This window comes from Rhizobium sp. ERR 1071, from assembly GCF_007828675.1.
GTDB lineage: Bacteria > Pseudomonadota > Alphaproteobacteria > Rhizobiales > Rhizobiaceae > Rhizobium > Rhizobium dioscoreae.
Genome location: NZ_VITM01000010.1, coordinates 1 through 114,784 on the forward strand (window position 1 = coordinate 1; position 114,784 = coordinate 114,784).

Consider the following 114,784-nt stretch of genomic DNA (forward strand, 5'->3'; position numbering starts at 1 on the left):
CCAGAACCGAAGCCGCCTGACACAATACGGTTCCAAACGTTGATCCGATGCCAATCAACGGGTTGGCGTCAACGTGCAGCGGAAATCGCGCTTACGAGTATCGGGATCGAATTGGTCGATATTGGCCAGAGCTTTCGTCAGCGTCTCTTGAACCAAGTCATCGGCATCCGTCGAATTTCGGTGGAATGTTCTGGCGAAAGCGCGCAGGGCTGGAATGAGCTCCACGACTTCAGCCTGCAAACGATTGGAACGGGACAAGTGGATCACGGTATTCTCCTTTGCCGTATCGCTCATTCAACAGCTCTGGTCTGGATGCAGACCTGACATCTTGAGCGACGCCAGTTGCATGCTCTAGTTGATTTCAAATGAAGTTTACTTCGCGTGGTGACATTCGCCGCATTAGGGAAATGACCCAGAGCAAATTCTGAGGTCCACTCAACGCTTTCACACTTCGAAGGAACGGCTCCATGCCCAGCATGTTCCATGAAATAAGGAGAATCTTTCGGATGGCTGCGCATCCTATGCGGCCCGTCTAAAGACGGCACAGGAGACCTCGGCGATGTTCGGTATCCAAATCCGTCGGGATCCGCGAGGCGAAAGCAAACGCAGAGTTCATGCCACCAGACGCCTCCCCCTTACCTACCCTCCTGCGGGCAAATTCGAGGCGGCTTTTCAACCATGAAGCGATGCGTGCTGCACCGCAGGAGATATACCTCCGGTTCCGGATTTTGCAGCATTGTAAAACCCGCGCTGCGCAGCATCGCCTCCGTCGCCGCCTTGTTCGGTATGAACCAGTTTGTCGGATCCCCAGCATAGCGATTTTCGACGAAGAACAGCTTCGGGTAATCAGGACGACTGAAAATCTCTTTGTCCTCGAAGTCGTAATCGTCCTTCAGTTCCGGTGTATCGTCCACTCCGCGCTGCATGCATTGAAACAGCATCAGATCCTTGACGACATGCTCGCGAAGAAGGTCAAGCGCCAGGAGAGGATGACGCAGATGGTAAAGGACGCCCATGAAAATAACGAGATCAAACTTCTCGCCTAGCTGCGCGACCTCATAAACGGACATTTGCCGGAAGTCGATATCAACCTCCGCCTGCTTTGCCACGAACGCGGCCTGCCGCAAATAATGCGGATCCGTATCGATCGCCACCACGCGGTCTGCATTGCGTCGTTTCATCTCAAGCGAATAAAATCCCGCGTTGCAGCCGATATCGAGAACGGTCTTGCCCGTCAAATCCGCGGGAATGACGTCCTTGAAGCGCCGCCATTTAAAGCTCGGATAATCCCCGAGAAAATGATCGGGCGCCGTTTCGATGCCCCTTATCCGCAGGTTGTGAAACCATGGCGCCAGTTCGATAATCTGGCGCCGCAACTCCTCTTGGCTCTGCATGATCACGCTCCGATTGAAAGACCGGTCGGACGCCGGATAGGCAAAGTCTTGCGACGTGCTCGTTGAATAAATTGCGGTTCGTGAAGCGCCTGCCGAAACCATGTAATGGTATAGTCCAGGCCTTCGGCGAGAGGGACCTTCGGCTCCCAGGACAAGAGCTGCTTTGCCCGAGCTATGTCAGGCCGCCGACGCTGTGGATCGTCAGTTGGCAGCGGCCGGTAGGCGATGCTCGAGTTTGTCGGCACCATCTCCAGGATCATATGCGCAAGTTCCTTGACGGTGAACTCGCCGGGATTGCCGAGATTGATGGGCAAGCCGGCGTTTGGCTGCACATTCATTGAGCGGATCAGGCCCTCGACCAGATCGGACACGTAGCAGAAGGATCTCGTCTGGCTGCCATCCCCGTAAATCGTCAGCGGCTCATGCTGTAGCGCCTGGACGATGAAGTTGGAGACGATACGCCCATCATTGGGCTGCATGCGAGGGCCATATGTATTGAAGATGCGCACGACGCGCGCGTCGACGGAGCCCGCACGCAGGCTATCGAAGCAAAGGGCCTCCGCGGCACGTTTTCCCTCGTCGTAGCATGCGCGCGGTCCGATGCAATTGACGTGACCCCAATAATCTTCCTGCTGCGGATGCTCCTCCGGATCGCCATAGACCTCGCTCGTGGAGGCCTGCAGGAAGGATGCGCCGTGACGCTCTGCCAGTTTGAGGAGATTCCCCGTTCCGGCCACGCTGGTCATCATCGTGTGGATAGGGTCGGCTTGATAGAATGGCGGAGAGGCCGGGCACGCCAGATTGTAGATTTGATGAAGCGGCTCGGCGATCTCGAGCTCTTCGCATATGTCATGCTCGATGAGTGTGAAATTAGGATGGTTTTGCAATGACTTGATATTATCGGGCGAACTTGTCAAAAAGCTGTCGACACAAATGACCCGATGGCCGCCGGCCATGAGCGCATCGCAAAGGTGAGAGCCGACAAAGCCTGCGCCTCCAGCGACGAGAATGTTCTTTTTGATTACCTGCCGCATGCAATTTCTCCTTTGGATTGCTACGCTAACGCACGTTGGCCTACTTGATTTTGCTGCGGGCCTTCCGCCAGAATGCTCGCCAACTGCCTGGCGCGAGCACGGCCGATGTGATCACCATGGACGATGCGCTGCGCGAGATCCGCCATTCCGCGCCGCTCCTCCTCCGAAAGATCGGCCAGCGCACCGACCACATCTGCCGTGTCATGCGCGATCAAGATGGAACGATCTTGTGGGAAAAGCTCATTGAGGCCGCGCCAGAAATCGCTGATGATCGGCGTGCCGCAAGCCGCCGCCTCAAACAAGCGCACGCTCGGCGACCAGCCCGCTTCGATCATGTCGGATCGGGTAATATTGAGGGTAAATCTTTGCCGGCTGTAGAAGGACGCATGATCGGCGGGCGCGAGATGTTCGATGCGAGTTACATTCTCGGGCCAGTCGATATCAGCGGGAAATTGCGGCCCGGCAACGATAAACCGCATATGCGGCAGCTGCCGTGCCGGCTCTATCAGAAGCTTCTGTAATTTTTCCTGTCTGTCGGGGCTGTAGGTGCCAAGATAGCCAAGATCCCAAAAGGTTTCCTCGCCCGTATTCCTGTAAAGCCGCTCATCGACGGAGCAATAGAGAGCCTCCGCACGCGAGACGCCGAACTCCGCCACCAGCCGGTCGAGGACGCCTCCGCCCGAAAAAGATAGATAGAGATCGAACAGCGGCATTTGACGTGCGGCGATATATTCCTGATCGCCCTGTCCGAGTTTCGCAAGCGTGACCGGTGTGTCGATATCATAGAAGCATAAGAGCCGAGGCTTCAGCGCGGCAACCATATCGATCACCGCTACGCCATCCGGCACATAGGAACCGATGATGACGGCATCGGCAGCGGTCAATCGCCGCTCAAATCGGCTCCTGAGTTCATCCATACTGTCGTAATAGGAAAGCTCACAGAAATCCGCATCGGAAAGGTCTCTATGCGTGGCATACCAGGGAACATCCCGTTCGAGGAAAAGCACATGATGCCCTTCGGCATGGAGACCTCTGATCAAGGAACGGAACGTGGTCGCATGACCGTTTCCCCAGGAGGAAGACAAGGAGAGGCCCAATATCACGATATCGAGTGCACGGCTCATTCGGCGGCCTCCTTGCTGGCGAAACGAGACCGTAAGAGTTGATCGACTTCGACGGCACGATGCCGATACGTGTGCTCGCCGAGTACCCTCGCGAGCGCTCTTTTACCCGTCTGGGCCGCACGTTCGGGGGTCAGTCCGGCCAGGATTTCACGCACATCCCGGCCATCGCGCGCGACGAACACCTCCTCGTTCGGCGTCAGAAAATGGTCAATTCCTTCCCAATAGTCTGTGATCAGGCAGGCGCCGGCCCCGGCCGCTTCGAACACGCGCGTGGCGGGTGAAAAGCCGTTCTCGGCCATGCTCTCGCGCGAGATGTTGAGCACAGCCTTCGGCGTCGCGTTAAAGGCATTATGATCGCGGGTCGGCACGTGCCCGATATAACGGACGTTGCTCGACATCGGTTTGTCGTCCCACCCCGCACCGCCCAAAAGAAAGCGCTGCGAAGGCATGGCTGCGGCCGGCTCTAGAAAAAAGGCCTCGACGCGCGCCTCTCGATCGGGCAGGCGATTGCCAAGAAAGCCAAGGGTCGCCTCGAAGCGAGGATCGTTGGTGACGGGATGATGTGTCTGCGGATCAAGCGCGTTGTAGATCGGAATGCATGCGAGCGCGCCAAGCTGCCGGTATTTTTTTATGACAGGCTCCCCGCCGCCATAGGTCAGAATCAGATCCAGGTCGGCAAGTGCCTTGCGAAGCGGATGATCCGCGGATGTCTGCATTTCGGCAAGCGTCGCCGGCGCATCCACATCCCAGAAAATTTTGAGAGCCCCCGGCCGGGCAGCCGTCATGACCTCCTGCAAAAGCAGGTCGTCCTCGAAGCCGACGCCGCTCGTCTTGATGACAACATCGGCAAGGGCCGCGTCGACCGCAACCTCCTTCAAGGCGGCAATCGTTCCATCGTAAACGACCACCTCGCACCAATCGGGCGGATCGATATCGCGATGCTCCTGGCGCTGATAGACGTCCGGCTCGTAGAAGGTGATACGATAACCTCTGGCCGCCAAGGCTTTCAGCAGACCGCGATAATAGGTGGCCGCACCGTTCCAATAGGCCGACAGAAGGCTCGAGCCATAGAAAGCGATCTTCATTCCGCAACCTCCCGCTTATTCACTGCATTGTGCCGCTCCAGAATGTTCAGGAGTTCGTCCACGCGATGGCCGCAGGTGTGCCGGGTGCGTATCCGCTCCAGGCCGGAAGCAATCAGCGCATTGGCGAGCGCCGGGTCCGAAAGGACATCACGAATGAGGCGGGTCATTTCACCGCCCGTTCTGGCGACGAGAAAATCCCTGTCGGGTCGGAAAAGCTCTTCGCAATCATCCCATGGAGCGGATATCAGCGGAATTCCGCAGGCGAGCGCCTCGAAGACACGTATCGTCGGAATGCCCGGCAGGGATTCAACATAGGGGCGCCTCGGGATATGCACGGTCACGCGGTTTTCGGCGAAGGCCCGCGGCACGTCGGCATTTGCGATCCAGCCGCCGTAATCGATACCGGCTTTGCGCAGAGCGTCGAGCGCTATCGGAGGATAGCGCACACCTCGCACCGTGGTCCTCAGTGCGTCTTTCCCGATGCGGCTGGCAGGCTCGATGAGAAAACGGCCGATCTCGGCGCTGCGTTCATCATCGCCCCAATTACCGATCCATATGAGGTCGCCTTTCTTTTCCACATCGGGCATCGGCCTGAACAACGCCTCGTCGGCGGCTTCGTGCCACGTGAAGACATAGTTCCCCCACCCTGCCTTGAGGTAGCGCTGGCGCAACGTCTCACCAAAGGCGAGAATGAGATCATAATTCTCAAGATCAAGACCTGCGATTTCACTCCGCGCGGAGACGGCGCGATGGTGCGTGTCATGGAAGATAAGTGTGAAGCGCCCCCCGATGCGCCTGGCCCTACCGAGGCGCTTGATGAGCGCGGGATCCGTCCACTCGTGGACGACGACGACGTCAGCGTCGCCGATCGCCTCCTCATGGTCGAAGGCGCTGTCGTAGGTGAGTGACGTCAGCTGCGGGAAAGTACGACGGAAAGCTTCCAGTGCCCGCGGCCCTTGATCCATGAGGAGATTGCGGCGGCTCCAGGAATCGGAAGGTTCCAGGGCGATCGCATCATGCCCGCGCTTCAGGAGCTCGCGCATGATTCCGCGCAGGAAATGCGCATTGCCATGGTTCCAATCCGAAACGAGAGAGTGCGTGTAGAATACGAATTTCATGGATGCACCGCCTCTCTCTCCTCGGCATGCTGCATGGCGCTTGCGTAAACATTCAGAAGCGACCGGCACTGATGGTCGAGCGAATAGGCCCGCGATCGTTTCTGTGCTGACATAGCCTGCTCTTTCCGCAGCCTTTCGTTCTGCGCCAGCAAATCGATCGCATCGGCAAAGCCGGCGGCGTCGTGCGGATCTGCAAAAAGTGCTGCCCCATCCCAAAGCTCGCGATAGGTCGGAATATCCGCCAAAACGAGGGCAGCTCCGGCACGGGCTCCCTCAAGCACGGCTAGCCCGAAGGGCTCGTACAAAGAGGGCGACACGACGATACCGGCCTGAGCCATGACGGCGGCAAGCTGATGATGATGCAACTCTCCTAGCTGAACGGCATGCTTGATGGAAAAATGCTGGCCGGATGGCCCATCCGCAGCCCCCGCCATAAATATCTTCGAGCGAGACAGGCGTGCGGCCTCATCCAATACCGCACCATTCTTGCCATCATCCCACCATCGGCCAACCGCCAGGGCAAAATTCTCCTTGAGGTTTGACCGAGCAGGGAGCTCGCTCGAATTATGGACGACCTCCAAATGGGAAATCGGCCCGTAACATGTTCGAAGCGCATGCGCATGGCTATGGCTCGGCGCAACGACGATATCGGCCCGGTCGAAACCTCGCCGGTTGCGCGAGAATTGCCATCTCCATGGCTCGGGCACATCGGCGCCGCGCACGGATTGAAACCATGTCACGACGCATGAATGCGAAACAGCGACCACAGGCAGATCGATGTCGAGACCGACAGCCTGCGAGGGGAGATTCAGATGAAGCAAGTCTATCGAATACCGATCAATAAGCTGCCTCAGAAGATCGGGAATAATGTCGAGCTCCTCTTCATTTCCCGCCATCCAATCCAGGGGAGCATCCAGCCAAACCAATGGCCCGACTGCGATTGCTTCCTGCTCCTGCTCGGAGGAAGGCGATGGTCCAAATCCGGCGAATACGGTGTTAATCCCGAACCAATGTAATCCCCTGGCGAGATCCATGGCGTATCGCCATACGCCGCCGACGGCATCCAGCGTCATGAGAACAGTCCGCGGCTTGCGAGCATCAAGCGCATAGACCGGCGAAGGCATCAAATTGGATTGGCGGACATCAACCTCTCCATTCATGCCGAGGCCCTCCGAGCACGATATGAATCGCCTAGGCGGTTGCTCACGAGCCAATCGCAAAGGTCACGCACGCCGTCACGCCATGATATTTCAGGCGCCCAGCCGATGGCTTCGCGCAATGCGCCGGTGTTCGTGACGAAGTAAAGCTGATCTCCAACGCGCCAGTCGGAATGCATTGTCGCGATCGGCCTGCCGATGATCCTTTCGATTTCCCTGAGCACGATGCGAATGCTCACGGCGTTATCAGGCCCTCCTCCCAGATTGAAGGCCTTGCCCTTTGCTTCATCGATCGAGCTCAGCAGGCCCCGATAGGCGCGCACGGCATCATCGACATGTAAGATATCGCGCACTTGCCGGCCGTCGCCATAAATCGAAATGGCTTCATCGTTCAGCGCGCGGATCAAGAAATGAGCGACCCAGCCTTGATCTTCGGTGCCAAACTGCCGCGGACCATAGATGCAGCTCATTCGTAAAACGGCGGTGAGCGAACCAAAGGACTTGGCGTAGTCGAGAACATATTGATCAGCGACTCCCTTGGAGCAGCCATATGGCGTGCAGAAATTCAGCCTGCGATCCTCGTCGAAGCCATGCTCGCGCAGCAATTCGTCGGCGGGTATATAGCGATCTTCCAATCCGGCCATCGCGATGTCGTGAATGTCGCCGTATACCTTGTTCGTGCTGGAAAAAATGATCGGCGCCGTGTTGCCCGCCTTGCGCACCGCTTCCAGCACATTGAGCGTTCCGCGGGCATTCGTCTCGAAATCATGCAGGGGATGGTCGAGGCTGGTTGTCACCGCCGTTTGAGCCGCCAGGTGAAAGACGGCTCGTGCCCCTATGAAATATGGAGCGATGGCATCGAAGTCGCGGATATCGGCGATTGCCGATTGAACGCGATCTCCGTGATTGTTTTTCAGCCAGCGAAGATTCTGCTCGACGCCGGGCCGGCTAAGATTGTCGAGGACGATCACATCCTCACCGTCTCTAAGATAGCTGTCGGCGAGATTGCTTCCGATGAAGCCACTGCCGCCAACGATGATGATGGGGCCTTCGGGTAATCTCATGACATGAGCCCTCGTTCCTTGAGATGCCGGGTCATCTCGGCATTCCTGTCGATAGCTTCGGTCGTCAGAACCCAGTCCGCAAAGGACTCGAGGGATCCATCGAGATGGTAACGCGGCTCGAAGCCGAGCAATTCCCTCGCTTTTGAAATATCGGCGAAGCAATGACGGATATCGCCGCTGCGGGATTTGCCAGTAATTTCGGGCGCCAATTCCGGGGTTCCCATGGCGGCGGCAAGCAGCATCGCGACCTGCGCTATGGTATAGGCTTGGCCGCTGCCGATATTGATGACGTGACCCGCCGCCGGCTTGCGCTCCAGTGCCAGCCGAAAGGCGCGCGCGACATCGCGCACATGAACAAAGTCGCGGCGCTGATTGCCGTCTTCGAAAATCATCGGCGGCTGGCCGTTGGCAAGGCGCGAAGCGAAATTTGCGAGCACGCCTGTATAGGGATTGGAAAGCGCTTGACCGGCACCAAAGACGTTGAACAAGCGCAATGCCACTGCCTCGATGCCATAGGCGCGGCCGAAGATGAGCGTCTGGCGCTCTTGCGCATATTTTGTCAGCGCATAGATCGAGACGAGATCGACGGGTTTCTCCTCATCCGTCGGCGCGGGAAGAAGCTGCTCACCATTGGGGCTCAGCGGATCCCACAGTCCCTCGGCGAGACGACCGATATCGCGCCTTATATAGCCGAGGCGATGACCTACCGGCGAGACATACATGCCCTCGCCATAGACGCTCATCGAGGATGCGACGACAATTCGTCTGATCGGAAGGCCGATCATGGCTTCCAGAAGAACGGCGGTACCGAGATCGTTGGTACCGACATAACGGGCAATCTCATACATGGACTGGCCGACACCGACCTCCGCCGCTAGGTGGATGACGGCATCAATGCCTTGCAAAGCCTCCCGGACCGCTCCCTTGTCGCGCACGTCAGCACGAACAACATCCGCCACATCCACCACTTGCTGGAAGCCGGAAGGACCATGCACCTGATCGATCAGGGCATCGAGAACGCGTACCTGATATCCATTTTCAAGCAGTTCCTCCGTGACATGCCGACCAATAAAACCGCATCCACCAGTAACTAGAACATGTGACATTGAACACCCTGGGCTGTTGAGTTGAGAGGCTTTTGATCGCCCCTAACAGTGATCCCCAAGGAATGTTCCTGACGCTATGACATCATTATCTTTGTAGACTTCTTCCATGATGCGCTTCGATTTCGCTCGTCTGGCTACATCCTTGTACCTGCCACCAAGCATCTTCATCATCTTCTGGAACAAGCCATGCGCATGCCAGTTAGGCACGCCTCTTCGATCCAATTCGACGATCGGAAGGCTAGAACCCCAGGAGAGTATGAATGAACGCGATCACATCAGTGCAGGCAGTCGATATGAAAGCGGCCGTCGTGACGGGACCCGGGCAGCTGCACGTAGAACGCTTGGCTATGCCCGAACCTGCCGCCGGTCAACTGCGTGTGAAATTGGAAGGTTGCGGAGTATGCGCCTCGAACCTGACGCCATGGTCAGGCCCGGAATGGATGCGGTTTCCGACGGAGCCCGGAGGACTGGGACATGAAGGCTGGGGGACTATCGATGCGATCGGAGATGATGTCGCCGGTTTTGCTGTTGGTGATCGCGTCGCGACTTTAAGTCAGCATGCTTATGCCACCTACGATCTCGCCGATCAGAGCGACATTGTCCGGCTACCCGCCTGGCTCGATAATCGGCCGTTTCCGGGAGAGCCGTTAGGTTGCGCCATGAATATTTTCAAGCGATGCGACGTTCAACCGCGGCAGTTCGTCGCCATCGTTGGAATTGGCTTCCTCGGCGCCTTGCTGACCCAGCTGTGCGTGGCCGCCGGCGCGCATGTCATCGCGATTTCCCGAAGGCCATTTTCTCTGGAGGTCGCCAGACGCGCGGGGGCGCTCGAAACCATAGAGATGACGGACCATTGGCAGATTATCGAGAGGGTGAAGCAAGCGACGCGAGGACAATTCTGCGATCGTGTGATCGAGGCCGTTGGCAAGCAATGGCCGCTTGACCTCGCAGCCGAACTGACGCGCGAGCGCGGACGCCTGGTCATTGCGGGCTATCATCAAGATGGCCCAAGGCAGGTCAATATGCAGTTGTGGAACTGGCGAGGGCTCGATGTCGTCAATGCTCACGAACGGGACTCGGCCGTTTATGTGCAAGGCATTCGCGATGCGATCGCGGCAATCGAAGCCGGTCGGCTCGATCCGTGGTCTTTCCTGACCCACCGTTTTCCGCTTGAGCGGCTCGATGATGCCTTGAACATGACACGGGACCGCCCCGACGGCTTCCTCAAAGCCCTGGTTATATACCGATGAGCGTTCGCGACGAACACGCTAGCCGTGGCCGTGTCAACGGCAGCCTTCGGCTTGGCTTTCTGGGTGTCGGCTGGATTGGCAGGCACCGCATGAAGGCTATCCTGGACACCGGGTTGGTCGGAAAGACGTTCATCTGCGACCCATCGGCGGAGATGTCGCGAACAGCTGCAGAACTTGCCGGGCAGGGCAAGATCGTACCTCGCTTCGATGATCTGCTCGCCGAACCGCTCGATGGGATCGTCATTGCCACCCCCAGCGCCTTGCACGCAGAGCAGACCGTTGCTGCTCTTGAACAAGGCATTGCCGTCTTTTGCCAGAAGCCGCTGGGCCGCACCCGAACCGAAGTCGAACAGGCGATTGCGGCGGCCCGGAAGGCGGACCGCTTGATGCAGGTGGACCTTTCCTACAGGCACACGAAGGCCATGAGCCTCATCCGTGACCTAGTTCGCAAAGGAGAACTCGGCCGGATCTTCGCCGTCGATATGGTCTTTCACAACGCCTATGGGCCTGACAAGCCCTGGTTCTACGACAGGCAACGCTCGGGCGGGGGCTGCGTCATGGATCTGGGGATCCATCTTGTCGACCTGGCATTATGGACACTCGACTTCCCGGCCATCGCCGGGGTTCAAAGCTGTCTTCTTCGAAAGGGGGTTCCAATCCCTCCCAACAGCAACGATGTGGAAGATTTCGCCTTCGCCACTATAACCTTGTCGAATGGCGTAACTCTCCGATTGGCCTGCTCCTGGGGCCTCAACGCTGGTTGCGATGCCGTTATCGGCGCAAGCTTCCACGGAACGCAGGGAGGGGTCGTCATGCGGAACCTCAACGGTTCTTTCTATGATTTTGCCGCGGAACGACATAGCGGAACACGCACCGATCTCCTTGTCGAGCCGCCGGATGATTGGGGCGGGCGGGCAGCGGCGGCCTGGGCAACGCGCTTGGCCAGAGACAACAGCTATGACCCAGCCTGCGAAGGCCTCATCAATTCCGCCGCGGTTATTGACGCGATATATGCCGCCGGGAGCAACGGCATCGGCGAATAGCGATTTTATGCAAGCAGCTGGAACCCGTGCCCCTCAGGCGAGTTCGATGCGATCTCAATGCATCAACTTATGGATCGCCACGATGCAATCGGGTGAAAGCCGCGGTTCAGGAGCTCCGACACAGAGCTCGGATGTTCTTTCCGAAACGACACTTCCGCGCTGGGTGGTTCGTTCCTTGGCCGACAACGGCATTACCCGCTGTCACGAGGCTGCGGGCATGACGGACGACCAATTGTTGATGCTGAGAGGTGTCGGCATTCAATCCATCAAACTCATCAGAACGGCCTTGGGATATCGACCTGACATGACTTCGGACAAATCCGAGTCCGCCGAGGAGCCATCAGCCATTGAAGATGGCGGGACGGTCCGCCAATAAGGCGCGGATGCGCCCTTCATAGCGCACCACGGCATTCGTCAGGCGTCCTCGCTCAGCAGTATCTTGGCTTTGTGCCGCCAAAGACCAAAGGCCGATCTGAAAGCTTAGATAGCATGCCTCGAATACGTCAAGCACATCCTCGCGCACATCGCGACCGGCTTCTGCCGCAACAATCTGAGCCAAATGTAGCCGCTGCGCTTTCGACAGATCGAATTCCACGCAGGCGCCCGCGACATCCCAGGCGACGTCCTGGCATCCGATGAGATCATGAGAGGCATTGTGATCCAGCGCATCGGTCTTCATCAAACGGCCGTCTTGCCGCCTCACCCATTCCCATCGGTGAAGCCGATTATCCGTATCCGTCCGCCGCAAATATTTCGTCAGACGATGCGGCCGGCCGATCAGCCGCTCGACGTGATCGGCGATTTCGCTTCCGACGGCTTCCCTGATATTGACGACGGCCATATGGCATAGATCGCACAGCGATGCTCCTCCATGTGCAGCAGGAAGGTGACCTGCCCGGAAACCAAGATACTGGCCGATCTGCTCAACCATTTCCTTTGATGCCGGCCCCGCCGTCATTGGAGAGCCCTCTACCCATGGTTCGACAATGAAGCCGTGACAGGTCCCCAATACCGATGGCGTGAAGCCGGCCTCGCTCAACACCCTGCCTCTTGCCTGCTTGGTTGCCGTATCGCAAAGCCCTGCAAATTTCACCAGATGGCGCGCCTCGCCGTTCGACAGCAGAAATTTCAGCTTCTCCTGCCGCCTGTAGCTCGGCGGCCAATTGTGCGGATCCCCATAGCGAAGCCTTCGCCACTCGCCCCCCGACAGGTCCTGCCAGGAATCTCCGCTCACGCCCAGGAGCTCGCAAGCCCACGACTTGAGGTTATGTTTCTTTTCCGGCGCATCCAGGATCAGCTCGTGAACATCGACGACATGCGGCGGCCGCTGCCTCCACCGGTGAAGATGCGTCTTGCTGACCTGCCCACCTGGGTCGCCCTTGTGACTTGGAAAAAAATGAAGGCGCTCGGCAGGGACCCCATTCGTCTCCAGCCAATCAGCTATGCAGCCGAATGAACTGCCCGACAATCCGGGGCCTTCATCGACAATGGCGAAATCCGTATCGGATCGGCTCAGAATGTAATTTTGCAAGGTTTCCCCTGGCAGCACGTGCCGGCGGAAAGGATCGCCCGTCGGCCGCAAGGAATAGGCAGGCCCAGAGCCGAGCGCGGCCGCGACAAGCGCGCCAAGGCCGACGCCGATACTGCGCACGCCGATCACCACGGTCTCGGAGGTGAGGCCTGAACGCAAGGCCGCCTCCAGAAAGCTCTCGGGATAGAGCGCATAATGGGCATAACCTTCGGGCCGTCTGATCCGGATGGGTTCCTCAAGCCCGAGGCGCTCCAGCAACGCCTTCCAATCGGCTGAATGCGCCAGAGGCCCGGTGAAATTTCCTTGCCACGACTGCAGAATCATTCCGGCTTGCAGCAACAGCAGCTCCGCACCGGCAGTCTGCGTGTCGGAAATCTCATCGCAGCCTCTTTGCTGAAATTCACGATCGGCAAGCCCCTGGACGAGTTCGCCGGCCATAATGAAGGTCTGCACCAGGAGCTCGTGCCGATGGCGATCTGGCTTCATACTTAAGCAAGTCATCATGCCATCTGCGATCCGGCGGCATATCGATGCGGCTTCCTCGACACGCTCCATATCTCCGTAGACCAGCATCGCCGCACCTCTTCAATCCGAAACATTCGAACGCGCGAAACCGGCTTGCGATCCATTGAAAGATTTTTTCGGGAACAGATGCCTCCCCTCCTTGTTCGGGGATGGCTTTGTAGATGCTGGAGAAAGACATGCGTTCCCATTCCATTCGAGTAGCTATCGTCGGTGTCGGCAATTGCGCGTCCTCGCTTGTGCAGGGGCTGACCTACTATCGCGATGCTGAAAGCAACGAGCCCGTCCCTGGCCTCATGCATGTGGACCTCGGAGGATATCATGTTCGCGACGTCGAGATTTCGGCGGCTTTCGATATCGCCGCTTCCAAGGTCGGGAAGGATGTCGCCGAGGCCATTTACGCCGAACCCAACAATACCCAGCGTTTTGCCGAGGTCGCGCCGACTGGCATCAAGGTCAATCGCGGCAAGACCCTCGATGGCCTGGGCCGATACTTGAAGGACGAGATTCCACAATCGGAAGAGCCGGTTGCCGATGTCGTCGAAATTTTGCGCCAGACGCAGACAGAAGTGCTTGTCTCCTATCTTCCGGTCGGGTCCGAGGAAGCCACGCAATGGTATGCCGAACAGGCGCTCGCCGCAGGGTGCGCCTTCGTCAACTGCATCCCCGTTTTCATCGCCTCGAAGCCTGAATGGCAGCGCCGTTTTGCCGAGAGCCGCCTGCCCCTCATCGGGGACGATATAAAAAGCCAGGTGGGCGCGACGATCGTCCACCGTATGCTCGTCAACCTTTTCCGCGAGCGCGGCGTAAGGGTCGATCGCACCTATCAGCTAAATTTCGGCGGCAATACGGACTTCCTCAACATGTTGGAACGCGAGCGGCTTGAATCGAAGAAGATCTCAAAGACGCAGTCGGTGACGAGCCAGCTCGATGTACCGCTCGCCCCGACGGACATCCATGTCGGACCGAGCGATCATGTTCCATGGCTCGCGGACCGCAAATGGGCTTATATCAGGCTGGAGGGTACGACGTTCGGCGGCGTGCCGCTCAATGCGGAACTGAAGCTGGAAGTGTGGGATTCGCCCAATTCGGCCGGTGTGGTCATCGACGCGATACGCTGCGCCAAACTGGCGCTCGATCGCGGCATCGGCGGACCTCTGGTCGGTCCATCGAGCTACTTCATGAAATCACCGCCGCGCCAATTCACCGATCAGGAAGCCCGCAGGCGTACGCAAGCTTTCATCGAGGACCAGGAGGATGCCTTGCCCGGAGCGGCGGAATGACGACGACCTTCTTCCTTGTTCGTCACGCAGCCCACGACAATCTCGGCGCTTTTCTTGCAGGTCGCACACATGGGATCGTTCTCGGCGATGCGGGCTTGTCGCAGGCGAATCGCCTTGGACCGCGCATGGCGCGCTACCATCTGGATGCGGTTTACAGCAGCCCGCGCGAACGCACCCGGCAGACGGCCGAAGCAATCGTCTCCGCATGCGGGCTGGGTTCCCCGCGGATCGAAGAGGCACTGGATGAAGTCGATTTCGGCGATTGGAGCGGCAAGACCTTTTCGACGCTCGAACAAGACGCCCAATGGCGACGTTGGAACACCATGCGCAGCCTTGTACGGGCGCCGAACGGCGAAACCATGCTCGACGTTCAGAGCCGCGTTTGGAAATTGATTGCAGATCTCGCGAGCAAAGCCGACGGCAAGAGGCTGGCGCTCGTATCCCACGGCGATGTCATCAAAGCGGCGGTCAGCCATGTTCTCGGTCTGCCGATCGACGCTTGGCTGAGGTTCGACGTGGAACCAGCATCCGTGACCCACTTGGTCGTCGGAGATTGGGGAGCGAAAATCATCACCCTCAATGAAATGAATCCATGAGCTTGTCGCGGGAGATCAGCATGATCAAAGCAGCTATGATTTGGAACGAGCCAAACAACAAGTCGCACTGGGATCCGGAGATAGATCCCGACTGGAGCCGGTTTGCCGAAATGGCGATACTGGCCGCCGACGCGATCGCGCTTGCGAATCCCGACTTGGTCAAGGTGCTGGGTGGCATCTCTCCGATTGATCCCGCCTTCATGGATCGGATGAAAAATTATGGGGTCCTGGATCATCTCGACGCCGTCGCGGTTCACGGCTTTCCGCTGGACTGGAATCTATGGCAAATCGACGAATGGCCGCGGAGAATCGCCGAAATCGCTGATGTCACCGATCTTCCCGTCTGGGTCAGCGAGGTCGGCGTATCGAGTTTTGGCGCTGAATACGTGCAGCTTTGGGGCTTGAACCGCACGATCGAGCTGCTCAAGGGGAAGGTGCCGCAATTCCAGTGGTACAGTCTCTTCGACCTTCCGAGGTCATGGGAAGCGACCACGCGCCATAAGGAAGCCGAGGGTTCCTCTTATTATCGGCACTACTACATGGGTCTTCTGCGGGAGGACGGTACGCCGAAGCCGGCCCTTGACGCCTTCGCCCGGCATGCACCGGAACTCGGCCTGGTTCAATGGTTTCATTTCGAAGATCCGCGACTTGACGAGGCGGTCGCCTGGATGAAGCGGCTCGGGGTGAAATCGATCAGGACAGGCCTTTCCTGGGCGGATCGTTTCCGTCCCAATGCGCTGGACTGGTTCGATCGGCAAATGCGCAGCCTTGAGGACTTCGATGTCACGGTCACCTTCTGCTTCACGCCGGAACATCGCGGCATCGCCCCTCATCATACGAGTGCACCGCTGATGCCGGAAGAATTTGCCGAATTCTGCCGCGAAATGGTCGAACGCTATGCCCCGCATCGGACCGCTGATCGCTTCGATCGGCCGTCTTCCGCCATGACGGCTTTCTAATCATCCGTCCTCACAGTTTCCTGTCCGGACAGAAGCGATCGAGCAGCCGACCCATGGGTCCACGCGAATAGGCCAGCGCATGATAGCAGCTCAGCATCAGGCGAGCCCAACCCAGATAGAGACCTGGCCAATGCATTTCACGGGCGAGCCAAAAGACCCGATGGCTCCAAAAACTGATGGCCAGGCGCATGCCGTATATCATCTTGCGCCGGGCACCCAACCCGTGTCTCACCGCAGCGACGCGCTTGCCGGGGCGAATGCCAAATCGCGGCAGACTCATGCGGAAGGCCAAACCTTCCCGTCTTTGCCGAAAGCCTGCGGCTTGGGTACTGACAACGAAGGCTTCGTCGGCCGGCGAGAGGCAAATGCGTCCGGATTCCATCCCCGCACCAATGAGCTCGAGAAGCGCCCGCGATCGCACGATCACGACATTGGTTCCCCGCCAGTCTGATGAATAAGGTTCCTGCCAGGCGTCGCCGAACGAAATATCCGCTGTCTCCGCAACCACGTCGTCACAATAGTTGCAGGCGGAATTCTGGAAAAAGCCGGCGCCCCAATCGCCGTCCACAAGGTTCCACCAGTCGCGAGCCCGAAGCTCGCCATTTCGCAGCCCCAGGCTCGCGCGATACCAGCTGGCCGGGCGATCCGGAGATTTTGACCGGTAGTCGATCCGCTCGACATCCTGAATCCGCTGCCCCATCTGCCAGCTGAAGCTCTCGGTCATGCGAGCGCTTTTCATATGCCCGCAAACGAGCCCGAGCGTGAAGGCAATGCGCTCTTTCAGGATCGGATCGGCGCTGCTCAACAATCTCAATGCCTTTATGAAGCAGGGAATGCCGACCACGGCATATCGACCGGGTGTCCTCCTGATCTCCTCGATCACCCCCGACATTTCGACCGGATAGTAGCGCGACTTGGCGCCTGTCTGCAGTGCTCGCGGATCACGTGAAATCGTATAGGAAAACAAGCGCTCGTCGCTGCTTGCCGACCCGCTTCTTTCGACAACATGCGCGACAGCATCGAGAAGTCCCTTGCGAAGAAGCTCGGTTGCGACCCATGTGACCATACCTCCCGAGCTGCCGCCGGCGCGAAAGGCGCCTTCCGCGACATGTCCGACGAATGTCGCTTCCAATCGGCCGAGCTGGGGGTCGGTTTTGACGGCATTCGGGAAGAGCTCTTCGGCGAGCACATCTTCGTTCTTGCCGTCTGGAGAAAATGGGCATATCCGCGAAAAATCCGCAGTTCGATCTCTCATCCATCCGCTACCCGCACGCGGCTTCCATTGTCCGAAGCGATCGAAACCCATATGGACGTCATTCTCTTGCGCACGCGCCACACAGGCACCGCATCCGATACAGAGCCCGGAACGAATGACATCAGCCGGGCTCACCCGGCCGGTATTTCCCAAGGGATCAGAATGCCTGCTCGATGACATGATTGAGAAAGGTGCTGGAGTTATGACGAAGACTTTCGATATGCCGGGCGACATCCGGCCCTGGCGCTTCCGTCAAGGCCAGATGCAATCGAGATGCGTGGCTGAATTCAGATATGACACTTCCCTCAATGCCGACCATTGCCGTCAGATCGCGAAGCTTGTTCGATCGATAATCGGAGAGAACGCAGGCCAAGGGCTTTTCATTGACGAGAGCAAAAACGCAGCCATGGAAGAAATTCGTCACCACCGCATTGGCGCCGCCGATCAAGCGGGCGAATTCTTCCGGTCCCGCGTCGATGCGGTGTTCATGAGCCCAATTGTTCCTGTATCCGATGCTGACCAGCCGGATATTATGCGCATCCGCCCAATTTCGAACCATTCGCTGAAACCAGGCCGGAAAGCTGTGCCCGTAAACAGCCGCGTAAGGGTGTAACGGCTGTTCTTTACCAGCATCGAAGATCGCTTGCGGGAACTGAAGGCACGGATCGAGCACCAATTCGGCCTCCATCCCTAAGGTCTCACCAAGAAGGCGCTTCGAATTCAAGTCGCGCACTGAAATCCATGAAAAGTGACGCAGTTTCTCGGCCCAGTGGCCGTTCAGCCGCCGCGCTGAATTGAAATTTCCAAAGCTGGCGGCGTAGGAGGAAAGGAGAGGCTTCCGCAAGCCTTCGCCAAAGAAGAGGCCGCTGCCGCCGTACCAGGGATGATGCAAATTCCAGACCTCGTCGCTGCCGACAATGACGAGCGGCAGATCTTCGATAGCCGATGGATCCTCTAGCGCGAACGGTGCGGATAGTGGCAGCCGGGAAACTGCGTCGAGGGATTTGCGGATCTTTATACGGTAAAGCGGATAATCTTCCCTGGCGGTCGCAACAGGTAGCTGTGGCCGAAACGCGCAACGCCATTCGGCCATATCCACGCGTCTCGATCTGTGGTTCAGCAGCAACGCATCGACGTTCATCGATCGCAATCCTTCGATGAGGCAGCGTGCCTGCCAATAGGAGCCGTAGTTGATGCAGCCATGAAATGTCAGCACGCCCGCGCGGCGCCCGCCGCTGCCGGCGACTAAGCTATTCGCGTCGACACTGCGCGCACGTCCATAACTGGCAAGGCCGATCCCATCCGACATCTGATCTCCCCTTTGCCTGCAAACGGCCATGATCGCGGCTCGTCTCGAGCGCACGTTGCCTGCAGCGACAGGCTTACACGTCTGCTTCGCCTTCGAACCCCGCGGGTGATTGAATGTTCCCCGTCGGCGCCGACGTGTCTGTCAGGATTTGCCAAGCTTATTCGCGCGGGATGATCCAGTCATCAGGTGTAATCGCTAGCTCGCGAGGATCAGATCGGCGATGAGCGGAAGATGATCGGAAGCAACCTTCGTCAGTTTGTTTTGTAGAACAGCAGAACCCATGACATGAATGCCCTCGCTGACAAATATATGATCGAGGCGCATCAGAGGGTATCTGGAGGGGAAGGTCGGACGCGCCGGGTCTTTTCCCTGAAGCTGGACATCTTTAAAGAGCCGACCGATCAGCCGATAGGTAGCGGATGCGGGAACGGCGTTCAAATCGCCGCATAGGATCGTAGCACCCGGCTGCACGGAACCATGCAGCCATGGGGGACCCAGCAATGTCGTCATTTGCTGGATACGGTCCCGCCCACGAAGTCCGAGGTGTGTATTCACGACGTTTAATATGACATCGCCGATGACAATCTCGACTGCAAGAGCGCCGCGAGGCTCGCCTCTTGACGGCAACGGACCAGCCTTGACCGCCCTTGTCGGCCAGTTGGTTATGATCGCATCTCCATATTGCTCCTCCGCGAATGTCAGCGTCGCATTGAAATGAGCTTCCATCTTCAAAAGCGACGCGATCATGCTTGCTTGGTCGATACGCCCTGTCCGCAAACGACGAACGTCGATTTCCTGCAGCGCCACGATATCAGCCTGTGTTTGGGCGATAACGGATGCGATCCGAGTCGGGTCGACCTTGCGATCGGTGCCAATGCAGCTGTGCACATTATAGGTGAGTATTCTAATTCGCTTCTCGTTGGTCATATGTGGGGAACACCGAAGCCGCCCAGTCGTTCCGCAGAATAGCCGGCGTGAACAAAGGCAGACCCGATGACCCGGAAAGGCTTGATATGGAATGCGGCAATGCTTGGCGCGCTTTGCCTGGCGCTCTTTCTTCTTTATCGGATCCTTTCGCACTACAGTTTGGAAGAGATTGAAGCATCGCTGCGCAAACTCCCCTTCCTGTGCCTTGCGGCAGCGATCCTCTTCGCGGCGGGTTCCTATATCAGCCTGACCGGCTTCGATTATCTGGCCATTCTGTCGCTTCGAAAGTCCTTGCCATATTCAAAAATTGCGCTGGCATCCCTCATCAGCCTGTCGATGGGTCACAATATCGGATTTGCAGGGCTCAGCAGCGGTGCATTTCGTTATCGCTATTATGCTCGCTGGGGCCTTAGCATGGAAGATGTCGCGAAGATCATCCTATTTTCCGGTGTGACGGTCGCCCTCGGCCTGCTAACCATCGGCGGTATCGCCTTGCTTGTCGCTTCGGAAGATATCGTTACGCTGCTGCACGTCGATGCTCCAGCTCTGCGTATATTGGGTGGCGCTCTTCTTTGCATTCCTGTGATCTATAGTATTCTGGCTAAATACCTGCGAAGGCGGCTGACCTTATGGCATTGGTCATTTGAATTGCCTCAAGCAAGGATAGCTCTGGCACAGATTACGATTGGCACTGTGAATTTTGCCTTCGTGTCCGCATGCCTTTACGCTTTGTTTTCGGCTTATGCCGAGGTATCCTATTTCCGCACCGTCACTGCATTCGTGCTTGCCAACACTCTCGTCCTGACCACCCACGTCCCCGGAGGTCTCGGTATCCTGGAGACAACCCTGGCATATGCTGTTCCGAATGCCGCCTCGATCGGAGCCTTGATCGCTTTTCGCTTGATCTACTATCTCATTCCGCTTCTGTTCGGTGGCATCACGATGATGATTACCGAACTGATCTTCAGTCAGCAATCAGCCAAACCGAAGCATGCGATACAATCGAGCCGCGACACGACGGAGGCGTGATGGCGGCCAGGGCCGTGCGGGGTCAAACAGGGCGGTCCCCAAAACAGGTGTGGTCTTTCGGCTTTTCGAGTGAAGCGGTCTCAAGCCCCTTGCGCCAAGATCGAGCGCCGCGATCGCATGGATAAGAGAGCCATTTTGCTCAAAGACCTGATCGAGCGTTTCGGAAGAACAGCCGAGAAATTCCGAAAGAAGGCTGTGACGCAGGCTGCGGATGACCCTCCTATGTTCGGCGCCTTGCGCCTCAAATAGAATGTCGCACTCCGTATCCAAACTCTCCGAGCGATGATTGAGGTTCGATGAGCCAATTCGTACCAGGATGTCATCTGCGATCAACAACTTTGAATGAACAAAAAGAGGCACCTGCCGCGTTCCATCCGGAATGACCGGATAGAAAACGCGCAAACGATCGAACTCGTCCGCATGTTTGAGTTTCGCAATGATCCTATCCCTATTCCTGTCCATGATCATCTTTTCGATCAGACCATGCGAGCGGTACGCACAGACGATCACGATCTCGGGTCCTTCTTTCTCCTTCAAACGCGCAACCAATGCTTCGGCGATATTGAACGAGGCGAGATATTGCGTTTCGATGTAGAGATGGCGCCTCGCTGCATCGATCATTTGTTTGGCTGTGACGCTTCCGAGATTATCGCGCATCCGTGATCCTCTCGTGGGATTTGAGACGGCAAGCCTGATTGGCATGTTGGAAAGAGAAAGCGATCCTTCGCATTGCGAGTCATGCTCGCAAGTACGTGCCAAGGGTTCATGCCGCTCGCCAGTTGCCGCCGCCCACCGCTGTCTGGCAATGTCAGAGACGATCCTTGCTGCCTGCCCAGTTACCATGACCTGGAGGTCATGCACCGCTTCGTAGGGCACGCCCTCCGAATCTCGTCTGCGCTGATCTCCGGCACGATGGCCACGTGTGTCCCACCTGCGCGATGCCAGATCGATGCCGCCGAGGAACGCGACATTGTCGTCAACGCAAACAAGCTTTTGATGATGGCAGCCGAGCAAGACGGGTTGGATCGCAAAGCGTAGCTGGATACGATCACTCTTCGGAAAGGTTTTTTGAAAAAATATTCTCAGGGATTTATCCGAATAGATTGGCCCAAGTGCCCAAACCAGAATGCGGATCTGTAAATCCGGATTGGAAAGGGTTGCTTGTTCGAGGGCGTCTCCCAAGGTTGCGTCCGATTTTTGCGGCTCCAGCAATATTGTCGGATTAAAGTTCCAACCAATAATCCAGATCTGCCGTTTAGCCTCGTTCAGCGTCCCGGCAAGGCACGAAAAATAATTCTTGCCATTGATGAGAAAACTCACTTTCTCCGCGGTCCCCGACAATAATGGCTTAGCACTTTGCTGCATCGTGGCTGAAATCTGCAATCGTTGTGATTGATTCAAAGCAATAACCGGCTTTTGCGTCGACACTCGCTATCGCTTGATGACCGGTACCGGGGATCGTTATCTTGCCATACCCTCATCAATCGCCCTGAGCATCCCCTGCTTGATGTCATCTTTGCAGGGATGCCAATCGGTGGAATTTTCGAAACTCGATACCGCGGATACGACAATCTGTTTTGATCGTCGTTTTGCTCGTTCGCTATTGCTCAGCGGCGATTGCTGACGTGATCGCGATATTGTTCTGTCTGAACGCCGCGGCTGTCGAGACCTCGTTCCCTCGAATGTTGTGCCTTGTCACGGTTGGACAGAACGGCATTTTTCCCGACCTTCCCTTCCTCAAGTGTCGTAGCAGCGCCTGACGCGTCACCTTTGCCTTTCGATCCGCGGGAGAAGTGCTTTTTTCCTGCGTGAGCCATCATGCATCTCCATCAATTTGCCAGGACGGCAGTGCTTTACCTTGACCATCCGATGAGGGTGGACCGCGGCGAAAGCACCTTTGGAACATCCAACTTCCATTTCTGTCGATTGTTCCCTCTGGGCTGCGGAACCGGCATCGACACACGGCACAGATTTATTGTTCCGACCCGGGAACATTCCTTGCCTGCGATAGTTGCGTTGCAACATCTTGAAGGAGAAGAGATGCGGAATGATGATGAGAAAAATTCTCTCGAAACGGATCCGATTGTGTCCGCAAACGACAGTCCTCAACAGAAGAGCAGAAAACGGCGGGCGGGATACCTGATCGTACTTGCGCTTTTGATCATCGCGTTGCTGACACTCGCCGAATGGATACTGAACGGTACCATCATCTTTTCCAACGCGCGGTAGCCGCCGCGTGACTTCAAACAGCAGGAAACCCAGTGAAACGGAAGATACTTGGATTCCATAAAGGTAGATCTGAAAAGGAGACCAGCATGAAGCTCGCGATCGTCACTATTGCGGTAGCGCTGGCAGCGGCGCCAGCATATTCTCAATCAACAGCGGAAAAGACAGGTGTTAATTCGCTCGTGGGGGCGGCGCCAAATACCCAAGACTTTGTCAATGAAGCCGCCAGCAGCGATATGTTTGAAATTGAATCGAGCAAGCTCGCGCTGCAGCGAGGCAATGATCAAACGAAAAAATTCGCTCAGCAAATGATTGATGATCACCAAAAGACAACGAATGAGCTGAAAGATCTCGTCAACAGTGGAAAGGTCAAGGCGACACTGCCAACGGAGATGAGTTCAAGCCAGAAGAAGATGCTGGCGCGGCTGCAGAAAATGCAGGGAAATGACTTTGTCAAACGCTACGACGCGGACCAGCGTTCAGCTCATGCGAATGCGGTTGATCTTTTCAAACGCTATGGAAACGGCGGCGAGGATGCAAGTCTGAAGACCTGGGCCGCCAATACGAGGCCGAAACTCGAGCAGCATCTGCAAATGGCCAAGGAACTTCCAAAGTAAAAAGGCTACCGGGATGAGTGGATGGCTACGGCATGGCTGTATTTTCATCCGCTCATCCGAAGGTGAAACACAATCGATCTCGAAGTGATTGATGGGTGGTTCGGAGACGATTTGGCTCGCAACGGAGTGCGGGATATGGATGACCAACTGCATCTCAGCGATAGCGATGTCATCGAAGTCGAAAACGAGGATGGAACGCGGAAAATCTGCGATGATGTGGCCTACCTGAAGCTCTCCATCGTCAATGCGGTTTTTCTGGGCAAGCCTGTGCCGGATAGCAACTGGCTCCTCATCGATACCGGTTTGCCATCGTCACAGGATCGGATCTTGGCAGCTGCGGCGCGCCGCTTCGGTGCGACCTCCCGGCCCGCTGCCATTATCATGACTCACGGACATATTGACCACGCCGGATCTGTCGAACGCTTGGCCGCTTTTTGGGATGTGCCGGTCTACGCCCATCCGCTCGAGCATCCTTACCTGGATGGACGTGCGTCTTATCCGCCTGCAGACCCATGGGTTGGTGGCGGAAGCTTTGCGCTCATGTCGCCCCTGCTGCCGCGCGGCCCCTCCAACCTCGGCGGCATGCTTCAAAGCCTGCCTGCCGACGGCACCGTACCTTTCGCTTCCCAATGGTCATGGCTGCATACACCCGGCCATACACCGGGACATATCTCCCTTTGGCGCGAAAGAGATCGCACCCTCGTCGCCGGTGATGCCGTCATCACGACCGGCCAGGAATCCGTCTACGATGTAGTGACGCAGGCTCCCAGACTGCATGGTCCGCCTCGTTATCTGACGATCGACTGGCAGGCATCGGAACAATCAGCAAAGCAGATTGCTAGTCTCAAGCCGGAACGATTGATCAGCGGTCATGGCCCGGCGCTGGGCGGGGCCGGCTTGCGCGCAGCCCTCGATACGCTGGCGACCAATTTCTGGGATATTGCCGCGCCAGCGGACGGCCGATATGTCGATCATCCGGCAAGAGCCACCGACGGCACGGCCTATTGCCGGCCCTGATGATTTGCCACGCTGCAAGACCGGCCGCGCTTTCGCTTTCTCCACCTTTGCAAGAGCCTGCAAGAACCAAGGATCGCTTGAAAGGAGCAGATCGTACCTCCGACCATTCTACCGATGCCCTCTACAAACTGCCGCTCGCCGCGGGAACAACGATTGTCTCCGGAAGTTTGAAAATGGACCGACGAGGGCCGCTGGATATCACCACGGGATCGCCGGAGAAAGCGCATGAGCCACAGGAGTTTCGATAATGAACGTGATCCAGCTTCCGCAGGTCCGTCGATTGGATCGCGACCCTGAACCCGAATTCCGTACAAGTGATCGTAACGGGCGTACCATGTTCCGTTTCCTGGCCGATTACCATATCGATGGACGGACGTTCGGCATCAGTTTCTGGGCCTATGATCTGGCCGACGCGGAGCGTCGCGTTGCATCCATGCGCGCCAATCTGAGCCTTCAAGGTCAGATCTTCTGCCGGATGTGAGGAGCTTATTCTTTCCATTGGCAGGCGGATGCCTGCTCCATCGCCCATCCTATATGATCCATGTCACCACGAGCCCGGCACTGGCCGAGAAAATGGCCAGGACTGTCAGCCAGCCGGCGACATTCATAAGACGTGAATTCACATGCTCGCCCATGATCAACTTGTTGTTCGTCATGAACAGCAGCAATAGCAAGAGAGGCGGAGTAGAAAATCCCTGAACCACGCCGGACCATACCAAGGCTTTCATCGGATTTATGCCAATGAAGTTCATCGCGACCGCGATCAACGTTACCGCTGTGATGATGACGTAAAATCCCGGCGCCTCGCGGGCACTGGCGTTCAGGCTGCCCTTGATGCCCATTGACTGGGCGAGGTCATAGGCCGCTCCCGTCGTCATGACGGGAACCGCCAGAAATCCGACCGATATGATTCCAGCCGCAAACAAATATCCGGCGGCCTGTCCGGCGATTGGCTTTAGCGCTTCGGCCGCCTGCGCGGCCGTTTGGATATCCATGTGCCCCTGAACATGCAGCGTCGCGCCGGTCGCCATAATGATGAAGTACATGACCAGGTTGGAGAACGTCATTCCGACAAGGATTTCGTTGCGGGAACGAGCCAGTTTCGAGCTGCTGACGCCTCGTCTGGCTTTCACCGAAGTCTTTCCCTCGGCGATTTTTTCCTCGACCTCTTCATTGGATTGCCAGGTGTAGAGATACGCCGACAGCGTAGTGCCGATGATCGCCACGATGATCGAAAGAAATTCCTCGTTAAATTCGATGGATGGAATGAGCGAGCCCTTAAGAACGGCCATCCAGTCCGGTTTCGCTAATATAGCCGCGCCTGTATAGGCCAGCAAACTGAGGGCCAGCCAGCGAAAAATTCGGCGAATGAGAATGTAGGAGCCCATCACTTGTAGACAGAGCAGAATGACTGCCATCACGGCAACGATAAGGGGAACGGAAAGCGGCACGAAAAGGTTGACGGCCGCCGCCATTCCGCCCAGGTCGGCGGCAGCCTCGATCGTATTGCCGATAACGACTCCGGCCAGCGCCAGATAAAGAAACCATCGGGGATAATTGTCATGGATGACTTGAAATAGTCCACGTCCGGTTACCTGCCCGAGCTTCGATGAAAGGTACACGACCGTGAACATCATCGGCAGCGTAACGGGCGCGGTCCAGAGCATCCCGAGACCGAAGCGTGCTCCGGCGCTGGCATAGGTGCCGATTGCCGAGGGATCGTCGTCGGCCGCTCCAGAAATGAGACCGCGGCCGAGCAGGCTCATTCCTTCATGACGTTGCCTAGTTGGGGATCCATCGCTCTCCTGGTGCTTCATTGCGAAACCGCCCGGACCCGCGCGGTCATGACCGGGGAGCGTCTAAGGGTTGTCAGTTCGTTACGAAACAATCGCATGAAAGATATCATTTCCGTCTAAGCGGCGAAATCGGCGGAAGTTCCGTGCGACCGGCAAATACCTCTCGTCCCTCCGATCTCGTGGAACTTTGCGGCTCTTTCGCAGTAAGGTTCATTTCCAAGGAAAGGCTGCATCATGACAGGCAAAGAAACAAAGTTCGGCGGTCCGAACATTCCTTCCCGGAAAGCGACATCGGACAATCCCGCTCCGATCCAGCAATCGAGTGAGCAAGAGGGTATGGCCCCAACCGTCCTTGAAAAAGATCTGGTGACGCCGATTGGTAAATCGGGCGTGCGCATTTCCAAGAACGATCGGAGTAAGCCAGGCACAAAGGAATAAGACAGGCTTCCGCATGAACCGACGAAAATCTAGTAGGCTGTCGCAGCGGAAAGCCATATGAAGCTGAGCATATATCCGGCCGTCAGCGAAATGCAGATCGCAAATAGAAGAGCGAAGCACTTCGGTGACATATTGAAGCTCCTTCACTGCCTGTCCCTACTTGGCAAGCATTGTGATGCGGCATCACGCAGCTTTCGGTTGCATGATCCAAATACTCATGGCTGCATATTCATCATTTGATCCATGGGCATGGGCATCATGTTTTGCTTCAGATGGTCCATGATCCAGATTGAACCGAGAACGATCAGCACGACGACCAATATGCCGAATGCCAGTGCGAGGACGTTGTTTGTGTTGTCGGGGCCAGTGGTGATATGCAGAAAGAACACCAGATGCACGCCCATTTGCGCAATTGCGAGTACGATAAGCGCTACCGGAATTGCCGGCCCGTAAACAATGTTGGAAGTGGCCAGCAAGAAGGAAGCAGCCGTCAGAATGATAGAAAATCCCAGGCCCAAGTTTGCGTTCAACACCCAGTGGCCGCTTTCTTCCGGTGGCTCGTCACCGGGCGCATGGTCGTCCCGCAAATTCCGCCTATTATCATATATGTCCGTGTCGGTGTCGGAGGTACTCATTAGCGAACTCCCATCAGATAGACGATCGTGAAAATGCCGATCCAGACGATATCAAGTGCATGCCAGAAGAGATTGAAGCAGATCAATCGATGAATGATCTCGCGGCGAAATCCTTTTATAAAGACCTGGGCCATCATCGTGGCCAGCCACACGCCGCCGAGCGTGACGTGCAGTCCATGCAGTCCGACCAGCCCATAGAAGGAAGTGAGCATTGCGCTGCGTTGCGGCGTGAAGCCGCGATCGGATAGTTCGATGAATTCCCATAGCTCAAGAAGAACGAACATCAATCCCAGCAGGCCTGTCAGAAGCAGAAATATAAGCGTCCACAGCTTATTGCGCGCATTTGTCGCCGCAAACGACAGCATGCAGGTGTAACTCGACAATAGCAGCGCCGCGGTTTCGAATCCCACGCGTTGCACATCGACGATATCGGTAATCACCGGCCCGCCGGCCGTCGCCCCCCTTTGCACGGCGAATGCGGCGAAGAAACACGCGAAAATGATGATGTCGCTCAGCAGATAGATCCAGAATCCGTAGCCGACAAGAATTCGCTTGTCCGCGGGGCCGGTAGCGCCCTGGCCAGTTCCCACCGCGGGCTCCCCCGGGCCATGAGCACGGTGGCCCAGACGATGCGGATCTTCGCGAAGGCGCCGGATGGCTTCGACGCTCGCCGGCAGCCCGGTATCCGTCATGGCAATACTCCCTGTTCTGAGATTCGCGCGAGCATCGCCTCGCGAGCGGAGCGCCGGACACGGTCGACGCGCGCGACCTCGTCGGCCGAAACCTCGAATTCATGAACGTCGCGCCATGCGAAGACCACGAAGCCAATGAAGGCCGCCACGAGCGCCACGATGGCAAGCCACCAGATGTACCAGATCATCGCGAAACCGAAGATCGTGGCGAAAAAGGCTGTATAGATTCCAACGGGACTGTTTACCGGCATCTCGATAGGCTCATAATCCGGTTCGGGCGATAGTTGCTGTGATTCCACGGCGCGAAGTTTGATACCCCAATAGGCCTCCTCCCCCTCGACATTCGGCATGACGGCGAAGTTGAAGAACGGCGGCGGCGACGGGGTTGCCCATTCAAGAGAACGACCATCCCACGGATCTCCGGTGATATCCCGCAGCTTTTCCCGCTGGCGAATGCTGACGATCAATTGAATGACCTGTGCGATGACCCCCAGGACAAGAATGCCGACACCGACGACGGAGACGTAAAGCCAGGGCGCCCATTCGGGAACGTCGATGTGCTGCAGCCGCCGTGTCATTCCATCGAGTCCGAGAACGTAAAGGGGCGTAAAGGTCACCCAAAACCCCGCGAAAGCCAGCCAGAAAGCTGCTTTGCCCCAACCTGCATGGAGCCGGAAACCGAATGCTTTCGGAAACCAGAATTCCATCCCCGCGAAAACGCCGAACACGACACCGCCAATGATGACGTTGTGAAAATGCGCCACCAGAAACATGGAATTATGCGTCAGGAAATCCGCTGGCGGTATGGCGAGCAGGACACCCGTCAACCCGCCTATGGTGAAAGTGAAGATGAAGCCCATCGACCAAAGCATCGGCACTTCGAAACGAACCCTTCCGCCATACATCGTAAAGATCCAGTTGTAGATTTTGACGCCGGTGCCGACGGCGATGATGCTGGAGGAGATGCCGAAGAAGGTGTTGACCGCGGCGCCAGCCCCCATCGTGAAGAAGTGGTGCAGCCATACCAGCATCGAAACGATGCAAATGAACATCGTCGCCGCCACCATCGAGCGGTAGCCAAATAGCGGCTTGCCGGAAAAGGTCGAAAAGACTTCGGAAAAGATGCCGAAGGCGGGCAGGACGAGGATGTAGACTTCCGGATGACCCCACGCCCATATCAGGTTCACAAACATCATCGGATTTCCGCCCGCCGTATTTGTGAAATAATGCCATCCCACATAGCGATCGAGCGTCAACATGGCGAGCGTCGCCGTTAGGATCGGAAAGGCTGCCACGATCAGCAGACAGGAAGCCAGCGCGGTCCAGCAGAAGACCGGCATTCTGAGATAGCTCATCCCCTGGCACCGCATCTTCAATATCGTCGTGACGATATTGATGCCGGTCATCAGGGTCCCTATGCCGGAAATCTGCACGGCCCAAAGATAGTAATCGACGCCTACGCCTGGCGTATAGCTCGTCTCGCTGAGAGGCGGGTATGGCAGCCATCCGGTGCGGGCGAACTCGCCGATGAAGAGCGACACATTGACCAGCAGCGCACCGCTGGCCGTCAGCCAGAACCCAACCGAGTTGAATGTCGGGAAGGCAACGTCACGGACGCCGAGCTGCAGCGGCACGAGGAAATTCATAAATCCCAAGACGAGGGGCATGGCACCGAACAGGATCATGATCGTTCCATGCGCAGTGAATATCTGATTATAATGTTCGGGCGGCAGGTAACCGGGGGCATCGATCGCGACCGCCTGCTGGGTGCGCATCATGATCGCATCGGCGAAGCCACGGATGAGCATGACGACACCGAGCAGACAATACATAATGCCGATGCGCTTGTGATCGACGCTTGTGATCCACTCTCGCCATAAATAGGGCCACCATCCTCTTACGGTGACCAGAATCAAGACCACAATGGCGATGAGGATGACGGCGATGGAGGTGATCAGCGGGATCGGCTGAGACAGGGGAATCGCCGAGAGCCCGAGTTTTCCCAACATGTTCAATCCTTTCCGCCAGTAGAAGTCTCGCGACCCGCATGTTGTGGGGACTCGGCCTCGGGACCGGGACCTGGCGGAATCGTCTGTTGAACAATGGCATCGAAAAGCCCGGGATCCGCCAGCCGATAGGCCACAGGCTGAACGCGCTCGCTCTGCTGTAAGAGCTTGCCATACTCATCCCGATCGAGAGGAAGATCGGTCGCCTGAGTGCTCTTCATCCAGGTTTCAAACTCTGCATCCGGAACGCTTCTGACCTCGAACTCCATGTCCGAGAAACCGTCGCCGGAAAACTGAGCGGATATGCCCCGCAGGCGAGCGGATTCATCCGACTGAAGGTGCAGTTGCGAAATCATGCCAGGCATGGCGTAGATCATCGACCCAAGCCGAGGCACGAAAAACGCGTTGAAGACGCTCGCCGACGTGATCGAAAAGTGTACCGGCGTGCCAGTCGGGATCACGACTTGATTGACGGTGGCAATCCCGTTTTTTGGATAGATGAAAAGCCATTTCCAATCGAGCGATACGACCTGCACCTCGAGAGGTGGCTTGCTCGATGATAGCGGCCTGAACGGGTCGAGCCTGTGCGACCCGATCCAGATCAGACCGCCAATAAACATGATCGTCAGGATTGGAATCGACCAGACGACCGCCTCGATGCGTCCGGAATAGGACCAATAAGGGAGATATTCCGCTCGGGGATTAGAGGCGCGATAACGCCATGCCATCCAGAACGCCAGCAGGATGGTCGGAACCACTATGGCGAGCATGATCACTGTGGCGTTGATCAGAATCGAGGCATCACCGGCGCCTACGGGGCCGACCGGGTTCAGTACCGCCACGGAACATGAGGAGAGGCCAAAACTCAATAGGCAAAAAGTCGCGCCGTGCCATCCGCGAGCGGACGCCGATTTTGGATTTTCCAAGCCGCGCATTCTGGATCGTCCTCTCCGTTGCGGCTCACCGAACTTACAACGTCAGGCATTGTTCCATCCAAAATGTCGTCTTGCGGAGTTCAGCGCGCCGCCGTTTTCGTAGCGCTGCGATTCCTTTCAGGTCAAATGATCAGCGATCGATTTGCGTGGGAAGAATCGTATCGACAGACACCTCGCCTTCCAGCACGCCGCGTTTGAGGTCGGTTCGGCCGCGAGCAATCTCGATCACGGTATAAAGCTTGTCATCGCGAAATGCGCTCGCATTGCTGGTCGTCACATCTTCGGCAGGGGCCGCATCGACTTCCATAAAGTCAAGCTCATTGCCCGCCGCCACGATGCGCGCGTCGCCTGCAGTCCTAGCCGCCACGACAACCGCGCCATGATCGCGGGCGTTGTCCCAATGCGGATCTTCCGGAGCGGCGATGGGTTCCAACCGGTAGATATTCAGAACCTCGCCGACATCGGTTGCTGAAGCAATGGTTGCCGCATCCCGAAGCTGACTCTGGCTCTCGACCGATCGCCCGAAGGTTGTTCTACTGGTTGCATTATTGACGTCGTCGGTGCCTGTTCTCGAAACATTCGACATGACATTCCTCGTTAGTTCCTGCATCCGTGTTCCCTAACCGCCTTGCAATCGAATTGGTTCCCGCCTTTCCAGTGCCGCGCCTCGACCATCACGCTCAGCAATGAACCCGAAAGGAAACGATGCATGATTCACTCCGTGGTTGCTTTTTCGACAAAAGCTCCACTTCATCTGATTTCACGTTATCTGATTTCACGTTCCGGTCACTCCAACCCCAAGGAATCTCGACGTGACCAATCTCAGCGCAAGACATTTTCCCACCATCCGCGGCACCTTTATCGCCGACGCGCGTTGAGTGAGTGCAAAATTGACGTCAGGTAGTGGGATCGGCACATTCTTTTGCCAATTTCTGGCCAAATGGCGTCAACGGAGGGAAATGACAATGGAACTGAAGCCATGGACGATCCAATCATCGCGGCAGATCCTAAAGGATCGGTGGATCGACGTGAGAGCCGACGACTGCGTAACCAGTGAAGGTCACCTGATCTCTCCCTACTACGTGCTTTCATACCCTGACTGGGTGCACGTCGTCGCAATTGGTGACGACAGTTCAGTCTTGTTGCTGGAGCAATACCGCCACGGACTGAATATCATATCGCTCGAAGTTCCCGGTGGAGGAATAGACGCGGGCGAAACGCCTTTGGAAGCGGCTAAGCGTGAACTTCTTGAAGAGACGGGCTTCGAGGCTCGCCATTGGCAATATTGTGGGCGCCTTGCACCCAATCCGGCGATGCAAACCAACTACAGCCACATCGTTTTAGCGACCGGGCTGACGGAGAGCCAAGCGCAGATGAACGATCCTTCAGAGCGTGTCGTACTGCGTCAGCTGCCTTTGATGGAAGCGGTAAACAAAGCCCTGACGGGTGGAATCTGCCAAGCCATTCACACTTCCGCCCTGCTGCTTGCCCTTGCGCGAGGAAACCTTCTGAAGATCACCACTTAGGCACGGAACCAATGGAAGGGACATGCGCGATTGACTATCGATAATCTTTAGAGCCGGCCGCCCATAAACGGAACGGATAGCCCAATGGGCAGTTCTATGAGAGCGCGATCTTTCGCGCTCCACCGAATCGGTCGATAAAACGCATGCGCATTCTGACTTGGCTGTGCCTGGCCGCCCTGCTGGCCGCCCCCGTGATCTGGTTCGTGACGGAACCTGCCATGCCTTTTGCGACGGGTGGTCCTCGCCTTCAAGACAACGGCGATCCGGCGCGGGGCCAGCTTATATTCGCCGCCGGCGACTGCGCGTCCTGCCACGCCACCACAGGCCAGAAGGATCGTCTGAAATTAGGCGGCGGTCTCGCACTTGCATCGCCTTTCGGCACATTTCGTGCACCCAATATTTCATCCGATCCCGTTGATGGCATCGGAAAATGGAGCACCGTCGATCTCGCCAACGCGTTGATTGGCGGTGTTTCGCCGCGATATCAGCACTACTATCCGGTATTTCCCTATCCAAGCTATACGGGTATGCGGCTCGAGGACATCAGCGATCTAAGGGCCTATCTGAGGACGTTGGCTCCGGTTTCCGGCCGCCCGCCCGCGCATGATCTGTTCTTCCCATTCCGCATGCGCCGCCTGCTGGGCTTTTGGAAATTGCTGTTCTTCCGTGAAGGGCAGACGCAAGGACCCGCCAGCACCGATCCTGTCCTGGCTCGTGGCCGCTATCTGGTCGAGACCCTGGGCCACTGCGCGGAATGCCACTCGTCGCGCAATATGTTCGGTGCGATAAAGCCAGAAACACGGTTTGCCGGCGGTACCGACCCTGAAGACACCGGCTTCGTTCCCAATATCACGCCGAGCCGGATCGGAAATTGGTCCGAAGCCGACATCGCGGAAATGCTGAAGAGCGGCAACACGCCAAACCATGGCCGCGTCGGCTCGTCTATGGCCGAGGTCGTCACCAACATGGCGATATTGCCGCAAAGCGATCGCGATGCCATCGGGCGCTACATCAAGACCCTGCCTCCTCGGCCGACACCGCATCCTTAAATGGGATCAATGGGTGTAGAGATAGGCGGCGACATCCCGGGCCTCGGCTTGCGAGATCCCTGTTTTTGGCATCGCGGAATTGGGCGAAAAATCCTGCGGCGACACGATCCAATGAACGAGGTTATCCCCCGTATTGTTGACGACGCCGCCGATATAGACCCGTTTTTGAAGACCCTCCAAAGTCCCGCCCACCTGACCATCGGCACCGGCTATGCCGGGGATTTGATGGCATCCGGTGCACCCATATCGACGAAAGATCGGCGGTGCGCGGGAGGGATCCCCGCCTTCGGTCAGTACGCGTGCCACCTGCAGGCGCTGCCGCGAAGTCTTCGCCATGTTCGCGCCAATCAGAGCGCAAAGCACTGCAATGGCTGCCGCACCCAGCCAGATGCCGCGAGATCTATAAAGGGCGGATGCGTGGGACATGACCCGCTCCCTTGCCGGCATTCGCGATCCATAGGGCTGCCATCGCGAGTGCGGCGCCGGCATAAATCGTCCCGGCTGGAATCCACATGACCATTCCCGCGAGCTGCTGATCCTCGAGCGGCGTAAGCCCCCATGTTTCCGCAGCATGCGTCTGCGCGACATAAAGGACGCGCGGCGCAAGTGCCATCAGCGCACCGAGTGCTCCAGTGTGCAGCATGGTCAGGAACAGGTGCCACGCCGCGACGCCGTGATTGCTGCGCCAGAAGATCGACCACCAGAATAGGATAGCGGTGCCGAAGAAGCTCAGATGCTGGAGGCGATGCAGCGTGACATCGCCAACGGCGGCATCGAACAGGATCGGCGCATGCCACGCCCATATGGCGACAGCATGCAATAGGGTGGCATTGGTTCCTCCGCTGAGCCAGCGCCAGACGATCCGCACGGAGCTCCGCCTCATCGCCCTCCCCGTCCAGCGCCTCAGCCGATCCGGCAGTCCCCAGAGAAGCATGCCTGCCGCTCGCGCGATGACGATCACCGGAGCGGAGATCGCCATGATGATTTCGTGCTCGATCATGTGAAAGGTAAAAAGCTGCTCTCCGAGCCAGCGCAACGGAGACAGCAGCGCAACGGCAAGCGTCACCCAGCCGGCCCAATAACAAAGGGCACGCTTCGCCACGAGGGGTCTGCTCGTTCGAGCGCGTCGCCTCAGCCTCCACCAACCTCGGCCGTAAAGAAAAGCCGCGACCGCTAACGGTGTCACGATCCACGGGTCGATCGTCCAGACCGAATGAAAGAGATGCGCTTCCGCGCCATGGGCGGCAGCCTCCCGCCCCGTCATCAGCAGGATCATGAGGGCGGCTAATGCTCGCATACGTTCAAGAGCCACGCGGCTCCTCCCTGCAGGAAAAGCGCGAAGGCGATGGCGAGCCCGACGAGGACACTGAGATGGCGGAGGAACAGCCCCGTTCGCGCCTCCTCGGGCGTAGAACCGGCCCGCGCTATCGCCGCGCTCGCCAACGCAAGTAGAATTGAGACGGAAGATGTCAGGACGGACCAATGCGAATGCCGGCTGCAATCGACATAGGGGAGCATCTGGCCAAGCTGGGTATTGCCGGCCCATACAAGCGGGGCAAGGATCAAACCCCCATATTTTGCCGCCGTGGCCATCATAGACGTGGCACCCAGTAAATGCATGCGTACAAGGGAATCCACGCCACCACGACAAAGTTCCAGTACATTGCATTATCTTCGACATCGCCGAAGCGGCGCGGATTATCGGCATGCCTCGAAAACATCAGGCCGGTCAGTACCAGCGTATCGATGAGATCCGTGACGATGTGGGTCGTATGCAGCCCCAGCATGGTCCAAATGATCGAGCCATACGCATTATCGTCCCAGCGTATGTTGAGGACGGCGAATTCGAATCCGCGCAGGATCAGCGGCACCGCCCCGAGCACCGACATGACGATAAGCCCGATCCGCACCTTGTGTAGATCTCGTTGCCGTGCCCAGCGAGACACGAGAATGTTCGGCACGACGCTTGCCAGCAATATCGCGGTCAGGGTCGTTCCAGGAACGAGGCCCGGCGCCGGCGCGTCGATTGGCCAGTGCGGGGCGAGGCTCATCAAGTAGAAATAGATCGCGATCGCCAATGCGAAGCCGGACCCTTCTATGAGCATGAAGGCACAGGTTCCCCACCAGGTCGGGCTTGCCCTCCCCATGCCATGAGGCGGCAGCCTTGAAACATCGAGGACGACACGCTCCTTCATGATTCATCCTCCGGCGTCTGCTTCGGCCAGAACCAGCCAGTCAAGGCGATCCCGATCGGAATTGATCCCCAAATGACCGCCCAAGGCGAGAAGATCGACCAGATCAGCATCACCGTGGTGGCGAGAGCCGCCAGGAGCGGCCAGATCGAATTTCGTGGCGAGGACTCGCTTGCTTCCGGCCGCGCTTCGACGACGCTGCTGACGATCAATTCGCGCCGGTCGGTGCGCAACCCGCCGGCAACCGCGAGTTCATCCGGCTGCGACCACAGGGGATCACAAGCGTCGACGACCGGGATATGGCGGAAATTGAAGCATGGCGGCGGTGACGATGTCGCCCATTCAAGCGTCGAGGCATTCCATGGATTCTCACCGGCAATCTGCCCGGACCGAGCGCTACGGATGACATCGATGAAGAAGACGAGGAATCCCAGTGAAAGGATAAGGGAGCTGAAGCTCACGAACATGTTCATGCCGGCCCAGGGCATTTCCGGCTGATAGGTGTAGATGCGCCGCGGCATGCCCTCGAGCCCGAGAATATGCATTGGAAAGAAGGTCAGGTTGAAGCCGGCAAAGATCAGCCCGAACGCCCAGCGGCCGAGCGTCTCGCTCATCATCCGTCCAGTCATCTTGGGAAACCAGTAATAGATGGCGCCGAGCAAGGGAAAAACGGCGCCGCCGACCAGGACGTAATGGAAGTGTGCGACGACGAAATAGGTGTCGTGCACCTGGGTATCGAACGGAACCGAGGCGACCATCACCCCGGTCAGCCCACCGACGACGAAGGTCACGATAAAACCGATGACGAACAACAGTGGTGTCTTGAAGACAGGTCGTCCGCTCCATAGCGTCGCCAGCCAGCAAAATATCTGGATGCCGGCGGGAATGGCAATCGCCATGCTGGAGGCGGTGAAGAAGCTCTCGCCGAGCTTCGGCAGGCCGACAACGAACATATGATGCACCCAAAGGCCGAAAGCCAGGATTCCGGTTGCGATCAGGGCCATGACAAGCGGAAGATAGCCGAATACGGGGCGGCGCGAGAAGGTTGCCGTTATCGTCGACACCATGCCGACGGCTGGCAGGAAGATGATATAGACCTCGGGATGGCCGAAGAACCAGAACAGATGCTGCCATAGCAGCGCATCGCCGCCCTCCGCGGGATTGTAGAAATGCGTCCCCACCAGACGATCGAGGATCAGCGTCGAGCTGGCGAGCATGATTGCCGGCATGGCCATGATAACGAGGAAGGCCGTGACGAGCATCGACCAGACGAACAGCGGAATGCGGTCGAGCGACATGCCCGGCGCACGCTGCTTGAAGACGGTGACGACGATTTCCACCGCGACGGCTAAGGCCGCGACTTCCGTGAAAGTGATCATCTGCGCCCAGAGGTCGGCGCGCTTGCCCGCGCCATATTGCGGACCGGACAAGGGCACATAGGCAAACCATCCGACATCGGGCGCGGTATCGAGCGCAAACGAGATCCACAACAACAGACCGCCGGCGAGATAGATCCAATAGGAAAAGGCATTCAGGCGCGGAAAAGCGATATTGCGGGTGCCGACCATGAGCGGCACGAGATAGACCGCCATGGCTTCCATGACCGGCACGGCAAACAGGAACATCATGTTTGAGCCATGCATGGTGAAAATCTGATTGTAGCGGTCCGGGCCGATGAAACGCGCCTCCGGCTGCGCCAACTGCAGCCGCATTGCGAGCGCGAGCAGCCCGCCCAAGGCGAGAAAAACGAATGCGGTAACGATGTAACGGCGGCCGACGATCTTGTGATCGACTGTCGTGAGGGCACCCCAGACACCAGTCGGCGTCATCCAGGTCCGCGCAAGCCGCCGTTCGAGCTCGCCGTCCTCGAACATCAAATCCGTCGGTTGTGTCGGTTTGTCGTCCGCCGTCATCGCAGACTTTCCATATAGGCGGAAAGCTGCCGCAGCTCGTCACTGGAAAGTGGAACCATCGGCATGTTGTTTCCCGGTTTCAAGGTCTGCGGATCGGCGATCCAGGCGGCAAGTGAACCGCGGGTATTATCGAGCAACCCTGCCGCGATCGTCTGGCGACTGCCGACATGGGTCAGGTCCGGCCCCGTCGATCCCGATGCCTCGGTTCCGCGTATGGTATGGCAAGCCGCGCAAGGCTTGCGCATGAAGAGAGCCTTGCCGGCCGCAGCCTCTGGATGGGCCGGCGATACGCTATTGGCCTTCTGGGCGGCGGCCCAGCGCTGATAGGCGGCCATGTCCTCCGCGATGACGAACAGCGCCATATGGCTGTGCTGAAGCCCGCAGAATTCCGCGCATTGACCGCGATAGACACCTGGCCGTTCCGCTCGTATGGATATGACGTTCTGCCGGCCGGGAATGAGGTCGCGCTTACCGGCGAGGCTCGGTACCCAGAAGGAATGAATGACATCCAGGCTTTCAAGCTCGATGCGAATATCGACACCAACCGGGATATGCATCTCATTGGCCGTCTGAAAGGACTTGGTCGGATCGACATCATCATAGATGAATTGCCACCACCATTGCTGGCCGCGAACCTTGATCGTAAGACCGGCATCCTCGGACATGCCGAGGCCGCGCGTTGCATGGAAGCTCGCAATCGTCAAACCCGCGATGATGACAACAGTCGCCGCGACGGCCGCCGTCACCAGCTTACCCATCCGCCGCTCAGTCTGGGAGTTTGGACTTTCCCGCGGGGTCCTGGCGCGCAGCAATGCGAGGACCAGGACGATCATGATGAGCGTCCACACGGCACAGCAGACCACCACAATCCCGATGATGAGATGCTTGAGCTGAACGGCCGCGGCCCCCTCGGCATTCAGGGCGGACTGAGCGCCGTTGCATCCTGCAATTAGGATGGCGGACAGGAGCAGGAAAACGGCAGCGCCCGCTTTCAATGGGGTGGCTCCTGTACAGCGTTCGGTCCGGCAGGGCCCTCGTCGAACAGAATTGCCGCCGGCGCGCGGTTTTCCGCCGGGCGGGTCTGCTTATCGTCATTGCGGCTCGGCGCGGTGGTCTTGGCCTTATATGCGCCGATCGTCTGGACGTAGCCTGCGAGTTGCCAGATCTCGTCAATCGTCATCTTGTCGCGAAAAGCCGGCATTCCATGCGGCCGGCCATCGCGGATGGAGGCGGCTATCGACACCATCTCCGGACCATAGAGCCACCAGCCATCCAGGAAAGATGGACCGATCCCGCCACGCCCGTCGCCATGGCATGCCCCGCAACCGAACCAGGAATAGAGCCGTTTGCCCTGGCTAAGATCGTAAGCGGTGGTCTCATAGGGTTTGCCGAGGGCAAAATAGATTTCCGGCGGAGTGCCGCTGATACCGTTTGGCATCAGGCGCAGCTCGGCCAAGGCTGCTCCGACGGCGGGATCGGTTCGATATTGTCGCCCTTCTCGTGCATCGCCGATGAGCGCGGCCGCGCCGAGGGTCACCAGAAAAACAACGGCTACGAATGTGCGATCAAGGAATTCTCTACTTACCTCCCACGGCATGGCTGATATTCCAACCTGTTCGGGATTCAATGAACCGGAGCCGCGCCAGAGCGGACAAGGCGCACGGGCAGCAGCTTGTAAGACGGCGTCTTCGCCTTGGCGTCATGATGGCTCAACGGGAACAGCGGGTTGGCTTCCGGGTAGTAGGCGCAGCAACATCCTTCCGGCATGTCATAGGCAACAATGGTGAACCCTGTAACCCGCCGCTCCGTTTCCCGATCGATCGCGGTCACCAGATCGACGGCCTCGCCGTTACTGAAGCCTAGGCGCCCTATATCGTTTGTGCTGACGAAGACGACCCGCCTGGTTCCTTCTATACCGCGATAGCGGTCGCTAAAGCCATAAATCGTCGTGTTGAACTGATCGTTGGAGCGCAACGTCGCGAGATGAAGGACATCGTCGCTTTGCGCATCGAGCGAAAACTCCGGAAACAGGCGGTCAGGCGTAATGAAATTGGCCTTGCCGTTGGGGGTCACCCATTTACGTTCCCGCGCGGGCAACGGTCTTGGAATGCCGCCAGGATGGAACATGCGCTCGTTGAAGTCCTTGAACGTCTCCGGATAGGTTTGCTCGATGGCGTCGCGGATGGTCGAATAGTCAGCAACCCAGCGGTCCCATGGCACGACGCCCTTGGCAAGCGTCGCCTTTGCCATTCCGGCGATGATTGCGGGCTCGGAAAGCAATTCCGGACTGGCGGGCTTGGCCCTTCCACGCGAGCCGTGAAAATGCGCGACCGAGCTTTCCATCGAAACGGCCTGCGGGCCGCTCGCCTGTTCATCGATTTCGATGCGGCCGAGGCACGGTAGGAGATAGCCGATTTCGCCATGAATGACGTGGCTTCGATTAAGCTTGGTGGCGATCTGGACGGTCAGGCGCAGCTTCCGCCATGCATTCTCCATCGCGACGGTTTCAGGAATGGCTCGCAGAAAATTTCCGCCGAGGCTGACGAACGCCCGCGTCTCGCCCTCAAGAATCGCTTTGCATGTTTCGACCGTGGTGTGGCCGATCCATTCCGGCGGTTCGAACTGATAAAGTGCGGCCAGCTTGTCCAGCGGCACGAGGCCTGGCTTTTCCGTGATCCCCACCGTGCGCTGACCCTGAACATTCGAATGGCCACGGACTGCGCAGATATTGGCCCCCGGCTTACCGATATTGCCGCGCAGAAGCGCGAGATTAACGACCATATGTACGTTTTGGACACCCATGACATGCTGCGTAAGGCCCATGCCATAGACCATGAGAACCGCATTCGAGTTGGCATAGGTCGAAGCAGCCTGCTGCATCTGGGCCCGCGTCAGGCCCGAGACACGCTCCAGCTCGGCCCAATCGTAGTTTCGCGTCGCGGCTGCGAACTCCTCGAAGCCCGCGGTATGTTGGCGGATGAAATCGTGGTCAAGGACATGCTTCTTGTCGGCGGCGGCCATCGCTGCGGCAAAGGCGACCGTTCCGGCATCGGAGGGATCGTCCGGTATCGCATCGCTTCCCGCGACCTTGCTGGTACCGGATGCTTTCAGAGCATCGTCGGCCTCGATCAGCGCCTTGCACACTCCGAAAAGCGCGGCGATATCGCCGCCGTTCTTGACCTGGTAGTATTCCGAGGAAATCGGCGTTTCCTTGCCGGTGAGCATCTGACCGGGCATCTGAGGATTGATGAAACGCCTGCAGCCCCGGCTCGGGAAGTGGGTTGAAGGTGACGATCTTGACGCCTCGGTTGACCGCATCCTGCAGGTCGTGAAGCATTCTCGGCGAGGACGTACCAACGTTCTGCGCAAGATAGAAGATGCAGTCGCAATTTTGGAAATCGGACAGAATGGCCGTACCGATCGAAGCGCCGATGCTTTCCGGCAGGGCGACGGATGTGCTTTCGTGGCACATGTTTGACGAATCCGGCAAATGATTGCTGCCGTATATGCGCGCGAACAACTGATACATGTAAGCCGTTTCAAGCGACGCCCGCCCAGACGTATAGAAATCAACCTGCTCTGGGGACAGCGCCCTCAACTCGCGGCCGATCTCCTCAAAAGCCACATGCCAGGCTATGGGTACGTATTTGTCCTTTTCCGCATCCCAGCGCATGGGATGCGTCAAACGCCCTTGTTCCTCGAGATCATGGTCGGGCCAGGTTTCAAGTTCGGTGAGCGTATGTGCCGCGAAGAAGGCACGATCGGCGCGCCGGTTGGTAAATTCCCAACTGGTAGCCTTGGCACCATTTTCGCAGAATTCCAACGGATGAGGCTTGGCAGGCTTGCCCCAAGCGCAACTGACACACATGTAGCCGTCGGACTTGTTCTGATGCGCCAGAAGGGATGGACCCGCGAGCGGAATATGCTCCCGAAGGAGAATGCCACCCACCGACTTCGCAGAACCCCATCCACCTGCTGCGGGTTTGCCGGCTGTTTTCGATGGTTCGTTTCTCGGGTGGGTAGCCATGATGAAGATCCTCGATTTCCCACAAAGAACCAACGACAAGCTTTTCTGTTCCCTAGCGCCCGTGCCGGCGACGACGGCCATGGCGTCAGCTGGCATTGCCGCTAGAGCCGAATGATTTTAGGTCGAGTCGACCTAAAACCTGAATTCGCTCTAGAATCAAAAAAGTAGAGCGTGATGTCGTCCGAAAACCGCATACACTTTTCGGCATCACTCTAGAGATCGATGAGTGCGTAAGGCTTGCCCGTGGGTTTCTCGATGTGGGCGGCGACATTGAAAACTGGTGCTCCTGCGGGGGTCCGGCCCTCATAGCTGCCCCGGTGCGCGTGTCCATGGACGACTGCATCGACTTTGAAGCGATCGATCGTTTCGGCAAGACGCGATGAGCCGAGAAAGGGAAAGATTTCCGGCGGTTCGCCGACGACTGTATCCGTGATCGGCGCATAGTGCAGAACCACCATGGAGCGGCTGGCCCGAACCTGACGCATGGCGTTTTCCAGCCGCATGGTTTCATCGACGCTTTCAGCAACCATCGCCTTGATGGCGGGCTCTCCGAAGGAACTCAGCATGTAGCGTCCAAACCCTCCGGCAAAACCTTTCACGCCGACGAAGCCAACTCCGTCGATCTCCACTGCTCGGCCGTTCAAAAGCTTCACGCCAACGCCCGTGAGAATGGACGTTACCTCCTCGACGGCACCGCTTTCATAATCATGATTTCCGAGCACCGCCACCACCGGAACCGTGCAGTTGCGCAGGTCGGCAGCAAGCAATTCGGCCTCTTTCGGCTTGCCGAGGTCGGTCAGATCGCCGGCGATGACCAAGACATCGGCGACCGAACAAATGTCGGCAAAAAGCGCCTTATAGGATTGCTCCCGATCTTCCTTGACATGAAGGTCTGCGACGGCAGCGACTCTCAATTTCCGTCGTTGATCATTGGCCATCGTCAACTCTCCTCTTCGTCGCGCCATTCGCCGTCGCCGCTTACGTCGGCGAAGCCCCATTCCTTCACGTCAATTTCAAAATCAACACGAGAATACATCCGGCCGCGGCATATCTTCGTCTGTGGCAAAGGCAGGTCACGCTGAGCGCTTAAACGGTCGAGTAGCTCGTCCATCAGCCAGTCACACCGTCGACGGGCGGTTGTTCCATTGCCCATTTAAGACCGATGTTGATCCGCCACTGAGCGCACGGACAACAGATCATCAGTAAGGGGTATTCGCGAACTGCTTGTCCTTGCAAACGCATCGCGGTGGTCGAGGTGCTAAGCCGTCCGCCCCGATTAAGGCTTCTATGACGGTACCAACCCTCACTGCGTTGGAACTCACCCGGCTCTATTCGATTATATGAGGAAAAGGAGCTGCGCGGGACGCCACGAGGACTCGGTCGTGAAACTGTTTATTGTCGCCCTTTTCCTAGTCTGCTTAACGTCCTGCTCGGATGAACAGCAACAGCGCGACCGAAAAATTCGTGATGTGCTCTCATGGAGCGCGACGGCGGAGATGGTCTTGGACGCGCGAACGGAAATGCGCGTATCGAATAGTTTTGCCATCCTAACGATAGAGCGGTGCGCAAAGGAAATCGGCTCCCTATCGAAGGAGCTTCCGACATTCCCGGAGAATTTGGCTGCCCTCGCCGGCCGGTTGAATATGGTCACCGGTTCAGCGCATCGCGAGCTCATCAATGGCCGGACGGATGGGCTTTCCCAATATGTTCGCGATTTGCGAAGCTTCGAAAGCGAGTTGAGAGCTAAATCAGGAGCAGCAGATTGAAGAAATTGCTGCAGGTATCGCTTGGCGTCATCACCAGCATCGGCGGTTTTCTTGAAACGGGAAATATCGCGACCTCCGCCCAAGCAGGAGCAGCCTATGGTTATACTCCCCTTTGGGCTATTGTTCTCGGCACGATCTGTGTGATTTTCCTCGTTGAAATGTCGGGGCGCTTCGCAATCGCGAGCCATTATACGATCGTCGACGGAATTCGGGATCGCTTCGGCTCCAATATTTTTCTTCTCACTGCATCCGTGGTCTTTATCGTCAATCTTCTCGTTCTTGCCGCCGAAATCGGCGGCATCTCGCTTGCGCTGCAATTCCTGACTGGCGTGAAATTTCCGTGGTGGTCATTGCCGGTGACATTTACCGCTTGGCTGCTGCTCTGGCGGGGCACATTCGGCCTTATCGAGAATGGCATATCGTCTTTGGGGCTTCTGGCGCTCTCTTTCGTCGTCGCCGCGCTTGTCATGGATCCGCACTGGGGCGAAATCGCGAAAGGACTTGTGCCGACGCTGCCGAGTAAAGATCCGCTACATTATAGCTTCATCGTCGTCGGAATATTGGGCGCTGTCATTTCGCCCTATCTCTTTTACTTCTATTCCTCGGGTGCCATCGAAGACGAATGGGACAAGACCTACTTTGGCGCCAATCGCGCGATCGCGATCCTTGGCATGAGTTTCGGCGCGATCATTACCGCCGCAGTGATGGTTCTGGCTGCAATGATTTATCCCTCCAACGGGATTGAGGATATTGAAGGATATGAGCAGATTGCCATGATCCTCACGCCCGCCTTTGGAAAATGGGGACTTTGCCTCTTTGCGATCTCGCTCGGGATTACATGTTTGGGCGCGACCCTCGAGGTGAGCCTGGCACAAGCCTATCTAATCGCACAAGGCTTCGGATGGAATTGGTCGGAAAACATGAAGCCGAAAGAAAATCCCGCCTTCTGCCTTGTCTACACAGCCTGCCTTCTGATTGCCATGATCCCAATCGTCATCGGCTTGGATCCGCTTCGGATCACCATCTTTTCGATGGCCCTCTCAGCTCTCAGCCTGCCGTTCGGCGTGGTTCCCTTCCTTATCCTGATGAACGATCCGACCTATGTAGGGAAGCACAGAAACGGGTGGATCAGCAATGCCGCGGTCATCTTTATCGTCGCGATGGCTTTCGTGCTTTCGATTGTAACTACACCTCTGGAGATCCTGGGAGGCTGACATGTATCTTGTGCGCGACGTTCTGGATAAGCAGGTGGTCGATCGCAGACAGGCTCGTATCGGAAAGGTCGACGGTATCGTGCTTACGACCGAAAACGACGACCGGCTCAAGATCAGCTTTGTCGAAATGGGCCATTTGACATTGCTGCGAAGGCTGAGCCAGCGCCTATATCGCTGGCTGCTTGCCTTTTCCCAACGGGTGCGGGCAGAGCGCGATCAATGCCCCTATCGGATTCCTTGGTCGAAGGTCACTGATGTGGGCATCGACATTGAAATTGATATCGACAACAGCGAAACGCCGCTAGAACAGAAGCAGGAATGGTTGAGACAACATATTCTCAGGCACATTCCGGGAGGGTTGTTATGACGGAGATACATCTGGAGCTCCTGCTTGGAATGAAGGTTCACGACTTAAATGGTCAACCGATCGCACGCTTGGAAGAGATCAAAGCGGAAGCTGCGGACGAAGATTTCTTTGTTGTTGAATATCACCTTGGAGCTCTTGGCTTTCTGGAAAGAGTATCGGCAACGACGATTGGCAACGTCATGTTACGGCTCTTCGGATTCGAACAGCGGTCGACTGGCTATATCGTTCCATGGGATAAGCTCGATGTAGGGAATTCTGGTCAACTTAAACTCCGATGTACCGTCGACGAACTCAGGACGAGCACACCGTAACGTATTTCGGCTAAAACGTGGTGCATTGGGAATCCTCCTTACTTGACCTCGCTGTCGAGCCAGACGGTCACCTGTTTGATTTCCTTCTACGGACGGATCACTCACACTTCTTATGATTGTCGGCAGTTTATCATATGACGATGAGGCGAGACCTTCCGGGTGCGAGATCGAAAGATCAAAAGCCACGTCTCACGAGCACGCGCGACATCGGTTAGATGCTCGGCGAGAATTCGGTAGGTGGTGCTGCTTCGATCCATTAGGACCTTATTGGCGGCCGCCGGGGCAGCCGCCGGCTGGATTGAATCGATCAGCTCTTGATGGCGATGCGTTTGACTTGCGACTGCGCCTTCTCACTCTTCGGCAAGGTCACGGTCAGCACGCCATTCTTGAAGCGGGCATCGACCTGCTCTTCGTTGACCTCGACGTCAAGCGGGATGCGGCGCTCGAAGCGGCCGTAATAGCGCTCGGAGAACTGGCGATCCTTGTCCTCGTTCTCGGAACGCTTTTCGCCCTTCAGCGTCAGCACACCATCGTTGAGCAGGACCTCGATGTCGTTTTCCTCAAGCCCGGGCACTTCGGCGGTCACCTTGATCTCCTTGGCAGTGTCGGAGATCTCGACGTTCGGCCAGCCGGCACTGAAGACGGAGCCGTTTCCGAAGGATGACAGGCCGGTGCCGAAGCCGCGGAAGACATTATCAAATAGACGGTTTACCTCGCGATGAAGCGACAGGAAGGGATCACGGTCGTCATCGCGCAGGATAGTCGGAATCTGATTGCCATTGTTGCGATTCCAGGGAATCAAATCGCGAACACTCATGTTTTTCTCCTTTCCGTTTGCGCACTTGGCAAAGTTCGCCTGGAGGCGCCGAGCCATGCTCGGCGCCTTTGTGCGAATTGCGCTTGTGTGGAAGCTTAAGCCGCCTGCTTTTCGGCCTCTATTTGCTTCGTCTCAGGCTTTGATAGAGCCATGTCTGTCGTAATCGCGATCTGGCGCGGCTTCATTTCTTCGGGAATTTCGCGCTTGAGATCGATCGTCAGCAGACCATTGACGAGACCGGCACCTACCACCTTGACGTGATCGGCAAGCTCGAACCGGCGCTGGAACGAGCGGCCGGCGATGCCGCGATGCAGATACTGCACATCTTCAGCATTTGCCTTCTGGCCCGAGACGACGAGCATGTTCTGCTCCTGGGTAATCGTCAATTCGTCCTGCGAGAAGCCCGCCACTGCCATGGCGATGCGATAGCTATCCTCGCCGGACTTGACGATGTCGTACGGGGGCCAGTTGTCGATCGTGTCGACGCGACTTGCCGCTTCGAGCGCATTCAACATTCGATCGAAGCCGATGCTCGACCGGAACAGGGGTGAGAAATCGAGGTTTGTCCTCATAGCCATATCCTCCTTATAAGCAACATGGATACAAGGAGACGCCAAGAGCATGACGTCTCCTGGACTTCGTTCGATTCCCATTGGGCAATCGAACAATATTAATATAATTCCGTGGCTTACAGTTTCAAGAGTAGCGCAACTCCCCGACAAAAAAATTGATTTTCGCGTGACCAGATTCGGGTAATGCGGCAGATGCCGAGCGGCAGAGTTATCGCCCTGGTTGACGTACTGGCTCCGATAGAGAGAATAGGCAAGGCGACGACACTGCCTTCTTCGCCGCCCGCCTATGCCGTTGTCAGCACCCTGATATCGCCTCGACGATCAATGACGTCGACCACGACCTGGCGATCGGATCGGCGGATGGTGACGTCGGCCGACCCATTGCCGATCTGCAGGCGTCGCAGCGACACCTCATCGAGGAAAGGGGGCAGCTGCGGCTCGTTGAAGCTGACGTGCTGCGCGTTCGGATCAAAATCAAGGCCTAGGCACGATTGCAGCAGGAAGAGCGGCGCGGCAGCCGCCCATGCCTGCGGAGAACAGGCGACTGGATAGAAGGTCGGTCCCTGCGCCTGCTGGCGCGGCAGCCCGCAGAAGAGTTCAGGAAGCCGGCGCAGGTCGATATAGGTCGAGGCCGTAAACAGGCCTTCGAAAATCCGCGCTGCTTCAGCGCGATAGCCGTAGCGGGCAAGGCCGGCGGCAATCAGGGCATTGTCATGCGGCCAGATCGAGCCGTTGTGATAGCTCATGGGATTGTAACGCGCCTCGGTCGAGGCGATGGTGCGGATACCCCAGCCGCAGAAGGACGAAGCACCCATCAGCGTTCGGGCAACGACGCGTGCCCTTCCGGGATAGGCTATGCCGGTGAAGAGGGCATATCCAGCATTGGACGATCGAACCCTGCAAGGGCGCTTATTTCCGTCCAAAGCAAGTACATAAGTGCCGAGTTCCTCGTCGAAAAAGCTCGTGTCGAAAGCCCGGCGCAAGGCCTCCGCCCTCGCCAGGAATTTCGCGGCTCGTTCCGCCTTGCCGAGCCTGCGAAAGATCTCGGCGGCCCCCTGCCAGGCGCCGTAGAGATAGGCCTGCACCTCGACAATCGCGATCGGTCCCTTCGCAAGCGTGCCGTCGATGTGAAAGATGGAATCGTGGCTGTCTTTCCAAGCCTGATTGATTAGGCCCTCTTCTGTCCGTCGTCCATATTCGACGAAACCGTCGCCGTCTCGATCGCCATGTTCGTCGATCCAGGCAAGAGCCGCCTCGATGGCAGGGAGCAGCGACTGGATCGTGGCAAAATCTGCCGTACGTTTGAGGTATTCGCCAGCCAGCAGCACGAAGAGGAGCGTGGAGTCGATACTGCCATAATAGCGGCGGAAAGGCACTTCACCGAGTTCGGCCATCTCTCCATAGCGGACCTCGTGCAAAATCTTGCCTGGTTCCGCGTCCGCGATAGGGTCGATCTCCGCCGCCTGGTTGGCCGCCAGGTGGCCGAGCACCCCGCGGGCGATCTGCGGATCGAGCCAGAGCGTTTCCAGCGCGGTGATCAGGGCGTCGCGGCCGAAGACGGTGCTGAACCAGGGAATGCCGGCATAGGGATAAGGTCCTTCCGGCTTGTCGGTCATCAGCATGTAGAGGTCGGAGACGCTGCGGCGAACCACCTCGTTGAAGATCTCGTTGGACGTAACGATCGATGCCGCGCGTGAGGAAGACGAACGCAAGGCTCGGCGCGCATCCCTTAGAGCAAGGAAAAAGGAACGGTGGCTCGGTCGCCGGTCAGCGACCCGATCGCAACCTATCTCGACGAAAAACGATCGCGCCTCATGCGGCTCAAGATGGAGATCATAAATAACCTGATCGCTGCAAATTTGATCCGGCCTTGGATCAAAGCAAATGCGGGTCGACCGCTTTCGCTCATCAAGCCCGATATAAGAAAGCAAGATCGAATCCTGCTCCACCACGGGGGTAAGATGGCGGCCTTTACGCACTCTCACAGTTCCGCGAACCTCGAACAGGTCGGCGAAATCGGCCGCAAATACGATTTCGACACGAACATGCTGCCGCCGATCGTCATAATTCCGGATGGCCAGCCGCTCGTAGCAACCGCCATTCCACAAGAAGCGGGATCTGCGAAGATGAATGAGATCATGGCCGAGCGTGAGCTTACCTTTTTCGTCGAAAAGATCGGGGTTGGTGAGATCGCAGGTGAGCGTCGCGTTATCCTCACGCAGCGTCGACGACAACAGCATTGGCCGCTTGCCGTTGATCGTCAGATAGAAATGCGAGAGATAACGCGTATCACGATGGAAAAGGCCCTCCGGGCTACCAGGCCCGGAAAGCGCATCGCCATTGTGGTCGAAGACGGCGAAGGTATCGCCGTGCTTCAAGGTGCGCGGTCGCCGCTCCTGCAGGGATGCGGTTGCCGGTATGAAGAATTGCGCCACCGGGGCGGCCGGCTCTGCCGACGCGACGGATGGCTTGCTGTCCACAGAAGCGGTCGACATGCTGCCATGTCTCCTACGCCACGACCTGGAGATCCAGATCCTGGCCATTGGCTCGGCGCAGTGACGCCGCCTTCGTGCGAACGCCGGGCAGGTTACGATAGATAGCGAGATAGTCTCGCGCCATCCGTTCCGCGCTGAAACGCCGTTCGAAAGTCGCGCGTACCTTGTGGCGATCCATGCGCAGCGCCCATTCGACATTCTCGGCCGCCTCCGTAACACTATCGACGACGATGCCTGAAACACCGTTGTCAATCACTTCCGGAACCGAACCGCATCCGAACGCGACTACCGGGGTGCCGCATGCCATTGCCTCGATCATCACCAGCCCGAACGGTTCGGGCCAGTCGATCGGGAAAAGCAACGCGCCGGCATTACCAAGGAAATCGGCCTTCTGGTGCTCGTTGATTTCGCCGATGAACTCGACGTTCGGATGGCTCTTGACCATCGGCGCGATCACCGTGTCCCAATAGGCCTTGTCCGCATTGTCGATCTTGGCGGCGATCTTCAGCGGCATACCAACCTTGGTTGCGATGCGGATCGCGCGATCCGGACGTTTCTCGGGGGAGATTCGTCCCAGGAAGGCAAGATAGTTGCCTTTGGGCTTTGCCGTGAAGGAAAGAAGATTGGTCGGAAGACCGTGATACACAGTTCCGGACCAGTTGACCGGTGGCATCGGGCGACGCTGATCATTGGAGATCGATACAAGCGGGATATCAGGAAAAGCCTTGTAGAAAGGCTTGAGATCCGGCAGGTCGAGACGTCCATGTAGCGTCGTGACTGTACGATCCGAAAAATCCCGGATCAGCGGGAAATGCAAGAGATCAATATGGAAATGTAGGACATCGAATTCATGCGCCCGCCGGCGGATCTCCTCCAGCAGGACGACTTGATGCGGAAGATGATCCTTGACGGCCGGATTGAGCCTGAGCGCGACCTCCGAGCACGCCACCAAGGTTGCATCGGTAACGGAGTCACCGCTAGCAAACAGCGTGACGTCGTGACCCTGAGCGACAAGTTCTTCGGTAAGATAGGAAACGATGCGCTCGGTTCCCCCATAAAGCTTCGGCGGAACGCTTTCGGCAAGCGGCGCAATCTGGGCGATCTTCATCGGCAAAACCTCCTCATAAGAGCAAAGAATGGACGGCAAAAATCGGGTAGCGTCCTAAAAAGGCACGCGTTTACAAGGCGATGTCTAGGCTTCTGATATCTGGCGGCGGCGACCTCCCTTTCTAAGGCTGCTAGAAACAAAACGGCCGGTAAAACGGCGCAGCCGCGATCTCTGGCGACGAAGTTTATCGGCCTCCGCAGGCCGCGACGAGATCATGTCTTGGCCGTCATCCAAGGACTTTAAAGCGGCGATGATGTCGTCATAGGAGACGACATGGTCCGCGCCTGGAAAGCGCCGAAAGCCGGGCATCGATTCGATTGCGAATATATCCGAGGCCCAGGATGCAAGAATGGCGCGCTTGTGATCCTTCGTGATATGCTCCGCCGACAGAACATCGCGCGGATGGGCAAAATGTCGGGCAGGATACAACAAATGCGCCGAGGTGACCGCAGCGGTGGATGGGTCGCTCATTGTGATACTGTCGGTTTCCTTTCTCATATCTGGCTCCATCGATGTCTGATCGCTGAGTTCTGGCCACGTTAGGAAGCTTCAGCTTGGTCCGTTACCCTCCATGGCGCCCCCTCAGCAAATGAATTGCCTTCGAGCTCGGAGAGTGCCGCCGCGCGCAAGGCTGACGGTTCGTGCAGGGCTCTGCTATAATATCTTGCGACCGTCGTCATGATCTGCGCAACGGCAGTAGGATCACGTGAGACCCCTTTTCCACGCGCTATCGATTTGACAACGTCCATGCAGATCCGCAGATCTTCCCGCGAAAGAGAAAGATGGCTGTTCATCCTTCCGCCACCTCCGGAAAGGTGCCGCGCGCACCCTGCACCAGTATTTTCAACTGCCGCGGATTTCGTACTCCCTGGCGGTATAGTTCTATTACTATAGCAGCGATCCGCTCGCCCTCTTCCGATTTGCGCGGAATATCCGCCGCTGCCCGGATCTCATCAAAAACGCGCTGACAAAGGTCCAGGTCGCGCGAATCGAGCGGCGCATCTGATCTCTTGATGATCGTCTGAACCATTCGTGATCTCCATTGCGGAGCCCGCTCCACCAGAAGGTGGAGCGGGCTTGACCGTTAGAAGTCCATTCCAGCTCCAGCAGGCAATGCGGGAGGTGCCTCCTTCTTCGGCTTTTCGGCAATCATGGCTTCCGTCGTCACCAGCAAGCCCGCGACCGAAGCTGCATCCTGAAGTGCGGTGCGCACGACCTTGGCTGGATCGATGACGCCTTGAGCATAGAGATCGCCGTATTCATTCGTCTGGGCATTCCAGCCATAGGAGAAGTCGGTCTTCTCGCGCAGCTTGCCGACGATGATCGAACCTTCCGCGCCGGCATTCTCTGCTATTTGGCGAACCGGCGCCTCGATTGCCCGGCGAACAATATCGACGCCGACGCGCTGGTCGTCGTTTTCCGTCTTGAGACTGTCAAGCGCCTTGACGGCTCTCAGCAGAGCAACGCCGCCGCCCGGCAGGATGCCTTCCTCGACCGCGGCTCGGGTCGCATGCAGCGCGTCATCGACACGGTCCTTCTTTTCCTTCACTTCGACTTCGGTCGAACCGCCAACGCGGATAACGGCAACGCCGCCAGCGAGCTTGGCAAGGCGTTCCTGCAGCTTTTCGCGGTCGTAATCAGAGGTGGTTTCTTCGATCTGGGCCTTGATCTGGGCAACGCGGCCTTCGATGTCGGACTTGGCGCCAGCGCCGTCGACGATCGTGGTGTTTTCCTTCTCAATCGCCACCTTCTTCGCCCGGCCGAGCATGTCGAGGGTAACGTTCTCGAGCTTGATGCCGAGGTCTTCGGAGATGACAGTGCCGCCCGTCAGGATGGCGATGTCTTCCAGCATGGCCTTGCGGCGATCGCCGAAGCCCGGAGCCTTGACGGCAGCGATCTTCAGGCCGCCACGCAGCTTGTTAACGACGAGGGTCGCAAGCGCTTCGCCTTCGACGTCCTCAGCGATGATGAGGAGCGGCTTGCCGGTCTGAACGACGGCCTCCAGGATTGGAAGTAGCGATTGCAGGTTCGAGAGCTTCTTTTCATGGATGAGGATATAGGGATCCTCGAACTCCACCCGCATCTTGTCGGCATTGGTGACGAAATAGGGGCTGAGGTAGCCGCGGTCGAACTGCATGCCTTCGACGACTTCGAGTTCGGTTTCGGCGGTCTTGGCTTCTTCAACCGTGATGACGCCTTCGTTGCCGACCTTCTGCATGGCTTCGGCGAGATAACGGCCGATCTCGGCATCGCCGTTAGCCGAAATGGTGCCGACCTGGGCGATCTCCGCATTATTGGAGATCTTGCGGGCGTTGGTCTTCAGTTCCGCCACGACAGCGTCGACGCCGAGGTCTATGCCGCGCTTCAGATCCATCGGGTTCATTCCGGACGCGACCGCCTTGGCGCCTTCCTTGACAATCGCTTGAGCGAGAACCGTCGCTGTCGTGGTGCCATCGCCGGCAAGATCGTTGGTCTTGGAGGCGACTTCGCGCAGCATCTGGGCGCCCATGTTCTCGAACTTGTCTTCGAGTTCGATTTCCTTGGCGACGGTAACACCGTCCTTGGTGATGCGCGGAGCGCCGAAGGACTTGTCGATGACGACGTTACGACCCTTCGGGCCGAGCGTGACCTTCACCGCATTGGCGAGCACATCGACCCCTCGCAGCATGCGTTCACGGGCATCGGTGTGAAACTTGACTTCTTTCGCAGCCATTTCTTTAACTCCTCAATAGGCAGCTATCAGACTGATGGTTCGTGGCGTGGAGGCTCAGGCAGCCTGTTTCCGCTCGGCCTGGGCTTCAATAATGCCCATGACATCGCTTTCCTTCATGATGAGCAGGTCTTCGCCGTTGATCTTGATCTCAGTGCCGGACCATTTTCCGAACAAGATGCGATCGCCAGCCTTGACGTCGAGGGCCTGGATCTGGCCGGCGTCGTTGCGCGCGCCCGGCCCCACGGCGATAACCTCGCCTTCCTGCGGCTTTTCCTTGGCGGTGTCGGGAATGATGATGCCGCCCTTGGTCTTTTCCTCGGAATCGACGCGGCGGACAAGAATGCGATCATGAAGCGGTCGGAACGACATGTTTTCCTCCGTTGAGCAAAAAAGATGACGTTGATCCCCTCACCGGACCGGATGACCAGTCCGGGCGGGTGCAAAACCTCGTTCGAGCCTTTTGCGCGAAATGATCTGGTTTTGGGATTTTTCGATTTCAAGAGGGATGGACAAAAAAATTAGCACTCGCCTCAGGCGGCTGCTAACATGCTGGAATGGAACAAGAAAATGGCACTCTGCGTTGAAAACCCATTGATGGCCGCAAAAATTTGCGCCACCATCCGACTGTCACGAAACGGAGATGAAGCATGCGATTTTCGTCGGAACTGGAAGGTCAACTAAACGGCTATGGGCTGACCACCGCGCATATCCTCTATCACATTCCCGATTTCGAATCCGTCCTGCAGACCTACGTCTGGCAGGATTACGACCTGGCGCCCGATTTTCCCGAAATGCATAGGTTCCTCGATTTCTGGCAAACCAATCTCGACGGGCCGCTGCATTCCGTCCGCTACAGCCATCGGCGCCTGATCGGTCCAAACGAATGGCGTCGTGTCGAAGGCGAGTTCAAGCTCCATTAGGACCCGAACGGAAACTTTCCTTCCCCAGTCTTCGATAATCAAGGCTTGATGAGCTCGGTCGTTCTCCCTTGCCAACCCTCGACAGGCCGGGGAGGCTAAGGCTCAGCTCCTGCCGGGCGGAGAAGATTATCGGCTGGAAGGATTTGAATCCTTGCTGGTCTTTTAGGTTCATCAGGAACGGGGGCGCGTCATCCTCGTAACGCCCTCGTGATTATTTATTGCATGCGAAGAATGTCAGCATCGACGGGCCGATATCTCCATCAGTCCTGCTCACGGCTTTCGCCAATAACTTTGTCGATCAGACCTTCATTGCGTGGGAAGGCCGAGTAAGCGGAGAAGCATTCCAGTCACGCGTACCATTTGGTCCGCTTTTCCTGTTTTTGACGGCGGCTAGCCCGCCATCATGCGCGCCTCATCGTCTATCCTCCTCGTGCTGCTCCGCGCCTTCGATCGATGAAAGCCAGGGTTCCCGCCGTTTGGTCCAAACCTCATAGCTGGGTCTGAGATGCGTGGGTGCCGCGCTCAGGACTCCAAGCTTGATCTCGACCTCGCTATCGCCCACGGCAAACACGCGCGAACCGCAACGCGGGCAAAACTCGCGTCCAGCAAACTCGCTCGTCGCGCCTTCATAGTGAAATTCACTTGCGGGCCATAGGCCGAAATAAGTGAAGGCGGATCCGCTTTCCTGCCGGCAATCCGTGCAATGACAAATGCCGATACGTAGCGGTTTTCCGCGCACCGTTAGACGCACTTGCCCGCAACGGCATGATCCGGTTAATTCCTTCATGGGATTGTCCGCGTCATCGCTTACATTCGTGATTGGGCCTTCCCCGCGACTGACCTGTTCGGTCCGCCAGCGTCCATCGGACAGCTGGTAGCTGATTTCGGTATCTTCGCCGCCCTGCTGTTGGCGGGCCGCCGCAGATTTGGCGGCGGCAAGCGCACTCCCGTGATCGGGAAACGTCTCCGACCAAACATCACCGACGCGATAGGCAAAACCCTCGTCATGGATACCAACGTGATATGTTAACGGCATTAGTTCCTCCGGCTCGGCCGAGCACTCGTGGAATTTGGAAACGGTGCGACAAGGGTCGATCCCTTACAGGAGGAACACCCATGCATACACTCATGCATTATCTCACGGCCTCCCATCAAAGTTCGGAGACCAGGAAAAGTTTCCAAACAGCAACAGATATTTAGGTTTGCAAGAAACAAAACGGAGCCGACCGGCCTGGATTCCAGACCAAAATTCCGGTGAATGGCAGTTTTACATACCGCGAGAGCTAATGGGATGGGCAACCCGTATTGTTCGCGGCATAGCACAAGAAATCATATGAGCTACAAAACGACAACCAAGTGCCAATATTCGTTTCATCGGCGGCCGGGGCAGTGAGATAACTAAAGCCGCATACCGCCGGAATAACCTAATATCGACGGTACCTTCGACTGGACGGGATCGAGATTTCCGTCGCTTGTCCGAGCTTCCACGCTCTTAAAGACCCACGACGTGCATTTTCATTTCACTCACGCTTGTTTCAGGCGGGCCTCAAAAGCGAGAGACTGCGGGCTTCAAGTTTCAAGAATTTCTTGTCGACCCCGCCCCGATCCTGCCCATCAGGATCGGATGTCGATAGTTCCAGCGCCCAGCGTTTGTCATCCGGCAAGGTAAAGTCGACATCTCCATCACGAGGGTTGAAAAGGACTAGAATATCATCCCAGCCCTCTTCGAAGGGTTGCTCACGCGACAGGCGCAGGCCGATCGCCGTGTTTGCTTCATCGTCCCATTGCTCGTCCGTCTGCTCTCCGCCGGTCGGATTGAGCCAGGTGACAATCAGACCATCGCGCCAATTTTCTCGTCTGAGGATGGAATGTGCCTGACGCAAGGCGATCAGCCGTTTGACGAAGGTATAAAGCGCCTCGGCGCTGCCATATCGATCGTCCCAATGCAGCCAGCTGAGTTCGTTGTCCTGACAGTAGCCATTGTTGTTGCCCATCTGGCTGCGGCCGGCCTCATCACCCGCCAGCAGCATCGGCGTACCATGCGACAGAAAGAGGGTCGCGAGAAAATTGCGTTTCTGGCGCTCTCGAACGGTATTGATGGCTTCATCATCCGTCGGACCTTCAGCGCCGTAATTGTAGCTGCGGTTGTCGTTGTGGCCGTCATTGTTGTCTTCGCCATTGGCCTCATTATGCTTCTCGTTATAGGAGACGAGATCATTAAGCGTGAAGCCATCGTGGGCGGCGATGAAATTGACAGTGGCCCACGGGCGGCGGCCACGAAGATCATAAACGTCGCCCGACCCTAAGATGCGGGCGGCAAAATCCCTTGTCATGCCAGGTGTGCCCTTCCAGTAATCCCGGACCGTATCGCGATATTTGTCATTCCACTCCGCCCAGCCCGGCGGAAATCCCCCCACCTGATAACCGCCGGGGCCAATGTCCCACGGCTCGCCGACAAGTTTGACTTTGGCAAGCACCGGATCCTGGCCGACCGCGTCGAAGAAGCCGCTGCGCTGATCGAAACCCTGGGGTTCGCGGCCAAGAATGGTGCCGAGATCGAAACGAAAGCCATCGACATGCATTTCTTCGACCCAATAGCGCAGCGAGTCCGTCACCATTTGCAGCACGCGCGGATGCGACGTGTTGATCGTGTTGCCGGTGCCGGTGTCGTTGATGTAGTAGCGGGGCTGGTCCGGCAGGGTGCGGTAATAGGAGAAATTGTCGATACCCTTGAAGGAAAGGGTCGGACCGAGTTCATTGCCCTCCGCGGTATGATTATAGACGACATCGAGGATGACCTCGATACCGGCATCGTGGAAGGCACGCACCATGTCGCGAAAGCCTGAAAGGCCCTTAGGCCCGTAATAACGAGTTGCCGGCGCGAAGAAGGCAAGGCTGTTGTAGCCCCAATAGTTGTGCAAGCCCTTGTCGAGCAAGTGACTGTCATCGGGAAAGAAATGGATGGGAAGGAGTTCGATGGAGGTGACGCCGAGGCTCTTGATGTAATCGACGACCGCCCCGTGCCCCAGACCGTCAAAGGTGCCACGCAACGGCTCCGGAATTGCCGGATTCAGCATCGTCATTCCCTTGACGTGCGCCTCATAGAAAATGGTCTCAGGCCACGCGACCGACGGCTTGTTATCCGATGTTTCATTCTTGAGGTCGACCACACGGCATTTGGGCACCTGTCCGGCGCTATCGGTCTCGTCGAAGGAAAGATCCTTTTGCTCGTCGTCCAGACGATAGGCGAACTGGGCTTGCGACCATTCGATGTTGCCCACAAGCTCGCGGGCATAGGGGTCGACGAGCAATTTGTGCGCATTGAAACGATGCCCTTTTTCGGGATCGAACGGGCCGTGCACGCGGTAGCCATACAAGGCACCTGGCTTCAGTCCAGGCACATAGCCATGCCAGATTTCATGGGTATATTCCGGCAGAGCGATCCGCTCGACCTCCTTTCCGCTTTCGTCGAAAAGGCAGAGTTCCACCTTTTCCGCATAGGCGCTGAAAAGTGCGAAATTGACACCCTCTCCGTCATAATTCGCTCCCAGGCGCGTGTAATCTCCAGGCTCGATCGCATGCCTCTTGCCGCCTTCCGTCATGAAATCCTCGTGATCGTTGCTGCGCAGCAGAAACACCCTGTGAAGCGCTTTGTTCCGGCTTTGAGGTCGGACTACGCATGCATCGGCGCCAGGATCGTCACCGGTTCCCCACGAGAAAGGATAGGGAATGATCGGTAAACAGCTGTGCTGCCAGAAGATCGCCAGCTGACGAAGGCTTATCCGTCAAGAGATCGTATAGCGGCGCCTTGAGCTCTCGCGGCATCATCACAGCGGTGTCTTTCCAGAAATCCGATGAAGGCATATCGACCAGACGCGGCACGATCGTAACCGCTGTTTCCCGCTCGTGAACGCGAGCGAAAGCCACGAGATTGGACGCTCGTGCGCCGCTGGTTTCCAAAGGCACATATTCGCCCTCGAGGAAAAGAAAGGGGTGCTGATTGCGATAGCGCAGCACCGTGCGGATGACATGCCGTTTCAAGAAAGCGGGATCCATCGCGAGGGCACCGGCCGCTTCCGTGTCAGTCCACGGATGGTCGACCGGTCGTCGATTGTCCGGATCGACAAGGCTGAAATCGAGACGCTCGCTACCCTGATAGATGTCGGGAACACCGGGAGCCGTGAGCTTGATCAGCAACTGCGACAGGCTGTTGCGGAAACCAAGCTCCATGAAAGGACGCAGCGTCCGGTCGAAATCACGGATGAACTCCCGATTATCCTCCGAAAACAAGGCGGCGGCATAGGCCTCTACCGCATGCTCATAGGAAGGGTTTTCATCCATCCAATCCGTCCGGAGCTTGGCTTCTCGGATCGCCTTCAGCACATAGGCGCAAAACCGTTCCTTCAGTGCGTTCCGATCGGCTCCTTCGATGTCCTGAGGCCAGATGCCGGCAAGCGCCTGGTAAAGCATCCATTCGATATTGGGCTCGGGCGCGGGTCCATCGGCAAGGCTGGAGCGAAAAGGAGAATTCATGTTGCGCCATCGCTCGACGCCTGCAATCCAGGCATCAGGATCCTGCGTAAGGCCGTATAGGCGGGCGCGAGTGTCTTCTCCCCGCTTGGTATCATGCGTCGAGGTCGTGGAAAGGCCGCAGCGTTGCCGCTGAAACCGGTCGTTCATGAATTGATGAAAGGCCGCCACCGAGCCCGGTGGCGCGTGTGGCTCGCCTCCGACCTCGTTCAATGCGATGAGGCGGTTATACCGATAAAACAGGGTGTCCTCGACCGCCTTTGCCATGATCGGACCGCTGAGCTGCTGGAATCTGGCTCGAAACTCCAGAGCTTCGGCTGCAGAAACCTCCTCTTTCAAAAGACGGGCGAGTGCATCGAGGGCATCAACGGTCGACAATCGCCTTCTTGCCTTCCCACAGGCAATCTCGACGACCGTCACATCATCGGACGATGAAGCTCCCTGACAGGCATAGGTACGGTAAACCGGGAAGGCGACCAGCAGCTCGCGAAGCGCCGACGCTATTTCCTCCTCGTCGAAATCCGCAAAAATCGAGCATGCCAGCCTCGTCAGACGCCTCGTCTCACCGGCGAAATTGCGCTCGACCATCAGCAGCTTCGCCTTGCGCAAACCTATGGCAAAGTCGGCATCTTCCTCGCTAACGGGCCTGTAGGCTTCGTCCAGCTTGCGCAATCCCTCCTCGTTCACGAAGAGATCGGCCATGGCGGCGATGAATTCGTAGCCGGTCGTTCCCGCCACCGGCCAATCCGCCGGCAGCTTCTCACCACGGGCAAGGATTTTCTCGACTACGATGAACGTGTCCGGGCCAACGGCTTGCCGCAAATGCTCGAGATAGCCCTTCGGATCGGCCAGTCCATCGATATGGTCGACGCGTAATCCTTGGACCTGTCCGGAACGAACCAATTCGATGATCAGCCGATGCGTGTCGTCGAAGACCCGTGGGTCCTCCACCCGCATCCCGACCAGGCCTGCCACCTCGAAGAAGCGCCTGTAGCTGAGATTTTCGGCGGCATCTTTCCAATAGAGCAATTGCCAATGCTGTTCCGCGAGAAGTTTTCTCATGGCGGCCGCATCCCTCGAAAATGCGAGCAACCGCTCCGCATCCGTTCCTATGTCCGCTGCCAGCCGGTCGGCACTTGCGATCGAGAGGGGAAGCAGATTGTCGAAGTAGGCCAGATAGATGCAACCATCCGCAGGCTCGTAGCGAAGACGAAAGTCCGCCGCGGCCAGGCTTTCCTCCAACGGGCGTCCCAGAAGTGGCAAGGTGAGCTTGCGTTGCCAGTCGATATCGAAATGGCCGGCATAGACACTGCCCGATCCACGCCGCAACACGTCACGCCACCACACGTTTTCCACGGAAGCGGCCATATGGTTGGGCACGATGTCGAGGATCAGGCCCAGCTTCGCCTGTTGCAAGACCGCACAGAAAGCATCGAAGCCAGCGCGACCGCCAAGCACCGGGTCGATCTCGTTCGCATCCGTGACATCATAGCCATGCGTCGATCCCTTCTTGGCCGCAAAGATCGGCGAGGCATAGACGTGGCTAATGCCGAGACCCTTCAGACAGGGAACCAGCTCCGTTGCCCTGTCAAAGGTGACATTTCCGCGAAACTGCAGGCGATAGGTAGAGGTTAAGACGGTCATGGCTTCCTCGCTGCGTCGGGGGCTCTTAAGAACGGAACTGAAAGAGATCTGTTCCCACCCCAGGAACCGTTCCCGTCAAGATGCGTTGGATGCAGGAAAATTTCAGCGTTATTGACGGATAGGGTGTCATGCAGCACGGCTTCGCATTTGGACCACAAATCAATGAGAATGCGGTCTTGTTCCGCTTGTGGGCGCCCTTGGCGGAGAGCGCGCTCGTCCGCATCGAGCAGCGCGGAGAATGGGCCATGCGGCGGAGCCAGGACGGCTGGCATGTCGTCGAAGTCAACGACGCGCAGATCGGCGATCGCTATACGTTCGTGCTGGCCGATGGGTTTGCCGTGCCGGATCCTGCCTCGCGCTTTCAGCCCGAAGACGTTCACGGCCCGAGCGAGCTGATCGATCCAACGTTCACGTGGAAAACGCAGAGATGGAAGGGACGCCGCTGGGAGGAGATCGTCATCTACGAACTGCATGTCGGCGCCTTCACGGAAGCTGGCACATTTCTGGCCGCCATCGAAAAGCTCGACCACTTGCAGCGCCTCGGCATAACGGCCATTCAAATCATGCCGCTTTCGGATTTTCGCGGTCGGTATGGGTGGGGTTACGACGGTGTTTTGCCCTATGCACCGGATGGCAGCTACGGCCGCCCCGAACATCTCAAAATGCTCGTCGATGCAGCCCACGAGCGCGGCATCTGCGTCTTTCTCGATGTGGTCTATAATCATTTCGGGCCGGACGGAAACTATCTGTCCCGCTACGCGCCGATCTTCGGCGACCGGCACGAAAGCGTCTGGGGCAAGGGCCTGAACTACGATGGCGACAGCAGCCGCTTCGTCCGCGATTTCGTCATAGAAAACGCTATCTATTGGCTGAGCGAGTTTCGGATGGATGGTTTGCGGCTCGATGCCGTTCACGCGATGAAGGACGATAGCGATCCGCATATCCTTCTCGAACTTGCCGGTCGCGTCAGAAGCGCCTTCCCTGAACGCCATGTGCACCTGATCGTCGAAAACGAGGATAATGAAGCGGCTCTCCTCGCGCGCGATGACGACGGCAAGCCGCGCCACTTTACGGCACAGTGGAATGATGACATCCACCACGCTCTCCACGTGGCGGCCACAGGCGAGACCTTCGGCTACTACGAAGATTATGCCGATTGGACACCGCGCCTGAGCCGCGCGCTTGCCGAGGGCTTCGCGTTTCAGGGGGAGCACATGGAATATCGAGGGCGGCCAAGGGGATCGCCAAGCGTTGGCTTGCCGCCATCGGCCTTTATCTCCTTCATCCAAAACCATGACCAGATCGGCAATCGGGCGCGCGGCGATCGTATGATTTCCTCCCACCCCATCGAGGCGATAAAGGCTATCGCAGCCATCTATCTTCTCTCGCCCCAGATCCCCATGCTGTTCATGGGTGAGGAATGGGGCGCTACCGATCCCTTTCCCTTCTTTTGCGATTTCGATGAGGAGCTCAACGCCAAGATAAGGCTTGGCCGCAAGGAGGAACTGAAGCGCCTGCCCGGCTTCGAAGCGGAGGATGCATGCGACCCGACGGCCGAAGCCACCTTCCTCCGCGCAAAATTGCGCTGGGATAAAATGGATGAGAACCCGGCAACGGGACGCTATTACCGGCAGTTGCTAGAGCTCAGACATCAAATGGTCGTGCCGCTCCTCGTCCAAGCGCATAGTTGCTTGGCGACCTACGATCCAGACGCCTCGCCAATCCGAGTGCGCTGGAAACTCGGGTCTACAAATCTTCATTTGGCAGCCAATTTGTCGAACACGCCTGTTATTTTGAAAAGTCCGATCGAGGGACAAGCATTTTTTTCGTCGCACGGCATGACAGACAACTCGATCGGACCATGGGGAATTGTCTGGAGCCTGTCGTGAGCTATTTCGCAAATCTGAGGGACGAGCTTCTACTGCCCTTCAGGCAACCCGATCCCCTCAGAGGCCAAGCCTACTTAACCTTATAGGCGCCGCGCCTTTTCCAAGGCATCGATGATTGCTTTGTCGGTGAATGGCTTGTCGATTATTCCAACCGCGCCTTCAAGGCCATAACCAACCCGCTCCGGGCTGCCGGTCACAAAGATCACTTTTATCCTGAACCGATCCGTCAATCGGCGAGCAAGCCCCGCTCCGCTATGGCCATCGGCCAAGCCGAGATCCACGAAAGCCACCTCTGCCTTTGACGCGTAGGCCAGGGCCTGTTCCGCGGTCATGAAGGAGCCCACGACTTCGTGGCCAGCTTCGATAGCGATGCGCTCCAATTCCAGTGCCACCAAGGGCTCGTCTTCGACGATCATGATTTTCATTAGCAACCTCCTCATGCAATAAAAGATGGATCAAATTGGAAGAAAGACGATGTTCGCTACCGGACCGTTCCGCGCAACCACGACGGCATCGACTACTTCCCACGACGCGGAACTTCAGGATTGCTCACCTCCCGTCATCGCTTCTCCATCCTCAAAGAGAAACATCGCTGTCGAAAGAGGGGCAAGATCGACGAGAAGAGACTGGCGGCGCCCATGCGCGGGAAAATCGTCGCTAAGACGATCACCAGAGCCCATACCTGCTCCGCCATAAACTAAATCATCGGTATCGAGTATCCGCCGCCAGAGGCCGGCAAAAGGAACACCTACCCTATATCCGCTCCGGAAAATCGGAGTGAAATTCGAAATGACCAGAATGGCCGACCGCCGCCCAGCATCAAAGCGCAGCATCCCGAAAACCGACTGTTCGGCATCATCCGCAACCGCCCACTCAAAAGCGTCCGGCATGGTATCTCCATGCTGCAGGCATGGAAAATGCCCGTAGGTTCGGTTGAGATCGCGCACCAGCCGCTGCAGGCCAGCATGAGAGGGTTCATCCAGGAGATCCCATTCGACGGAACCGTCATGGCTCCATTCCGACCATTGACCGATCTCACCGCCCATAAAGAGAAGCTTCTTACCCGGGTGCCCCCACATGAAGCCGAAAAGAGCGCGAAGATTGGCCATCTTCTGCGAGGGATCGCCAGGCATCTTGGCGAGCAGGGAACCCTTTCCATGCACGACTTCGTCATGTGAAAACGGCAGGATGAAGCGTTCGCTGTAGGCGTAGATCATACCGAAGGTCATCGAGCCATGATGATACTTTCGATAGACCGGATCGTCGGACATGTAATGGAGCGTGTCATGCATCCATCCCATATTCCACTTCATGTCGAAGCCGAGCCCGCCTTCCGCGGCGGGTTTTGTGATGTTCGGAAAAGCGGTCGACTCCTCCGCGATCATCAGCGCGTGCGGGTGGCGTTCGTGAACGATGCTATTCAAATGCTTGAAGAATTCGATGGCTTCCAGGTTTTCGCGCCCGCCGTAACGGTTCGGGATCCATTCGCCTTCCGGGCGGCTATAGTCGCGATAGAGCATGGAGGCGACGGCATCGACGCGCAATCCGTCCACATGATAGCGCTCAAGCCATTCGAGCGCGCTCGCGATCAGGAAGCCTTTGACCTCGTTACGGCCAAGATTATAGATCAGCGTGTTCCAGTCGCGATGGAAGCCCTCTCGCGGATCTTCGTGCTCATAAAGGGCGGTGCCGTCAAAACGCGCCAATCCCCAGACATCCGTCGGAAAATGCGCCGGCACCCAGTCCAGAATGACACGGAGCCCTTCCTGGTGGCAGCGATCGACGAAATATGCGAAATCTTCGGGCGTGCCATGGCGCCCGGTCGGCGCAAACAGACCGAGTGGCTGATAGCCCCATGATCCTCCGAAAGGATGCTCCATGATCGGCATCAGCTCGATATGGGTGAAACCCATTTCGCGGACGTAGGGAACGAGCCGCTGCGAGAGTTCGATCCAATCCAGCGCGCGGCCGCCATCTTCCATGTTGCGCAGCCAAGAGCCGGCATGGACCTCATAAATCGAAAGCGCCTTGGCGAAATGATCGGTGCTTCGGCACTTGTCCATCCAGTCATGATCATTCCAGCGGAAAGGCTCGGACGAAGCCACCACGGACGCCGTCGATGGCGCCGGCTCCGCGGCCCGTGCGACGGGATCGGCCTTCTGCGGAAGCGGATTGCCGAAGCGATCGAGAATCTCGAACTTATAGCGCTCGCCGTCCGTGATATGCGGAATGAAGATCTCCCAGACACCTGCCTGCGGCCGGAGCCTCATCGGATGGCGGCGTCCGTCCCAGGCGTTGAAGTCGCCGACCACGGACACGCGGCTTGCATTCGGCGCCCAGACCGCAAAACGCACGCCCGCGACATCGTCGATTGTCATCGGATTTGCGCCGAGAGCCTTGCTCAGGTTGTAATGCGTCCCTTGCGAGATCAGATGGAGATCAAGATCGCCGAGCAGCGGCGCGAAGCTATAGGGATCGGCCGTCACCTGGACCGCGTCGGGCCATTGAATTCTCAGATAATAGGCGTTGCGTTCGGCAAGCATCGCGCCGAACAGGCCGGCCGGATGGATGAGATCGGCCAATGCCAGAACGCGATCACTGTCTCGATCGAGGATTTCAACACGCAAGGCTCCCGGAAGATAGGCCCTGACGCTGTAGCGGCCGTCCACACCTTTGTGCATGCCGAGGATCGAAAAAGGATCTCCATGCCGTCCCTCCACCACGGCATGTATCGAACCCGCATCCACTCCGCTGAGAATGTCGGCGATGTCGCTCATGAGCGGCTCTCCGAAAGTCGGGCTATGATGGCGGCAAGTCCGTTCAGCGGGATCGGAAGCCACTTAGGACGGTTCCGGGCCTCATAAGCGATCTCATAGGCAGCCTTCTCCAGAAGAAAGATATCGATGATCCGCCGCACCTCGGCGGGCGTTTTCGGCAAATCGGGCGAAGCCGCCAATGCCTCGATATAGGATGTCAGAAAAATGCGTTCCGCATTTTCCGCGAAGCGGCGGATCACCTCTCGGCGGCGGGCATCATGATGATCCGAAATAGCGTCGTTTTCGAGCATGGCGGTCGCCGAGAGATAGTCGAGCGACCGCAGCAGGCCGGCAGCGTCGCGCAATGGGCTCGTCTTGGCGCGACGCTCCGCGAGATTGCGCGCCGGCTCGCCTTCGAAATCGATAATGACGGCATCGCCCTCCGTCACCAGGATCTGGCCAAGATGGAAATCGCCATGCGCACGCGTCAACAACGTGCCTTTCGCCTCGTCCGCCAGCGCACCGGCAAGCTCGAGGATCCTGTCGCGTTCGGCAAGCAGCAGGGATATCTGTTCCGCGATCTCGGGCTCGACACTGTCTTCGAGGCCGGTCAGCTTGGAAAAGGCATAGGTGATCTCGCCCGTTACGGTTTTACAAATGCCGGCGATATCGCGTGCTTCCGCCCGACGTGGCGCGAAGGCTTCGTTGTCGGTCGGTTGCGCCAATAAGACATGCAATTCTCCGAGCCTTTCTCCGACCATGGAAACGAAATGCAGAAGCGGCTGCAGCTGCTCATCGGCCGCCTCGACGGCGGACTCCGTGATAACAATCTCGTCGGCAGTGCGTCGGAGGTTGGACAGCATCCAATTCCAGGCATCGCCCTGATTGCGGATCGCTCCTTGAACGATGATAAGCGTCGATCGGCGACCTTCGCCGTCGGTCCGAGCCACCTCGCCCAGAAGAGGGGCAGTATGCTCGTAACCATGTTCCGTCAGATAGCGCGTCATTTCGACTTCCGGATGGACGCCGACGAAGACATGGCGGATCAGCTTGATCATCGCCAAGTCGCCCACGAGCAACGAGCTATTGGATTGTTCGGCCGAAAGCCAACGGATCGGCATGTCCTCCGTCAGGGCCAGGCAATCGAGCCGGTCGGTGCCGATGAATTCGATCATGCCGGTGCGTCCGCTGACCGTCGAGCGGTCGCACAGGCCCTGTAGGATGCCACGCGCCATTAGTTCGATGGCAAATCCATCAGTCAGGAATCCCACCCGCCTGCCCTGCCGGATACGGGCAAGGGAAAGCTGCTGGGCGAGCACGTTGGTCGCCGTATCGTCCCATTCGGCTGCGAGCGGCAGTTGGTAGCTTTCCACGTGATCCGGCAGCACGACCTCGATCTCTCCGAGCACGACACCGTCGGCAAAGGGTATCGGCGTCGCGGAAACGAGCCTTGCCTCCTGCAGAGCCTGGTCCTTGGCGCCGAACCAACGGCGCTTCGCAAGATAGGCCGGCAGGATATCCCTGCTCAACACCGCCGCGTGATGCGGCAGCTCGGCAAGTTCCGTGAGGCTGCGCCGGATAACGATCGTCACCAGATCGACAAGTTGCTCGGGCGGTGCCGTGCGCCAGGCTGGTCCGTCGGCCTCGACAGCGAGCTGGAACCAGAAAAAACCATAGGGCGGCAGTGTGAGCAGGTAGGTGAGCTGTCCGATCGGCGGGAATGGCGACATGCCCGTCAACTCCACGGGAACCCGCCCTTCGAACTGCTGCAGATCGAGCTCCACGGCTTGAGGAACGCGCGACAGGTTTGCGACGCAAAGAATGACCTCGTCACCATATTCGCGCAAATAGGCGAGAATCCGTCGGTTGGCCGGTGCCAGGAAGCGCATCGAACCCCGCCCAAAGGCGCTGTGGCGACCGCGCAGCGCCAGCATTCGCCGTGTCCAGTTCAACAGCGAATGCGCGTCCGACACCTGTGCCTCGACGTTCAATGCCTCGAAGCCATAGAGCGGATCGGCAACCGGCGGCAATACGAGGCGCGCTGGATCTGCGCGCGAAAAGCCGCCATTGCGATCGGGAGACCATTGCATCGGGGTGCGCACGCCGTCCCGGTCGCCGAGATATATATTGTCTCCCATGCCTATCTCGTCCCCATAATAGACGATGGGCGTTCCCGGCATGGACAGCAGCAACGCATTCATGAGCTCGATACGGCGGCGGTCGCGTTCCATCAATGGCGCCAGCCGCCGTCGGATGCCAAGGTTGATGCGGGCGCGCTTGTCGGAGGCGTAGGTCTCCCACAGATAATCGCGTTCAGCATCGGTGACCATTTCGAGCGTCAACTCGTCGTGATTTCGGAGGAAGATCGCCCATTGGCAGATTTCGGGAATTTCCGGCGTTTGACGTATGATATCGGTGATCGGGAAGCGATCCTCCTTGGCAATCGCCATGTACATGCGCGGCATCAAGGGGAAATGGAACGCCATGTGGCATTCGTCGCCGTCGCCAAAATATTCTCGCGTGTCTTCCGGCCACTGGTTTGCCTCGGCAAGGAGCAGCACGCCGGAATGTGTCGCATCAAGCGCCGCGCGGATCTGCTTGAGGATCAGATGTGTTTCCGGCAGGTTTTCGTTGTTGGTGCCCTCGCGCTCGACAAGATAGGGGATCGCATCGAGCCGGAAGCCGTCGATGCCGGTCTCAAGCCAGAAGCGCATGACATCGATAATTTCCTTCATGACCAGCGGATTATCGAAATTGAGATCGGGCTGGTGCGAATAGAAGCGATGCCAATAATAGGCGCCCGCCACGGGATCGAATGTCCAGTTCGACTTTTCCGTATCGAGAAAAATGATGCGGGTCTCGGGAAATTTCAGGTCGGTGTCCGACCAGACGTAGAAGTCACGCTCGTGGCTTCCGGCAGGCGATTGCCGCGCGCGCTGGAACCAGGGATGTTGGTCCGACGTGTGGTTGATGACAAGCTCGATGATGACGCGGATATTATGTTCATGCGCCGCCGCCACGAACTTCCGGAAATCCTCGAGCGTCCCGTAGTCCGGGCTGACGTTGCGATAATCGGCAATATCATAGCCGTCATCGCGCCGGGGGGAGGGAAAGAACGGCAGGAGCCAAATGGCATTGACGCCGAGTGCGGCTATATAGTCGAGCTTCTGGTACAGGCCCTCGAAGTCGCCGATGCCATCGCCATTGGCATCGTAAAACGACTTGATGTGCAGCTGGTAGATGATCGCATCCTTATACCATAGCGGGTCGTCGGCAAGTTTGTCGCCCTCGGCCATGTGAACAGTGTCCATCTCAGACCTCCCCTGCCCTGACGCGCCAGATGGCAAATGGCAAATGGGCGGGATCGAGCCTAATCATCTGCCACTTGCCCGTACGGCTGAATCTTTGGCCACTGACGAGATCCTCGAAAGCGAGTGTGCCATCGTCTGCCAGGCCGAACCGCCAGAGCGGAAATTCGACATTGCTTTCCTCTATCGCGTGCGGATTGAGCGTCACGGCCACAAGCAGAACGTTGTGGCGCCCGATGCTTGCCTTCTCGAAAAACATGACGTTGGGGTTCGACGAGGGCAGGAAAGTCAGGCCGAGATGCGAATGCAGCGCTGAATTATCCCTGCGAATTCGGTTGAGCATCGAGATCTCCGCCTTGATGTTACCCGGGCGGTCATAATCCCAGGCGCGGATCTCGTATTTTTCACTATCGGCATATTCCTTGCGCTTGGCATCCGGACGTCCTTCGCAAAGCTCGAAGCCGTTATAGACGCCCCAAAGGCCTGACAGCGTAGCAGCGAGTGCCGCTCGGATGAGATAGGCGGAGCGCGGCGCGTTCTGGAGGAAATCTGGGTTGATATCATGCGTGTTGACAAAGAAATGCGGGCGAAAGAATTCCCTCACCTCACTTTGAGTAAGTTCGGTCAGATATTCCTCCAGCTCCGCTCTTATGTTGCGCCAGGTGAAGTAGGTGTAGGACTGGGAGAAGCCGACCTTCGCCAGCCGGTACATCACCTTCGGCCTTGTGAAGGCTTCCGAAAGGAACACAACCTGCGGATGACGCGCGCGGATATCGCCGATCATCCACTCCCAGAAGGGAAAGGGCTTGGTATGAGGATTGTCGACGCGGAAAATTTCCACGCCTTCCTCGATCCACATTTCGACGATGTCGCGCAGTTCGGCCCAAAGCGCCGGCACTGCCTCCGGCGCGTAGAAATCGACATTGACGATATCTTCGTATTTCTTCGGCGGATTTTCCGCATAACGGATCGTGCCGTCGGGCCGCCAGTCGAACCAGCCCGGATGTTCCTTTAGCCACGGGTGGTCGGGGGAGGCTTGAATCGCTAAGTCGAGTGCGATCTCCAATCCGAGCCGCCTGGCTTCCGTAATCAGATGCTCGAAGTCATCGAATCCGCCAAGGAGGGGATGGATCGCCTCATGCCCGCCGTCCTCCGAACCAATCGCGTAAGGACTGCCTGGGTCGGTTGGAGCGGCGATGAGAGAATTGTTGCGGCCCTTGCGGTTGGTGTGGCCGATCGGGTGGATCGGCGGGAAATAGAGCACGTCAAAGCCCATATCTCGGATGGCCGGCAAGCGTGCGATGACGTCCTCAAAAGTGCCGTGGCGATTGGGGTCACCGCTCTGCGAACGTGGAAAGATCTGATACCAGCTCGCAAAGGCCGCTTCGCGGCGCTCCGCTTCCACACCATAAGTTCGCGAGTGCGAGGTAAAGGGGCGGCGGTCGGCGAGCGCCATGAGGTCGTTTGTTCGTGTGGCAAGCAGCAATTCGAGCCTGCCTGGCCCGTCACGCCTTTCGAGCTCGGCAAGCAACGTCGCGAGTTCCGCCCTGTCCTCGTCCCTCATCGATATGCCATCATCGGCAGCAGCATCGCGGATCAACTCCTCACCTTCGATCAGTTCCAGCCGCAGATCGAGCCGCGCTTCACTCTTCTTGAGAAGCTCGTGGCGGAAGATGGCGAAGGGATTTTTCCACGCCTCGACCATGAATTCGAAGCGCCCGATGCGATCGAGCAGGAAGGAGCCCCGCCATCGATCGTTTTCGGAAAGGACCATTCTCGTTCGACGCCACTCAAGCTCGTCGCGGGCGCGATAAAGGAGGGCGGCCGACAGCAGATCGTGGCCATCGGCAAAGATGTCCGCCTCGGCGATCAGCGTGTCGCCGACGATGCGCTTGACCGCGAAACGTCCATCATCGACCTGCGGGGTAACAAGTTCGATGGCGATGCGCGGAGAGGCCGTCGCTTCAGCGAGGGACAGTTCCCCTTCGTCAGCCGAAACCAGAGGGCGGATCTCCGTTGTGACGGCGCGCACCTCGCCTGGAGCGATTCTCCGGCTACCAGCCACCGCCTCGACGGGCAGGAAAGGCAAGGCCAAGCGATGCATGATGTCGTCAGGCAGTTCCGCGGTACGACGCAGATCTCTGTTGACCGCGAGTAGCCGCGTACGCGTTGCATCCCGCAATGTGGATCGATCAGCCTGCGCGATCACCGTGACTTGGCTCGCTGTTTCACATTGAAGAAACATCCATCGAGTGGACGCGCGTGGAACGGAATTCAGGTCGCGTATATCGGCCGAGATATCGTAAGCTCCCTCGGCCTTGAGGACACGCAAACCCTCTCCATGCCCATATGTGGGATCAAGCGGCAAGGTGGCGCCGAATTCGAATCCCATGGGCACAAGCAATCCATCGCCGAGCTCGGCCGCGAGATGGAGAGCGCGGCGTGATTTTCGCTCGCGGATTTCCCTGCTTTCGCTGCCATGCGCGATGCGCCTTCCAAACGGCGCTTCCGGAAAGGTGATCTGTGGCCCGAAAGGCAGCTGCAGGCGATACTCTTCAAGGAACCAGCCTTCGCGCAGATCCCACCAAGCAAGCGACGAAAAGGCTCCGTCGAACCCACAGTCTTGCAATTCTAATCGAAAAGCGAAGTCAGTTCCCGGGGTATAGGCAAAGAATCTCGTTTCCGGATCCGCGATCCTCGCGCTTGCCATCAATCGTCGCCAACCATCAGCGGGCAGGCTGTCAAGGCCAATGACCCGATACCCCATGATCCCGCAGGACGCGAAGTCTACGAGGCGGGTTTCCCATTCGCCGGTCACCTCGCTCGAATATGGCGCGCGGGGCTGAGATGGAGAGCTCGGCGACCGCCGTGGGTCGAGAGGGGTCGAGACGCCTGTTTCTGCGTTGCACGGCTTTATCGCGAGATCGAGCATAAATGCCACACCCCGCTCGCGCGCATCTTTTGCCAGGGCGAAAAGACCCTCCTTCACTTCATCTTCAAGTTTGGCCTCTGCGTCCGATCGCGTGTAATTCTCCATGGAACGAAGACCGGCACGCCTCCCGTCGAGGAAGGGCGGAGCGGAAAGTACAATATCGAAACCGAGAGCGCTTGCATGATCAAAGGCTTCATTCCATTGGTCTCGTCCAGTTAGGAGCAACGGATTTATATAGTAAATCCGGGGATGGCTAAACGCGTCGGCCGGCTCGGCTGCAAACGTCATCAATTTGTTCTCCACGCATCAGGCGGAAATAAATTGTCCCTCCCGGCGATACCAAGACCAACCATCGAACGACTTGCTTGTTCCCTCCAATCGAGCAACTTTCATTTAAACAACCCACTCATGAAGGAGCATCGCTCGCCCTTCAGACGAAGATGCTTTCACTTCCGTTCGCAATAGATTGGCAAAAAGCGCTCGCTCGTTTCTTCCTCGGGCAGTTCGTCGCCACACATTCCCCAGCGCTGTCTACTGTCGACACAGCACCCCTCACTGGCCATTGTCGTTCGAAACGACGTTGCGCCTCCACAACCGCATCTCCTCAACTGCGCGGTGACACCAACCGATCAGGATACAGAAGGTTCCCGGTTCCCCAGCGGCCATTCATTTTCTAGAAGTCAGGGCCTCACAGACGTCTTCGAAGGCGCGCTCCAGACCGCACCGCAGCCGGATTTTTTCCTGGTTGGGTCCCTGGAACATCGTTCAGCGGAGTTTCTTCCTCCTTTCATGCCAACAATGGTCCTGGGGAAGATAATGTCAGCAGGCGGAAGGCACTCACGCCCATATCAGGGCTTGCTGAGGAAATGGCGCACGACACTTCGAGGATGACAACGCAGCGGCAGGGTCCGAATCCACGCAACATATCCGCGGCTTATAGGATGGGAGAAGCTATGATCACATGCACCATTCACCAAGCCGAATTGATTTCGGCTTGGTGAATACTTCATGATCTGCTGCGAGCCGCCGGCCCCAAACACGTCCGCCGGAGCAATAATCCGGCCCGACTCAAGCCGTGCTCGAGGCAACATCAGAGCAACATCGACGCGCCCCGGTCGAGATAGGTATCGAGGAATTGTTCAAGGCGAGGATTTCTCGGCTTCCTGAAGACCTCCTGAGGTGGCCCGCTAAACAGCACCTTGCCGTGATCGAGAAAGATGATCTGCTGGCCGACGGTCGCGGCGAAGCCGATTTCGTGCGAAACGACAACCATGGTCATGCCCTCGGCCGCCAGGTCGCGCATGACGTTCAGGACTTCGCCGGTCAGTTCCGGATCGAGGGATGAGGTCGGTTCATCGAACAGCATGATCTTCGGCTTCAAAGCGAGAGCGCGGGCGATCGCCACGCGTTGCTGTTGTCCGCCGGAAAGCTGCGAGGGATAATGCCCTGCTCTCGCCTCGAGCCCGACCTTGACGAGTTGCGCCATGGCCGCATCCTCGGCCTGCTTACGGCTCATCTTGTGAACCGTCTTCAAGGCCTCGCTGACATTGCCGAGCGCCGTCATATGCGGCCAGAGATTGAATTGCTGGAACACCATGCCGATCTGGGCGCGGATCGAACGATTGGTAGTCGCCGAGACACGTTCACGCCGTCCTTGAGCATCCTCGGTGAAGCCGAGGACCTCGCCGTTGATGGAGATCGTTCCGCGCGTCGCCTCTTCAAGGAAAGCCATGCATCGTAAAAGCGTGCTTTTGCCCGAGCCGGATGGACCGATGAGGCAGGAGACCTGCCCCGGCTCGATGGCAAGATCGATACCATGGAGGACCGTGGTCTCTCCGAACGTCTTGATGAGATTCCTGACTTCTATAGCGGGGACGCTCATGCGTTGAAAAACCTGAATCTGGAAAGTTTCGTTTCGGCAAGGTTGCCAAGCCAGCCGGTGACTTCGACGAGCACCCAGTAGAAGAGCGCCAGGGCCGACAGCGCCTCGACGAAGGCATATTGCTGCGATCCGATCGCACTGAGCGTCGCCGTCAATTCCGGCACGGTGATGATGGAGAGGACCGCCGTCTCCTTCATCAGGATGACGGTCATGTTCACGCAGGGCGGCAGCACTAGCATCGTCATCTCCGGCAGGAGAATGCGCCTTATGATCTGCCCGCGCGTCAAGCCGACGCATTCGCCAGCCTCGATATGGCCTTTCGGCACGGCGCGAAATCCGGAACGGAAGATTTCGCTGAAATAGGCCGCGCCATAGATCGAAATGCCGATCAGTCCCGCCGGCACAGGATCGAGCTCGAGGCCAACGAAAGGGCCGCCATAATAGACGAGGAAAATCTGGATGAGAAACGGCGTGCCGCGCAGCACCGCCACGACGGCACCAAGCACCTTGTCGACGACCACGCCGCCATATTGCCGGGCAACCGCCATCAGGAAGCCGATAATGGCTGCGGCAATGGTGCCGATAATCCAGATCATGATCGTGACGCCGGCGCCGCTGAGGATGGCAGGCCATTGGCCGATGAGGACGTTGATATCAAAGGTCATCGCGCTACCCCCGGCAATCTGCTTTCGATCAAGCCGCCGGCAAGTGCGACCACCCAGTTGATCACGAGATAGATGAGGCCAGCGGCCGCGAAGATCTGCAGCGGCAGGAAGGTGCTGCCGGCAAGATCCTGGGCCATGCGGGTGAGTTCGACGATGCCGACAACGGAGACCAGCGACGACGCCTTCAGGATAAGGATCGCCTCATTGACGAGAGCTGGGAATGTGAGACGCAGCGCGATCGGAACCTTGATGCGGCGGAATATCTGGCGTGGTGTCAGCCCGACCATTTCCGCCGACTCCACTAGGCCCAGCGGCACGCTGGCAAAGCCGCCCCGCAGGTTCTCTGCCTGGTATGCGGCCGTGCAGAGCGACAGGCCGATGATTGCGGCAACGATGCTCGGCACGTTGAGGCCGATAGCCGGAAGCAGATTATAGATCAGCAGCAATTGCACCAGCAGCGGCACGCCGCGGAAAAAGCTGATGAAAAACTGGGCAGGTCGCACGAAAAGGCTACGCCCCGTCAGCAACATTCCCGAAATCAGGATCGCAATTGCGAAACCGATAAAGATCGAAGCAAAGCTGATCGTCACCGTGTAGATGGATGCCTGCAGAAGCAATCCAAAGAGCTCGATGGACATTGTTGAGTGTTCGCCCGCGTGGTGACCAGGAAGCTGGGATCTCGCTCATCAGCCGAGCCCGGCAGCAAAGCGGGCACGGCCAATTTCCGAGGGCTGATCAGAATGCCGGGTCCTTGACGGCGTCAGGCGTGTCGAAGCTTGCGCCGAACCACTTCTTCTGCAGCGTCGCCATGCGGCCGTCAGCCTTGATCTTCAACATGGCTGCATCGATGGCGTCCATCAACGGTGCGTGATCAGCATCCTTCAAGCCGATGAAGCCGAAATAGGACTTCTTGCCGAAGGGCGGCAGCACGACTTCGAACGTGCCTTCACGCTGTTTGGCGACGAATGCAATATTCGGCAGCGAGTTGGCAACGCCGGCGATACGGCCGGCTGCGAGGTCGGCATAGGATTCGGTAAAGGCCGGGTATTCGCGGATATCGGCTTTCGTCGGCAGTGTGTCAGAAAACTCCTTCAGCTGGTCGAGCTGCGCGGTTGCCTTGCCAACGCCGATCTTCTTGCCGGCGATATCTTCCGGCTTGCTGATCGTCTTGTCACCGGCCTTTTTCAGGATCGCGATGGTTGCTTCGGCCAGAGGCGGTGTGAAACGATAACGCTCCATGCGCTTCTTGGTGATCGTCGCCGGGCCGGCAACGACGTCGAACTTTCCAGCTTCAAGCGCCGGGAAAACGCCGTCCCATGGCAGCGTGACCCATTCGATCTTCACGCCCAGTTCCTTGCCGATCTCGTCGAAGAGGTCGACGTTCAAGCCGACATGCTTGCCTGCATCGATGAAATCGAAGGGGGCAAAGGCCGTCTCGGTGCCGACTTTCAGGGTGCCGGCGGCCTTGACGGCGGCAAGCGTGTCAGCCGCATGGGCCGAAATCGTTGCGCCAAACAAAAGTGCGGCGCCCACCAATCCCTTCAGAAGCGAATTCTTCCTCATGTCTTTCTCTCCAGTTTTGTGCCCTTCCTTTGGAAGGTTCAGGTTCCCCAAACGTTGTCCCGTCCGGCCGATTTTTATGACCTTTTGTCTATACAAATAGATACAGCCTCGCCTACACTGTCAAATACAAAACATAACGAACGCAAGAATTATGCCGCATGATGCCCGATGGATTTGACAGACGCGGTTTCCACGGACACTGAATTCATTGCCGGAGCAAGGCGAGCGTTGGCCCCAATTCATCAGAGAATTCTGAAGGATATAGAAAGCAGGATCATGAGCGGCATTTGGCCGCCGGGGCACCGAATACCCGTCGAGCATGAGCTGCTGAAAGAGTATCGATGCTCCCGGATGACCGTGAACAAGGCGCTTTCGACCCTGGCCGAGCGTGGCATGATCATACGCCGCCGCAAGCTCGGTTCCTTCGTCGCCTCGCGGCAAATCGACCGCACGGTGATGGACATTCAAGATATTTCCACGGAAGCGGAACTGGCGGGACACGAGCATAGCCATACGATGCTGATGCGGAAGATCGAGAGGCTCGATGCAGCCACCGCGATGCGGCTCGGCGAAACCATGGGGGCGGAAATCCTGCGGCTCCACTGCCTGCACGCGGTCGACGGCAAGGCGAATACATTGGAGCGGCGCATCGTCATGCTGGACGTAGTGCCATCTGCAAGAACAGAGAGTTTCGCTTCGGTCCCACCCGGCAAATGGTTGCTGGAAAAGGTGCCCTGGTCGAAGGCTCGGCATGTCATTCGCGCCGTCTCGGCCGATGCCGCGACGGCGCGCCTGCTTGAAACCGAACGCGGCGAAGCCTGTCTGATGCTCATCCGTCAGACATGGCAGAGCAGTCGCACGGTCACCTATGTCGAGTTCATCCACCCCGGCGATCGCTTCCAGTTCGCCGGCGACTTTTATCCGAATGAGAGAGCTGTCACCGATCAACCGTCGCGGGGAGATGCCTCTTGAACGAGAAACACATCGGCAGGACTGCTCCGCTCAAAGGCTTGCAGGCCTTCGAAGCTGTCGGCCGTTGCGGCAGCGTGAACGCGGCAGCTTTGGAGCTGAAGGTTTCGCCCGGAGCGATCAGTCAGCAAATCCGCAAGATCGAGAGCTTTCTCGGCGTCACCTTGCTCGAGCGCAATGGTCGCACGGTGGAACTCACCCAATGGGGAAGGCTCTACCATCAGGAAATATCGAAGGGATTCGAGCAATTCGCGGTTGCTGAACAGGTCCTGGAACGGGCACGCAACGAAAATGCGCTTGTGCTGAGCGCGCTATCTTCGGTCGTCAACAAATGGATTGGGCGGCGAATCTTCGATTGGCAGGCCCTTCATCCAAACGCGCATGTGAGGATCGTCGGTCGCGACAAGGAACCGCGCATGGGCTTCGACGACATCGATTTCCGCATCAGCTACGGATCGGACGTATTGCAGCATGAACATTATACGGAGCTGTTCCGCGACTGGGTGGTACCCGCCTGCTCACCGGCATTGATCAAGGGCAAGGCGCCTTCCGCGGCGCAACTTCTTCAATATCCGCTCCTGCATGTCGAATGGGAGAGGCATTTCACGCGCTATCCGAGCTGGCTTGAATTCGCCGCGAAGACCGGGGCGGCGCTCGAGGAAACCGCCGCGGGCCTTTCCTTCACCCTGTCGAGCAGCGCAATTGACGCCGCCGTCAACAAGCGCGGCGTGGTTCTCGCGCAGATGTCGATGATTGCTGATGAACTCGAGGCGCAGACGCTGGTCATTCCCATCGACATACGCATTCCCTTGCGCGAAAGCTATTTTCTCGCCTGGGATAGGGCGGCCTTGGAAAAACCCCACGGACGCCAGTTCCGCGATTGGCTTCTCACCATTTCTCGCCAGCAAGCCCTCATGTCGGCACCGACATCGACATTTTAGAAAAACTAAAACGGAACTCAGCTCCGCGATATTGATGAAATTTTGCGCCTGGCGATAATTTGTACATTCGCCGTCAACGGGACGGCGTGGCCGATATAAAGGGAAAATTCGATGGCGCGGACCGATAAGATGAAACTCGGAACTTTCGTCTATACGTTCGGCTTTCATCCGGCCTCCTGGCTACATCCGGCAAGCGATGTCAACGGCGCCAACGACTTCGCGCATCTGCTCGATGTCGCCAAGCGATCCGAAGCGGCCAAATTCGACTTCATGTTCATGGCTGATTCTCCGGCGGCCGCCGTCGGCGATCCCAATGCACTCGCCCGCTTCCCGACCAAGATGAACCGCTTCGAGCCGCTCTCGCTGCTTTCGGCACTGGCGGTGACGACCAACGATCTCGGGCTCGTGGCAACCGTCTCGACAAGCTACTATGAGCCCTACAATGTGGCGCGTCTGTTTTCCTCGATCGACCATCTGAGCAAGGGTCGCGCCTGCTGGAATGTCGTCACCTCTGACCACGACGAAACCGGCTACAACTTCAATCGCGAAGGGCTCGATCCGCACGCGCTGCGCTACGAGCGCGGCAACGAGTTCGTCGACGTCGTCTTCGGCCTTTGGGACAGCTTCGAGGAGGGCGCGCTCCTTCTCGATCGCGAAAACGGCGTCTACTATGACAAGGACAAGCACCACACGCTCAACCACAAGGGCAAGCATTTTCAGGTTCGCGGCCCCCTCAATATCGCCCGAACGCCGCAGGGCCGTCCTGTCATCGCCCAGGCGGGCGGTTCCGAACCCGGTATGGACATGGCGGCACGCACGGCCGAGATCGTCTTCAGCCTGGCCTCGAACATCGAGCGGAACCAGGCCTTTTACGAGAATGTCAAAGGCCGGATGGCTGCCTATGGGCGTGATCGCGACGACCTGAAAATCATGCCGGGCATCGTCATCAACGTCGGCGAAACCGAGGCCGAAGCAAAGGCGAAGGTGGATTATCTGATCGACAAGATGCATCCCGATGTCGGGCGGCTGATGCTCTCCGAGTTCCTGGAGGCGGACCTGCGCGGCGTGGCCCTCGACGGGCCCTTCCCGATGGACCGTCTGCCGGCGGCGCCAAAGGGATCGCGTGCCCTGTTCGACGAGCTGGTGGATTTCGTCAAGAGCGGCCATACGGTTGGCGAGCTGATCCGACACTATGCCGAGAAGCACACCGGGAATGGCATAACGGGCACGCCTGCCCGGATCGCCGACTACATGGAGGAATGGTTCGAAACGCGTGCGGCCGACGGCTTTATCCTGATGTTTCCGACCCTGCCGTCCAGCCTCGACGATTTCGTGCGGCTCGTGCTGCCGGAGCTTCGCCGCCGCGGGCTGTTCCGCGAGGAATATGAGGGCAAGACCCTGCGCGAAAACCTCGGCATTTCGATGCCGGCAAACCGCTTTGCCAGGACGTGAGGGCGAGGCCGATGGGTAACGACGCTCTGATCAGCGACACGGAATTCAGGCTATCGATGCGTCATTTGGCCGGCGCGGTCAGCGTGATCACGGTCGGTGACGGCCAGGACCGTACCGGTTTCACCGCGACGTCGGTTTCCTCATTTTCGGCGGATCGGCCTTCCGTCATCGTCAGCGTCAACAGGACTTCTTCCTCTTGGCCGGCGCTGCAGCGATACGGCTGTTTCTGCGTTAACGTGCTTGCGGCCGACCAGCAGCACGTCGCGCAATCCTTTTCCGGCATTGGCGGACGCAAGGGCGCCGACCGCTACGAGGGTGCCGAGTGGTATCGCCTCAGGACAGGCGCAGCCGCTCTTGAAAATGCCCTGACGGTCCTCGACTGCAAGCTCGAAACCACATTCCATCATCACTCCCATGCCATTCTGATCGGGCACATCCGTGCGATGGAGATCCGGCGGGACGCAAGACCGCTGCTCTACTGGCAAGGCGGCTATCATGACCTGCCGGCTGCTGCTGATCGCCCCCTAGCGGAGCCGATCCGGCAGTAGTTCGATGGAAGTGACATCGGCATTGGCAAAGGCAAGCCTAAGGTAGCGCTCCTGGCCCTCGCCGAAATATGCGCCTGGTATGCAGACGACACCGCGTTCCCTCGCGAGTTCCTCGGCAACCTCGGACGACGATCGGCCCTCGAAGGGATGGCGAACAAAGGCGAAATAGGCGCCGATCGCCGCAATCTCCCAACCCACCAGCCCGGAAAACGCCGATCTCAAGGCATCGGCCCGGCGAGCGATTTCCAGCCTATTGCCGGCCCGCCAATCGGCAAGGACAGGCAAAGCCGATGCAACCGCGATCTGAGCCGAACGCGGGGCGCAGATTTGCATATTGTCCATGACTTTCGCGATCTCAGCGACAAGCCCGAGGCCCGCCGTGACGGCGCCTAGCCGATGGCCGGGAATGCAGAAGGATTTCGAGAAGCTGTAGAGAAGGACAAGCGTATCCTCCCAGCCCGGCTCCGAAAGCAGGGCGTGCGGCCGGCCGTAACCTTCGGCCAGGAAGTCGCGATAGGTTTCGTCGACGACCAGCCAGGCGCCGTATTTTCGGCACAGCGAGAAAAGCTCGTGAAGCAGCTGAGGCGGATAGACTGCTCCGGTCGGATTGTTGGGCGTAACGACGGCAAGCATCTTCGCGCCGGCCGCAAGCGCGGCTTCGGCAGAGCCGAGATCGGGAAGAAAGCCGGTTGCAGGATCGCACTCGACCAGTCGGCGCCCGATCCCCAACATCGACAACGTCGTGTCGTGATTGAAATAGAAAGGATTGGTGAGCGCTACCGTATCGCCCGCGCCCGCAAGCGCAATCGCCGTGCACATGAACGCCTGATTGCAGCCGGCCGTGATATGGATATTGCCGGCAGATATGTCAGCGCCATAGAGCTCCGCGACATGGGCGGCATAGGCCTGGCGCAGCAAAGGCTCGCCCTCGATCGGCCCGTATCCTGTCATCGCCTGTTGTGCCGCCGTCTCGCCGAGAAGCCGCAGCATCTCCGGGTGTGCGGGATAGCCGGGCACAGCCTGCGACAGATCGATGAGTGGCCCCTTCGATCCCTTGTATTCGCGTCCCCAGGCGACGACGGAAGGAATGGGCGGAGGCGAGAGGCGGGCAACGAGCGAATTGGATTTTGCAGCGGTCATATCGATTTCTCTTTGATACCGATTGCTACAACGATACCAATTGTTTTCTCAACCTCTTTGTTGAGCGGGACGAACCTCAAGCGGAGACGCATGCGCATGGTGTGGGACAAGACGCGGCTCGAACAGCTGCGCGCGGAATTTTCAGACGCCAATGGCGGCGAGATATTCGACGAGAAGTTTCGCAAAGTGGCGGAGAAAATCATCTCCAAGAGCGGTACGAGACTGGCGCCATATGCCGGTGTGCCGACTTTCCTCAGCGCGCCCTACATGCAGGTCGCGGCCGACGAGCCTGACTTCGGCAATCTTCAGGTCGCGATAACGGGAATCCCGATGGATCTTGGCGTCACCAATCGCCCCGGCTCCCGCTTCGGACCGCGTGCTCTTCGCGCCATCGAAAGGATCGGTCCTTACAACCACGTTCTGGGAACGGCGCCGGTCTTCGATCTTCGGGTCGCCGACATTGGCGACGTGCCGTTCCAGAGCCGCTACCGGCTGGAACTCAGCCACGACGACATCGAGAAGCGTATCGGCCAGATCGTCGATGCCGGCGTCGCACCGCTGTCGGTGGGTGGCGATCATTCCATCAGCCACCCGATCTTGAAGGCTGTCGGCCGGAAGGAGCCGGTCGGTCTCATTCATATCGATGCGCATTGCGACACCAGCGGTGCCTTCGATCAAACGAAATTTCATCACGGGGGACCGTTCCGCAATGCCGTGCTGGACGGCGTGCTCGATCCGACAAGGACAATCCAGATCGGCATACGCGGTTCAGCGGAATACCTATGGGAATTCTCCTATAAATCGGGAATGACCGTGATCCACGCCGAGGACCTCAGCGGAAAGGGGATGGAGGCCGTCATCGCCAAGGCCAAATCCATCGTCGGCGACGGCCCGACCTATCTCTCCTTCGACATCGACAGCCTCGATCCGAGCTTCGCGCCGGGCACGGGCACGCCCGAGATCGGCGGATTGACGACGCGCGAAGTTCTAGAGCTGATCCGCGGGCTGAAGGGCGTGAACCTCGTGGGCGGCGACGTCGTCGAGGTCGCACCGCAATATGACGCAACGACCAACACAGCACATGCCGGAGCCCAGGTGCTCTTCGAGATTCTGAGCCTCATGGTGTTCAGCCCATCGATCGGCGGACGCTGAATGTTGCGGACCAATCCGCGCGAACTCCGCGAATAATCTCCGGCAACGTCGCCGCAGGTCGACGAGAGGACCGCATAACGGAATTCAGGACGACAATCAGCTTTCCCTGTGAAACAGGCGCTGGTGGAGAAGTCGCCCTGGCGCCCATGTCACCGGCGCTCGTGATAGCTAGACAGATGCGGAGGGGTGGCGTTAAGCTTTGGCTTTGTAACGGCGACACCAGAAACATGAACATGATTGGATCCCCCGGCAAATCGGGAGAAGACAACGAGGAAAAGATACTGACCAATCCGGCGCGGCTTGGAGGCCGTCTAAGGCTCGCCAGGCAAACCCGGGGCTTGACCCTTAAGGCTCTCGCCCTGGCCGCGGATTGCTCTGAAAGCCTTTTGTCGAAAATTGAAAACGGCAAGGCTTCGCCCTCGTTACCGATGTTGCATAGGCTTGTCGGTGTTCTGGGTACGAATATTGGCTGGATGTTCGAGGAGGCCGACGGTGAAGAGGGCATCGTCTTTCGTTCCGGGACAAGACCTTTGATTGGGCTCGACCCATTGCGCAGGGGGGAAGGCATATCTCTCGAACGGATAATCCCCTATTCGCAAGGCCATCTGCTTCAATGCAACATCCACCACATTGAGGCTGGTGGCCAAAGCGCCGGGCCGATCCAGCATGTCGGCGAGGAGGTTGGATACGTTCTCGCCGGCGAGATCGAACTGATGGTTGGCGAACGGACATTCCGGCTTTCCGTCGGCGACAGCTTCGTCTTCAACTCCGAGCTGCCCCATTGGTATCGCAATGTGGGCGCGGATCGCGCAAGCATCTTTTGGGTCAACACACCGGCGACCTTCTAGCGCCGCCACCGTCCTCAAAGCGAACCTGCGATCATCTTCAAAGCCACAAATTCAAGTCACTTGACAATCATTCAAGTTACTTGAATACTCCCCTTGCAATCCAAAAACATGGGGAACGATCATGCATCTCAAGAAATACCTGTTCGGTTGCGCGATTGGCGCGACCGTGGCACTTGCCTGCGGTGCCGGCGCCGCGATGGCGAATACGCTGGCTCTCGTGACGATCAACCAGCAGGCTCTCTTCTTCAACCAGATCAATGACGGCGCCAAGGAGGCGGCAAAGAAAGCCGGCGCCGATCTCGTCATATTCAACGCCAACAACGTGCCCAGCGCGCAAAATGACGCCATCGAGAACTACATCACCCAGAAGGTCGACGGCATCATATTGGTCGCCATCGACGTCAACGGAGTGAAGCCTGCAATCACCGCCGCCAAGAAGGCCGGCATTCCGGTCATCGCTATCGATGCCCAGATCCCGAACGGCGACAACATCGCCTTCGTGGGTGTCGACAATACCAAGGCGGGTGAGCAGATCGGCAAGTTCTATTCCGATTACGTCAAGGACAAGATGGGCGGCAGCGCCAAGGTCGGCGTGGTCGGCGCGCTCAATTCCTTCATCCAGAACCAGCGTCTTGATGGATTCAAGGCGGCGGTAAAGGCTGGCGGCCAGAAGGTCGATTTCCTCGATACCGTGGACGGTCAGAACGTCCAGGATGTCGCCCTCAGCGCGGCGGAAAATCTCATTACCGCCAATCCCGACATGACGACGCTGTATGCGACCGGCGAGCCGGCACTCCTCGGCGCCGTTGCGGCTGTCACCAGCCAGGGCAAAACAGGTAACGTGAAGGTCTTCGGCTGGGATCTGACCAAGCAAGCGATCGAGGGCATCGATCAGGGTTGGGTGACGGCCGTTATCCAGCAGGATCCGGCCGGCGAAGGCAAGGCGGCCGTCGAAGCGCTCGTCAAGGTGAAAAAGGGCGAGAAGATCGATCCGATCATCAATGTGCCTGTCACCATCGTCACCAAGGAAAATGTCGACAAGTTCCGGGGCATGTTCAAATAACTCCCCGCATCTCGTCACGTCATGGCCGATCGCATCGGCCGTGACGTTGTGGCATCATGGCTAAGGCCATTTCCGCAAGGCAGCATTGATATGACAAACGCTGATACCTACCGCGTCAGGATGACCGGTATCTCCAAACGCTATGGCACGATGCAGTCATTGGACAATGTGTCGTTGACCTTGAAACCGGGCGAGGTCCTCGGCCTCGTCGGTGACAACGGCGCCGGCAAATCGACCCTGAGCAAAGTGCTTTCGGGCGCGGTCATCCCGGATTCAGGAACGATCGAGATCGACGGCAAACCAATTTCCTTTGCCTCGCCCGCTGACGCACGCGCCGCGCATGTCGAGATGGTCTACCAGGATCTGTCCCTTTGCGACACGGTCGACGTGGCTGGAAATCTTTTTCTGGGGCGTGAACCGAGGTGGAAGCTTGCGGGCATTCCAATCCTCGACAAGAAGACCATGCATGAACGGGCGCGCCATATGCTGGAGGGGCTCGGCATCGTCATTCCGGACACGCATCTAAAGGTCGAGAATCTCTCAGGCGGGCAACGCCAGTCCATCGCGATCGGACGTGCGGCGTCATTCAATCCTTCGGTCCTGATCATGGACGAGCCGACGGCGGCCCTGGCTGTTGCCGAAGTCGAGGCGGTGCTGGAGCTCATCCGCACGGTCAGCGCCCGCGGCGTCAGCGTCATTCTGATCACGCATCGGCTGCAGGATCTCTTCCTCGTCTGCGATCGCATCCAGGTGATGTATGAAGGACAAAATGTCGCCGAGCGCCTTATCGCCGAAACGAATATCGAAGAAGTCGTCAACCTGATCGTCGGCCGCAAGTTTTCCGCGCGCTCGGCCGGCCAACATACCGAGCGAGGCGCTTCCATATGACCATGACATCCTCTCACGCCCAAACCGGCACGTCGTCTCGGCTGCGGAAGGCTCGCCTCTACGACAAGGCGATAGCCAATGGCGGCATTGTTTCAATCGCCCTGTTTTTCATCGCGGTCTGCATTTTCTTCTCCCTCTTTACAAATGTCTTTCTGACCGCTCCCAATCTCTTGAACGTGGTCAGACAATCCGCCCCCTTATTGATCGTGGCGGCGGCCATGACCTTCGTCATCACGACAGGCGGTATCGATCTTTCGGTTGGATCCGTATTGGCCCTTGCAGCAACGCTTTCGGCCGCCTGCCTGCAGGCAGGAATCGCGTGGCCGATTGTCGTTGTTTTGATGATGCTTCTTGGCGCGGCGACCGGATTAATCCAAGGATATTTCATCGCCTATGAGCGGATCCCCGCCTTCATCGTCACGCTGGCCGGACTATCGGTCATCAGGGGGCTGGCGCTGCTTATCACCGGTGGCTATTCGATTCCGGTCGATCCGCAGAGCCCGTTCACCGCGATTGGCCAGGCCTGGTTCGTTGGCATCCCTGCCCCCGCGATGATCGCGATCGTTGCCCTCATCGCGGCCTATATCGCCTTCAACGAAACGCCATTCGGGCGATACGTCACCGGCATCGGCGCCAATGCCGAGGCGGTGCGCCGCTCAGGCGTCAACACGCGGCGAGTCACCCTATTCGTCTATGTGATATCGGGCGTGGCAGCCTCCGTCGCCGGCATCATTCTTGCCGCGCGCCTGGGGTCCGGCTCCTCAAATGCCGGGCAAGGCTTCGAGCTCGATGTCATCGCCGCGGTTGTACTGGGCGGTACGAGCCTGTTCGGCGGGCGCGGTTCAGTGGTCGGAACGGTGCTCGGCGCACTGACGGTTGCCGTCATCGCCAACGGCCTGATCCTCTCGCACATGTCGCCCTTCTTCACGCCGATCGTCACCGGGGTCATCATCCTCGTGGCAATCTGGTTGAACTTCCGCCTTTTCAAAGGCGCGATAAGAGGCCGCTGAGCATGATGGATCATCTCTTTGCCGAGGGGGCCAGAACGCGGCACGCCATTGGCGTTCATACCGGATGCGCGATGACCGTGCTCGGCCCAATTCCGGTCGCGGACATGGGTGTGACACTCATGCATGAGCACATCTTCCTTGACGGAGCGACCTCATGGAAGTGCCCTTGCCATCCCGACGAAAAGGCGATCGCCGAACAGCCGGTTGGAATAGAGATCATCGGCGAGTTGCGGATGAACCCCTATATGAACCGCGACAATGTCTCGCTGGATGATCGGGATCTGGCGCTAGCCGAACTTTCCCGCTTCCAGAAGCTTGGCGGCCATACCGTGGTTGAAACCACCAACTTTGGCATAGGGCGCGATGCCGAACAATTGGCCCGCATCGCCCGCATGTCCGGTCTGAAGATCATCATGGGAACCGGTTTCTACCTGGAGCATACGCATCCGGAGTGGCTGAAGGGCATGGATCTGGATGAGGTCACCGCCTTCATCGTCAACGACGTCGGCGGTGGCGAAACCCAGCCAGATATCATGGCAGGCATCATCGGTGAGGTCGGCGTCAGCAAGGACTTTACAGCCGAGGAGCAAAAATCCTTGAGGGCATCGGCGCGAGCCTCGCGGTTGACTGGCCTGCCTCTATCCATCCATTTGCCGGGATGGGAACGCCTTGCCCATCGCGTCCTTGATGTGGTCGAGGATGAAGGCGCGGACCTGCGTCACACCGTGCTCTGCCACATGAATCCCAGCCATAATGATCTTCATTATCAAAAGAGCCTCGCGGAACGCGGTGCCTTCCTGGAATACGACATGATCGGCATGGATTATTATTACGCCGATCAGAATGCGCAATCGCCATCGGACGAGGAGAACGCGAGGGCGATCAGGGCGCTCATAGACCTGGGCTTCGCCGATCGGCTGCTTCTGTCTCAGGACGTCTTTCTCAAGATCATGCTGACCCGCTATGGCGGCTTCGGCTACGGCTACATTCTCAAGCATTTCCTGCCGCGACTGAAGCGTCACGGTGTCGATCAGCAGGCGATCGACCAAATGCTGATCACCAATCCCCAATCGGTATTTTCCGCCTCGGCCTGAAGGTCGGGTGCATCCAAGGAGCAGACATGAGCAAGAAAAAGGTTCTTCTGGCGGGTGAATCATGGGTTTCGACCGCCACCCATATCAAGGGTTTCGATCAGTTTCCGACGGTGACCTATCACACCGGTGCCGACGAATTGCTGAAGGCATTGAAGGACAGCGCCTTTGATGTCACCTTCATGCCGGCCCATGAGGCGCAGCGTGATTTCCCGCTGACAGCCGAAGCACTCGCGGAATATGACGCGGTCGTTCTGTCCGATATCGGCGCAAACACGCTGCTATTGCACCCTGATACCTGGATTCATTCCAAGAGGACGCCAAACCGGCTGAAGCTGCTGCGCGATTACGTTACAAATGGCGGCGCGTTGCTGATGTTCGGCGGCTATTACAGCTTCCAAGGCATCAATGGCGGCGCGCGCTATCATAAAACGCCAGTGGAGGAGGTGCTGCCGGTAACCTGCCTTGCCATCGATGACCGCGTTGAAGTTCCCGAGGGGTTTTCGCCCGTCGTGACAGGCAATGACACCCACCCGGTTCTCAAAGGCCTCGGCAAAGATTGGCCCTACCTTCTCGGTTTCAATGAGGTGAAGGCGAAGCCAGGAGCTGACGTGCTTGCGACGGTTTCAGGCGAATATGGTTCGCAGCCACTTTTGGTAACCGGCACCTATGGCGCCGGCAGGACACTCGTCTGGACTTCGGATGTCGGTCCACACTGGCTGCCGCCGGAGTTCATTGCCTGGAACGGCTACAAGACGCTCTTCGAGCAGATGCTGGCCTGGGCAACGCTCAAGGACTGACGCCCATGCGCCTCCACGTCGTCGGCAATGTCTGCGTCGATACGAGCTTCCGCCTGCCACGCCTGCCGCGTCCGGGGGAAACGCTCAATGCGACCTCGATCGTTGAAGGCATAGGAGGCAAGGGTGCCAATCAAGCCGTGGCGGCGGCGCGAAGCGGGGCAGCGGTGTGCTTCTGGAGCGCGCTTGGCGACGACGACATGGCGGATGGCGTGAGCGAGACGTTGAAGAGCGACCTCGAGGTCGATCGACTGATCCGCCTGCCTCTTTCCACCGACCGTTCGACGATCCTGCTGGAAGAAGCCGGCGAAAACGCCATCGTCAGCGCCGTCGCCTGCGCGCGAGCCTTCGATCCGATCCGGCAATCGGCCCTGACGCGGACCTGGAGCAAGGGCGACATCCTTCTGATGCAGGGCAACCTGTTCAGGGAGGTCACCGCCAGCTGTCTGAAGCTTGCCGGGAGGTCAGGCCTGAAGACGGTGCTCAATGCCAGTCCTCTGTCGGACATGACGGTCGAGGATCTTGCCGACGTGGATCTTGTCATCGTCAATCAAGGCGAAGCCGCGGCGCTGACGGGCATGGAAAGCCCAAGGGCAGCGGCAAACCTGCTTTTGGAGAAAGGAGCGAGAAGCGTCGTCGTGACGCTTGGAAGCCAAGGCAGCCTCATATGGGATCAGGCGGATCAAACACCAGTTTTCCTCGCAGCGCCCAAGAGCGCGGTCGTTGATACCAGCGGCGCCGGTGACTGCTTTGCGGGCGTCCTCGTCGGCATGCTCGCACAAGGAAAACCCCTGACCGCAGCCGCGAACGTGGCAACCAAGGCCGCCGGCATCTCCGTCGGTCGTCTTGGAACGCTCGCCTCCTACCCCTCGCGGGTGGAAATTTCGGACATCATCAAGAGATCAGAACTGGAAAACACATGAGTGGGACAATGAAACCCATCGGGCAGATAGCTGGCAACGCGCTCATCGATCTTTTCGGGCGCGAAAAGGCGATCATAGGCGTCGTTCACCTGGCGCCGCTTCCCGGTGCGCCGCGCTACTCCGGCGAGGAGATCGAGACCGTCTACCAGCGCGGACTTGACGATGCCCGCGCCTACCTTGCCGGCGGCTGCGACGCCGTGATCATCGAGAACCACGGCGATATTCCTTTTTCCAAGCCCGATGACATCGGCCCCGAAACCTCGGCCTACATGGCCGTCATCTCCGATCGCATCCGTCGCGAACTCGGCGGTCCGATCGGCATCAATGTTCTTGCGAATGCCGCCATTCCGGCGCTTGCAATCGCCAGTGCGGCAGGCGCGGGCTTCGTGCGCGTCAATCAATGGGCGAACGCCTATGTCGCCAATGAAGGCTTCATCGAGGGAGAAGCTGCCCGCGCAATGCGCTATCGCGCACGGCTCAATGCCCATGGCATCCGCATCTTCGCCGATGCCCATGTCAAACATGGAGCGCATGCCATCGTTGCGGACCGACCGATCGAGGAACAGGTCAAGGATCTCGTCTTCTTTGACGCAGATGCCATTATCGCCACAGGGCAAAGGACAGGGCATGCAGCCGATCTCGATTATATCAAAATGATCAAGCGGGCGGCGGGGCTGCCGACCCTCGTCGGTAGCGGTGTGACGCCGGAAAATGGTAACGACATTCTGTCAGTAGCCGATGGTGTGATCATTGCAAGCTCACTGAAGTATGATGGCGTCTGGTGGAACGCAGTCGATCCGCAAAGGGTAAAAGACTTCGTGACAGGCATCCATCGATGACGTCATACCCACAAATCAATGCGCAGCGTCTGCTGCGGCGCATTGCCGATTTTGCAACGATAGGAGCAACGCCAGCGGGAGGGGTGAACCGTCAAGCGTTGAGCATCGGAGATAGGACGGCCCGGCGCCAGCTTGCGGAACTGGCCGTTGCCCGCGGTTTCAAAGCCAACCAGGATGCGATTGCCAATCTGTTCATCCGGCGTGAGGGACATGATCCTTCATTGCCACCCGTTTTGATTGGCAGCCATCTTGACAGCCAGCCCACGGGAGGCAGGTTTGATGGTGCGCTTGGCACGCTATCCGCCTTCGAGGTACTGGAAGCCCTTGAGGATGCCGGAGCCGTTACGGAACGATCCGTCGAAGTTGTGTCTTGGACCAACGAGGAAGGTAGCCGCTTCTCTCCCGGCTGCATGGGATCCATGGCCTTTATTGGCGCGGGCGACATGGCTGTGTGGCAGGATGCGCGCGGCACCGACGGGGTCAGGCTTGGCGATGAATTGGAGGCGACATTGAAGGCACTGCCGGAAGCCAAGATGCAGCCGGTCGGCCATGTGGTGTCCGCTTTCGTTGAGATGCATATCGAGCAGGGACCCGTTCTCGAGCGCGCGGGCATCCCGATCGGCCTCGTCACCGGCGTACAAGGAACCAGATGGCTCGAAGTTTCCTTCAGCGGCGAGGCGGCTCATGCTGGCACGACTCCGCTGGAATTCCGCAAAGATCCCATGGCGGCGGCCGTCGCGGCGATCGCGCAACTGCAGCTCCTCGTCATGCCGGCCGATCCGATGGCGCGGCTGACCGTTGGTCGAATGAGCGTCGAACCCAGCTCCGTCAACGTCATTCCAAGCAGGGTCACATTCACCATCGACATCCGCCATCCGCGAGAAGACGTGCTTTCTTCCATAGAAGCTCAAATCGACGCGGAATGCCGCGCGTCGGCTATGCGCCATATGGTCGATGTGCTCATCAAAAAACGTTTCGACTTGGCACCCGGACAATTCGACACGGCAATCGTCGATGTGATCGACAAGGCTTGCGAAAGGCTTGGCGTTTCCAACATGAAATTGGTTTCCGGCGCCTTTCACGATGCACTTTTCATCAGTCGTGTTGCACCGACAGCGATGATATTTGTTCCGTGCCGAGACGGCATCAGCCATAACGAGGCTGAATTTGTCACCTCGGAGAACATCGAGACAGGCGCGAAGGTACTGCTTGAGACTGCCCTTTCCTTGGCTCGATGAGCAATGATCATCCCCCTTAAGGCGGCCGATGATAGCGCGATAGAATCAGCGACGGCATGCGGACGCAGCGGCAGACGATGCCGATCGCGTTGCAGCGAGCGCCAATGGATTTGCCTTTAATGGCTGGAAAGTGGTGCCGCCCTCCGCCGACTAGCGCAGGCGCTCAAAAAAGAGCGCCCACACTATCAATCGGCGGTATACGGCATCCCTCAACCCCTAACGTTCGAGTTCCTCAGTAATGTCGGCGCAGAAATCGACAAATGCGCGTACCTTGGCTGGCGGCTGCTTGCGTGATGGTTGGAAAGCAAAGAGCGGGAAACGCTCGCCATGCCAGTCGGGGAAGAGGTCGATCAGCGATCCTGTCGCCAATGCCTGCCCAACCCCCCAGCCGATTACCTGAGCAATGCCGGTTCCAGCAAGGCATTCATCGAGCATGGTCTTGGGGTCGGTGAACGTCAACGGTCCGCTCGTCGGAACATCGATTGTCTCGCCTCCCCGGATGAATTCCCATTCGAATGGCCTCCCGGTATAGGGATCGATAAACTGCAGACAGCGATGAACGGAGAGGTCGCGAGGATGCGCCGGACGACCATGGCGCTCCAGATAGCGAGGCGACGCCACGGTCAGAATTGGTGCTTCAATTAGCTTTCGCGCAATCAGGTTGGCAAAGCGAGGCTGGCCAAACCGGATCGCAAGATCGATACCGTCTGCAACAAGATCTCCGACATGCTCTCTGGTCACGAACTCGATAGATAGATCCGGATAGCGTTCGCAGAATCCACCAAGCCGGCCTGCGAGCACGAGGGGCAGAAAGAATGGATCGATATCCACTTTCAAACGACCGCGCACCGCTGTTGCCGAGCCGGACACGACCACGGCAGCGTCTTCGATCGCATTCAAGTGCGGCTTCACCTCTTCATAAAACCGCCGGCCCTCGTCGGTCAGCGTCACCGAGCGCGTCGTTCGATCGAGCAGGCGCACGCCGAGGCGTGTCTCAAGACGGCCAATGGCCCGGCTTACACCGGAATCGGTGATGCCGATCAGTTCAGCGCCTTTGACGAAGCTCCCACCTTCAACGACGGCCGCAAACACGCTCACCCCCGAGAGAATCCGTCCATCAAAAGACATGTGCCGACTCCTGACTTTTGGTCAGGAATCATCTGACATAAACGCACTTAATTCAAGATCATTCCAGAGCGATAACGGTCCCGTGCTTTAAACCTGAGAGGACCCAATCATGAGCAATCTCAACCATCCCCGCACGCTTTTCAAAGGCGGCACCATACTGACAATGGACAAGACGGTCGGCAATCTCCCCATCGGCGACCTGCTCGTGGAACGCGGCAGAATAGCGGCCATCGGGCAGAACCTCGCCATTGCCGATGCAACGGTTATCGATGCTTCTGACAGCATCGTCATGCCAGGTCTGATCGACGCCCATCATCACATGTGGCTGGGCGCAATGCGCCGTATGATGCCCGATGTGCACGATCTCTTTGCCTATATCGATATGGTGGCGGAAACACTGGGCTGCCATTATCGACCGCTGGATATGTATCTCAGCACCCGGCTCACCGCGCTCGCCTGTCTCGATGCCGGCATCACGACCGTCATCGACGCTTGCCATTCCTCCCGCAGCCCGGAACATACCGACGCAGCGCTCGACGCTCTCGATGGCAGCGGTATCCGCGCCCTGCACATGGTCGGCGCCGCCATGGACAAGAAGGCGTCCTCCGCACACCTACCGGGCGATCTGAAGCGGCTGGCGGACAACTGGAACCAAGGCGATGGCCTTGTGCGTGTCGGCCTGTTCGGCCAGCTCAATCTCGATTGGTGGAAGGTCGCCCGCAGCCTGAATATGCGCATTCTGACCGAGTTCATCGGCGATCTAGCCAAGCTCGGCCCGGAATTTGCCGAAGAGGGCGTGCTCGGCCCGCACAGCATCTTCAATCATTGCACCCGCATTCCGCGGGAGACGTGGCGCCTCTTTGCCAATGCCGGCGTGAACATTACCGTCAACCCGCGTTCCGATGCACTGTTCGGTTTCGATGACGAGAGTTTCGCGTATCAGCAAGCGATCGACCATGGCCTGACGCCGGCTATCGGCATCGATCTCGACACGGCCTTCGGCAGCGACATGTTCGGCGAGATGCACGCCCTATTCCTGCAGCAGCGCTCGGCCATGCGTTACCGCAAATTCCGAGGCGAAGATAATGTGCCCTTGCCGATCACCGTCGAGCGCGTCCTTGAAGCGGCAACCGTAAACGGTGCACGCGCCGCGGGTCTTGAGAGCGAGGTCGGTTCGCTGGCGCCCGGCAAGCAGGCCGATATCATCATGGTACGTGCCGACGGCGTCGCCGTCATACCGGTCAATAACGCCGTCGGCACGATCGTCCAGGCCGTCGAGCGCTCGGATGTTGATACGGTCATGGTCGCCGGCGAGATCCGCAAACGCGGCGGAAAGCTGGTCGGCACCGATCTCATCAAGCTATCATCGGAGATCGCCGCGTCGCGCGATTACCTGCTGGAAAAGAGCGGCTATCGCCTGGACCGCCTCGGCGCACCCGCCCCCGAAGAAGCGGCCTGAATCGGTGCCGCCGCTTTTCGGCGACGCTGCTACCCCACAGATTTTTCAGAATGGAGGCTGTCATGTCAGCATCTCTCATCAATGAGACGACGGAAGCGAAAGCCGCTCCCGCATATCTTTCCCGCCCTGCCCCGGGGATCATCGCCGCGCTCTTTTGTGGCTATCTCGCGGTCGGACTTCCGCTTCCGGTTATACCGCTCTTCATCCACGACAAGCTCGGCTTCAACAATCTGGTCGTCGGCCTGGTGATTGGCATCCAATTTCTCGCTACCGTGCTCAGTCGTGGCTATGCGGGACGCTTGACCGATCTCAAAGGCGGTCAGCGTTCCGCCCTGCAAGGTGCCGCGATCAGCATGACCGCAGGGCTGCTCTATCTGGCGGCGGCCATGCCCATTCTCTCGCCCGATGTCAGCCTTGCAATTCTTGTTATCGGGCGATTGATTGCCGGTCTCGGGGAGAGCCTCTTCGTCACCGGCTGTGTCTCCTGGTCGATCGCCTCGGTCGGACCACAGCGCGCAGGCATGTCGATGTCGTGGACCGGCATTGCCATGTTCGCGGCACTGGCCATCGGCGCGCCGGTCGGCATGGCTCTGTATCAGTCTTATGGCCTGGAGACCGCAATGATCGCCTGCATCCTTGCCCCGCTACTCGCAGTCGCTATCGCATTTCGTTCGACCTCTTATACGAGCCCGGCAGGCCCGCGTCTGCCCTTCCATAAGGTCATCGGCCAAATCTGGCGCGAAGGGGCCGGGCTGATGCTGCAAGGAGTGGGACTGTCGGGTCTTACCGCCTTCGCATCGCTCTACTTCGCAGCCCACCATTGGAACAATGCCGGCTTGGTCATGACGGCCTTCGGCATCGGCTTCATCTTCGTGCGCGTCGTATTCGGCTCGCTGCCCGACAGAATGAGCGGCTATAGCATCGCATTCTGGTCCTCGGTGATAGTTGCAGCCGGCCAGGCGCTGATCTGGGTGACGCTTAATGAATGGATGGCGCTTGCCGGCGCCCTGGTCACCGGCCTCGGTTGTGCGCTGATCTTTCCCGCTCTCGGCGTCGAAGCGCTGAAGCGAGTGCCTCCGGCCAATCGTGGCAGCGCCATGGGCGGCTTCGTGGCTTTTCTCGATATCGCCTACGGCATTTCCGGTCCGGTCGCTGGCATCATCGCCGGACAGTTCGGATATGCGGCCGTCTACCTCTTTGGCGCCGCCTGCGCCCTCGCCGGTGCCGCACTTGTCCAGACCGCCCGCTCTTCGCAATCCTGACCATTATTCCACATTGCCTGTGAGACTTGCTCGCCGGCTATCAAAGGAGATTTTCATGTCCCGCATCTTCATTTCCGGCTCGTCGACCGGTCTCGGCCTCATGGTGGCTGAACGTCTAACCGAACAAAGCCACCGGGTCGTGCTTCATGCGCGCAATCCGGCTCGCGCCAATGATGCCCGCCGCGCTCTTCCGAAGGCGGAGGCAGTCGTGATCGGTGATCTCGAGACCATCGCCGGTGCAAAAATTCTCGCCGCCGAAGTCAACAGGCTCGGACGGTTCGATGCTGTGATCCACAATGCCGCCGTCGGCTATCGCGAAGCTCATCGCCTCACCTCCGACGGGCTGCCGCATGTCTTCGCCATAAACACACTATCGGCCTACATTCTGACCGCACTCCTCGAACCACCGAAGCGGCTAGTCTACCTGTCGTCCGGCATGCACCATCATGCAGATGCCAATCTCGATGATATTCTCTGGAAACGTCGCAGGTGGAACGGATCAGAGGCCTATGCCGAAAGCAAGCTGCACGACGCAATGCTCGCATTCGCGATCGCGCGACGTTGGAAGGACGTGTTCTCGAATTCATTGGAGCCCGGATGGGTTCCAACCAAGATGGGCGGCCCTGGCGCACCTGATGACATGGCACAGGCCCATCTGACTCAAGCCTGGCTGGCAGCCGGCGACGACCCGAAGGCGGATGTCACGGGAGAATACTTCTATCATCTGAAGCGTCGGACCGCGAACCCGCAGGCTCATGATCCAGCGCTTCAAGACAGCCTCATCGCAATCTGCGAGGAGATCTCGGGCGTGACTTTGCCGAAATAATTCACCGTCGGTCTTTTAGATCTTTAAAAATCTATTGGAGCGCGCACGGGAAGCATTCGGGACTCGAAAGAACACTAAGCCAGCATACTCTCCTTCGCCGTAATCTGGTCCGATCCGCCGAAACGACACGTCCAGAGAATTCCGGGCGTCACGTGTTTCTACCTTTCAAATCCACAAGCTTGACTATCGCCGTCTATAAGACGCCCCGCAGTGACGTTCCGGCAGGCGAGCGGTTTCCCCGAAGATCTTTTGCCGCAGTGAACCTTCCGCGTACGCAGTCTTATAGAGACCCCGATCCTGCAAGGCTGGCACTACAATATCAACGAAATCCTCAAAGCCCTCCGGCGCTACCGTACAGGTTAGGTTAAAGCCGTCGATCTCCCCCTCATCGATCCACGCGGAAAGCTCATCCGCGACCGTTGCGGCATCGCCGACAATGACCGGATAGCGGCCGCCAATGGACAGTTCCCCTAGCAATTGCCGCTTGGTCCAGCCTCGTTGCTGCGCAGTTTGCGTTGCTGATTGGCTGGCGTTGGACGGTCCATAGACGATAGTCTCGTCGAGCTCGTAACGCGAAAAATCGATGCCCGTGCTCGCCGAAAAATGCGCCAACCCGGCTTCAGGATTAGCATGGTGGAGGTAGTCCGTATATTTTTCCCGCGCTGCGGCGGCCGAGCGATCCGTTACGACAGTTATGCCGACAAAGATTTTCACGTCATCGGGCTTTCGGCCTGCGGCAACAGCCGCCTGGCGCAGCGCCCGGCCAGCGGCGCGTGCTGCGCTCTTGTCGGCGGCTGCAATGAAGATGCATTCGGCATGACGGGCAGCAAATTGCCTGCCGCGGCCGGATGTACCCGCCTGATAAAGAACCGGTGTACGCTGTATGGACGGTTCGGCAAGATGATAGCCGCGCGAACGATAGAATTGCCCCTCATGATCTATCTGATGGACTTTTGACGGATCGGCATAGATGCGCTTTTTCTTGTCCGCCAAAACCGCGTCGTCTTCCCAGCTTCCCTCCCAGAATTTGTACAGGAGTTCGAGATATTCGTCTGCGCGATCGTAGCGGGTATCGTGCTCGATCTGCATATCGAGTCCCAAGCCGCGCGCGGCACTGTCGAGATAGCCGGTTACGATATTCCAGCCAATGCGCCCATCGGTCAGATGATCGAGCGTCGACATGCGCCGCGCAAAAACATAGGGCGCATCCGTACTGGCATTGACCGTTACACCAAAGCCAAGATGCCGCGTCACGGCCGCCATAGCGGACACCAGCAACAAGGGATCATTGAGCGGCAACTGAATGGATTCCCGCAAGGTTAGATCGACCGAGTTCTGGTAGACGTCATAGACGCCGAGAATATCGGCCAGGAAAATGCCATCGAAAAGGCCGCGTTCCAGCGTCGCCGCAAGCGATGTCCAATAGCTCAGCGTCTTATAGCGATCGGACTGATCTCGCGGATGGGTCCATAGCCCGTGATTGACGTGCCCGACGCAGTTCATGTTGAATGCGTTGAGCAGTATCTTTTTTCTTTGCGTGACCATCTCGTCCGTCGTTTCAGTTTCGATCGCGCCGTATTGTAGCGCTTGCCATCGACATAGCCGCCCTCCAGACGAGCTTCCGCCGCTCAATCACGACAACGTCTGCTTCAGGCTGCCGGCGTCGGTTCGCCGAGCGAAAGCATCAATCGGTTTGCCCAATTGAAGAAGGCAGCTCCATAGATCACGTCGGCGATTTCCAGATCATCCAGGCCTTCCTCGCGCAATCTGACGATCTCGTTGGCTCCAAATTGCGATGGCGTCGCGGTGAGCGCGGCTGAAGCCTCGACAACCGCATTCCAGCGACTGCCAAGATCAGCCTGAAGCCCATCATCCAGCAGACGCTGCACGTCATCCGTCCGCTTGGAATGATGGGCGGCGAAGCGAGAATGGACCGATGCGCAAAAAACACAGCCATTCACCCGCGATGCGGCCGTGGCAGCCAGTTCACGCTCAGCACGAGGAAGGCCGGCCGAGACATTGTAGAAGATATCCTTGTCCGTCTTGGTACGGGCCTGGAGAATGTCGGGATCGCGTACCAGCAGCATGAAATACGGCGACTTCGCGCGGGATGCATCCACAAGGCCTGCCCAGTGGCGCTCGGTCAAGTCCGCTTCATCAAGGGGCCGCAGCCAGGGTGTCCAGCCGATTTCAGCTTGAGTGAAGGCGTTTGGTCGGTCTGCGATTTCGGGATGAATTACAGTTTCGGTCATGAAAGGATTCCTTGTTCGTGCGATCAGGCTTGCGCGACCCGTCCGACATCGGCTGGATTGGCAGCCAAGGCCCTCAAGCCTGTAACGACCCTGATCTGAAACGCGAGAAATGCGACCAGCTGTGACAAGGTAACGATGCCTGTGGTCGTCCAGCCGGCATCTAGTAGCTTCTGCAGCGCCGCGGCACTCGCATCCCTCGGACGGAAGACCAGAAGGTGGCTGTGTTCGAGCGCCGTGCTGAGCTTCAGGTCCAGAAGTTGCCGGCTTTCGCCCGATACCTCATAAACGAAGCCCGGCCGGTCCTCACGGGAAAGCGGGCCAGCCAGATAATGGCCGTAAGGTCCGGTTGTATCGCCGACCTCCAGCTCCGCGGAGATGATGGCGACGAGCTCCGGGCCGTGCGCCTCATCCCGCAACTTGGAAGAATAAAAATCAGCGATCTCCGGCGCCTTGTGGAGGCCAGCGACAAAGGCGGCGACGGCAAGGCGCTCCGCCGGGGTCACGCTTCCCCAATGCTCGGGCTCGAAAAGAGCTTCATAGCTCTTTTGAGCATTGAGGCGCGTCTCGGGCCGTTGTGCCCGAAGGCCGTCAAGATCGGACCCAGGATCTATTCCCGCGAGGAAATCGATGACGTCTCTGGTCTGCAAAGTCATGGTCGATGCCTTCTCTTCGGATACCGCTATTGGATTTGCGCCGCCAAGCGGCGCTCTTTTCCGGTTAGGTTCTGCCGCACCCAACCAAGCGCTGGGGCGACATGAGCAGCCGTCAGTTCCAGCGAGCGCAGGATATGTTCATGCGGCGGATCGACGGAATGCACTTGAAAGACCAGATCCGTGACCCGCGCCAATGCCGTGTCTGCCTGAAGTGACGCGATAACGTCGTCGGGGGTGCCGACGTGAACATCGAAGGCTCCAATCAAATCAGCCGTGGTTTCGCCCGGGATCACGAAGCCCGCCGCCTTGAAGTGTTCGACGATCCGCCTCAAGCCGATATCGGCGAAATGAAGGGCCTCTTTCCTGCTATCGGCGACAAAGAGGCTCCGGGAACCCAATATCCGCGGCTGACGCCCTGCCGGCAACGCAGACAGGTAGGCATCGATAATCGGGTTCTGCAGGTCGCAAAGCTTGGCGTGTGGCGTCTCGACCGGCCGCGGCTGTGTGCGCGACAACATCAGCCCGTCCCCATCGCGGCCGGCACGCAAGCCGCCGCCAACGGAAAATGTCGCCTGCCACACATGGTCGCGCAAATGCGGTGCCGCCGGATAGAGGCGGTTGCCGCCCGCAAGCTCTCCGCCCGCCCAGGCATCGCGCACGAGAGCAAGATGATTGCCATAGACCTCCGTGCGCTGGCTGCTTTCCAGGCCGAAGGGAAGGAAGGCCTGCGGGGTGCCGCCCGTTCCGAAGCCGACCTCCATCCGTCCGCCGAGCAGCTTGTCGAGCACGGCCGTATCTTCGGCGACCCGCACCGCGTTCTCCATCGGCAACGTGATGACACCCGTGCCCAAACGAATATGCGAGGTCTGCGGGGCCAGGGTGGCGAGAAACACCAATGGTGCAGGCAGGCCGCCTTCGTCTCCGTTGAAGTGATGCTGCGCCACCCAGGCCGTGTCGAAGCCATGTTTTTCGGCATGGAGGATCTGTTCGGCAACCAGCCTGTAGCGGGTTCCGGCATCCACCTGGTCCAGGACCCGGCTGAAGAAGCCCAGTCGCTTCGGTAATGTTGGCGTACTCATGGGATCATCCTGCATTGATAAGGACGGGCGCGGTCGCCCGCGGAAACTTCTTGCCTGGGACCGCATCGATCAGCTCGCGTGTGTACGGGCTGCTTGGATTGGAAAAGACGTCTTCGACGCGACCCGTCTCGACCAGCTGCCCGGCGTTCAGCACCGAGACAGTGTCCGCGATCTGTCGCACGACGGCGAGATCGTGGGAGACGAACAGATAGGTCAGCCCAAGCTCGCGCTGCAACTCGCCCAAGAGATCGAGGATCTGCGCCTGCACCGTCACGTCAAGCGCGGAGACAGCCTCGTCGAGCACCAGGATCTGCGGATCGAGCACCAGCGCACGGGCGATCGCGACGCGCTGGCGCTGCCCTCCCGAAAGCGAATGCGGCCGACGTTGCGATATGTCGGCTGGCAGTCTGACCTTGTCGAGAGTGGCCGCCACCTTCGCCAATCGCTCACGGCGGGGCAGCCGTTCGAAATTCAGCAACGGCTCCTCCACGATCCCCGTAATTGTCTGGCGTGGGTCGAGCGAACCATAGGGATTTTGATAGACGAGCTGGACCTTCTTGCGCAGCTGCCTCAGCGCTTCACCGCGCAACGAATCCAGGTCGAGCCCGTCGATCAGTACCTGACCCGAAGTCGGCTTCTGAAACGCGGAAACGATCCTTATCGTCGTCGTCTTGCCGGAGCCGGATTCACCGACGATTGCATGGGTGCTGCCGCGGCGAACGCGAAAAGAGACATCGTCGACCGCCCGGAAACTGCCGCCGCGACCAGCACCAAAATCCTGCACCAGCCGATCGACCACGACGATGTCGTCGGCCGCCACGACAGATGCGACCGGGTGTGCGGGGGCGGCCTTCGGCCGCGCATTCAACGATGGCGCGTCGGCAAGCAGGCGGCGCGTATAGTTGCTTCGCGGGTTTGCGAGAATGTCGGCCGTGCGCCCCTGCTCCTGGATGCGGCCGTGCTGCAGGACGATCAACCTGTCGGATCGATCGGCGGCGACCCCGAGGTCATGGGTCACCAAGAGGACCGCCGTGCCATATTCCCGTCTCAAATCGTCGATCAGATCGAGAATGTGCCTCTGCACCGTCACATCCAGGGCACTGGTGGGTTCGTCGGCGATGATCAGCGAAGGTTTCAGCGCAATGGCAATGGCGATCAACACGCGCTGACGCATGCCGCCGGAGAGCTCATGGGGATACTGCCTGGCGCGCAATTGAGGCTGGCTGAGGCCGACACGTTCCAGCAATTCGATCGCTTGAACGCGAGCAGCCGCTCCAGACGCCCGGCCATGCACCGTCAGGATTTCGGCGACCTGTTCGCCGATCGTCCTCACTGGATTGAGCGAATTGCCCGGATCCTGCGGCACGAGGCTGATGATGGAACCACGAATGCCATCCAGCCGCCTTTGCGGCCAGCCGGCAATATCCTGGCCGTTCAGGCGGATGGTTCCCTGCTGGAGAATGCCGCCTTCGGGCAGAAGGCCGATCAACGCCTGTGCGGTGGAGCTCTTGCCTGAACCGGATTCGCCGACGAGGGCGACCACTTCGCCGGCGCGAACCTCAAAGCCAATATCGTGAACGACCGTGCGCTGGCCGCTCTTGTCGCGATAGGCGACCCTGAGGCCCGCCACATCGAGGATCGGCACACCCTCTTCCTTAGTGGTTTCAATGATCGGAGCCGTCATTTCCCGATGCTCCCGATTGCCCGGCTGATGCGATTGATGGAAATAACGACCAGGACGACGACAAGACCGGGTGCGGCCGTCAGCCACCAGGCGGTTGCGATATAATTGCGTCCTTCGGCGATCAGCAGGCCCCATTCCGGTGTCGGTGGCGGCGCGCCATAGCCGAGAAAGCCGAGCGTCGCGAGCTGCAGGATCGCCCAGCCGGCCTGAAGCGCAGCAAAGGCGATCACCGAGGTCAGCGAATTCGGCAGGATATGGCGCCAGAGCACCTTGAGGAATGTCCCGCCGCTGCCGAAGGCGGCTTCGACATATTCGCTTCGGCGCACCGTCACGACTTCGGAGCGAACCAATCTGGCAAACTTGGCGATCAGCGTGCAGCCGACCGCGATCGCGGCGTTGACGGTGCCGAAACCGAGCAGGACGATGATGCTGAGCGACAAGAGAAGATCCGGTATCGACAGCATGACATCGACCAGCCTCATGATGACCGTCTCGATCCTGCCGCCAAATGATCCGGCAAGGACGCCGAGCGTCGTGCCGGCTACAAGCGCGATGCCAACGGCCGCGAGCGCGCCCGATAGCGAGTGAATCGCGCCATAGACGATGCGGGCATAGAGATCCCGCCCGAGCGAATCCGTCCCCAGGAGATGGGTGGCGCTGGGCGGTCGTAGATGTTGCCCAGGTAGGCCTTGGACAGGGTCGTAGATCGTAAAGAGACTAGGGACGAGTGCCCAAAGGACGGCCAGCGCGAGAATGAGGCAGGCAAGGAAGAGACCAGGCCGGATGCGCGAAAAACGCCTGCCAGCTCCGGCGTTCTCACGAACATCGGTCTTGAGCGTCACGGGCGATATACTGATGTTCCGGTCGGACGAATCGAGGTCTGGATGATGTCGGGCGGTTTCGATCGTTGCCATCACACAGCTCCCAGCTTGGTTTTCAGACGCGGATCGAGCACGGGATAGAGAAGATCGACCACAAGGTTGATGACGACGAAAGCGGTCGCGGCGATGACGACGATCGCTTGAAGAACGGCGACATCCTGACTGTCCACGGCCTGTTTCGTCAGCCCGCCGATACCATTGAGGCCAAACACCGTTTCGGTGATGACCGCGCTGGCGATCAGCTCCCCGAACAGCAATCCGGCAACGGTCAGAACCGGCAGGAGCGTATTCTTGGCGACGTGTCGCCATAGGACCTTGGCATGCGAAAGTCCCTTGGCCCGAGCCACGGGCACGAAAGGCTTCGTCAGGACTTCGTCGATGTTCTTCAGCAATATCTGCGCGAGCGGCGCCGAAATCGGCACCGCGACCGTCAGGATAGGCAGGAAAAGACCCTCCCAGGGTCCGGGATTGATGACCGGCACGAGGCGAAGCCGGAAGGAGAATATCTGAATGAGCATGATGCCGAGCCAAAAAGTCGGCACCGATATGAACAGCGACGGAATGGACTGGATCAGGCCACGCAGCCAGGCAAAGCCGGAGAGATTGCAGGCAATCGCGATCAGAACGGCAAGAAGCGTCGCACCCGCAAAACCCAAACCTGCCAGCAATAGCGATGGCGGCAGGTTGGTGGCAAGCAGCGAGCTCACCGGAACGCCTGCCTGCAGTGAATAGCCGAAATCCCCCGTCAAAAAATTCCAGATTGCGTGGGCATATTGATGCAGGAAGGATCCGTCGGCGCCATAAGCCGCCCTGATATCGGCAAGCTGTTCGGGGCTTAGTCCGTAATCCGGGTTCTGGAACTTGATCAGCACCGCGTCGCCAGGCAGCGACTGCAGCAAAACGAACGAAACGGTGAAGGCCGCCCATAAGACGAACAGCGCCTGCCCGAACCTCGATAATATGTATCTTGCCATGCCACTACCATGTCTTCGCATGAAGGAAGGCCCGGCACCACGCCGGGCCAGCCCCTTTTCATCAATGTTCAGCGAGCCAGGTGCTGTAGAAGGACGGACGTCCCACGGCCTCGAATGCAACCCCCTTCACGTAAGGCGCGCCAGCGAAGACCTGCGGCTCCTCGAAGAAGGGGATGACATAGGCCTGATCGAGCAGATATTCCTGCGCGGCCTTGGCCGCCGCCAGTCGCTTGTCGCGATCCGTCTCGGAGGCGACGGTTTCCAGGATGCCGTTCAGCTTGTCATCCGAGAAGGTCGCCTTGGGATTGAGGCCGCCCTTTTGCAGCAGGGCATCGCGATTCTTGGGATAGAACTGGCTCTTGATGACATCGGGATCGGCGCGGCCGACCTCGGCGACGACCAGCGGCGTCCTTGCTGGATCGACATTGTCGGTCACCAGATTTCCCGAGGTTCCGGCAAGAACCTGCAGCTTGACACCGAGCTTGGCCCATTGCTGCGCGACGAGCTGCAGCACGGCCTTGTTCTGCGGCTGGGGCAAGGATTCATAGACGGCAAGCGAAAGTGGCTTGCCATCCTTCTCGCGAACACCGCTCGCGCGCTTCTTCCAGCCTGCCTCATCCAGAAGCTTTTCAGCAAGAGCCGGATCGTAGGTCAGCTTCGACGACAAATCCGTGTAGCCGGCCGCGGCCGACGAAATGACCGATTTCGCCTGCGGATAATTTGCCGAAAACAGCGTATCGACGATTTCCTTGTTGTTGGTCGCATGCAGGAGCGCCTGGCGAACCCTAATATCGGCGACGAGCGGATTGTCCGGACGGAAGGCGACGCTGTCGTTCACGCCGCGGGTCGGCGCCGCATAGATCGCGAAACCCTGATCGGACACCTGCTTCTCGTCATAGGCCTGCAGCTGACGGATGAAATCGGCCTGGCCGGAAAGCAATGCGCCGATGCGCACGCTGTCCTCGCCGGTGATGATGTACTTGATCCCGTCCAGATAGGCCCGGCCCTGATGCGCCAACTTGTTTGGACCCCAGTTATAGTCTGTCCGCGCTTTCAGCGAGAGCTGCTTGCCGAGCGTCTCGCTTTCGACGACAAAGGGGCCGGACCCGATGATCTTCGTCGCATCGCCGAGCTGGTCGAAAGGCAATGCCAGCGTCTTTAGGGAAACCAAGCCCGATCCGATCACGGCGGTTCCCTGCAGGAAACCCGGAGACGGCTTCTTGAAGTAGAACTTGACCGTATAGGGATCGACGACTTCGCTATGATCGTAGTTGTTGATGACCTCGGAAACCGGCTGCTTCAGCTCCTTATTGCCAAGGCCGAACGTATCATAATTCTTCGCCACGGCATTGGCGTCGAGCGGAGAACCGTCGGAAAATGTCACGCCCTTGCGGATCTTGAACGTATATTCCGTCGCCTTGTCGTTGACTGTCCAGGATTCGGCGATCCACGGCTCGATATCGAGCGTCTTCGGGTTCTGATAGGTGAGCTTGTCGGTGATCTGGTTGAGAATGCCACCATTCGGATAGAAGCCGCCCGCCGGCGGGTAAAGGTTCGTATGCGCCTGCTGTTCAAGATAAATCAGCGTGCCGCCCTTGACCGGCTGGTCATCGGCGAATGCCGACGGCGCCACCAATAGCCACACGCTTAGTAAACTTGCCGCCTTGAATTTGGCTTTGATGCCCATTGTGTAAGCCTCTGTATGAAAACGCGCATCAAACTACGGCAAACACCAAGCTATCTATAGAATTAATATTCTAATTTGGTCGCAAGTCAGGAAACGAACGCGCGGGTATATCACGAGGTTGAATAGGCGATGGCTCCTTGATGGGGTTGGCATCCGCTTGAAGCGAGCGGCGCGATATTCGGACGTTTAGAAACAATTTCGCAATCTCCAATGCACGTTCCTCAATACCCTTCAACCTCTTCTACTAGAATTGTTTTCCCCTATCGCCCGACTATTTGGCACCGCCGCGAATAGCTCACCGCATCTTTTACATATATAATCCACTAAATTAATGGACTAATCGAACTTAGAACGCCGCCGATCGTTCGTTCGGAAGAATCCATTTCAAGGGGTGATGAAAATGACCAGACAGGTGATTGAATATGCCGGCATTCCGGTGGGTATCGTCGGTCCGGACAAGGGCGCGCTAAGGTTCATCGCGGTCAAGTTTCACGTCTATGACCTTGACGGCCAACATTTTGCCGCCGCCTCCGACGTGCTGCAAGCAATCCACAAGTTGGTATCCACAACGTCTGGCAATCTCAACCGAGCCGCGTAAAGGAGGCATATCATGAGCAGGCTGCGTCGTTTCTTTCGCCTCTCGGCACAACGCGACGAGATCGAGACAAGGCTGCTGGCGCAAGAATATCGGGCGCTCATTCTCGATGATCTTGTCGATGACGGTACTAGCCATGAGCTGCAATCGAAATCCGTCGAACTATCTCATGAGATCGGTTCGCATCGACGTCAGCCTTACCGTGGATAGCCAATCCTGTTCGACGCATTTCAGCAGCCGCTCCCGTTCGGCCCGCGAACACGGTTGCTGATGTGATCACCAAAGCCGCGGCATGCCGAATGCGGCGCAAAGACCGCAATTTAACATACCTCTATGTCGGGAGCCCCCAATGGCTGTTACTGCCCAACCCCTCATCCTCGATCACGCCGTCATTGGCGTCCTTGATCGGCTGGACGAGGCCGCTGCGATCTATCGCAAACTCGGCTTCGCGCTGACGCCACGAGGTTACCATACCCTGGGCTCCATCAATCATCTTGCCGTGTTCGGCGAGAACTATCTGGAGCTACTCGGATTTCCGCCTGACAGTGATGACAAACGCACCGATCTCTGGTCTTATCCGATCGGTTTGAACGGACTTGCCTTTCGAACCACGGACGCAGCCAGCCTGCAACGCGAATTGGGCGATGCCGGCAAATCCGTCACCGAATGGCGGGACTTCTCGCGCCCTGTCAACGTGGGAGGCATAGAGAAGTCAGCCAGTTTCCGCACCTTCCAGATCGGCAAGGAGGCGATCTCCAATGGCCGCTTCTTTTTCTGCCAGCACAATACGCCGGAGCTGGTGTGGCGGCAGAGAGATCAGAGCCACCCCAACGGTGTTCTCGATATCGTCGATGTCTTCATCGTCAGCCGCGCTCCCGAAGCGCTAACCGAACTGCTAGGCGGATTTGCCGATACCGCCGCGCCTGAAATCAGCAGGGACGGCATTGTAATTCACGCCGGCATCGTCACACTTCATATCCTGTCCGAGGTTGACGCCGCCTCCCGGTTCGGCTCCGCCATTCCGGCAAGCTTTGACGGTAACGAAAGAAAAGTGGCGCTCGGACTGAAGGTACGATCGGTTGAAGCAACCGCAGATGTGCTGGCGCAAGGAGGCTTTTCGCCTCGCGCCTTCGAGGGCGGCCTGCTTGTTGATGCCGATGCCGCCAATGGAGTCGCACTATGGTTCAAGGAATGAGTTGGAAGACCGACGCTCACACACGGTGATACGACACGAACTTCGGACGGCTGCAACTGAGATTACGAAATCCTGCATCGCGTCCGGAAGCAGAACTTGAGATAAGGAATTCCACATGGCCAATCAGCCCGTCACCACCCGCATCGTGCTTGCCTCCCGTCCCGTTGGAAAACCGGTCGCGGCGAACTTCCGGCTTGAACGGGAAACCTTGCGGGATCTCGACGAAGGCGAGGTTCTTCTGCAGATCCTTTATCTTTCCCTCGACCCCTATATGCGAGGCCGGATGGACGACGCGAAATCCTATGCCACGCCGGTCGAGATTGGCGGCGTGATGGAAGGAGGAACCGTTGCGCGCGTGGTCAAATCACGCAATACGGAGTTCACGCCGGGAGACATCGTCCTCTCCCATTCCGGCTGGCAGAGCCATGCGATCTCAAACGGCGCGGGATTACGCAGGCTTGACCCGAATGCGGCGCCGATCTCGACGGCACTCGGCATTCTCGGAATGCCGGGCTTCACCGCCTATGCGGGGCTGCGCAATATCGGGCGGCCCAAGGCGGGAGAGACATTGGTCGTGGCCGCCGCCAGCGGCGCGGTCGGCTCGGCCGTCGGGCAGATCAGCAAGATCTTTGGTGCGCGAGTAGTTGGTATTGCAGGCGGCCCGGACAAATGCCGTTATATCCGCGACGAACTCGGCTTCGATGCCGCGATCGATCACCGGGCCGACGATTTTCAAGCCCGGCTCGCGTCTGCTTGCCGGAACGGCATCGACATTTATTTCGAAAATGTCGGCGGACATGTCTGGAACGCGGTGTTTCCATTGCTGAACGATTTCGCGCGCGTTCCGGTCTGCGGACTGATCGCGCATTACAACGAAGACCCGTCCACTTCGAGTGGATCGGACCAATTGCCTGCTGTAATGCGCGCCATCCTGAGAAAGAGCCTGACCATCCGGGGTTTCATACAACGCGAATTTGCCGATCAACGCCCCGATTTCTATCGAGAAGCCGGAAAATGGATTGCCGAGGGGCGCCTCAAATATAAGGAGGACATCGTGGATGGGCTCGAAAACGCTCCGGAAGCTTTTCTCGGGCTGCTGGAAGGACGGAACTTCGGTAAGCTGATCGTGCGTGTCGCACAGAGCTGACCGCCAGCTCTCAAGTCGGCGGATATCGATCCTTCACGACAATCTATCCGCAATCGCCTCGGCAACCTTTCTTGCCTGCACGCGGATATCCGGCACGGCGGTAATTTCCCAGAATTGGCCAGCGGTCAGCGCGCCAACGGCATAGATGATTGCTTCCTTGCCGCTCGAGCCAGGGATGCGTGAGCGAGCATCGACCACCAATCCGAGACCAAGCGGATCCGCCTCGATCAGGCCTTTGCGCTGCATCTCCTGCAGCAATGGGGAATGCGCGATGCCTGCTCGTTCCATGCCAGTGCAATTCACGATCCAGTCCGCCTCGATGGATGCTGTAAAGCTCTCGCCGCGAGGCCGGTAATGTACGGTTAAAGCCTTGGTTTTCTCGACATTCCGCAGATGGCCGGCTCGGATCGAAACCTGGCCGTTTTGCAGCATCCTTTCAAACCGCCGGAACACATCCGGAGCAACACGATGACGATGAATGTTCCACCACGGCAAGGCATGGCGTAAAAAGCGACGGCGCTCGATCTCCGGCAATCTCGACCAGAGAGCTTGCGTCTTCGGGCGTAAGCCATCCATGACCCTGCGCCAGTCCCCCGCATCTTTGCTCTCGCGACGGAGAACATGCAGGAGTTCACTCATCCGCGTGGGCAAGGCTTCGACGTCGATATCGACCGCCGACTTGGGATGGCTGACATGATCGTGCGGAACGAGGCCGCGCCGTGACAATACGATTATCTTGCCGGTGAAACCGTGGGCAAACAGTGCCAAAACCTGATCGATCATCGTCAGTCCCGAACCCAAGATACAGACCGTATCGGCCTTACCGACCCGTCTCAACCATGACAGCCGCCATGGATTTTCGATGATATGGGAGCGCACGTCCGCGGATAGTCGGGAAACATCAAACGGCAATGGTGCATTGCCAACGCCGAGACAGAGCACGACGCTTCGCCCGGCGATCTCATTGCCGTTGTCCAAAATAAAGCCGAGCGCGGAACCGTATCGCTCAACGCATCCCGTCGCCTTGGCCTTGATGAAGTCGACTCGACAACGCTGTTTCCTGTTGCGCAGCAAAGCGGCCAAACTGTCTCGAATATACAGGCCATAGTCCTGCCTGGAGGCGAAATCTCCCGCGTCCAGCGGCCGCTTGCGTTCCCGCAGCCATTCGACAAAGGCATTCGGACGATCCGGAAACAAGCTCATGCGACCGGCCGGCACGTTCAGCCGATGCAAGTAGAGTTCTGTCCGATAGGCGGTCCCGCGACCAAAGCCAGGATCGTCGCCGACAATGGCGATCGATGCCGTTTCAGGGAGCAGCTCTACGAGATTGCAAACGGTGGAAATGGCGGAAAAACCAGAACCCACGACAACGGCATCATAGATCATCGCTGGCCTTTTCCGCTTTCGAACAGAGGCAAGACAATTACCGATATCTCCCTTTCACTGATCTAGGGCAGATGATTTCCGATCCAACATGTGATGGTGGCATTGCGGGGGAAATATTGGGTGCGCCCTAGGCGCTCCGGCTCGGGACGCGGGTCTGGCTTGGCGGCAGCCGACGAGATTGTTTTCCTCCTGCCGCCCACTTTCGGTCCTGCAGAGAATGTGCGGCTATGACCAAATCCCGCTCAGACGGTGGCCCCGAGTCTCGGCTGGCCGTCGACCGCATAACGACGGATGTCGAGATCGCGAAAGGCTTGTCCAGATTTCCTCTTGATGAAGACCGCTGCCTCTATGCCATCTCCGCCGCGGCGCCAGATTCAAATTACGCTCCACGCCATATGGCGGAGTCTTCGGAATCGGCAAACCGTTGCGCCATTTTGCGCGCCCTGCTTCAGGCAGCGTTTTAACTTCTTGCCCCTTACCGCTCTATACCAGGGACCCGGAGCATTCCCTCTGCCAGAAACTCGACCAGCAGCCGGACACGCGCGATGCCGGTTCGTTCGGGCGCGATAAGCATATTCAACGGCACGGCCGGTGGAGCGTAGTCAGGCAGCACCGTTTCGAGCCGGCCGTCCGCGAGAAGGTCGTCCACCAGCCAGATATGAGCGGGGCCCAGGCCGCGACCCGCGATAAAGGCTTCGCGCGCGGCGAGCCCGTGATCAACGCGCAGATGCCCGCTGAAAGGCACGAGGTGGCGCGTGCCTCCCGCCCGCTCAAGCGCGAGAGATTCGCTTCCGGCAACGTTCGACATGCGAACGCCCTCATGGTCCTTGAGCTCCTCGGGTGTCGCCGGCCGGCCACGGCTTGCCAGATAGGCGGGAGAGGCGACGAGAACGCGCCGGCTTTGACCGATCGCCCGCAGCTTCATCGAACTGTCGGCGAGCGGACCGAGGCGCAGTGCGATGTCCACGCCTTCGCGGATGAGATCAACGCGTTCATCCGTCAGGCTGAGGTCGACTGCGATGTCCGGGTAGCGATCCTGAAAGGCGAAGACCAGACGGCTGACATGCCGGACGCCGAGCGCTGCCGTACAAGAAATGCGAACCGAGCCGGCGGAGACGCTCCGCGCGCTTCGCGCTTCATCGGTCGCCTGTTCCAGCAGGCGCAGGATTTGGATGGCATTGGCATAATAAAGTCCCCCTTCCTCGGTGAGCGTGACACGACGGGTCGTGCGGCTCAACAGTGCCACGCCAAGGGCTTCTTCAAGCTCACGCACATGCCGCGTGACACTGGACTGGCCAATGTTCAACTCACGCGCCACAGCCGACAAATTGCCGCGTTCGGCGACGCGGACAAAGGTGCGAATGCGTTCGAGCGTGATGTCCGATCTATCCATTATTCGGCATTATCCTATCCATCCCTGCTATATAACGCATTAGCGGAACATGGCCTAGCTTAGGGAGAGTTTTCTTCAACAAGCAGGTGTCACCATGAATGTGCTCATCGCCTTCGCTCACCCCGAACCTAAATCCTTATCGGCATCGTTACGTGATGTTGCGGTCCAGGAGCTGGAAGCAGCCGGCCACACGGTAGAGGTTTCCGACCTACATGCCATGCGCTGGAAATCGGAGATCGACCGCGCGGATTTCCCGTCTTTGGCTCCCGACGAGCGGCTTATGCCGGTCGCCGCTTCCAAACATGCCTTCAGCGGCGATACGCTGACGGACGATGTCAAAGGGGAGATCGAAAAGCTTCTCTGGGCTGATGCATTGATCCTGCAGTTTCCGCTCTGGTGGTTCGCCATGCCGGCCATCCTGAAAGGTTGGGTCGACCGCGTGTTTGCTTATGGGTTCGCCTATGGCGTTGGCGAACACAGCGACAAGCGCTGGGGTGATCGCTATGGAGAGGGAACCTTGGTCGGCAAGCGAGCCATGTTGATCGTAACCGCAGGGGGGTGGGAAGAACACTACGCTCCTCGGGGAATCAACGGTCCCATCGACGATCTTCTGTTTCCGATCAATCACGGCATTCTCTACTATCCTGGCTACGATGTGCTGCCGCCCTTCGTGACCTATAGTACCGATCGCTTCGACGACGCCCGCTTCGAAGCCGCTGCGAAACATCTGCGCGATCGGATGCGAACGCTCGAAACAACAAGCCCCATTCCTTACAGGAGCCAAAATGGCGGGGATTACCATATTCCGACCATGCAACTCCGGTCGGAACTGGGCGGTCAGAGGGCATCAGGCTTCGCACTTCATCGAAAAGATGTGGCTGCGTCCAGGTAATGCGCTCGGTGCTATCAACTCCTATTCGTGGAGTTGTTCAGCATCGCGTGGGTGCCGAGTGCTCGAAGCAGCAGATGATGGCAACGAAGGCGACCGGATAGTCACACCGTCGCGGGTCAGGTGTTGACGACGGACGGCTTTCAATCGTCGCAGCCGACGCATACCGACTTGCGGAAAGATAATGGGCGGTCGGCGAAGAGGAATGGTTGTGATCCTTTGTCAGGAACGCGCTGATACTCAACGCATGACCTCGGGCCGCCTTCGGGGTCTCGCTAGCGGCTGGCCTTGACAGCAAGGGATGAAGCGCCTCTCCGGCGGGAGGTCACTGTCCATGCGGCATCGAGCGAACGCCGATCCAACGCCTGATTATTCGCCCTGTCACCGGAGGTTGGTCCGATGACAGGGCAGACCGCCGACGGGTGGCAGTGGTGTCGGCGACCGGGGGCAGTCATGCACTATCCGAATAGAGCTGCGTTGAACACGGACCTTAGTCTGATGGCGAGTAAGCTTCTTTTCCGGCACAACGTGTGAGGCGGAATTTGGTGGGCGTGTGCCCCTTCGAATTAGTTGCAATTGCAGCTTTTCATCCATCAACTGTGATGCTGTTGAAGGGCGTGGTTGCGGCCGCGGAGTCGAACCGCCTGTTTCGGCTTATTTGCACCGACGAGCGCACCGGCGCTCTTAGCCGCATCTCGCTTGGCTTGCTGGCTACAATCAGAAGTCTACGACCGATGCGACAATTTTCCAGTTGTCAAATAGTACTAAATCATGTGCGCCTTCCGCGCTAACAATTCCTTCTTACGCGCCCAATCTCAACCTGAGCGTTCGGTTTATATGCATCGATTGCGGGAGGGGGCCTCCTCTCGACGCTGCACATCCAGGCATCTGATACCGCTTGACATTCTAAACCGTCTGAACGAAAGCAAGCTCTCTTGATGGACCACCCATACAACCGAAAGAATTGCGGTTCTGGAAGGCAATCCAATGCCGCCGATGAGAGCAGCCACACTGAGGCGAGGATGTGGCGGCTTGGTCCATGTGGCATCTTCACGCAAAGCCAAAAGCCCGCTTGTGAGAGCGCTGCGTCGAGTAGTAGGGTAAATCGTCATCGTTTCGGATATGTTGGCCCGCGTGGAATCGTCATACCCGATCCCGCAATACCCGGAGGCAAGGAGGCATGATGGTTCCCAGTCCGGTTTGGAAAGATGTCGGCCTGAAATCCAGAAAGGAGCAAAGACTTTCGATGCCTTCAATCCGCAACCGCCAACAGTGGCTTCCATGCTTGTAAGACAAGGCACCCATCGCAACGAGAAAATTGACCGCCATCTGGCTGCGTCCCTTGCGGCAATTGCGGGCGCATTGAATGCGTCCGCCTTCTACGCTGTCGGCTTCTTCTCAGCCAACATGACGGGAAATGTATCGACCCTGTCCGATCATCTTGCCGTGGGACAGTGGCTGTCGAGCCTGCTTTACGGCGGGATTGTCATCGCCTTCATCCTCGGGGCCGCGACTTCGACGCTGATTGTCAACGCGGGACAGCGGCGCAACGTACATGCGATCTATGCTTATAGTATTTTGACCGAGGCCATCTTGCTTGCCGCGCTCGGCTGCGCGGATCTATGGCTTCTCGCTGCTTGGCGCACGCCGGTTCTCGTTCTCGGGCTTGCATTCCTGATGGGGCTCCAGAACGCGGTCGTCACCCGCATCTCGGACGCCAGGGTTCGCACCACGCATGTTTCCGGCATGGCCACGGATCTGGGCATAGAGCTAGCCATTGCCCTGGACGCCTTGCGAGGACGTGAGCAGGCTCCGGAGGCGCGGCGCAATCTGAGCAAACTACAATTGCATCTTTACACGATCGTCTCGTTTCTTCTCGGCGGCGTCCTGGGAGTGTTCGCCTACCGAGCCATCGGTGGCCACCTTCTCCTATTGGCTGCGGTTTTGTTGACGCTAATCGCAGTGGATGCGATTTTACGCGCACGAAAAATAGCGGCCGCCGGGGTCGAACCACGAACCTCATGACTCTTTTTAGGGATGCTTGCATTCCGAAAGTCACTTGAAACAAGGGCGGTTGCGGCCCTAATAAAATCAAGAATTTGTACGGACCGGTTGGAAAATAGTCAGGGGCATTGTCATTTGTCCGCGATATACCAGCGGCAAGGTACGCAAGGAAATCGGTCATGCGGTATCTTCGATCCGGGCCACGGTGGCGCCAGCCGGAGGAGACGGACGTTACGCGGGGCAAGACACTCGGTCTGCGGTCGGGAGAAATCGCCGACAGAAATATTCGCGTCATCCTGGAGGCGATCCGCCGCCACGGCCCTTTGACCCGCATGGAGCTCGGAAAACATTCCGGACTGACCGGGCCGGGAATCACCAACATTCTGCGCCGGCTTGGCGATGAAGGGTTGGTGACATCGCATCGGCGCAATGGCGCGGGCGGTGGGGCGACCTCCACCGAATTTGCCCTGCGGCCAGAAGGAGCCTTCTCGATCGGCGTTCGTGCCCGTCAAAATCGAGGCGAAGCGGTTCTCGTCGATCTGAGCGGCCAGGTTCACGACCGCGTTTATTTTCCCCTCGCCCGGGCAACGAGGGTCGCATCGATCCTTTCGGCGATCGAGGACATGATCGGCCATCATGCCGACTTGCCGATCATCGGCCTGGGTATCGGCTCGAATGACTGGAGCCCGGAAGAAAGCGAGCAGCTGGATGCCGCATTGAAATTTCCGCGCAGCCATGTCGAGAACGAATGCACGGCAAGCCTGCTCGCCGAGCGCACGATCGGCACACCGGCACCGAAAGGCGGGCTCGCGATGATCATCATCGATGAGGATGTCCAGGCCGGGTTCCTCGTTCGTGGCGTTCCCTATTCGGGCGTTCATGGGCGCGCGGGCAATATCGGCGACATGCGCACCGGCCCCGACAATATCCGCCTGAATACGGTCGTGGGCTTCGATGCGCTGCACGGATTGTTGGGCGAGGACGAATTCCGGCGCCTTCTGGCGGGCGAGGAGCCATATTCCCCACTGATAACGCAGTGGATACGCGAGGCGGCAAGCCATCTGCTCGACCCGATCATCGCGATTGCCGGCTTCATCGCGCCGAGCGTGATCATGATCGGCGGCGACCTGCCGCGCGACGTTATCGAGGCACTGATCCATCAGCTTTCCGTCGAGCGCCGCGACACGTCGAAACGGCCATTCCTGACGCCCTGGATTTCGCCGATGAAGCCGGCAAGTTTCAGCGGTGGCGGCGTGGCGCTGGGGGCGGCACTCCTGCCTTTCCTCAACACTCTTCTGCCGCCGGTCTCCGGCTGAATCTCGCTTCTGGATTCAGGCAAGCGCCTCGTCTTTATGGCTGATGTCCGAGGCAAGTGCCTTGTCCAGGACCTTCTGTATGTTTGCCGCGCGGCGGAAGGAGGGTTCCTGGGTCTTACCCATTCTGACGGCCTGAACGAAGCGCTGGTAGTTCGTCTCAACGTCATCAAAGTGGATATCACGCCAGGTCGCCGTGTGAACGTCTTCGCCGAGACAGGCGCGGAGCGTCGATTTTCCTGTGTCGTAGATCATCTCGATCGAACCGGTCTCGCCGTAAACTCTCAAGCGCAGTTGGTCCATCTGCCCGGCGGCGGTGCGCGTCGCCTGAATCGTGCCGATCGCTCCGGTCGTGAAGTCGACATTCATCGTGAAGCTGTCATTCGCATCGAGATCATATTCGCCGATCTTGTCGCCCGGCGCCTTGCTGAAGGTCTTCAGCCGCGCGAAAACATGAGCGACGTCAAGTCCGGACCCATAGGACGCGAAGTCGACGATATGGATGCCGATGTCGCCGAGCGCGCCGTTCGAGCCATGCTTCCTGCTGAGGCGCCACAGCCACTTGCTCTCCGATTTCCAATCTCCCCAATGCCGGCCAACGAGCCAACTCTGCAGATGAGAGGCTTCGACATGCCTCACCTCGCCGATCTCGCCGGCGAGCACCATCTGCCGGCCCTTCTGCAAGGCAGGCGAATTGCGATAGGTGAAATTCACCATGCCCACCTTGCCGGCTTTCTCGATAGCCTCGGTCATTTCCATCGCCTTGGTCGC

104 protein-coding genes and 1 pseudogene (1 of these 105 cut by a window edge) are annotated in these 114,784 nt (G+C 58.2%); 43 read left to right on the plus strand and 62 right to left on the minus strand.

The window, feature by feature from the left end; all coding sequences use genetic code 11:
• Positions 1 to 54 precede the first annotated feature (54 nt).
• From FBZ99_RS25900 to FBZ99_RS25940, 9 genes are all read right to left on the minus strand, one after another.
• Positions 55 to 294: a sigma factor gene (locus FBZ99_RS25900; RefSeq protein WP_442966514.1), complete on the minus strand. Its 240-nt coding sequence runs from the start codon at positions 292 to 294 to the stop codon at positions 55 to 57.
• A 341-nt stretch (positions 295 to 635) separates the two neighbouring features.
• Positions 636 to 1,394: a TIGR04290 family methyltransferase gene (locus FBZ99_RS25905; protein ID WP_113388616.1), complete on the minus strand. Its 759-nt coding sequence runs from the start codon at positions 1,392 to 1,394 to the stop codon at positions 636 to 638.
• A 2-nt stretch (positions 1,395 to 1,396) separates the two neighbouring features.
• A complete protein-coding gene (locus FBZ99_RS25910) occupies positions 1,397 to 2,428 on the minus strand; it encodes a UDP-glucuronic acid decarboxylase family protein (protein WP_113388615.1) in 1,032 nt (343 codons plus the stop codon).
• Positions 2,429 to 2,448: 20 nt separating this feature from the next.
• Positions 2,449 to 3,552 carry a CgeB family protein gene (locus tag FBZ99_RS25915; RefSeq protein WP_145635627.1) on the minus strand — a complete coding sequence of 368 codons (1,104 nt, stop codon included), beginning with the start codon at positions 3,550 to 3,552 and terminating at the stop codon, positions 2,449 to 2,451.
• A complete protein-coding gene (locus tag FBZ99_RS25920) occupies positions 3,549 to 4,637 on the minus strand; it encodes a CgeB family protein (protein WP_113388613.1) in 1,089 nt (362 codons plus the stop codon). Before FBZ99_RS25920 ends, FBZ99_RS25915 begins: the two co-directional genes overlap by 4 nt.
• Positions 4,634 to 5,755: a CgeB family protein gene (locus FBZ99_RS25925; RefSeq protein ID WP_145635629.1), complete on the minus strand. Its 1,122-nt coding sequence runs from the start codon at positions 5,753 to 5,755 to the stop codon at positions 4,634 to 4,636. Before FBZ99_RS25925 ends, FBZ99_RS25920 begins: the two co-directional genes overlap by 4 nt.
• Positions 5,752 to 6,828, minus strand: a complete 1,077-nt coding sequence (locus FBZ99_RS25930; RefSeq protein WP_145635827.1) for a glycosyltransferase family 4 protein — start codon at positions 6,826 to 6,828, stop codon at positions 5,752 to 5,754. The genes FBZ99_RS25925 and FBZ99_RS25930 overlap by 4 nt, the downstream gene beginning before the upstream one ends.
• 83 nt (positions 6,829 to 6,911) lie before the next feature.
• Complete coding sequence (locus tag FBZ99_RS25935; protein ID WP_145635631.1) at positions 6,912 to 7,976, minus strand: NAD-dependent epimerase/dehydratase family protein; 1,065 nt, start codon at positions 7,974 to 7,976, stop codon at positions 6,912 to 6,914.
• On the minus strand, positions 7,973 to 9,082 hold the full coding sequence (locus FBZ99_RS25940) for an NAD-dependent epimerase/dehydratase family protein (RefSeq protein ID WP_113353054.1): 1,110 nt from the start codon (positions 9,080 to 9,082) through the stop codon (positions 7,973 to 7,975). Before FBZ99_RS25940 ends, FBZ99_RS25935 begins: the two co-directional genes overlap by 4 nt.
• A gap of 260 nt (positions 9,083 to 9,342) precedes the next feature.
• Between FBZ99_RS25940 and FBZ99_RS25945 the strand changes: the two genes are divergently transcribed.
• On the plus strand, positions 9,343 to 10,332 hold the full coding sequence (locus FBZ99_RS25945) for an MDR/zinc-dependent alcohol dehydrogenase-like family protein (RefSeq protein WP_113388609.1): 990 nt from the start codon (positions 9,343 to 9,345) through the stop codon (positions 10,330 to 10,332).
• On the plus strand, positions 10,329 to 11,375 hold the full coding sequence (locus FBZ99_RS25950; protein WP_145635633.1) for a Gfo/Idh/MocA family protein: 1,047 nt from the start codon (positions 10,329 to 10,331) through the stop codon (positions 11,373 to 11,375). The genes FBZ99_RS25945 and FBZ99_RS25950 overlap by 4 nt, the downstream gene beginning before the upstream one ends.
• 340 nt (positions 11,376 to 11,715) lie before the next feature.
• Here the strand turns inward: FBZ99_RS25950 and FBZ99_RS25955 are convergent, their stop codons facing one another.
• Positions 11,716 to 13,359, minus strand: coding sequence for a hypothetical protein (locus tag FBZ99_RS25955; protein WP_246661201.1), 1,644 nt, complete (start codon positions 13,357 to 13,359; stop codon positions 11,716 to 11,718).
• A 248-nt stretch (positions 13,360 to 13,607) separates the two neighbouring features.
• Between FBZ99_RS25955 and FBZ99_RS25960 the strand changes: the two genes are divergently transcribed.
• From FBZ99_RS25960 to FBZ99_RS25970, 3 genes are read left to right on the plus strand one after another with little or no spacing between them, the layout of a single operon-like run.
• Entirely contained in the window at positions 13,608 to 14,711 is a 1,104-nt protein-coding gene (locus tag FBZ99_RS25960) for an inositol-3-phosphate synthase (RefSeq protein WP_113353050.1), read from the plus strand.
• Complete coding sequence (locus FBZ99_RS25965; RefSeq protein WP_145635638.1) at positions 14,708 to 15,307, plus strand: histidine phosphatase family protein; 600 nt, start codon at positions 14,708 to 14,710, stop codon at positions 15,305 to 15,307. The genes FBZ99_RS25960 and FBZ99_RS25965 overlap by 4 nt, the downstream gene beginning before the upstream one ends.
• Positions 15,308 to 15,327: 20 nt before the next feature.
• On the plus strand, positions 15,328 to 16,266 hold the full coding sequence (locus FBZ99_RS25970) for a beta-xylosidase (protein ID WP_145635641.1): 939 nt from the start codon (positions 15,328 to 15,330) through the stop codon (positions 16,264 to 16,266).
• Positions 16,267 to 16,276: 10 nt separating this feature from the next.
• Here the strand turns inward: FBZ99_RS25970 and FBZ99_RS25975 are convergent, their stop codons facing one another.
• From FBZ99_RS25975 to FBZ99_RS25985, 3 genes are all read right to left on the minus strand, one after another.
• The gene (locus FBZ99_RS25975) at positions 16,277 to 17,701 is read right to left on the minus strand and encodes a Coenzyme F420 hydrogenase/dehydrogenase, beta subunit C-terminal domain (RefSeq protein ID WP_246661202.1); all 1,425 of its coding nucleotides are present in this window, start codon (positions 17,699 to 17,701) and stop codon (positions 16,277 to 16,279) included.
• Positions 17,679 to 18,830, minus strand: coding sequence for a polysaccharide pyruvyl transferase family protein (locus tag FBZ99_RS25980; RefSeq protein ID WP_145635643.1), 1,152 nt, complete (start codon positions 18,828 to 18,830; stop codon positions 17,679 to 17,681). The genes FBZ99_RS25975 and FBZ99_RS25980 overlap by 23 nt, the downstream gene beginning before the upstream one ends.
• A 195-nt stretch (positions 18,831 to 19,025) precedes the next feature.
• Positions 19,026 to 19,757 (minus strand): endonuclease/exonuclease/phosphatase family protein, encoded by a 732-nt coding sequence (locus FBZ99_RS25985; RefSeq protein ID WP_145635645.1) that lies wholly within the window; start codon positions 19,755 to 19,757, stop codon positions 19,026 to 19,028.
• A 66-nt stretch (positions 19,758 to 19,823) separates the two neighbouring features.
• Between FBZ99_RS25985 and FBZ99_RS25990 the strand changes: the two genes are divergently transcribed.
• Complete coding sequence (locus FBZ99_RS25990) at positions 19,824 to 20,786, plus strand: lysylphosphatidylglycerol synthase domain-containing protein (protein WP_145635647.1); 963 nt, start codon at positions 19,824 to 19,826, stop codon at positions 20,784 to 20,786.
• Here the strand turns inward: FBZ99_RS25990 and FBZ99_RS25995 are convergent.
• Entirely contained in the window at positions 20,733 to 22,214 is a 1,482-nt protein-coding gene (locus tag FBZ99_RS25995) for a phospholipase D-like domain-containing protein (RefSeq protein WP_246661203.1), read from the minus strand. The two genes, FBZ99_RS25990 and FBZ99_RS25995, sit on opposite strands and share 54 nt — an antisense overlap.
• 179 nt (positions 22,215 to 22,393) lie before the next feature.
• A complete protein-coding gene (locus tag FBZ99_RS33640; protein WP_145635835.1) occupies positions 22,394 to 22,603 on the minus strand; it encodes a hypothetical protein in 210 nt (69 codons plus the stop codon).
• Position 22,604: 1 nt separating this feature from the next.
• On the opposite strand from FBZ99_RS33640, the gene FBZ99_RS26005 reads away from it, so the two are divergent.
• The 4 genes from FBZ99_RS26005 to FBZ99_RS26020 all read left to right on the plus strand — a co-directional run bounded on the left by FBZ99_RS26005 (position 22,605) and on the right by FBZ99_RS26020 (position 25,127).
• A complete protein-coding gene (locus FBZ99_RS26005; RefSeq protein ID WP_145635649.1) occupies positions 22,605 to 23,015 on the plus strand; it encodes a hypothetical protein in 411 nt (136 codons plus the stop codon).
• An 86-nt stretch (positions 23,016 to 23,101) separates the two neighbouring features.
• Positions 23,102 to 23,629: a DUF4142 domain-containing protein gene (locus FBZ99_RS26010; protein ID WP_113353042.1), complete on the plus strand. Its 528-nt coding sequence runs from the start codon at positions 23,102 to 23,104 to the stop codon at positions 23,627 to 23,629.
• Positions 23,630 to 23,764: 135 nt separating this feature from the next.
• Positions 23,765 to 24,646 carry an MBL fold metallo-hydrolase gene (locus FBZ99_RS26015; RefSeq protein WP_145635651.1) on the plus strand — a complete coding sequence of 294 codons (882 nt, stop codon included), beginning with the start codon at positions 23,765 to 23,767 and terminating at the stop codon, positions 24,644 to 24,646.
• A 247-nt stretch (positions 24,647 to 24,893) separates the two neighbouring features.
• A complete protein-coding gene (locus FBZ99_RS26020) occupies positions 24,894 to 25,127 on the plus strand; it encodes a hypothetical protein (RefSeq protein ID WP_113421108.1) in 234 nt (77 codons plus the stop codon).
• Between the two features lie 49 nt (positions 25,128 to 25,176).
• Here FBZ99_RS26020 and FBZ99_RS26025 read toward each other — a convergent pair whose 3' ends face one another.
• Entirely contained in the window at positions 25,177 to 26,412 is a 1,236-nt protein-coding gene (locus tag FBZ99_RS26025) for an NRAMP family divalent metal transporter (RefSeq protein WP_246661204.1), read from the minus strand.
• 264 nt (positions 26,413 to 26,676) lie between these two features.
• On the opposite strand from FBZ99_RS26025, the gene FBZ99_RS26030 reads away from it, so the two are divergent.
• Entirely contained in the window at positions 26,677 to 26,880 is a 204-nt protein-coding gene (locus FBZ99_RS26030) for a hypothetical protein (protein ID WP_113353038.1), read from the plus strand.
• A 215-nt stretch (positions 26,881 to 27,095) separates the two neighbouring features.
• On the opposite strand, the gene cyoD is transcribed toward FBZ99_RS26030, so the two are convergent.
• The 5 genes from cyoD to FBZ99_RS26055 form a co-directional block, all read right to left on the minus strand.
• Positions 27,096 to 27,515: a cytochrome o ubiquinol oxidase subunit IV gene (gene cyoD, locus FBZ99_RS26035; protein WP_145635655.1), complete on the minus strand. Its 420-nt coding sequence runs from the start codon at positions 27,513 to 27,515 to the stop codon at positions 27,096 to 27,098.
• Positions 27,515 to 28,207, minus strand: coding sequence for a cytochrome c oxidase subunit 3 (locus tag FBZ99_RS26040; RefSeq protein WP_145635657.1), 693 nt, complete (start codon positions 28,205 to 28,207; stop codon positions 27,515 to 27,517). Before FBZ99_RS26040 ends, cyoD begins: the two co-directional genes overlap by 1 nt.
• Positions 28,204 to 30,216 carry a cbb3-type cytochrome c oxidase subunit I gene (locus tag FBZ99_RS26045; protein ID WP_145635660.1) on the minus strand — a complete coding sequence of 671 codons (2,013 nt, stop codon included), beginning with the start codon at positions 30,214 to 30,216 and terminating at the stop codon, positions 28,204 to 28,206. The genes FBZ99_RS26040 and FBZ99_RS26045 overlap by 4 nt, the downstream gene beginning before the upstream one ends.
• Positions 30,217 to 30,218: 2 nt before the next feature.
• On the minus strand, positions 30,219 to 31,148 hold the full coding sequence (gene cyoA, locus FBZ99_RS26050; protein ID WP_113421110.1) for a ubiquinol oxidase subunit II: 930 nt from the start codon (positions 31,146 to 31,148) through the stop codon (positions 30,219 to 30,221).
• Between the two features lie 130 nt (positions 31,149 to 31,278).
• Positions 31,279 to 31,734, minus strand: a complete 456-nt coding sequence (locus FBZ99_RS26055; protein ID WP_113353034.1) for a hypothetical protein — start codon at positions 31,732 to 31,734, stop codon at positions 31,279 to 31,281.
• A gap of 379 nt (positions 31,735 to 32,113) precedes the next feature.
• Here FBZ99_RS26055 and FBZ99_RS26060 point away from each other — a divergent pair, with 379 nt between their 5' ends.
• The gene (locus FBZ99_RS26060) at positions 32,114 to 32,674 is read left to right on the plus strand and encodes an NUDIX hydrolase (RefSeq protein ID WP_113353033.1); all 561 of its coding nucleotides are present in this window, start codon (positions 32,114 to 32,116) and stop codon (positions 32,672 to 32,674) included.
• Positions 32,675 to 32,817: 143 nt separating this feature from the next.
• On the plus strand, positions 32,818 to 33,723 hold the full coding sequence (locus FBZ99_RS26065) for a c-type cytochrome (RefSeq protein WP_145635662.1): 906 nt from the start codon (positions 32,818 to 32,820) through the stop codon (positions 33,721 to 33,723).
• Between the two features lie 6 nt (positions 33,724 to 33,729).
• On the opposite strand, the gene FBZ99_RS26070 is transcribed toward FBZ99_RS26065, so the two are convergent.
• The 9 genes and pseudogenes from FBZ99_RS26070 to FBZ99_RS26110 form a co-directional block, all read right to left on the minus strand.
• A complete protein-coding gene (locus tag FBZ99_RS26070) occupies positions 33,730 to 34,149 on the minus strand; it encodes a c-type cytochrome (protein ID WP_113353031.1) in 420 nt (139 codons plus the stop codon).
• Complete coding sequence (locus tag FBZ99_RS26075; RefSeq protein WP_145635838.1) at positions 34,124 to 35,020, minus strand: cytochrome c oxidase assembly protein; 897 nt, start codon at positions 35,018 to 35,020, stop codon at positions 34,124 to 34,126. Before FBZ99_RS26075 ends, FBZ99_RS26070 begins: the two co-directional genes overlap by 26 nt.
• Positions 35,021 to 35,315: 295 nt before the next feature.
• Positions 35,316 to 35,918, minus strand: coding sequence for a cytochrome c oxidase subunit 3 (locus tag FBZ99_RS26080; protein ID WP_145635663.1), 603 nt, complete (start codon positions 35,916 to 35,918; stop codon positions 35,316 to 35,318).
• Positions 35,915 to 37,828: a cytochrome c oxidase subunit I gene (ctaD, locus tag FBZ99_RS26085; protein ID WP_113353027.1), complete on the minus strand. Its 1,914-nt coding sequence runs from the start codon at positions 37,826 to 37,828 to the stop codon at positions 35,915 to 35,917. The genes FBZ99_RS26080 and ctaD overlap by 4 nt, the downstream gene beginning before the upstream one ends.
• Positions 37,825 to 38,823 (minus strand): cytochrome c oxidase subunit II, encoded by a 999-nt coding sequence (gene coxB / locus FBZ99_RS26090; protein WP_145635665.1) that lies wholly within the window; start codon positions 38,821 to 38,823, stop codon positions 37,825 to 37,827. Before coxB ends, ctaD begins: the two co-directional genes overlap by 4 nt.
• On the minus strand, positions 38,820 to 39,425 hold the full coding sequence (locus FBZ99_RS26095; RefSeq protein ID WP_113421116.1) for a c-type cytochrome: 606 nt from the start codon (positions 39,423 to 39,425) through the stop codon (positions 38,820 to 38,822). The genes coxB and FBZ99_RS26095 overlap by 4 nt, the downstream gene beginning before the upstream one ends.
• Positions 39,426 to 39,451: 26 nt before the next feature.
• Positions 39,452 to 41,855: pseudogene (locus FBZ99_RS26100) on the minus strand (FdhF/YdeP family oxidoreductase).
• A 212-nt stretch (positions 41,856 to 42,067) separates the two neighbouring features.
• Positions 42,068 to 42,793 carry a metallophosphoesterase family protein gene (locus tag FBZ99_RS26105; protein ID WP_113353024.1) on the minus strand — a complete coding sequence of 242 codons (726 nt, stop codon included), beginning with the start codon at positions 42,791 to 42,793 and terminating at the stop codon, positions 42,068 to 42,070.
• 2 nt (positions 42,794 to 42,795) lie between these two features.
• Complete coding sequence (locus tag FBZ99_RS26110) at positions 42,796 to 42,966, minus strand: hypothetical protein (protein ID WP_186450362.1); 171 nt, start codon at positions 42,964 to 42,966, stop codon at positions 42,796 to 42,798.
• 271 nt (positions 42,967 to 43,237) lie between these two features.
• Here FBZ99_RS26110 and FBZ99_RS26115 point away from each other — a divergent pair, with 271 nt between their 5' ends.
• From FBZ99_RS26115 to FBZ99_RS26130, 4 genes are read left to right on the plus strand one after another with little or no spacing between them, the layout of a single operon-like run.
• A complete protein-coding gene (locus tag FBZ99_RS26115; RefSeq protein ID WP_145635668.1) occupies positions 43,238 to 43,621 on the plus strand; it encodes a hypothetical protein in 384 nt (127 codons plus the stop codon).
• Entirely contained in the window at positions 43,618 to 44,835 is a 1,218-nt protein-coding gene (locus FBZ99_RS26120) for an Nramp family divalent metal transporter (protein WP_145635670.1), read from the plus strand. Before FBZ99_RS26115 ends, FBZ99_RS26120 begins: the two co-directional genes overlap by 4 nt.
• A 1-nt stretch (position 44,836) precedes the next feature.
• Positions 44,837 to 45,202 carry a hypothetical protein gene (locus FBZ99_RS26125; RefSeq protein WP_145635672.1) on the plus strand — a complete coding sequence of 122 codons (366 nt, stop codon included), beginning with the start codon at positions 44,837 to 44,839 and terminating at the stop codon, positions 45,200 to 45,202.
• Entirely contained in the window at positions 45,199 to 45,513 is a 315-nt protein-coding gene (locus FBZ99_RS26130) for a PRC-barrel domain containing protein (RefSeq protein WP_145635675.1), read from the plus strand. Before FBZ99_RS26125 ends, FBZ99_RS26130 begins: the two co-directional genes overlap by 4 nt.
• Positions 45,514 to 45,820: 307 nt before the next feature.
• Here FBZ99_RS26130 and FBZ99_RS26135 read toward each other — a convergent pair whose 3' ends face one another.
• The 8 genes from FBZ99_RS26135 to groES all read right to left on the minus strand — a co-directional run bounded on the left by FBZ99_RS26135 (position 45,821) and on the right by groES (position 53,587).
• Positions 45,821 to 46,330: an Hsp20/alpha crystallin family protein gene (locus FBZ99_RS26135; RefSeq protein ID WP_145635677.1), complete on the minus strand. Its 510-nt coding sequence runs from the start codon at positions 46,328 to 46,330 to the stop codon at positions 45,821 to 45,823.
• Between the two features lie 95 nt (positions 46,331 to 46,425).
• Entirely contained in the window at positions 46,426 to 46,902 is a 477-nt protein-coding gene (locus FBZ99_RS26140) for an Hsp20 family protein (RefSeq protein ID WP_113353018.1), read from the minus strand.
• Between the two features lie 284 nt (positions 46,903 to 47,186).
• Entirely contained in the window at positions 47,187 to 49,397 is a 2,211-nt protein-coding gene (locus FBZ99_RS26145; RefSeq protein ID WP_145635679.1) for an amylo-alpha-1,6-glucosidase, read from the minus strand.
• A 13-nt stretch (positions 49,398 to 49,410) separates the two neighbouring features.
• Positions 49,411 to 50,505 (minus strand): glycosyltransferase family 4 protein, encoded by a 1,095-nt coding sequence (locus FBZ99_RS26150; RefSeq protein ID WP_113353016.1) that lies wholly within the window; start codon positions 50,503 to 50,505, stop codon positions 49,411 to 49,413.
• 84 nt (positions 50,506 to 50,589) lie between these two features.
• Positions 50,590 to 51,003 (minus strand): hypothetical protein, encoded by a 414-nt coding sequence (locus FBZ99_RS26155; RefSeq protein ID WP_113388588.1) that lies wholly within the window; start codon positions 51,001 to 51,003, stop codon positions 50,590 to 50,592.
• 292 nt (positions 51,004 to 51,295) lie between these two features.
• A complete protein-coding gene (locus tag FBZ99_RS26165; protein WP_069614229.1) occupies positions 51,296 to 51,535 on the minus strand; it encodes a hypothetical protein in 240 nt (79 codons plus the stop codon).
• Positions 51,536 to 51,589: 54 nt separating this feature from the next.
• Positions 51,590 to 53,218, minus strand: coding sequence for a chaperonin GroEL (groL, locus tag FBZ99_RS26170; protein WP_145635681.1), 1,629 nt, complete (start codon positions 53,216 to 53,218; stop codon positions 51,590 to 51,592).
• 54 nt (positions 53,219 to 53,272) lie between these two features.
• Positions 53,273 to 53,587: a co-chaperone GroES gene (groES, locus tag FBZ99_RS26175; RefSeq protein ID WP_113353012.1), complete on the minus strand. Its 315-nt coding sequence runs from the start codon at positions 53,585 to 53,587 to the stop codon at positions 53,273 to 53,275.
• A 278-nt stretch (positions 53,588 to 53,865) separates the two neighbouring features.
• Between groES and FBZ99_RS26180 the strand changes: the two genes are divergently transcribed.
• Positions 53,866 to 54,138 (plus strand): usg protein, encoded by a 273-nt coding sequence (locus tag FBZ99_RS26180; RefSeq protein ID WP_069614226.1) that lies wholly within the window; start codon positions 53,866 to 53,868, stop codon positions 54,136 to 54,138.
• A 412-nt stretch (positions 54,139 to 54,550) separates the two neighbouring features.
• On the opposite strand, the gene FBZ99_RS26185 is transcribed toward FBZ99_RS26180, so the two are convergent.
• From FBZ99_RS26185 to treY, 3 genes are all read right to left on the minus strand, one after another.
• Positions 54,551 to 54,925, minus strand: a complete 375-nt coding sequence (locus FBZ99_RS26185) for a GFA family protein (protein ID WP_113396563.1) — start codon at positions 54,923 to 54,925, stop codon at positions 54,551 to 54,553.
• Between the two features lie 748 nt (positions 54,926 to 55,673).
• Positions 55,674 to 57,740, minus strand: coding sequence for a glycogen debranching protein GlgX (gene glgX / locus FBZ99_RS26190; protein WP_145635683.1), 2,067 nt, complete (start codon positions 57,738 to 57,740; stop codon positions 55,674 to 55,676).
• A 97-nt stretch (positions 57,741 to 57,837) separates the two neighbouring features.
• A complete protein-coding gene (gene treY, locus FBZ99_RS26195) occupies positions 57,838 to 60,312 on the minus strand; it encodes a malto-oligosyltrehalose synthase (RefSeq protein WP_145635685.1) in 2,475 nt (824 codons plus the stop codon).
• 128 nt (positions 60,313 to 60,440) lie between these two features.
• Between treY and treZ the strand changes: the two genes are divergently transcribed.
• Positions 60,441 to 62,201, plus strand: a complete 1,761-nt coding sequence (treZ, locus tag FBZ99_RS26200) for a malto-oligosyltrehalose trehalohydrolase (RefSeq protein WP_145635687.1) — start codon at positions 60,441 to 60,443, stop codon at positions 62,199 to 62,201.
• A gap of 80 nt (positions 62,202 to 62,281) precedes the next feature.
• Here the strand turns inward: treZ and FBZ99_RS26205 are convergent, their stop codons facing one another.
• From FBZ99_RS26205 to FBZ99_RS26240, 8 genes are all read right to left on the minus strand, one after another.
• Positions 62,282 to 62,626 carry a response regulator gene (locus tag FBZ99_RS26205; protein ID WP_113353009.1) on the minus strand — a complete coding sequence of 115 codons (345 nt, stop codon included), beginning with the start codon at positions 62,624 to 62,626 and terminating at the stop codon, positions 62,282 to 62,284.
• Between the two features lie 114 nt (positions 62,627 to 62,740).
• Positions 62,741 to 64,978: a 1,4-alpha-glucan branching protein GlgB gene (gene glgB / locus FBZ99_RS26210; protein ID WP_145635689.1), complete on the minus strand. Its 2,238-nt coding sequence runs from the start codon at positions 64,976 to 64,978 to the stop codon at positions 62,741 to 62,743.
• Entirely contained in the window at positions 64,975 to 68,268 is a 3,294-nt protein-coding gene (gene treS, locus FBZ99_RS26215; RefSeq protein ID WP_186450357.1) for a maltose alpha-D-glucosyltransferase, read from the minus strand. Before treS ends, glgB begins: the two co-directional genes overlap by 4 nt.
• Before the next feature lies 1 nt (position 68,269).
• Complete coding sequence (locus FBZ99_RS26220) at positions 68,270 to 71,485, minus strand: alpha-1,4-glucan--maltose-1-phosphate maltosyltransferase (protein WP_145635692.1); 3,216 nt, start codon at positions 71,483 to 71,485, stop codon at positions 68,270 to 68,272.
• An 802-nt stretch (positions 71,486 to 72,287) separates the two neighbouring features.
• Positions 72,288 to 73,079, minus strand: a complete 792-nt coding sequence (locus FBZ99_RS26225) for an amino acid ABC transporter ATP-binding protein (protein ID WP_145635694.1) — start codon at positions 73,077 to 73,079, stop codon at positions 72,288 to 72,290.
• A complete protein-coding gene (locus FBZ99_RS26230; RefSeq protein WP_145635696.1) occupies positions 73,076 to 73,744 on the minus strand; it encodes an amino acid ABC transporter permease in 669 nt (222 codons plus the stop codon). Before FBZ99_RS26230 ends, FBZ99_RS26225 begins: the two co-directional genes overlap by 4 nt.
• Positions 73,741 to 74,382 carry an amino acid ABC transporter permease gene (locus FBZ99_RS26235; protein WP_145635698.1) on the minus strand — a complete coding sequence of 214 codons (642 nt, stop codon included), beginning with the start codon at positions 74,380 to 74,382 and terminating at the stop codon, positions 73,741 to 73,743. The genes FBZ99_RS26230 and FBZ99_RS26235 overlap by 4 nt, the downstream gene beginning before the upstream one ends.
• A gap of 97 nt (positions 74,383 to 74,479) precedes the next feature.
• A complete protein-coding gene (locus FBZ99_RS26240) occupies positions 74,480 to 75,307 on the minus strand; it encodes a transporter substrate-binding domain-containing protein (RefSeq protein WP_113331814.1) in 828 nt (275 codons plus the stop codon).
• 228 nt (positions 75,308 to 75,535) lie between these two features.
• On the opposite strand from FBZ99_RS26240, the gene FBZ99_RS26245 reads away from it, so the two are divergent.
• The 4 genes from FBZ99_RS26245 (at position 75,536) to FBZ99_RS26260 (ending at position 79,217) form a co-directional block, all read left to right on the plus strand.
• Complete coding sequence (locus FBZ99_RS26245) at positions 75,536 to 76,279, plus strand: UTRA domain-containing protein (protein WP_145635699.1); 744 nt, start codon at positions 75,536 to 75,538, stop codon at positions 76,277 to 76,279.
• Positions 76,276 to 77,217: a LysR family transcriptional regulator gene (locus tag FBZ99_RS26250; protein WP_145635702.1), complete on the plus strand. Its 942-nt coding sequence runs from the start codon at positions 76,276 to 76,278 to the stop codon at positions 77,215 to 77,217. Before FBZ99_RS26245 ends, FBZ99_RS26250 begins: the two co-directional genes overlap by 4 nt.
• Positions 77,218 to 77,328: 111 nt before the next feature.
• Positions 77,329 to 78,669 carry an LLM class flavin-dependent oxidoreductase gene (locus FBZ99_RS26255; protein ID WP_145635704.1) on the plus strand — a complete coding sequence of 447 codons (1,341 nt, stop codon included), beginning with the start codon at positions 77,329 to 77,331 and terminating at the stop codon, positions 78,667 to 78,669.
• Between the two features lie 11 nt (positions 78,670 to 78,680).
• The gene (locus FBZ99_RS26260) at positions 78,681 to 79,217 is read left to right on the plus strand and encodes a flavin reductase family protein (protein ID WP_113353001.1); all 537 of its coding nucleotides are present in this window, start codon (positions 78,681 to 78,683) and stop codon (positions 79,215 to 79,217) included.
• Here FBZ99_RS26260 and FBZ99_RS26265 read toward each other — a convergent pair.
• Positions 79,194 to 80,357 (minus strand): aminotransferase, encoded by a 1,164-nt coding sequence (locus tag FBZ99_RS26265; RefSeq protein WP_145635706.1) that lies wholly within the window; start codon positions 80,355 to 80,357, stop codon positions 79,194 to 79,196. The two genes, FBZ99_RS26260 and FBZ99_RS26265, sit on opposite strands and share 24 nt — an antisense overlap.
• Positions 80,358 to 80,453: 96 nt before the next feature.
• Between FBZ99_RS26265 and speB the strand changes: the two genes are divergently transcribed.
• The 10 genes from speB to FBZ99_RS26315 all read left to right on the plus strand — a co-directional run bounded on the left by speB (position 80,454) and on the right by FBZ99_RS26315 (position 90,206).
• Complete coding sequence (gene speB, locus FBZ99_RS26270) at positions 80,454 to 81,509, plus strand: agmatinase (protein ID WP_113353534.1); 1,056 nt, start codon at positions 80,454 to 80,456, stop codon at positions 81,507 to 81,509.
• A gap of 233 nt (positions 81,510 to 81,742) precedes the next feature.
• Positions 81,743 to 82,357, plus strand: coding sequence for a cupin domain-containing protein (locus tag FBZ99_RS26275; protein WP_113353533.1), 615 nt, complete (start codon positions 81,743 to 81,745; stop codon positions 82,355 to 82,357).
• A 121-nt stretch (positions 82,358 to 82,478) separates the two neighbouring features.
• Positions 82,479 to 83,420: an ABC transporter substrate-binding protein gene (locus FBZ99_RS26280; RefSeq protein ID WP_113396489.1), complete on the plus strand. Its 942-nt coding sequence runs from the start codon at positions 82,479 to 82,481 to the stop codon at positions 83,418 to 83,420.
• Between the two features lie 90 nt (positions 83,421 to 83,510).
• Positions 83,511 to 84,308 (plus strand): ATP-binding cassette domain-containing protein, encoded by a 798-nt coding sequence (locus FBZ99_RS26285; RefSeq protein ID WP_145635709.1) that lies wholly within the window; start codon positions 83,511 to 83,513, stop codon positions 84,306 to 84,308.
• Between the two features lie 2 nt (positions 84,309 to 84,310).
• The gene (locus tag FBZ99_RS26290) at positions 84,311 to 85,318 is read left to right on the plus strand and encodes an ABC transporter permease (RefSeq protein WP_233788545.1); all 1,008 of its coding nucleotides are present in this window, start codon (positions 84,311 to 84,313) and stop codon (positions 85,316 to 85,318) included.
• A gap of 5 nt (positions 85,319 to 85,323) precedes the next feature.
• Positions 85,324 to 86,412 carry a phosphotriesterase family protein gene (locus tag FBZ99_RS26295; protein WP_113388678.1) on the plus strand — a complete coding sequence of 363 codons (1,089 nt, stop codon included), beginning with the start codon at positions 85,324 to 85,326 and terminating at the stop codon, positions 86,410 to 86,412.
• A 26-nt stretch (positions 86,413 to 86,438) separates the two neighbouring features.
• Entirely contained in the window at positions 86,439 to 87,209 is a 771-nt protein-coding gene (locus tag FBZ99_RS26300) for a glutamine amidotransferase (protein ID WP_113421133.1), read from the plus strand.
• A gap of 5 nt (positions 87,210 to 87,214) precedes the next feature.
• Positions 87,215 to 88,129 (plus strand): ribokinase, encoded by a 915-nt coding sequence (locus tag FBZ99_RS26305; protein ID WP_145635711.1) that lies wholly within the window; start codon positions 87,215 to 87,217, stop codon positions 88,127 to 88,129.
• Positions 88,126 to 88,968, plus strand: coding sequence for a BtpA/SgcQ family protein (locus tag FBZ99_RS26310; RefSeq protein ID WP_113421135.1), 843 nt, complete (start codon positions 88,126 to 88,128; stop codon positions 88,966 to 88,968). Before FBZ99_RS26305 ends, FBZ99_RS26310 begins: the two co-directional genes overlap by 4 nt.
• On the plus strand, positions 88,965 to 90,206 hold the full coding sequence (locus FBZ99_RS26315) for a Zn-dependent hydrolase (protein WP_145635713.1): 1,242 nt from the start codon (positions 88,965 to 88,967) through the stop codon (positions 90,204 to 90,206). The genes FBZ99_RS26310 and FBZ99_RS26315 overlap by 4 nt, the downstream gene beginning before the upstream one ends.
• A gap of 216 nt (positions 90,207 to 90,422) precedes the next feature.
• On the opposite strand, the gene FBZ99_RS26320 is transcribed toward FBZ99_RS26315, so the two are convergent.
• The gene (locus FBZ99_RS26320; RefSeq protein WP_145635715.1) at positions 90,423 to 91,334 is read right to left on the minus strand and encodes a LysR family transcriptional regulator; all 912 of its coding nucleotides are present in this window, start codon (positions 91,332 to 91,334) and stop codon (positions 90,423 to 90,425) included.
• Positions 91,335 to 91,443: 109 nt separating this feature from the next.
• Here FBZ99_RS26320 and FBZ99_RS26325 point away from each other — a divergent pair, with 109 nt between their 5' ends.
• From FBZ99_RS26325 to FBZ99_RS26335, 3 genes are all read left to right on the plus strand, one after another.
• The gene (locus tag FBZ99_RS26325; protein WP_145635717.1) at positions 91,444 to 92,793 is read left to right on the plus strand and encodes an amidohydrolase family protein; all 1,350 of its coding nucleotides are present in this window, start codon (positions 91,444 to 91,446) and stop codon (positions 92,791 to 92,793) included.
• A 62-nt stretch (positions 92,794 to 92,855) separates the two neighbouring features.
• Positions 92,856 to 94,055: an arabinose transporter gene (locus tag FBZ99_RS26330; protein WP_186450358.1), complete on the plus strand. Its 1,200-nt coding sequence runs from the start codon at positions 92,856 to 92,858 to the stop codon at positions 94,053 to 94,055.
• A 55-nt stretch (positions 94,056 to 94,110) separates the two neighbouring features.
• Positions 94,111 to 94,881 carry an SDR family NAD(P)-dependent oxidoreductase gene (locus FBZ99_RS26335; RefSeq protein WP_145635721.1) on the plus strand — a complete coding sequence of 257 codons (771 nt, stop codon included), beginning with the start codon at positions 94,111 to 94,113 and terminating at the stop codon, positions 94,879 to 94,881.
• 183 nt (positions 94,882 to 95,064) lie between these two features.
• On the opposite strand, the gene FBZ99_RS26340 is transcribed toward FBZ99_RS26335, so the two are convergent.
• From FBZ99_RS26340 to FBZ99_RS26375, 8 genes are all read right to left on the minus strand, one after another.
• On the minus strand, positions 95,065 to 96,426 hold the full coding sequence (locus tag FBZ99_RS26340) for an LLM class flavin-dependent oxidoreductase (protein WP_145635724.1): 1,362 nt from the start codon (positions 96,424 to 96,426) through the stop codon (positions 95,065 to 95,067).
• A gap of 104 nt (positions 96,427 to 96,530) precedes the next feature.
• Positions 96,531 to 97,133 carry an alkylhydroperoxidase domain protein gene (locus FBZ99_RS26345; protein ID WP_145635726.1) on the minus strand — a complete coding sequence of 201 codons (603 nt, stop codon included), beginning with the start codon at positions 97,131 to 97,133 and terminating at the stop codon, positions 96,531 to 96,533.
• Between the two features lie 23 nt (positions 97,134 to 97,156).
• Entirely contained in the window at positions 97,157 to 97,786 is a 630-nt protein-coding gene (locus FBZ99_RS26350) for a CMD domain protein (RefSeq protein WP_113352987.1), read from the minus strand.
• A 26-nt stretch (positions 97,787 to 97,812) separates the two neighbouring features.
• A complete protein-coding gene (locus FBZ99_RS26355) occupies positions 97,813 to 98,865 on the minus strand; it encodes a putative FMN-dependent luciferase-like monooxygenase (RefSeq protein WP_145635728.1) in 1,053 nt (350 codons plus the stop codon).
• Positions 98,866 to 98,869: 4 nt separating this feature from the next.
• A complete protein-coding gene (locus FBZ99_RS26360; RefSeq protein WP_145635730.1) occupies positions 98,870 to 100,549 on the minus strand; it encodes a dipeptide ABC transporter ATP-binding protein in 1,680 nt (559 codons plus the stop codon).
• Positions 100,546 to 101,463: an ABC transporter permease gene (locus tag FBZ99_RS26365; protein ID WP_113352984.1), complete on the minus strand. Its 918-nt coding sequence runs from the start codon at positions 101,461 to 101,463 to the stop codon at positions 100,546 to 100,548. The genes FBZ99_RS26360 and FBZ99_RS26365 overlap by 4 nt, the downstream gene beginning before the upstream one ends.
• Complete coding sequence (locus tag FBZ99_RS26370; protein WP_145635732.1) at positions 101,463 to 102,404, minus strand: ABC transporter permease; 942 nt, start codon at positions 102,402 to 102,404, stop codon at positions 101,463 to 101,465. Before FBZ99_RS26370 ends, FBZ99_RS26365 begins: the two co-directional genes overlap by 1 nt.
• A gap of 61 nt (positions 102,405 to 102,465) precedes the next feature.
• Positions 102,466 to 104,091, minus strand: coding sequence for a TIGR04028 family ABC transporter substrate-binding protein (locus FBZ99_RS26375; protein WP_145635734.1), 1,626 nt, complete (start codon positions 104,089 to 104,091; stop codon positions 102,466 to 102,468).
• 400 nt (positions 104,092 to 104,491) lie between these two features.
• On the opposite strand from FBZ99_RS26375, the gene FBZ99_RS26380 reads away from it, so the two are divergent.
• The 4 genes from FBZ99_RS26380 to FBZ99_RS26395 all read left to right on the plus strand — a co-directional run bounded on the left by FBZ99_RS26380 (position 104,492) and on the right by FBZ99_RS26395 (position 107,028).
• Positions 104,492 to 104,689 (plus strand): hypothetical protein, encoded by a 198-nt coding sequence (locus tag FBZ99_RS26380; protein WP_145635736.1) that lies wholly within the window; start codon positions 104,492 to 104,494, stop codon positions 104,687 to 104,689.
• 12 nt (positions 104,690 to 104,701) lie between these two features.
• Complete coding sequence (locus tag FBZ99_RS26385) at positions 104,702 to 104,896, plus strand: hypothetical protein (RefSeq protein WP_113331247.1); 195 nt, start codon at positions 104,702 to 104,704, stop codon at positions 104,894 to 104,896.
• 139 nt (positions 104,897 to 105,035) lie between these two features.
• Complete coding sequence (locus FBZ99_RS26390) at positions 105,036 to 105,881, plus strand: VOC family protein (RefSeq protein WP_145635738.1); 846 nt, start codon at positions 105,036 to 105,038, stop codon at positions 105,879 to 105,881.
• A gap of 115 nt (positions 105,882 to 105,996) precedes the next feature.
• Complete coding sequence (locus FBZ99_RS26395) at positions 105,997 to 107,028, plus strand: NADP-dependent oxidoreductase (RefSeq protein WP_145635741.1); 1,032 nt, start codon at positions 105,997 to 105,999, stop codon at positions 107,026 to 107,028.
• Between the two features lie 33 nt (positions 107,029 to 107,061).
• On the opposite strand, the gene FBZ99_RS26400 is transcribed toward FBZ99_RS26395, so the two are convergent.
• Together FBZ99_RS26400 and FBZ99_RS26405 are read right to left on the minus strand one after the other, a co-directional pair.
• The gene (locus tag FBZ99_RS26400; RefSeq protein ID WP_113331250.1) at positions 107,062 to 108,414 is read right to left on the minus strand and encodes an FAD/NAD(P)-binding protein; all 1,353 of its coding nucleotides are present in this window, start codon (positions 108,412 to 108,414) and stop codon (positions 107,062 to 107,064) included.
• Between the two features lie 475 nt (positions 108,415 to 108,889).
• The gene (locus FBZ99_RS26405; protein WP_113388559.1) at positions 108,890 to 109,807 is read right to left on the minus strand and encodes a LysR family transcriptional regulator; all 918 of its coding nucleotides are present in this window, start codon (positions 109,805 to 109,807) and stop codon (positions 108,890 to 108,892) included.
• Positions 109,808 to 109,901: 94 nt separating this feature from the next.
• Here FBZ99_RS26405 and FBZ99_RS26410 point away from each other — a divergent pair, with 94 nt between their 5' ends.
• The 3 genes from FBZ99_RS26410 to FBZ99_RS26420 all read left to right on the plus strand — a co-directional run bounded on the left by FBZ99_RS26410 (position 109,902) and on the right by FBZ99_RS26420 (position 114,016).
• Complete coding sequence (locus FBZ99_RS26410) at positions 109,902 to 110,699, plus strand: NAD(P)H-dependent oxidoreductase (RefSeq protein ID WP_145635743.1); 798 nt, start codon at positions 109,902 to 109,904, stop codon at positions 110,697 to 110,699.
• 1,278 nt (positions 110,700 to 111,977) lie between these two features.
• Positions 111,978 to 112,721, plus strand: coding sequence for a YoaK family protein (locus FBZ99_RS26415; protein ID WP_113388676.1), 744 nt, complete (start codon positions 111,978 to 111,980; stop codon positions 112,719 to 112,721).
• A 158-nt stretch (positions 112,722 to 112,879) separates the two neighbouring features.
• On the plus strand, positions 112,880 to 114,016 hold the full coding sequence (locus FBZ99_RS26420) for an ROK family transcriptional regulator (RefSeq protein ID WP_145635745.1): 1,137 nt from the start codon (positions 112,880 to 112,882) through the stop codon (positions 114,014 to 114,016).
• 15 nt (positions 114,017 to 114,031) lie between these two features.
• Here FBZ99_RS26420 and FBZ99_RS26425 read toward each other — a convergent pair whose 3' ends face one another.
• Positions 114,032 to 114,784, minus strand: partial view of a Gfo/Idh/MocA family protein gene (locus tag FBZ99_RS26425; protein ID WP_069614400.1) — the 3' portion only. 294 nt of this gene lie beyond the right edge of the window; the window shows 753 of its 1,047 coding nt (coding positions 295–1,047); the start codon falls outside the window, past its right edge; it ends in the stop codon at positions 114,032 to 114,034.

Excerpts from the sequence above, each read along its gene's own strand:
- FBZ99_RS25990 (WP_145635647.1), top strand. The coding sequence starts at position 19,824 with ATGACCCGGAAAGGCTTGATATGGAATGCGGCAATGCTTGGCGCGCTT.
- FBZ99_RS26225 (WP_145635694.1), bottom strand. The coding sequence starts at position 73,079 with ATGAGCGTCCCCGCTATAGAAGTCAGGAATCTCATCAAGACGTTCGGA.
- FBZ99_RS26315 (WP_145635713.1), top strand. The coding sequence starts at position 88,965 with ATGACGTCATACCCACAAATCAATGCGCAGCGTCTGCTGCGGCGCATT.
- FBZ99_RS26365 (WP_113352984.1), bottom strand. The coding sequence starts at position 101,463 with ATGGCAACGATCGAAACCGCCCGACATCATCCAGACCTCGATTCGTCC.
- FBZ99_RS26260 (WP_113353001.1), top strand. The coding sequence starts at position 78,681 with ATGGGTAACGACGCTCTGATCAGCGACACGGAATTCAGGCTATCGATG.
- FBZ99_RS26240 (WP_113331814.1), bottom strand. The coding sequence starts at position 75,307 with ATGAGGAAGAATTCGCTTCTGAAGGGATTGGTGGGCGCCGCACTTTTG.
- FBZ99_RS25960 (WP_113353050.1), top strand. The coding sequence starts at position 13,608 with ATGCGTTCCCATTCCATTCGAGTAGCTATCGTCGGTGTCGGCAATTGC.
- FBZ99_RS26080 (WP_145635663.1), bottom strand. The coding sequence starts at position 35,918 with ATGAAGGAGCGTGTCGTCCTCGATGTTTCAAGGCTGCCGCCTCATGGC.
- FBZ99_RS26380 (WP_145635736.1), top strand. The coding sequence starts at position 104,492 with ATGACCAGACAGGTGATTGAATATGCCGGCATTCCGGTGGGTATCGTC.
- FBZ99_RS25915 (WP_145635627.1), bottom strand. The coding sequence starts at position 3,552 with ATGAGCCGTGCACTCGATATCGTGATATTGGGCCTCTCCTTGTCTTCC.
- FBZ99_RS25965 (WP_145635638.1), top strand. The coding sequence starts at position 14,708 with ATGACGACGACCTTCTTCCTTGTTCGTCACGCAGCCCACGACAATCTC.
- FBZ99_RS25900 (WP_442966514.1), bottom strand. The coding sequence starts at position 294 with ATGAGCGATACGGCAAAGGAGAATACCGTGATCCACTTGTCCCGTTCC.
- FBZ99_RS26385 (WP_113331247.1), top strand. The coding sequence starts at position 104,702 with ATGAGCAGGCTGCGTCGTTTCTTTCGCCTCTCGGCACAACGCGACGAG.
- FBZ99_RS26060 (WP_113353033.1), top strand. The coding sequence starts at position 32,114 with ATGGAACTGAAGCCATGGACGATCCAATCATCGCGGCAGATCCTAAAG.
- FBZ99_RS26065 (WP_145635662.1), top strand. The coding sequence starts at position 32,818 with ATGCGCATTCTGACTTGGCTGTGCCTGGCCGCCCTGCTGGCCGCCCCC.
- FBZ99_RS26355 (WP_145635728.1), bottom strand. The coding sequence starts at position 98,865 with ATGAGTACGCCAACATTACCGAAGCGACTGGGCTTCTTCAGCCGGGTC.
- FBZ99_RS26405 (WP_113388559.1), bottom strand. The coding sequence starts at position 109,807 with ATGGATAGATCGGACATCACGCTCGAACGCATTCGCACCTTTGTCCGC.
- FBZ99_RS26340 (WP_145635724.1), bottom strand. The coding sequence starts at position 96,426 with ATGGTCACGCAAAGAAAAAAGATACTGCTCAACGCATTCAACATGAAC.
- FBZ99_RS26135 (WP_145635677.1), bottom strand. The coding sequence starts at position 46,330 with ATGAGTGTTCGCGATTTGATTCCCTGGAATCGCAACAATGGCAATCAG.
- cyoA (WP_113421110.1), bottom strand. The coding sequence starts at position 31,148 with ATGCGCGGCTTGGAAAATCCAAAATCGGCGTCCGCTCGCGGATGGCAC.
- FBZ99_RS26055 (WP_113353034.1), bottom strand. The coding sequence starts at position 31,734 with ATGTCGAATGTTTCGAGAACAGGCACCGACGACGTCAATAATGCAACC.
- FBZ99_RS26295 (WP_113388678.1), top strand. The coding sequence starts at position 85,324 with ATGGATCATCTCTTTGCCGAGGGGGCCAGAACGCGGCACGCCATTGGC.
- FBZ99_RS26370 (WP_145635732.1), bottom strand. The coding sequence starts at position 102,404 with ATGGCAAGATACATATTATCGAGGTTCGGGCAGGCGCTGTTCGTCTTA.
- FBZ99_RS25950 (WP_145635633.1), top strand. The coding sequence starts at position 10,329 with ATGAGCGTTCGCGACGAACACGCTAGCCGTGGCCGTGTCAACGGCAGC.
- FBZ99_RS26230 (WP_145635696.1), bottom strand. The coding sequence starts at position 73,744 with ATGACCTTTGATATCAACGTCCTCATCGGCCAATGGCCTGCCATCCTC.
- FBZ99_RS26125 (WP_145635672.1), top strand. The coding sequence starts at position 44,837 with ATGTATCTTGTGCGCGACGTTCTGGATAAGCAGGTGGTCGATCGCAGA.
- FBZ99_RS25970 (WP_145635641.1), top strand. The coding sequence starts at position 15,328 with ATGATCAAAGCAGCTATGATTTGGAACGAGCCAAACAACAAGTCGCAC.
- FBZ99_RS26310 (WP_113421135.1), top strand. The coding sequence starts at position 88,126 with ATGAGTGGGACAATGAAACCCATCGGGCAGATAGCTGGCAACGCGCTC.
- FBZ99_RS26180 (WP_069614226.1), top strand. The coding sequence starts at position 53,866 with ATGCGATTTTCGTCGGAACTGGAAGGTCAACTAAACGGCTATGGGCTG.
- FBZ99_RS25935 (WP_145635631.1), bottom strand. The coding sequence starts at position 7,976 with ATGAGATTACCCGAAGGCCCCATCATCATCGTTGGCGGCAGTGGCTTC.
- FBZ99_RS25905 (WP_113388616.1), bottom strand. The coding sequence starts at position 1,394 with ATGCAGAGCCAAGAGGAGTTGCGGCGCCAGATTATCGAACTGGCGCCA.
- FBZ99_RS26010 (WP_113353042.1), top strand. The coding sequence starts at position 23,102 with ATGAAGCTCGCGATCGTCACTATTGCGGTAGCGCTGGCAGCGGCGCCA.
- treZ (WP_145635687.1), top strand. The coding sequence starts at position 60,441 with ATGCAGCACGGCTTCGCATTTGGACCACAAATCAATGAGAATGCGGTC.
- FBZ99_RS26415 (WP_113388676.1), top strand. The coding sequence starts at position 111,978 with ATGCTTGTAAGACAAGGCACCCATCGCAACGAGAAAATTGACCGCCAT.
- FBZ99_RS26165 (WP_069614229.1), bottom strand. The coding sequence starts at position 51,535 with ATGGTTCAGACGATCATCAAGAGATCAGATGCGCCGCTCGATTCGCGC.
- FBZ99_RS26300 (WP_113421133.1), top strand. The coding sequence starts at position 86,439 with ATGAGCAAGAAAAAGGTTCTTCTGGCGGGTGAATCATGGGTTTCGACC.
- FBZ99_RS26015 (WP_145635651.1), top strand. The coding sequence starts at position 23,765 with ATGGATGACCAACTGCATCTCAGCGATAGCGATGTCATCGAAGTCGAA.
- FBZ99_RS26350 (WP_113352987.1), bottom strand. The coding sequence starts at position 97,786 with ATGACTTTGCAGACCAGAGACGTCATCGATTTCCTCGCGGGAATAGAT.
- FBZ99_RS26155 (WP_113388588.1), bottom strand. The coding sequence starts at position 51,003 with ATGAGAAAGGAAACCGACAGTATCACAATGAGCGACCCATCCACCGCT.
- glgB (WP_145635689.1), bottom strand. The coding sequence starts at position 64,978 with ATGAGCGACATCGCCGACATTCTCAGCGGAGTGGATGCGGGTTCGATA.
- FBZ99_RS26070 (WP_113353031.1), bottom strand. The coding sequence starts at position 34,149 with ATGTCCCACGCATCCGCCCTTTATAGATCTCGCGGCATCTGGCTGGGT.
- FBZ99_RS25975 (WP_246661202.1), bottom strand. The coding sequence starts at position 17,701 with ATGTCATCGAGCAGGCATTCTGATCCCTTGGGAAATACCGGCCGGGTG.
- FBZ99_RS26375 (WP_145635734.1), bottom strand. The coding sequence starts at position 104,091 with ATGGGCATCAAAGCCAAATTCAAGGCGGCAAGTTTACTAAGCGTGTGG.
- FBZ99_RS26140 (WP_113353018.1), bottom strand. The coding sequence starts at position 46,902 with ATGAGGACAAACCTCGATTTCTCACCCCTGTTCCGGTCGAGCATCGGC.
- FBZ99_RS26040 (WP_145635657.1), bottom strand. The coding sequence starts at position 28,207 with ATGACGGATACCGGGCTGCCGGCGAGCGTCGAAGCCATCCGGCGCCTT.
- FBZ99_RS26255 (WP_145635704.1), top strand. The coding sequence starts at position 77,329 with ATGGCGCGGACCGATAAGATGAAACTCGGAACTTTCGTCTATACGTTC.
- FBZ99_RS26285 (WP_145635709.1), top strand. The coding sequence starts at position 83,511 with ATGACAAACGCTGATACCTACCGCGTCAGGATGACCGGTATCTCCAAA.
- FBZ99_RS26335 (WP_145635721.1), top strand. The coding sequence starts at position 94,111 with ATGTCCCGCATCTTCATTTCCGGCTCGTCGACCGGTCTCGGCCTCATG.
- FBZ99_RS26345 (WP_145635726.1), bottom strand. The coding sequence starts at position 97,133 with ATGACCGAAACTGTAATTCATCCCGAAATCGCAGACCGACCAAACGCC.
- FBZ99_RS25930 (WP_145635827.1), bottom strand. The coding sequence starts at position 6,828 with ATGACGCTGGATGCCGTCGGCGGCGTATGGCGATACGCCATGGATCTC.
- FBZ99_RS26110 (WP_186450362.1), bottom strand. The coding sequence starts at position 42,966 with ATGGACGAGCTACTCGACCGTTTAAGCGCTCAGCGTGACCTGCCTTTG.
- FBZ99_RS26360 (WP_145635730.1), bottom strand. The coding sequence starts at position 100,549 with ATGACGGCTCCGATCATTGAAACCACTAAGGAAGAGGGTGTGCCGATC.
- FBZ99_RS26265 (WP_145635706.1), bottom strand. The coding sequence starts at position 80,357 with ATGACCGCTGCAAAATCCAATTCGCTCGTTGCCCGCCTCTCGCCTCCG.
- groES (WP_113353012.1), bottom strand. The coding sequence starts at position 53,587 with ATGTCGTTCCGACCGCTTCATGATCGCATTCTTGTCCGCCGCGTCGAT.
- FBZ99_RS26205 (WP_113353009.1), bottom strand. The coding sequence starts at position 62,626 with ATGAAAATCATGATCGTCGAAGACGAGCCCTTGGTGGCACTGGAATTG.
- FBZ99_RS26390 (WP_145635738.1), top strand. The coding sequence starts at position 105,036 with ATGGCTGTTACTGCCCAACCCCTCATCCTCGATCACGCCGTCATTGGC.
- FBZ99_RS25925 (WP_145635629.1), bottom strand. The coding sequence starts at position 5,755 with ATGAAATTCGTATTCTACACGCACTCTCTCGTTTCGGATTGGAACCAT.
- glgX (WP_145635683.1), bottom strand. The coding sequence starts at position 57,740 with ATGACGGAAGGCGGCAAGAGGCATGCGATCGAGCCTGGAGATTACACG.
- FBZ99_RS26220 (WP_145635692.1), bottom strand. The coding sequence starts at position 71,485 with ATGACGTTTGCAGCCGAGCCGGCCGACGCGTTTAGCCATCCCCGGATT.
- FBZ99_RS26410 (WP_145635743.1), top strand. The coding sequence starts at position 109,902 with ATGAATGTGCTCATCGCCTTCGCTCACCCCGAACCTAAATCCTTATCG.
- FBZ99_RS26045 (WP_145635660.1), bottom strand. The coding sequence starts at position 30,216 with ATGTTGGGAAAACTCGGGCTCTCGGCGATTCCCCTGTCTCAGCCGATC.
- cyoD (WP_145635655.1), bottom strand. The coding sequence starts at position 27,515 with ATGAGTACCTCCGACACCGACACGGACATATATGATAATAGGCGGAAT.
- groL (WP_145635681.1), bottom strand. The coding sequence starts at position 53,218 with ATGGCTGCGAAAGAAGTCAAGTTTCACACCGATGCCCGTGAACGCATG.
- FBZ99_RS25985 (WP_145635645.1), bottom strand. The coding sequence starts at position 19,757 with ATGACCAACGAGAAGCGAATTAGAATACTCACCTATAATGTGCACAGC.
- FBZ99_RS26330 (WP_186450358.1), top strand. The coding sequence starts at position 92,856 with ATGTCAGCATCTCTCATCAATGAGACGACGGAAGCGAAAGCCGCTCCC.
- FBZ99_RS26320 (WP_145635715.1), bottom strand. The coding sequence starts at position 91,334 with ATGTCTTTTGATGGACGGATTCTCTCGGGGGTGAGCGTGTTTGCGGCC.
- FBZ99_RS25940 (WP_113353054.1), bottom strand. The coding sequence starts at position 9,082 with ATGTCACATGTTCTAGTTACTGGTGGATGCGGTTTTATTGGTCGGCAT.
- FBZ99_RS26145 (WP_145635679.1), bottom strand. The coding sequence starts at position 49,397 with ATGTCGACCGCTTCTGTGGACAGCAAGCCATCCGTCGCGTCGGCAGAG.
- FBZ99_RS26280 (WP_113396489.1), top strand. The coding sequence starts at position 82,479 with ATGCATCTCAAGAAATACCTGTTCGGTTGCGCGATTGGCGCGACCGTG.
- FBZ99_RS26130 (WP_145635675.1), top strand. The coding sequence starts at position 45,199 with ATGACGGAGATACATCTGGAGCTCCTGCTTGGAATGAAGGTTCACGAC.
- FBZ99_RS25980 (WP_145635643.1), bottom strand. The coding sequence starts at position 18,830 with ATGTCGGATGGGATCGGCCTTGCCAGTTATGGACGTGCGCGCAGTGTC.
- FBZ99_RS26305 (WP_145635711.1), top strand. The coding sequence starts at position 87,215 with ATGCGCCTCCACGTCGTCGGCAATGTCTGCGTCGATACGAGCTTCCGC.
- FBZ99_RS26150 (WP_113353016.1), bottom strand. The coding sequence starts at position 50,505 with ATGAAGATCGCCCAGATTGCGCCGCTTGCCGAAAGCGTTCCGCCGAAG.
- FBZ99_RS26395 (WP_145635741.1), top strand. The coding sequence starts at position 105,997 with ATGGCCAATCAGCCCGTCACCACCCGCATCGTGCTTGCCTCCCGTCCC.
- FBZ99_RS26290 (WP_233788545.1), top strand. The coding sequence starts at position 84,311 with ATGACATCCTCTCACGCCCAAACCGGCACGTCGTCTCGGCTGCGGAAG.
- FBZ99_RS25910 (WP_113388615.1), bottom strand. The coding sequence starts at position 2,428 with ATGCGGCAGGTAATCAAAAAGAACATTCTCGTCGCTGGAGGCGCAGGC.
- speB (WP_113353534.1), top strand. The coding sequence starts at position 80,454 with ATGGTGTGGGACAAGACGCGGCTCGAACAGCTGCGCGCGGAATTTTCA.
- FBZ99_RS26030 (WP_113353038.1), top strand. The coding sequence starts at position 26,677 with ATGACAGGCAAAGAAACAAAGTTCGGCGGTCCGAACATTCCTTCCCGG.
- FBZ99_RS25945 (WP_113388609.1), top strand. The coding sequence starts at position 9,343 with ATGAACGCGATCACATCAGTGCAGGCAGTCGATATGAAAGCGGCCGTC.
- FBZ99_RS26075 (WP_145635838.1), bottom strand. The coding sequence starts at position 35,020 with ATGCGAGCATTAGCCGCCCTCATGATCCTGCTGATGACGGGGCGGGAG.
- FBZ99_RS25920 (WP_113388613.1), bottom strand. The coding sequence starts at position 4,637 with ATGAAGATCGCTTTCTATGGCTCGAGCCTTCTGTCGGCCTATTGGAAC.
- FBZ99_RS26185 (WP_113396563.1), bottom strand. The coding sequence starts at position 54,925 with ATGAAGGAATTAACCGGATCATGCCGTTGCGGGCAAGTGCGTCTAACG.
- ctaD (WP_113353027.1), bottom strand. The coding sequence starts at position 37,828 with ATGACGGCGGACGACAAACCGACACAACCGACGGATTTGATGTTCGAG.
- FBZ99_RS26400 (WP_113331250.1), bottom strand. The coding sequence starts at position 108,414 with ATGATCTATGATGCCGTTGTCGTGGGTTCTGGTTTTTCCGCCATTTCC.
- FBZ99_RS26005 (WP_145635649.1), top strand. The coding sequence starts at position 22,605 with ATGCATCTCCATCAATTTGCCAGGACGGCAGTGCTTTACCTTGACCAT.
- FBZ99_RS26020 (WP_113421108.1), top strand. The coding sequence starts at position 24,894 with ATGAACGTGATCCAGCTTCCGCAGGTCCGTCGATTGGATCGCGACCCT.
- treS (WP_186450357.1), bottom strand. The coding sequence starts at position 68,268 with ATGGACACTGTTCACATGGCCGAGGGCGACAAACTTGCCGACGACCCG.
- FBZ99_RS33640 (WP_145635835.1), bottom strand. The coding sequence starts at position 22,603 with ATGGCTCACGCAGGAAAAAAGCACTTCTCCCGCGGATCGAAAGGCAAA.
- FBZ99_RS26095 (WP_113421116.1), bottom strand. The coding sequence starts at position 39,425 with ATGCCGTGGGAGGTAAGTAGAGAATTCCTTGATCGCACATTCGTAGCC.
- FBZ99_RS26420 (WP_145635745.1), top strand. The coding sequence starts at position 112,880 with ATGCGGTATCTTCGATCCGGGCCACGGTGGCGCCAGCCGGAGGAGACG.
- FBZ99_RS26105 (WP_113353024.1), bottom strand. The coding sequence starts at position 42,793 with ATGGCCAATGATCAACGACGGAAATTGAGAGTCGCTGCCGTCGCAGAC.
- FBZ99_RS26325 (WP_145635717.1), top strand. The coding sequence starts at position 91,444 with ATGAGCAATCTCAACCATCCCCGCACGCTTTTCAAAGGCGGCACCATA.
- FBZ99_RS26235 (WP_145635698.1), bottom strand. The coding sequence starts at position 74,382 with ATGTCCATCGAGCTCTTTGGATTGCTTCTGCAGGCATCCATCTACACG.
- treY (WP_145635685.1), bottom strand. The coding sequence starts at position 60,312 with ATGACCGTCTTAACCTCTACCTATCGCCTGCAGTTTCGCGGAAATGTC.
- FBZ99_RS26025 (WP_246661204.1), bottom strand. The coding sequence starts at position 26,412 with ATGAGCCTGCTCGGCCGCGGTCTCATTTCTGGAGCGGCCGACGACGAT.
- FBZ99_RS26275 (WP_113353533.1), top strand. The coding sequence starts at position 81,743 with ATGATTGGATCCCCCGGCAAATCGGGAGAAGACAACGAGGAAAAGATA.